122 protein-coding genes, 20 tRNA genes, 2 rRNA genes, 1 pseudogene and 5 riboswitches (1 of these 150 running past the window's edge) are annotated in these 115,343 nt (G+C 36.2%); of the genes and pseudogenes, 107 read left to right on the forward strand and 38 right to left on the reverse strand.

Translation table 11 applies throughout. From position 1 onward, the window contains the following. The 24 genes from MHB74_RS03780 to MHB74_RS03895 all read left to right on the forward strand — a co-directional run. Positions 1-103 (forward strand): 23S ribosomal RNA (locus MHB74_RS03780); it begins 2,819 nt to the left of the window's first position. A 101-nt stretch (positions 104-204) separates the two neighbouring features. Next, positions 205-320, forward strand: a 5S ribosomal RNA gene (rrf, locus tag MHB74_RS03785). A gap of 5 nt (positions 321-325) precedes the next feature. Further along, positions 326-401 (forward strand) — tRNA-Val (locus tag MHB74_RS03790). 8 nt (positions 402-409) lie between these two features. Beyond that, positions 410-493, forward strand: a tRNA-Tyr gene (locus tag MHB74_RS03795). An 11-nt stretch (positions 494-504) separates the two neighbouring features. Continuing rightward, positions 505-579 (forward strand) — tRNA-Gln (locus MHB74_RS03800). 4 nt (positions 580-583) lie between these two features. Next, positions 584-659: transfer RNA gene (locus MHB74_RS03805), tRNA-Lys, on the forward strand. Between the two features lie 14 nt (positions 660-673). After that, positions 674-754, forward strand: a tRNA-Leu gene (locus MHB74_RS03810). A gap of 29 nt (positions 755-783) precedes the next feature. Next, a tRNA-Gly gene (locus MHB74_RS03815) sits at positions 784-858 on the forward strand. A gap of 16 nt (positions 859-874) precedes the next feature. Continuing rightward, positions 875-963 (forward strand) — tRNA-Leu (locus MHB74_RS03820). Between the two features lie 3 nt (positions 964-966). Then, positions 967-1,040: transfer RNA gene (locus MHB74_RS03825), tRNA-Arg, on the forward strand. Between the two features lie 10 nt (positions 1,041-1,050). After that, positions 1,051-1,124 (forward strand) — tRNA-Pro (locus MHB74_RS03830). Between the two features lie 15 nt (positions 1,125-1,139). Beyond that, positions 1,140-1,212: transfer RNA gene (locus MHB74_RS03835), tRNA-Ala, on the forward strand. Between the two features lie 20 nt (positions 1,213-1,232). After that, positions 1,233-1,325: transfer RNA gene (locus MHB74_RS03840), tRNA-Ser, on the forward strand. Positions 1,326-1,380: 55 nt separating this feature from the next. Then, positions 1,381-1,473: transfer RNA gene (locus MHB74_RS03845), tRNA-Ser, on the forward strand. 22 nt (positions 1,474-1,495) lie between these two features. Then, a tRNA-Met gene (locus MHB74_RS03850) sits at positions 1,496-1,572 on the forward strand. 3 nt (positions 1,573-1,575) lie between these two features. Further along, a tRNA-Asp gene (locus tag MHB74_RS03855) sits at positions 1,576-1,651 on the forward strand. 8 nt (positions 1,652-1,659) lie between these two features. Then, positions 1,660-1,735: transfer RNA gene (locus MHB74_RS03860), tRNA-Phe, on the forward strand. Between the two features lie 9 nt (positions 1,736-1,744). Beyond that, positions 1,745-1,817, forward strand: a tRNA-Thr gene (locus tag MHB74_RS03865). 6 nt (positions 1,818-1,823) lie between these two features. Next, positions 1,824-1,894: transfer RNA gene (locus MHB74_RS03870), tRNA-Trp, on the forward strand. A 9-nt stretch (positions 1,895-1,903) separates the two neighbouring features. Beyond that, positions 1,904-1,980 (forward strand) — tRNA-Ile (locus tag MHB74_RS03875). Positions 1,981-1,988: 8 nt separating this feature from the next. Next, a tRNA-Asn gene (locus MHB74_RS03880) sits at positions 1,989-2,063 on the forward strand. Position 2,064: 1 nt separating this feature from the next. Beyond that, positions 2,065-2,136: transfer RNA gene (locus tag MHB74_RS03885), tRNA-Glu, on the forward strand. A gap of 130 nt (positions 2,137-2,266) precedes the next feature. Continuing rightward, positions 2,267-2,686, forward strand: a complete 420-nt coding sequence (locus MHB74_RS03890) for a CBS domain-containing protein (protein ID WP_061679184.1) — start codon at positions 2,267-2,269, stop codon at positions 2,684-2,686. 293 nt (positions 2,687-2,979) lie between these two features. Beyond that, positions 2,980-4,131 (forward strand): DUF3965 domain-containing protein, encoded by a 1,152-nt coding sequence (locus MHB74_RS03895; RefSeq protein ID WP_061679183.1) that lies wholly within the window; start codon positions 2,980-2,982, stop codon positions 4,129-4,131. 241 nt (positions 4,132-4,372) lie between these two features. Here MHB74_RS03895 and MHB74_RS03900 read toward each other — a convergent pair whose 3' ends face one another. Then, the gene (locus MHB74_RS03900) at positions 4,373-4,711 is read right to left on the reverse strand and encodes a hypothetical protein (RefSeq protein WP_061679182.1); all 339 of its coding nucleotides are present in this window, start codon (positions 4,709-4,711) and stop codon (positions 4,373-4,375) included. Between the two features lie 5 nt (positions 4,712-4,716). After that, positions 4,717-5,877 carry an SH3 domain-containing protein gene (locus MHB74_RS03905; protein WP_061679181.1) on the reverse strand — a complete coding sequence of 387 codons (1,161 nt, stop codon included), beginning with the start codon at positions 5,875-5,877 and terminating at the stop codon, positions 4,717-4,719. A gap of 269 nt (positions 5,878-6,146) precedes the next feature. After that, positions 6,147-6,258: riboswitch (TPP riboswitch) on the forward strand. A gap of 60 nt (positions 6,259-6,318) precedes the next feature. Beyond that, a riboswitch (TPP riboswitch) is annotated at positions 6,319-6,422 on the forward strand. Positions 6,423-6,504: 82 nt separating this feature from the next. Here MHB74_RS03905 and tenA point away from each other — a divergent pair. The 18 genes from tenA (at position 6,505) to kdpDN (ending at position 21,476) form a co-directional block, all read left to right on the forward strand. Beyond that, positions 6,505-7,200: a thiaminase II gene (tenA, locus tag MHB74_RS03910; RefSeq protein ID WP_000666826.1), complete on the forward strand. Its 696-nt coding sequence runs from the start codon at positions 6,505-6,507 to the stop codon at positions 7,198-7,200. Beyond that, positions 7,169-7,918 (forward strand): ABC transporter ATP-binding protein, encoded by a 750-nt coding sequence (locus tag MHB74_RS03915; RefSeq protein ID WP_061679180.1) that lies wholly within the window; start codon positions 7,169-7,171, stop codon positions 7,916-7,918. The genes tenA and MHB74_RS03915 overlap by 32 nt, the downstream gene beginning before the upstream one ends. After that, on the forward strand, positions 7,918-8,670 hold the full coding sequence (locus MHB74_RS03920; RefSeq protein WP_061679186.1) for an ABC transporter permease: 753 nt from the start codon (positions 7,918-7,920) through the stop codon (positions 8,668-8,670). Before MHB74_RS03915 ends, MHB74_RS03920 begins: the two co-directional genes overlap by 1 nt. Then, on the forward strand, positions 8,667-9,668 hold the full coding sequence (locus tag MHB74_RS03925; RefSeq protein ID WP_061679179.1) for an ABC transporter substrate-binding protein: 1,002 nt from the start codon (positions 8,667-8,669) through the stop codon (positions 9,666-9,668). Before MHB74_RS03920 ends, MHB74_RS03925 begins: the two co-directional genes overlap by 4 nt. Before the next feature lie 10 nt (positions 9,669-9,678). Beyond that, a complete protein-coding gene (gene tenI, locus MHB74_RS03930) occupies positions 9,679-10,299 on the forward strand; it encodes a thiazole tautomerase TenI (protein WP_061679178.1) in 621 nt (206 codons plus the stop codon). Then, entirely contained in the window at positions 10,292-11,401 is a 1,110-nt protein-coding gene (gene thiO, locus MHB74_RS03935) for a glycine oxidase ThiO (protein ID WP_061679177.1), read from the forward strand. The genes tenI and thiO overlap by 8 nt, the downstream gene beginning before the upstream one ends. 15 nt (positions 11,402-11,416) lie before the next feature. Then, positions 11,417-11,620, forward strand: a complete 204-nt coding sequence (gene thiS / locus MHB74_RS03940; protein WP_001049505.1) for a sulfur carrier protein ThiS — start codon at positions 11,417-11,419, stop codon at positions 11,618-11,620. 2 nt (positions 11,621-11,622) lie between these two features. Beyond that, entirely contained in the window at positions 11,623-12,393 is a 771-nt protein-coding gene (thiG, locus tag MHB74_RS03945) for a thiazole synthase (RefSeq protein WP_061679176.1), read from the forward strand. Then, the gene (locus MHB74_RS03950) at positions 12,386-13,405 is read left to right on the forward strand and encodes a thiazole biosynthesis adenylyltransferase ThiF (RefSeq protein WP_061679175.1); all 1,020 of its coding nucleotides are present in this window, start codon (positions 12,386-12,388) and stop codon (positions 13,403-13,405) included. The genes thiG and MHB74_RS03950 overlap by 8 nt, the downstream gene beginning before the upstream one ends. A 6-nt stretch (positions 13,406-13,411) precedes the next feature. Then, positions 13,412-14,233 carry a bifunctional hydroxymethylpyrimidine kinase/phosphomethylpyrimidine kinase gene (gene thiD, locus MHB74_RS03955; RefSeq protein WP_098373949.1) on the forward strand — a complete coding sequence of 274 codons (822 nt, stop codon included), beginning with the start codon at positions 13,412-13,414 and terminating at the stop codon, positions 14,231-14,233. A gap of 85 nt (positions 14,234-14,318) precedes the next feature. Then, positions 14,319-14,466: riboswitch (cyclic di-AMP (ydaO/yuaA leader) on the forward strand. Positions 14,467-14,559: 93 nt separating this feature from the next. Next, positions 14,560-14,946 carry a hypothetical protein gene (locus tag MHB74_RS03960; RefSeq protein WP_061679173.1) on the forward strand — a complete coding sequence of 129 codons (387 nt, stop codon included), beginning with the start codon at positions 14,560-14,562 and terminating at the stop codon, positions 14,944-14,946. Positions 14,947-14,962: 16 nt separating this feature from the next. Beyond that, the gene (locus MHB74_RS03965) at positions 14,963-15,193 is read left to right on the forward strand and encodes a hypothetical protein (RefSeq protein ID WP_000866315.1); all 231 of its coding nucleotides are present in this window, start codon (positions 14,963-14,965) and stop codon (positions 15,191-15,193) included. A 261-nt stretch (positions 15,194-15,454) separates the two neighbouring features. Beyond that, a riboswitch (cyclic di-AMP (ydaO/yuaA leader) is annotated at positions 15,455-15,600 on the forward strand. A gap of 94 nt (positions 15,601-15,694) precedes the next feature. Further along, positions 15,695-15,799, forward strand: a complete 105-nt coding sequence (locus MHB74_RS03970) for a SipW-dependent-type signal peptide-containing protein (protein WP_000887889.1) — start codon at positions 15,695-15,697, stop codon at positions 15,797-15,799. Next, positions 15,796-15,876, forward strand: coding sequence for a K(+)-transporting ATPase subunit F (gene kdpF, locus MHB74_RS03975; protein ID WP_061679172.1), 81 nt, complete (start codon positions 15,796-15,798; stop codon positions 15,874-15,876). The genes MHB74_RS03970 and kdpF overlap by 4 nt, the downstream gene beginning before the upstream one ends. A 19-nt stretch (positions 15,877-15,895) precedes the next feature. Continuing rightward, positions 15,896-17,563: a potassium-transporting ATPase subunit KdpA gene (kdpA, locus tag MHB74_RS03980; RefSeq protein WP_061679171.1), complete on the forward strand. Its 1,668-nt coding sequence runs from the start codon at positions 15,896-15,898 to the stop codon at positions 17,561-17,563. Positions 17,564-17,576: 13 nt separating this feature from the next. Next, the gene (gene kdpB, locus MHB74_RS03985) at positions 17,577-19,667 is read left to right on the forward strand and encodes a potassium-transporting ATPase subunit KdpB (RefSeq protein WP_061679170.1); all 2,091 of its coding nucleotides are present in this window, start codon (positions 17,577-17,579) and stop codon (positions 19,665-19,667) included. 16 nt (positions 19,668-19,683) lie between these two features. Continuing rightward, positions 19,684-20,265 (forward strand): K(+)-transporting ATPase subunit C, encoded by a 582-nt coding sequence (gene kdpC, locus MHB74_RS03990; RefSeq protein ID WP_061679169.1) that lies wholly within the window; start codon positions 19,684-19,686, stop codon positions 20,263-20,265. Positions 20,266-20,321: 56 nt separating this feature from the next. Next, positions 20,322-21,476 carry a KdpD-like non-kinase potassium sensor gene (gene kdpDN, locus MHB74_RS03995; RefSeq protein WP_081110336.1) on the forward strand — a complete coding sequence of 385 codons (1,155 nt, stop codon included), beginning with the start codon at positions 20,322-20,324 and terminating at the stop codon, positions 21,474-21,476. Positions 21,477-21,498: 22 nt separating this feature from the next. On the opposite strand, the gene MHB74_RS04000 is transcribed toward kdpDN, so the two are convergent. Then, positions 21,499-22,680: an MFS transporter gene (locus MHB74_RS04000; protein ID WP_061679168.1), complete on the reverse strand. Its 1,182-nt coding sequence runs from the start codon at positions 22,678-22,680 to the stop codon at positions 21,499-21,501. 151 nt (positions 22,681-22,831) lie between these two features. Here MHB74_RS04000 and MHB74_RS04005 point away from each other — a divergent pair, with 151 nt between their 5' ends. From MHB74_RS04005 to MHB74_RS04020, 4 genes are all read left to right on the forward strand, one after another. Continuing rightward, positions 22,832-23,281 (forward strand): MarR family transcriptional regulator, encoded by a 450-nt coding sequence (locus MHB74_RS04005; protein WP_396022452.1) that lies wholly within the window; start codon positions 22,832-22,834, stop codon positions 23,279-23,281. A 128-nt stretch (positions 23,282-23,409) separates the two neighbouring features. Next, the gene (locus MHB74_RS04010; protein WP_061679166.1) at positions 23,410-24,264 is read left to right on the forward strand and encodes a patatin-like phospholipase family protein; all 855 of its coding nucleotides are present in this window, start codon (positions 23,410-23,412) and stop codon (positions 24,262-24,264) included. 125 nt (positions 24,265-24,389) lie between these two features. Then, the gene (locus tag MHB74_RS04015; RefSeq protein WP_061679165.1) at positions 24,390-24,593 is read left to right on the forward strand and encodes a hypothetical protein; all 204 of its coding nucleotides are present in this window, start codon (positions 24,390-24,392) and stop codon (positions 24,591-24,593) included. Between the two features lie 55 nt (positions 24,594-24,648). Continuing rightward, positions 24,649-24,921, forward strand: a complete 273-nt coding sequence (locus tag MHB74_RS04020) for a hypothetical protein (protein ID WP_061679164.1) — start codon at positions 24,649-24,651, stop codon at positions 24,919-24,921. Positions 24,922-24,982: 61 nt separating this feature from the next. Here the strand turns inward: MHB74_RS04020 and MHB74_RS04025 are convergent, their stop codons facing one another. Continuing rightward, entirely contained in the window at positions 24,983-26,284 is a 1,302-nt protein-coding gene (locus MHB74_RS04025; RefSeq protein ID WP_061679163.1) for an NCS2 family permease, read from the reverse strand. Positions 26,285-26,485: 201 nt separating this feature from the next. On the opposite strand from MHB74_RS04025, the gene MHB74_RS04030 reads away from it, so the two are divergent. From MHB74_RS04030 to MHB74_RS04040, 3 genes are all read left to right on the forward strand, one after another. Next, positions 26,486-27,352 carry an SDR family oxidoreductase gene (locus tag MHB74_RS04030; RefSeq protein ID WP_061679162.1) on the forward strand — a complete coding sequence of 289 codons (867 nt, stop codon included), beginning with the start codon at positions 26,486-26,488 and terminating at the stop codon, positions 27,350-27,352. Between the two features lie 68 nt (positions 27,353-27,420). After that, positions 27,421-28,182, forward strand: coding sequence for a L,D-transpeptidase (locus MHB74_RS04035; protein ID WP_061679161.1), 762 nt, complete (start codon positions 27,421-27,423; stop codon positions 28,180-28,182). 103 nt (positions 28,183-28,285) lie between these two features. Beyond that, a complete protein-coding gene (locus MHB74_RS04040; RefSeq protein WP_061679160.1) occupies positions 28,286-28,537 on the forward strand; it encodes a hypothetical protein in 252 nt (83 codons plus the stop codon). Between the two features lie 33 nt (positions 28,538-28,570). Here the strand turns inward: MHB74_RS04040 and MHB74_RS04045 are convergent, their stop codons facing one another. The 9 genes from MHB74_RS04045 to MHB74_RS04085 all read right to left on the reverse strand — a co-directional run bounded on the left by MHB74_RS04045 (position 28,571) and on the right by MHB74_RS04085 (position 35,260). Beyond that, on the reverse strand, positions 28,571-28,786 hold the full coding sequence (locus MHB74_RS04045) for a DUF1540 domain-containing protein (protein ID WP_061679159.1): 216 nt from the start codon (positions 28,784-28,786) through the stop codon (positions 28,571-28,573). 72 nt (positions 28,787-28,858) lie between these two features. Further along, the gene (locus tag MHB74_RS04050; protein WP_061679158.1) at positions 28,859-29,311 is read right to left on the reverse strand and encodes a thioredoxin family protein; all 453 of its coding nucleotides are present in this window, start codon (positions 29,309-29,311) and stop codon (positions 28,859-28,861) included. Positions 29,312-29,323: 12 nt separating this feature from the next. Next, positions 29,324-29,743 (reverse strand): disulfide formation protein C, encoded by a 420-nt coding sequence (locus MHB74_RS04055; RefSeq protein WP_000532264.1) that lies wholly within the window; start codon positions 29,741-29,743, stop codon positions 29,324-29,326. Between the two features lie 165 nt (positions 29,744-29,908). Beyond that, positions 29,909-30,157 carry a YhdB family protein gene (locus MHB74_RS04060; protein ID WP_048526289.1) on the reverse strand — a complete coding sequence of 83 codons (249 nt, stop codon included), beginning with the start codon at positions 30,155-30,157 and terminating at the stop codon, positions 29,909-29,911. A gap of 120 nt (positions 30,158-30,277) precedes the next feature. After that, the gene (locus MHB74_RS04065) at positions 30,278-30,787 is read right to left on the reverse strand and encodes a PCYCGC domain-containing protein (RefSeq protein WP_000761019.1); all 510 of its coding nucleotides are present in this window, start codon (positions 30,785-30,787) and stop codon (positions 30,278-30,280) included. A gap of 45 nt (positions 30,788-30,832) precedes the next feature. After that, on the reverse strand, positions 30,833-31,942 hold the full coding sequence (locus tag MHB74_RS04070; protein WP_061679157.1) for a GerAB/ArcD/ProY family transporter: 1,110 nt from the start codon (positions 31,940-31,942) through the stop codon (positions 30,833-30,835). Between the two features lie 12 nt (positions 31,943-31,954). Next, complete coding sequence (gerYC, locus tag MHB74_RS04075; protein WP_061679156.1) at positions 31,955-33,037, reverse strand: spore germination protein GerYC; 1,083 nt, start codon at positions 33,035-33,037, stop codon at positions 31,955-31,957. Beyond that, positions 33,034-34,539, reverse strand: a complete 1,506-nt coding sequence (locus MHB74_RS04080; RefSeq protein ID WP_061679155.1) for a spore germination protein — start codon at positions 34,537-34,539, stop codon at positions 33,034-33,036. The genes gerYC and MHB74_RS04080 overlap by 4 nt, the downstream gene beginning before the upstream one ends. A gap of 124 nt (positions 34,540-34,663) precedes the next feature. Continuing rightward, positions 34,664-35,260 carry a hypothetical protein gene (locus tag MHB74_RS04085; RefSeq protein ID WP_061679154.1) on the reverse strand — a complete coding sequence of 199 codons (597 nt, stop codon included), beginning with the start codon at positions 35,258-35,260 and terminating at the stop codon, positions 34,664-34,666. 238 nt (positions 35,261-35,498) lie between these two features. Here MHB74_RS04085 and MHB74_RS04090 point away from each other — a divergent pair, with 238 nt between their 5' ends. Continuing rightward, the gene (locus tag MHB74_RS04090) at positions 35,499-36,059 is read left to right on the forward strand and encodes a nitroreductase family protein (protein WP_061679153.1); all 561 of its coding nucleotides are present in this window, start codon (positions 35,499-35,501) and stop codon (positions 36,057-36,059) included. A 75-nt stretch (positions 36,060-36,134) separates the two neighbouring features. Here MHB74_RS04090 and MHB74_RS04095 read toward each other — a convergent pair whose 3' ends face one another. Beyond that, complete coding sequence (locus tag MHB74_RS04095; protein WP_061679152.1) at positions 36,135-36,803, reverse strand: hypothetical protein; 669 nt, start codon at positions 36,801-36,803, stop codon at positions 36,135-36,137. A gap of 211 nt (positions 36,804-37,014) precedes the next feature. Between MHB74_RS04095 and spoVR the strand changes: the two genes are divergently transcribed. From spoVR to MHB74_RS04145, 10 genes are all read left to right on the forward strand, one after another. Continuing rightward, positions 37,015-38,430, forward strand: coding sequence for a stage V sporulation protein SpoVR (gene spoVR / locus MHB74_RS04100; RefSeq protein WP_061679151.1), 1,416 nt, complete (start codon positions 37,015-37,017; stop codon positions 38,428-38,430). Between the two features lie 173 nt (positions 38,431-38,603). Next, positions 38,604-40,268, forward strand: coding sequence for a CoA-disulfide reductase (gene cdr, locus MHB74_RS04105; protein ID WP_061679150.1), 1,665 nt, complete (start codon positions 38,604-38,606; stop codon positions 40,266-40,268). A gap of 185 nt (positions 40,269-40,453) precedes the next feature. Further along, positions 40,454-40,717 carry a metal-sensitive transcriptional regulator gene (locus MHB74_RS04110; protein ID WP_000456206.1) on the forward strand — a complete coding sequence of 88 codons (264 nt, stop codon included), beginning with the start codon at positions 40,454-40,456 and terminating at the stop codon, positions 40,715-40,717. An 88-nt stretch (positions 40,718-40,805) separates the two neighbouring features. Continuing rightward, positions 40,806-41,366 carry a sulfurtransferase TusA family protein gene (locus MHB74_RS04115; RefSeq protein WP_061679149.1) on the forward strand — a complete coding sequence of 187 codons (561 nt, stop codon included), beginning with the start codon at positions 40,806-40,808 and terminating at the stop codon, positions 41,364-41,366. A 190-nt stretch (positions 41,367-41,556) separates the two neighbouring features. Next, positions 41,557-42,687 (forward strand): MBL fold metallo-hydrolase, encoded by a 1,131-nt coding sequence (locus tag MHB74_RS04120; RefSeq protein WP_061680165.1) that lies wholly within the window; start codon positions 41,557-41,559, stop codon positions 42,685-42,687. A gap of 32 nt (positions 42,688-42,719) precedes the next feature. Further along, positions 42,720-42,950, forward strand: coding sequence for a sulfurtransferase TusA family protein (locus MHB74_RS04125; RefSeq protein WP_048526303.1), 231 nt, complete (start codon positions 42,720-42,722; stop codon positions 42,948-42,950). Positions 42,951-42,980: 30 nt separating this feature from the next. Further along, positions 42,981-43,340: a rhodanese-like domain-containing protein gene (locus tag MHB74_RS04130; protein ID WP_061680164.1), complete on the forward strand. Its 360-nt coding sequence runs from the start codon at positions 42,981-42,983 to the stop codon at positions 43,338-43,340. A gap of 14 nt (positions 43,341-43,354) precedes the next feature. Next, on the forward strand, positions 43,355-43,651 hold the full coding sequence (locus MHB74_RS04135) for a rhodanese-like domain-containing protein (protein ID WP_061680163.1): 297 nt from the start codon (positions 43,355-43,357) through the stop codon (positions 43,649-43,651). Positions 43,652-43,724: 73 nt separating this feature from the next. Further along, positions 43,725-44,204, forward strand: a complete 480-nt coding sequence (locus MHB74_RS04140; RefSeq protein ID WP_000437730.1) for a DsrE/DsrF/DrsH-like family protein — start codon at positions 43,725-43,727, stop codon at positions 44,202-44,204. A gap of 33 nt (positions 44,205-44,237) precedes the next feature. Next, a complete protein-coding gene (locus tag MHB74_RS04145) occupies positions 44,238-45,002 on the forward strand; it encodes a sulfite exporter TauE/SafE family protein (protein ID WP_061680162.1) in 765 nt (254 codons plus the stop codon). A 186-nt stretch (positions 45,003-45,188) separates the two neighbouring features. Here the strand turns inward: MHB74_RS04145 and MHB74_RS04150 are convergent, their stop codons facing one another. Both MHB74_RS04150 and MHB74_RS04155 read right to left on the reverse strand, forming a co-directional pair. Next, complete coding sequence (locus MHB74_RS04150) at positions 45,189-45,629, reverse strand: hypothetical protein (RefSeq protein WP_000642361.1); 441 nt, start codon at positions 45,627-45,629, stop codon at positions 45,189-45,191. A gap of 148 nt (positions 45,630-45,777) precedes the next feature. Continuing rightward, the gene (locus MHB74_RS04155; RefSeq protein WP_061680161.1) at positions 45,778-46,980 is read right to left on the reverse strand and encodes an LCP family protein; all 1,203 of its coding nucleotides are present in this window, start codon (positions 46,978-46,980) and stop codon (positions 45,778-45,780) included. 313 nt (positions 46,981-47,293) lie between these two features. On the opposite strand from MHB74_RS04155, the gene MHB74_RS04160 reads away from it, so the two are divergent. Beyond that, entirely contained in the window at positions 47,294-48,292 is a 999-nt protein-coding gene (locus MHB74_RS04160) for a YhdH/YhfP family quinone oxidoreductase (protein WP_061680160.1), read from the forward strand. Positions 48,293-48,326: 34 nt separating this feature from the next. Here the strand turns inward: MHB74_RS04160 and MHB74_RS04165 are convergent, their stop codons facing one another. Both MHB74_RS04165 and MHB74_RS04170 read right to left on the reverse strand, forming a co-directional pair. Further along, positions 48,327-49,982: a Na/Pi cotransporter family protein gene (locus MHB74_RS04165; RefSeq protein ID WP_061680159.1), complete on the reverse strand. Its 1,656-nt coding sequence runs from the start codon at positions 49,980-49,982 to the stop codon at positions 48,327-48,329. A 347-nt stretch (positions 49,983-50,329) separates the two neighbouring features. Continuing rightward, complete coding sequence (locus tag MHB74_RS04170) at positions 50,330-51,532, reverse strand: MFS transporter (protein ID WP_061680158.1); 1,203 nt, start codon at positions 51,530-51,532, stop codon at positions 50,330-50,332. A gap of 319 nt (positions 51,533-51,851) precedes the next feature. Here MHB74_RS04170 and MHB74_RS04175 point away from each other — a divergent pair, with 319 nt between their 5' ends. From MHB74_RS04175 to MHB74_RS04210, 8 genes are all read left to right on the forward strand, one after another. Next, positions 51,852-52,940, forward strand: coding sequence for a DUF871 domain-containing protein (locus tag MHB74_RS04175; RefSeq protein ID WP_061680157.1), 1,089 nt, complete (start codon positions 51,852-51,854; stop codon positions 52,938-52,940). Between the two features lie 76 nt (positions 52,941-53,016). Then, positions 53,017-54,957 (forward strand): BglG family transcription antiterminator, encoded by a 1,941-nt coding sequence (locus MHB74_RS04180; RefSeq protein WP_061680156.1) that lies wholly within the window; start codon positions 53,017-53,019, stop codon positions 54,955-54,957. A gap of 111 nt (positions 54,958-55,068) precedes the next feature. Further along, positions 55,069-55,389: a PTS lactose/cellobiose transporter subunit IIA gene (locus MHB74_RS04185; RefSeq protein ID WP_000131338.1), complete on the forward strand. Its 321-nt coding sequence runs from the start codon at positions 55,069-55,071 to the stop codon at positions 55,387-55,389. A 1-nt stretch (position 55,390) separates the two neighbouring features. Further along, entirely contained in the window at positions 55,391-55,696 is a 306-nt protein-coding gene (locus tag MHB74_RS04190; RefSeq protein ID WP_061680155.1) for a PTS sugar transporter subunit IIB, read from the forward strand. Between the two features lie 82 nt (positions 55,697-55,778). Next, on the forward strand, positions 55,779-57,089 hold the full coding sequence (locus MHB74_RS04195; protein ID WP_061680154.1) for a PTS sugar transporter subunit IIC: 1,311 nt from the start codon (positions 55,779-55,781) through the stop codon (positions 57,087-57,089). Then, positions 57,065-57,343: a hypothetical protein gene (locus MHB74_RS04200; RefSeq protein ID WP_061680153.1), complete on the forward strand. Its 279-nt coding sequence runs from the start codon at positions 57,065-57,067 to the stop codon at positions 57,341-57,343. Before MHB74_RS04195 ends, MHB74_RS04200 begins: the two co-directional genes overlap by 25 nt. Further along, positions 57,333-58,418, forward strand: a complete 1,086-nt coding sequence (locus MHB74_RS04205; protein WP_061680152.1) for a DUF871 domain-containing protein — start codon at positions 57,333-57,335, stop codon at positions 58,416-58,418. The genes MHB74_RS04200 and MHB74_RS04205 overlap by 11 nt, the downstream gene beginning before the upstream one ends. A 113-nt stretch (positions 58,419-58,531) precedes the next feature. Further along, positions 58,532-59,455, forward strand: coding sequence for a HEAT repeat domain-containing protein (locus tag MHB74_RS04210; protein ID WP_061680151.1), 924 nt, complete (start codon positions 58,532-58,534; stop codon positions 59,453-59,455). Between the two features lie 55 nt (positions 59,456-59,510). Here MHB74_RS04210 and entC read toward each other — a convergent pair whose 3' ends face one another. The 4 genes from entC to MHB74_RS04230 all read right to left on the reverse strand — a co-directional run bounded on the left by entC (position 59,511) and on the right by MHB74_RS04230 (position 64,303). Continuing rightward, complete coding sequence (gene entC / locus MHB74_RS04215; RefSeq protein WP_270401101.1) at positions 59,511-60,902, reverse strand: cell wall-binding protein EntC; 1,392 nt, start codon at positions 60,900-60,902, stop codon at positions 59,511-59,513. Between the two features lie 448 nt (positions 60,903-61,350). Continuing rightward, the gene (locus MHB74_RS04220; RefSeq protein ID WP_412783812.1) at positions 61,351-62,502 is read right to left on the reverse strand and encodes an ABC transporter permease; all 1,152 of its coding nucleotides are present in this window, start codon (positions 62,500-62,502) and stop codon (positions 61,351-61,353) included. Positions 62,503-62,528: 26 nt separating this feature from the next. Continuing rightward, positions 62,529-63,203 carry an ABC transporter ATP-binding protein gene (locus MHB74_RS04225; RefSeq protein ID WP_061676275.1) on the reverse strand — a complete coding sequence of 225 codons (675 nt, stop codon included), beginning with the start codon at positions 63,201-63,203 and terminating at the stop codon, positions 62,529-62,531. Then, on the reverse strand, positions 63,200-64,303 hold the full coding sequence (locus MHB74_RS04230; protein ID WP_061676276.1) for an efflux RND transporter periplasmic adaptor subunit: 1,104 nt from the start codon (positions 64,301-64,303) through the stop codon (positions 63,200-63,202). Before MHB74_RS04230 ends, MHB74_RS04225 begins: the two co-directional genes overlap by 4 nt. A 211-nt stretch (positions 64,304-64,514) precedes the next feature. Between MHB74_RS04230 and MHB74_RS04235 the strand changes: the two genes are divergently transcribed. The 6 genes and pseudogenes from MHB74_RS04235 (at position 64,515) to MHB74_RS04260 (ending at position 70,896) form a co-directional block, all read left to right on the forward strand. After that, complete coding sequence (locus MHB74_RS04235; protein ID WP_061676277.1) at positions 64,515-65,249, forward strand: YwaF family protein; 735 nt, start codon at positions 64,515-64,517, stop codon at positions 65,247-65,249. A gap of 88 nt (positions 65,250-65,337) precedes the next feature. Further along, on the forward strand, positions 65,338-66,240 hold the full coding sequence (locus MHB74_RS04240) for an ABC transporter permease subunit (protein WP_061676278.1): 903 nt from the start codon (positions 65,338-65,340) through the stop codon (positions 66,238-66,240). Positions 66,241-66,252: 12 nt separating this feature from the next. Next, the gene (locus tag MHB74_RS04245; RefSeq protein ID WP_061676279.1) at positions 66,253-66,516 is read left to right on the forward strand and encodes a MerR family transcriptional regulator; all 264 of its coding nucleotides are present in this window, start codon (positions 66,253-66,255) and stop codon (positions 66,514-66,516) included. Further along, positions 66,513-67,670, forward strand: a pseudogene (locus MHB74_RS04250) (RNA-guided endonuclease InsQ/TnpB family protein). Before MHB74_RS04245 ends, MHB74_RS04250 begins: the two are co-directional and overlap by 4 nt. A gap of 159 nt (positions 67,671-67,829) precedes the next feature. Further along, a complete protein-coding gene (locus MHB74_RS04255) occupies positions 67,830-68,834 on the forward strand; it encodes an ABC transporter permease (RefSeq protein WP_061677839.1) in 1,005 nt (334 codons plus the stop codon). A gap of 139 nt (positions 68,835-68,973) precedes the next feature. Beyond that, positions 68,974-70,896, forward strand: coding sequence for an FtsX-like permease family protein (locus tag MHB74_RS04260; RefSeq protein WP_061677840.1), 1,923 nt, complete (start codon positions 68,974-68,976; stop codon positions 70,894-70,896). Positions 70,897-70,934: 38 nt separating this feature from the next. On the opposite strand, the gene brnQ2 is transcribed toward MHB74_RS04260, so the two are convergent. The 4 genes from brnQ2 to MHB74_RS04280 all read right to left on the reverse strand — a co-directional run bounded on the left by brnQ2 (position 70,935) and on the right by MHB74_RS04280 (position 73,538). Further along, on the reverse strand, positions 70,935-72,251 hold the full coding sequence (gene brnQ2, locus MHB74_RS04265; RefSeq protein ID WP_061677841.1) for a branched-chain amino acid transport system II carrier protein BrnQ2: 1,317 nt from the start codon (positions 72,249-72,251) through the stop codon (positions 70,935-70,937). Positions 72,252-72,468: 217 nt separating this feature from the next. Next, positions 72,469-73,038 carry a spore coat protein CotJC gene (cotJC, locus tag MHB74_RS04270; protein ID WP_061677842.1) on the reverse strand — a complete coding sequence of 190 codons (570 nt, stop codon included), beginning with the start codon at positions 73,036-73,038 and terminating at the stop codon, positions 72,469-72,471. A 12-nt stretch (positions 73,039-73,050) separates the two neighbouring features. After that, entirely contained in the window at positions 73,051-73,314 is a 264-nt protein-coding gene (locus MHB74_RS04275) for a spore coat protein CotJB (RefSeq protein ID WP_061677843.1), read from the reverse strand. Between the two features lie 8 nt (positions 73,315-73,322). Next, positions 73,323-73,538: a spore coat associated protein CotJA gene (locus tag MHB74_RS04280; protein WP_061677844.1), complete on the reverse strand. Its 216-nt coding sequence runs from the start codon at positions 73,536-73,538 to the stop codon at positions 73,323-73,325. A 108-nt stretch (positions 73,539-73,646) separates the two neighbouring features. Between MHB74_RS04280 and MHB74_RS04285 the strand changes: the two genes are divergently transcribed. From MHB74_RS04285 to MHB74_RS04305, 5 genes are all read left to right on the forward strand, one after another. Next, on the forward strand, positions 73,647-74,033 hold the full coding sequence (locus tag MHB74_RS04285; RefSeq protein WP_061677845.1) for a VOC family protein: 387 nt from the start codon (positions 73,647-73,649) through the stop codon (positions 74,031-74,033). Positions 74,034-74,298: 265 nt separating this feature from the next. Further along, positions 74,299-74,580: a YkvA family protein gene (locus MHB74_RS04290; protein WP_000733843.1), complete on the forward strand. Its 282-nt coding sequence runs from the start codon at positions 74,299-74,301 to the stop codon at positions 74,578-74,580. Between the two features lie 11 nt (positions 74,581-74,591). Then, positions 74,592-75,197 carry a DedA family protein gene (locus MHB74_RS04295; protein ID WP_061677846.1) on the forward strand — a complete coding sequence of 202 codons (606 nt, stop codon included), beginning with the start codon at positions 74,592-74,594 and terminating at the stop codon, positions 75,195-75,197. 109 nt (positions 75,198-75,306) lie between these two features. Further along, positions 75,307-75,687, forward strand: coding sequence for a DUF3992 domain-containing protein (locus MHB74_RS04300; RefSeq protein WP_048545698.1), 381 nt, complete (start codon positions 75,307-75,309; stop codon positions 75,685-75,687). 16 nt (positions 75,688-75,703) lie between these two features. Further along, complete coding sequence (locus MHB74_RS04305; protein ID WP_061677847.1) at positions 75,704-76,057, forward strand: DUF3992 domain-containing protein; 354 nt, start codon at positions 75,704-75,706, stop codon at positions 76,055-76,057. A gap of 102 nt (positions 76,058-76,159) precedes the next feature. Here the strand turns inward: MHB74_RS04305 and MHB74_RS04310 are convergent, their stop codons facing one another. After that, positions 76,160-76,627: an S-Ena type endospore appendage gene (locus MHB74_RS04310; RefSeq protein WP_061677848.1), complete on the reverse strand. Its 468-nt coding sequence runs from the start codon at positions 76,625-76,627 to the stop codon at positions 76,160-76,162. 307 nt (positions 76,628-76,934) lie between these two features. Here MHB74_RS04310 and MHB74_RS04315 point away from each other — a divergent pair, with 307 nt between their 5' ends. The 3 genes from MHB74_RS04315 (at position 76,935) to MHB74_RS04325 (ending at position 79,863) form a co-directional block, all read left to right on the forward strand. Further along, positions 76,935-79,397 (forward strand): LamG-like jellyroll fold domain-containing protein, encoded by a 2,463-nt coding sequence (locus MHB74_RS04315; RefSeq protein ID WP_061677849.1) that lies wholly within the window; start codon positions 76,935-76,937, stop codon positions 79,395-79,397. Between the two features lie 79 nt (positions 79,398-79,476). Next, on the forward strand, positions 79,477-79,680 hold the full coding sequence (locus tag MHB74_RS04320; protein WP_000391503.1) for a hypothetical protein: 204 nt from the start codon (positions 79,477-79,479) through the stop codon (positions 79,678-79,680). A gap of 12 nt (positions 79,681-79,692) precedes the next feature. Further along, a complete protein-coding gene (locus MHB74_RS04325) occupies positions 79,693-79,863 on the forward strand; it encodes a hypothetical protein (RefSeq protein ID WP_080467861.1) in 171 nt (56 codons plus the stop codon). A gap of 28 nt (positions 79,864-79,891) precedes the next feature. Here MHB74_RS04325 and MHB74_RS04330 read toward each other — a convergent pair whose 3' ends face one another. Then, the gene (locus MHB74_RS04330) at positions 79,892-81,295 is read right to left on the reverse strand and encodes an amino acid permease (RefSeq protein ID WP_061677850.1); all 1,404 of its coding nucleotides are present in this window, start codon (positions 81,293-81,295) and stop codon (positions 79,892-79,894) included. Positions 81,296-81,469: 174 nt separating this feature from the next. Between MHB74_RS04330 and MHB74_RS04335 the strand changes: the two genes are divergently transcribed. The 9 genes from MHB74_RS04335 (at position 81,470) to MHB74_RS04375 (ending at position 89,394) form a co-directional block, all read left to right on the forward strand. After that, on the forward strand, positions 81,470-82,681 hold the full coding sequence (locus tag MHB74_RS04335) for a cation:proton antiporter (protein WP_061677851.1): 1,212 nt from the start codon (positions 81,470-81,472) through the stop codon (positions 82,679-82,681). A 124-nt stretch (positions 82,682-82,805) separates the two neighbouring features. Continuing rightward, complete coding sequence (locus MHB74_RS04340; RefSeq protein ID WP_061677852.1) at positions 82,806-83,135, forward strand: hypothetical protein; 330 nt, start codon at positions 82,806-82,808, stop codon at positions 83,133-83,135. A gap of 17 nt (positions 83,136-83,152) precedes the next feature. Beyond that, positions 83,153-84,016 (forward strand): MurR/RpiR family transcriptional regulator, encoded by an 864-nt coding sequence (locus tag MHB74_RS04345; protein WP_061677853.1) that lies wholly within the window; start codon positions 83,153-83,155, stop codon positions 84,014-84,016. 302 nt (positions 84,017-84,318) lie between these two features. Further along, a complete protein-coding gene (gene murQ, locus MHB74_RS04350) occupies positions 84,319-85,203 on the forward strand; it encodes an N-acetylmuramic acid 6-phosphate etherase (RefSeq protein WP_061677854.1) in 885 nt (294 codons plus the stop codon). A 24-nt stretch (positions 85,204-85,227) separates the two neighbouring features. Further along, positions 85,228-86,592, forward strand: a complete 1,365-nt coding sequence (locus MHB74_RS04355) for a PTS transporter subunit EIIC (protein ID WP_000711311.1) — start codon at positions 85,228-85,230, stop codon at positions 86,590-86,592. Between the two features lie 44 nt (positions 86,593-86,636). Beyond that, complete coding sequence (locus MHB74_RS04360) at positions 86,637-87,710, forward strand: DUF871 domain-containing protein (protein ID WP_061677855.1); 1,074 nt, start codon at positions 86,637-86,639, stop codon at positions 87,708-87,710. A 152-nt stretch (positions 87,711-87,862) separates the two neighbouring features. Then, positions 87,863-88,267, forward strand: coding sequence for a DoxX family protein (locus tag MHB74_RS04365; protein WP_061677856.1), 405 nt, complete (start codon positions 87,863-87,865; stop codon positions 88,265-88,267). Positions 88,268-88,422: 155 nt separating this feature from the next. Further along, on the forward strand, positions 88,423-88,824 hold the full coding sequence (locus tag MHB74_RS04370; RefSeq protein WP_001126713.1) for a nuclear transport factor 2 family protein: 402 nt from the start codon (positions 88,423-88,425) through the stop codon (positions 88,822-88,824). 87 nt (positions 88,825-88,911) lie between these two features. Next, entirely contained in the window at positions 88,912-89,394 is a 483-nt protein-coding gene (locus MHB74_RS04375; protein ID WP_061677857.1) for a PRK06770 family protein, read from the forward strand. Between the two features lie 33 nt (positions 89,395-89,427). Here the strand turns inward: MHB74_RS04375 and MHB74_RS04380 are convergent, their stop codons facing one another. Further along, a complete protein-coding gene (locus tag MHB74_RS04380) occupies positions 89,428-90,339 on the reverse strand; it encodes a DMT family transporter (RefSeq protein WP_061677858.1) in 912 nt (303 codons plus the stop codon). Positions 90,340-90,543: 204 nt separating this feature from the next. Between MHB74_RS04380 and MHB74_RS04385 the strand changes: the two genes are divergently transcribed. Further along, a complete protein-coding gene (locus tag MHB74_RS04385) occupies positions 90,544-91,038 on the forward strand; it encodes an Lrp/AsnC family transcriptional regulator (RefSeq protein WP_061677859.1) in 495 nt (164 codons plus the stop codon). A gap of 128 nt (positions 91,039-91,166) precedes the next feature. After that, positions 91,167-91,622, forward strand: coding sequence for an N-acetyltransferase (locus MHB74_RS04390; RefSeq protein WP_061677860.1), 456 nt, complete (start codon positions 91,167-91,169; stop codon positions 91,620-91,622). 66 nt (positions 91,623-91,688) lie between these two features. Here the strand turns inward: MHB74_RS04390 and MHB74_RS04395 are convergent, their stop codons facing one another. Next, entirely contained in the window at positions 91,689-92,459 is a 771-nt protein-coding gene (locus MHB74_RS04395; RefSeq protein WP_061677861.1) for an SDR family NAD(P)-dependent oxidoreductase, read from the reverse strand. Positions 92,460-92,596: 137 nt separating this feature from the next. Here MHB74_RS04395 and MHB74_RS04400 point away from each other — a divergent pair, with 137 nt between their 5' ends. The 5 genes from MHB74_RS04400 (at position 92,597) to MHB74_RS04420 (ending at position 96,854) form a co-directional block, all read left to right on the forward strand. Further along, positions 92,597-92,956 (forward strand): MerR family transcriptional regulator, encoded by a 360-nt coding sequence (locus tag MHB74_RS04400; protein ID WP_061677862.1) that lies wholly within the window; start codon positions 92,597-92,599, stop codon positions 92,954-92,956. 1,092 nt (positions 92,957-94,048) lie between these two features. Further along, complete coding sequence (locus MHB74_RS04405) at positions 94,049-94,393, forward strand: DMT family transporter (protein WP_000796013.1); 345 nt, start codon at positions 94,049-94,051, stop codon at positions 94,391-94,393. Positions 94,394-94,395: 2 nt separating this feature from the next. Beyond that, positions 94,396-94,710 (forward strand): DMT family transporter, encoded by a 315-nt coding sequence (locus MHB74_RS04410; protein ID WP_000539674.1) that lies wholly within the window; start codon positions 94,396-94,398, stop codon positions 94,708-94,710. Between the two features lie 151 nt (positions 94,711-94,861). Next, a complete protein-coding gene (locus MHB74_RS04415; RefSeq protein ID WP_061677863.1) occupies positions 94,862-95,440 on the forward strand; it encodes a TetR family transcriptional regulator in 579 nt (192 codons plus the stop codon). Between the two features lie 211 nt (positions 95,441-95,651). Continuing rightward, positions 95,652-96,854 (forward strand): MFS transporter, encoded by a 1,203-nt coding sequence (locus MHB74_RS04420; protein WP_061677864.1) that lies wholly within the window; start codon positions 95,652-95,654, stop codon positions 96,852-96,854. A 153-nt stretch (positions 96,855-97,007) separates the two neighbouring features. Here MHB74_RS04420 and MHB74_RS04425 read toward each other — a convergent pair whose 3' ends face one another. After that, entirely contained in the window at positions 97,008-97,346 is a 339-nt protein-coding gene (locus MHB74_RS04425) for a winged helix-turn-helix transcriptional regulator (RefSeq protein WP_001059468.1), read from the reverse strand. Between the two features lie 169 nt (positions 97,347-97,515). On the opposite strand from MHB74_RS04425, the gene MHB74_RS04430 reads away from it, so the two are divergent. Both MHB74_RS04430 and MHB74_RS04435 read left to right on the forward strand, forming a co-directional pair. Then, a complete protein-coding gene (locus MHB74_RS04430) occupies positions 97,516-98,055 on the forward strand; it encodes an ester cyclase (protein WP_061677865.1) in 540 nt (179 codons plus the stop codon). 23 nt (positions 98,056-98,078) lie between these two features. After that, positions 98,079-98,627 carry an NAD(P)H-dependent oxidoreductase gene (locus MHB74_RS04435; protein ID WP_061677866.1) on the forward strand — a complete coding sequence of 183 codons (549 nt, stop codon included), beginning with the start codon at positions 98,079-98,081 and terminating at the stop codon, positions 98,625-98,627. A 44-nt stretch (positions 98,628-98,671) separates the two neighbouring features. Here the strand turns inward: MHB74_RS04435 and MHB74_RS04440 are convergent, their stop codons facing one another. Continuing rightward, positions 98,672-99,190 (reverse strand): hypothetical protein, encoded by a 519-nt coding sequence (locus MHB74_RS04440; RefSeq protein WP_061677867.1) that lies wholly within the window; start codon positions 99,188-99,190, stop codon positions 98,672-98,674. Positions 99,191-99,371: 181 nt separating this feature from the next. Next, complete coding sequence (locus tag MHB74_RS04445) at positions 99,372-101,111, reverse strand: SgrR family transcriptional regulator (protein WP_061677868.1); 1,740 nt, start codon at positions 101,109-101,111, stop codon at positions 99,372-99,374. Positions 101,112-101,215: 104 nt separating this feature from the next. On the opposite strand from MHB74_RS04445, the gene MHB74_RS04450 reads away from it, so the two are divergent. Then, a complete protein-coding gene (locus MHB74_RS04450) occupies positions 101,216-102,478 on the forward strand; it encodes an MDR family MFS transporter (protein ID WP_061677869.1) in 1,263 nt (420 codons plus the stop codon). A gap of 46 nt (positions 102,479-102,524) precedes the next feature. Here MHB74_RS04450 and MHB74_RS04455 read toward each other — a convergent pair whose 3' ends face one another. The 5 genes from MHB74_RS04455 to gapN form a co-directional block, all read right to left on the reverse strand. Next, on the reverse strand, positions 102,525-102,728 hold the full coding sequence (locus MHB74_RS04455) for a hypothetical protein (RefSeq protein WP_001063863.1): 204 nt from the start codon (positions 102,726-102,728) through the stop codon (positions 102,525-102,527). Positions 102,729-103,045: 317 nt separating this feature from the next. Beyond that, complete coding sequence (locus MHB74_RS04460) at positions 103,046-103,561, reverse strand: type 1 glutamine amidotransferase domain-containing protein (RefSeq protein WP_061677870.1); 516 nt, start codon at positions 103,559-103,561, stop codon at positions 103,046-103,048. A 282-nt stretch (positions 103,562-103,843) separates the two neighbouring features. Further along, positions 103,844-105,043: an ABC transporter permease gene (locus MHB74_RS04465; RefSeq protein ID WP_061677871.1), complete on the reverse strand. Its 1,200-nt coding sequence runs from the start codon at positions 105,041-105,043 to the stop codon at positions 103,844-103,846. A gap of 60 nt (positions 105,044-105,103) precedes the next feature. Then, on the reverse strand, positions 105,104-106,528 hold the full coding sequence (locus MHB74_RS04470) for an amino acid permease (protein ID WP_016089172.1): 1,425 nt from the start codon (positions 106,526-106,528) through the stop codon (positions 105,104-105,106). A gap of 146 nt (positions 106,529-106,674) precedes the next feature. Further along, a riboswitch (Lysine riboswitch) is annotated at positions 106,675-106,861 on the reverse strand. 178 nt (positions 106,862-107,039) lie between these two features. Then, positions 107,040-108,479 (reverse strand): NADP-dependent glyceraldehyde-3-phosphate dehydrogenase, encoded by a 1,440-nt coding sequence (gene gapN, locus MHB74_RS04475; protein ID WP_061677872.1) that lies wholly within the window; start codon positions 108,477-108,479, stop codon positions 107,040-107,042. 586 nt (positions 108,480-109,065) lie between these two features. Here gapN and MHB74_RS04480 point away from each other — a divergent pair. From MHB74_RS04480 to MHB74_RS04500, 5 genes are all read left to right on the forward strand, one after another. Then, entirely contained in the window at positions 109,066-110,826 is a 1,761-nt protein-coding gene (locus MHB74_RS04480; protein WP_061677873.1) for an ABC transporter ATP-binding protein, read from the forward strand. Further along, entirely contained in the window at positions 110,823-112,823 is a 2,001-nt protein-coding gene (locus MHB74_RS04485; protein ID WP_061677874.1) for an ABC transporter ATP-binding protein, read from the forward strand. The genes MHB74_RS04480 and MHB74_RS04485 overlap by 4 nt, the downstream gene beginning before the upstream one ends. Before the next feature lie 271 nt (positions 112,824-113,094). Next, complete coding sequence (locus MHB74_RS04490; protein WP_000732853.1) at positions 113,095-113,892, forward strand: amino acid ABC transporter substrate-binding protein; 798 nt, start codon at positions 113,095-113,097, stop codon at positions 113,890-113,892. Beyond that, positions 113,879-114,577: an amino acid ABC transporter permease gene (locus MHB74_RS04495; RefSeq protein ID WP_033655982.1), complete on the forward strand. Its 699-nt coding sequence runs from the start codon at positions 113,879-113,881 to the stop codon at positions 114,575-114,577. Before MHB74_RS04490 ends, MHB74_RS04495 begins: the two co-directional genes overlap by 14 nt. Positions 114,578-114,605: 28 nt before the next feature. Next, entirely contained in the window at positions 114,606-115,340 is a 735-nt protein-coding gene (locus tag MHB74_RS04500) for an amino acid ABC transporter ATP-binding protein (protein WP_061677875.1), read from the forward strand. Positions 115,341-115,343: the final 3 nt, after the last annotated feature.

Genomic DNA, 115,343 nt, shown 5'->3' on the forward strand with positions numbered 1-115,343 from the left:
AAGCTAGTAAGATCCCTGAAAGATGATCAGGTTGATAGGTTCGAGGTGGAAGCGTGGTGACATGTGGAGCTGACGAATACTAATAGATCGAGGACTTAACCATATAATATGAAGCAATGTTATCTAGTTTTGAAAGAATATAAAAAACTTGTTGACTTTAAAAGTTAAATGAGTTACAATAATTCTTGTCTTAAATGAATACAGTCTGGTAATGATGGCAGAGAGGCCACACCCGTTCCCATACCGAACACGGAAGTTAAGCTCTCTAGCGCCGATGGTAGTTGGGACCTTGTCCCTGTGAGAGTAGGACGTTGCCAGGCAAAATGGAGGATTAGCTCAGCTGGGAGAGCACCTGCCTTACAAGCAGGGGGTCGGCGGTTCGATCCCGTCATCCTCCACCATATATGTCGGAGGGGTAGCGAAGTGGCTAAACGCGGCGGACTGTAAATCCGCTCCTTCGGGTTCGGCAGTTCGAATCTGCCCCCCTCCACCATTCTTAATTAATGGGCTATAGCCAAGCGGTAAGGCAACGGACTTTGACTCCGTCATGCGCTGGTTCGAATCCAGCTAGCCCAGCCATTAAGAGCCATTAGCTCAGTTGGTAGAGCATCTGACTTTTAATCAGAGGGTCGAAGGTTCGAATCCTTCATGGCTCACCATTTTAACAAAATATGCGGGTGTGGCGGAATTGGCAGACGCACTAGACTTAGGATCTAGCGCCTTTGGCGTGGGGGTTCGACTCCCTTCACCCGCACTTTTAATAAAATAACTCAAACATGTCTTGCGGAAGTAGTTCAGTGGTAGAATACAACCTTGCCAAGGTTGGGGTCGCGGGTTCGAATCCCGTCTTCCGCTCCAATTTTCAATATGACATGCCGGGGTGGCGGAACAGGCAGACGCACAGGACTTAAAATCCTGCGGTGGGTGACCACCGTGCGGGTTCGACCCCCGCCCTCGGCACCATATGCGCCCGTAGCTCAATTGGATAGAGCGTTTGACTACGGATCAAGAGGTTAGGGGTTCGACTCCTCTCGGGCGCGCTTTTATTAACGGGAAGTGGCTCAGCTTGGTAGAGCACCTGGTTTGGGACCAGGGGGTCGCAGGTTCAAATCCTGTCTTCCCGATATTCCCAAAAACATGGGGCCTTAGCTCAGCTGGGAGAGCGCCTGCCTTGCACGCAGGAGGTCAGCGGTTCGATCCCGCTAGGCTCCACTTTATTTATTATATGTCTCGGAGGTATACCCAAGTTCGGCTGAAGGGATCGGTCTTGAAAACCGACAGGCGGTGAGAATCGCGCGGGGGTTCGAATCCCTCTACCTCCTCCATTTTCTTTTTAAATGGTTTAGACATAAATAATAAAATATTTCTTTTTTCCTTCATGGAGGTATACCCAAGTTCGGCTGAAGGGATCGGTCTTGAAAACCGACAGGCGGCGAGAGTCGCGCGGGGGTTCGAATCCCTCTACCTCCTCCATTTTTTAAAAATATTATATTGTCGCGGGGTGGAGCAGCACGGTAGCTCGTCGGGCTCATAACCCGAAGGTCGCAGGTTCAAATCCTGTCCCCGCAACCAAATGGTCCCGTGGTGTAGTGGTTAACATGCCTGCCTGTCACGCAGGAGATCGCCGGTTCGACCCCGGTCGGGACCGCCATTTATGTTGGCTCGGTAGCTCAGTCGGTAGAGCAGAGGACTGAAAATCCTCGTGTCGGCGGTTCGATTCCGTCCCGAGCCACCATTTTTTTATGCCGACTTAGCTCAATTGGTAGAGCAACTGACTTGTAATCAGTAGGTTGGGGGTTCAAGTCCTCTAGTCGGCATCCTTTAGGGGCATAGTTTAAAGGTAGAACTGAGGTCTCCAAAACCTCCAGTGTGGGTTCGATTCCTACTGCCCCTGTAAGTGTATGGGCCTATAGCTCAGCTGGTTAGAGCGCACGCCTGATAAGCGTGAGGTCGATGGTTCGAGTCCATTTAGGCCCACCATATATTATTCCGCAGTAGCTCAGTGGTAGAGCTATCGGCTGTTAACCGATCGGTCGTAGGTTCGAGTCCTACCTGCGGAGCCATGGCCCGTTGGTCAAGTGGTTAAGACACCGCCCTTTCACGGCGGTAACACGGGTTCGAATCCCGTACGGGTCATAAAAAAAAGAGTCAGCAATATGCTGACTCTTTTTTATTTTGTAGAATCCTCCGTTATCAGCTGATTTTCCTGAAATAAATAAAGGGATTTAGGAAAAGCTATGGTATGTATAAAAAGGAGGAGACAAAAATGACACGAGTGAGAGACTTTATGAGTACTCATGTTGTACAGTGTACACCGTTAGACAATGTATATGAGGCTGCTGTAAAGATGAAAGAAGAATCGATTGGATTGATTCCAGTTGTTGAAAATGAGCAAGTTGTTGGGCTTGTTACGGACCGAGATTTAGTTGTTCGTGGGATTGCGGAGAAACATCCTGGATCTAATAAAATTACAAATGTAATGACAACAAACATTGTTTCAGTTTCTCCAGATGATTCTATTGAAAAAGCTACAGAGTTAATGGCACAGTATCAAATTAGACGATTACCAGTAGTTGAGAGTGGTCAACTTGTTGGGATGCTAGCACTAGGTGATTTAGCCATAAGAGAATCGGCAGATGATCAAGCTGGATTTGCTCTAAGTGAAATCTCGGAGCACACGGAGTGAAGAGAGACTTTTATTAGTGGGATAAGTTACGTATCAAAATCAGATGCATTATTCTAGTATATGGATTAAACTAATATGTTAGCATGATGTATCTGAGACATTATATAATAAGTATATAGTTAGTAATTTCGACAGTTTTTTTAAATTTGTCATTCCTAATTTTAAATAAGAGAAAAAATGATATACTGATAGATATAAGTATTATGAAAGATTTCGAATATAACAATATTTATTATTAATGATGTAATAATGAATTAATATTTCCTATGTAGACAAAAGGGAAGGGGAATTATATGAGGGCTGTACAGCGCGATCCAAATTGGAATTTGGTTACAGATACATATATAGAACCAAATAATTTCGCTGAATTATTTTCTTTGCTTGTACCTTGTCACCCAAAAGGTGAAGGGAAAGAACGAACTATATTAGTGTGGAAAGAAAAAGAATTTTATAAAGAAGAAAATTTAGCGGCATTTATCGTATATGGAATGAATAAAGCAAAGAATTTACCGCAGTTTCATAAAGATGAAATTCCGACTTTAGTACGTATTCTTCGCTTATGCCAAGAGATTGGTTGGTATGAAGAAGCAAATACTTTTATGGTAAATCAAGGACTAGCTGAGTTTGTTAACACTTCATTGGAATATGAAACGTGGGATCTTTTGACGCAAGCGGTCGCTTTAAACTATTTAATTATTAAATATCGTATTGGTGAATTGACTGATGGGGATGTAGAAATTTGGGATAGAGTTAAATTTAATGAGAAATGTATAACGGATTGTAAGCATCTATTATCCCATAAAGAAGTATTGGAATTTACATTCTTTTATATGTGTAAGAGAGCTAAATTACTATCAAAAGAGCAATTGAATAGTGATATGATGAGTCTAGCGATGTATTGTAATACTTTCGTGTATGACTTATATACACATGACTTATTACGAAAATATCGTAAGTGTACAGACTTCCTATCATATTATGGACCTAGTCAAGCGGTGTTAGCTTGTCAAAGAGCTGTACTTTCTCAAATTTCAGATCGATTAGACCCACTTAAGACTACTCATGTAGATGATTATTTATATGTAATGAAAGAAATGATGGAGCATATGACGATAGGAATAATGGATCGATATGATCATTTTATTGGGAAGTTATTATCATATGTGCCATTTTTCGAAATGATTCAAGTTCCACAACATGCATATTATTGTGAAGAATTACTGTATATTTGTAAGGGCATTGAATATAAAGAAGAAATATTACGCAATTATATATTTATACAATTACATGATTGTTTACCATCATTCTTTAAACTATTTCTTAAAAATAAGCGTTATGCAACGATTCATGACATTCTGTTCTATTGGTGCGATGATGAACAAAGAATGAGCTTAGAGAAGAAATATAATCTTAGCTTTATTTATGAAAAATATGCTTGTGGATAAAGAGCATTTTCTATATAAAAAATTTATATAAATTAAAAAGGATCTCAAGTTTATGTGAGATCCTTTTTTTATTAGTAAAGCAAGGAGAACGCAATTAAGACGAGAAATAACATTCCATAAAGGAGAAATTGTGCCGTATTGCTTCCTTGTATACCAAAAAAAGTATTTATTTTCGTGTATAAATTCGATATATATTTTATCGGATTATCTTTGAAAGATCGGTACACAGTGTCTCCTCTTTCTAAGCTTCTTGTTCGTGTTTTTTGTTATTAGGGACATTGATGTATCTGGCTATGAATAATAAAACAGCCATAAACAATACAGGGAATACGGTAGATAAATAAAAACCATTACTAATAATATTCGTTATTAGGGCACTTAATAGAAAGATGGCGTTATATATATGGGAAATTTTTTGTTTAAATTGTACTTGAAAAGATTCCATCATAATTTCTAAAGCAACAAAAGCAATGATAATAGATAAAAATACAGTGTTTGTATTGTAAATGATTAAACAACAGATTAAACCTAAAAAGGCTAAGTATTCAATTAAGAGAGGTATATTGATATTGCGTGGCATACAATTTACCTAACTAAATATGGCAGTGGGTTTACTGCATTTGTTTTTTCAAAATTCCATTCTCCATTGTGTAATTCAAAATGAAGATGTTGCCCGTATGAATGACCTGTGTTTCCCATATGACCTACTAATTGTCCAGCTTGAACTTGATCACCAGCTTGTACAGTGCGATCGTTCATGTGAGCATAGACTGTTGTATATAGTTTCCCGTTTATTTGATGGGCGATGAACACAACATTGCCATAGCTAGCTGAATAATATGATTTCACCACTTTACCTGCAGCTGCCGCTTGGATAGAGACAGTACCTTGAGCTGCGATATCTATACCATAATGCATTTGTTCCCAGCGCATATCAAAGGTTGAGCTAATTCTTCCTTGAGTAGGGAATTTGAAAACTGCTGGAATGGAAGTAGGTTGAGCCGTTTGAGCCTGTGATTGCGTTTGATTTTGCACTACATAATGTTTTGCCACGTATCCGTATCCTGTACCAAAGCGAATTTTATACCAAGTTCCTACAGTTTCGACTACTTGTACTTGTGTACCATTTTGTAATGAACCAAGTAGTGCACTACTTGTACTAGCGTTGCTACGTACATTAAGTTTAGGTGTTGCAACTGTGTATTTCGTATTATTTTGAACTGTGATGCCTTTTACTAAAGGATGTGAACCATTAGACACGAATGCTTTTTGTACGTAACCTGTTGTGCCATTATGTAAAATTTTATACCACTCGCCTTGTTCTTCTTGAATGGTAACGAATTTCCCATTTGGTAATACATCTAAAATTGAAGATTCTAAATTAGGTTCAGAACGAACGTTTAATGCATTGGCATTAACGATGTATTGATTATTAGATTGAAGTTTGTTTTTTAGTAGAATAGCATCTTTTTGTACGTAACCTACTTTATTATTAACAGATACTTTATACCAGCCATTAGTTGTTTCAAGTATGTTTACTTTCGTATTAAAGCGAATTGTATCCATTGAAGAGCTATTTGCGTTATCTTTTGTATGTAAGGATACTTGATCGACTTTGACATATCCAGTTTTCACATTAGACAATTGTTCAGCGTTGGCTGTTTGTACGTTTGTTTCTCCCATAGAAGGAAGTAAAGAGGCAATTGCGACAGTAGTTGCTGTTAAAGCAGTAGCTTTCATATTCATATAATAGAGACCTCCTCTAGTTGTATAGTTGTAATTTTATTATAGTATAAAGATATAATATAGTGGGTGTATTCACATAAATGTAATATGAAATCAATATAAAAATAAATTTTTTGAGGATAATGATTCCTTTTTATCCAATTAATTAGGATAAAAATTTCTAAGATAGAATATAAGTATTATATAGTTTTGTTATTTTGTTGACAATTGAGAAAATTAAAACAGTTGATGATGTCTTATTACGATGTTATACTGACAGTGTTAATTTCATAGTTTGCTAGGAGAGCTGGTGTTGCCAGCTGAGAGTAGGCCGTAAGCCTTTGATCCTTTTCATTACCTGATCTAGATTATGCTAGCGTAGGGAAGCAATTCGGACACTAATAATGAGTCCTCGTTTCTTTGCGTATAGAAACGGGGCTTTTTTGTTTGAAAATTTCATATTGAAACCACTAGGGGTGCTTGTTGTGCTGAGAGAGGAATAATCCTTAACCCTTATAACACCTGATCTAGGTAATACTAGCGAAGGGAAGTGGAGCAACGAATAAATTATAATTTTATTTGCTGTAACCACTTCTTATTTAGAAGTGGTTTTTTATTTACATACACATATCGGAAGGGGATAGGGAAATGAAATTTTGCGATAGATTATTAGAAACTGTACAACCAGTTTGGGAGATGAGTCATAATCATCCGTTTGTAGTAGGTATGGGGGATGGCACGTTAGAAAAAGATAAGTTTCAGTATTACATTATTCAAGATTATTTATATTTGTTAGATTATGCAAAGCTGTATGCGATTGGTGTTGTAAAGGCAACGAATCCACAAGTAATGGGGAAATTTGCTGAACAAATTGATGGCATATTAAATGGAGAAATGACAATCCATAAACAGTATGCAAAAAGACTTGGAATTTCTATAGAGGAGATAGAGTCAGCAAAACCATCTGCTAAAAATTTAGCTTATACAAATTACATGATGTCCGTATCTCAAAATGGCACACTTGCGGAATTAATAGCAGCACTTCTTCCATGTATGTGGAGCTATTGGGAAATTGGAAAGCGTTTAAATGATATACCTGGAGCAAGAGATCATGAGTTCTTTGGTGAGTGGATTCAAGGATATAGTTCTGAAGAATACGGTAACCTTTGTATTTGGTTAATAGATTTATTAAATGAAATGGCAGTTGGAAAGTCTGAAAAAGAGCTAGATCGATTAGAGGAGATTTTCCTATATTCCAGTCGATTTGAATATTTATTCTGGGATATGTCCTATCGTAAGGAGATGTGGGGATTTGAGGAGCAAGAACATACTACAGTTTCATAGTGTTTCTTTTCATTATGATGAGAAACCAATCATCAATGAATTAAATGCTTCTATACAAGATAAAGAGTTTGTAAGTATTATCGGACCGAGTGGATGCGGGAAAAGTACTTTATTTCGCCTTATTACAGGTTTAGAAGAAGCGAGTACTGGACAGATAGAACTGACAGAAACAAAGAGCCATCCTGTAGGGTATATGCCCCAAAAAGACATGCTCCTGCCATGGAGAACGATTATTGAGAATGCTGCTCTGCCGCTAGAGTGCCAAGGTGTACAGAAGAAAGAAGCGCAAATAAAGGCAAAGGAACTGTTATATAAATTTGGCTTACAAGGGTATGAGACAAAATATCCGAAAGATTTATCTGGAGGTATGAGGCAACGCGTATCTTTCATTCGAACTTTATTAACAGGCGGGGAGATATTATTGTTAGATGAACCGTTTAGCGCATTGGACGCTTTAACGAAGGCATCTTTGCAAGAATGGCTGTTTGAACAATGGAAAGAGTGGGAAAAAACAATTTTATTTATCACTCATGATGTGGAAGAAGCGTTGTTTCTTTCTAATCGAATTTTAGTAGTAGAGCAGCAACCGATAACTACTTTAACCGAGAGGGTTGTACCACTTGATCGTAATCGAACAAGAAAAGATTTATATAAGCCGGAAGTGTTAGCGCTTAAAGATGAGCTTCTTAGTATGTTACAAAGGCAGGTACTCGTATGATGAACCGGTTGAAGGAGCTATTACCTGCTTTTACACTTTCTAGCATTTTACTTGCCTTCTGGGAAGTAGGAGCAAGAATCGTAGATGAAATGTACATTTTACCGTCACCGTCTGCAATTGTAATGAAGATATGGAAACTAAAAGATATATTATTCACGGTTCATTTGCCAGCAACATTATACGTCGTTTTAATAGGGATAGCTATTTCTATCGTACTTGGGGTAGGGCTAGCGATGTTAATGAATGCGAGTAATTGGATGGAGAGAGCATTTTATCCATTATTAGTTGCTTCACAAACGATTCCGATTACAGCGCTTGCCCCACTTTTCGTTTTATGGTTTGGATATACGATTTGGAGTAAGGTTGTTGTTACGGTTTTAATTACGTTTTTCCCAATTGCGGTCAATACGTATGATGGACTACGCAGTACGAAAAAAGAATGGGAAGAGCTTTTAGTTACGTACGGGGCAACGAAAAAAGATGTTTTTCTTAAATTAAAATTGCCGTCTGCTCTTCCTTATTTCTTCTCAGCTTTAAAAATTGCAGTTCCGCTTAGTGTAATTGGGGCAGCAATTGGTGAATGGCTCGGTGCACAAGCTGGGCTTGGATATTTCAGTAAAAGAATGATGACGCAGTTAGACGGAGCAGGTGTATTTGCGCCCATTGTATTGTTATCATTATTAGCTATTTTCTTCGTCATACTTATTTCGGTATTAGAAAAGAAATTCATTAGTTGGAGGAAGCATTCATGAAATTTTTAAAACGCATCTTTGTGTTTACATTATTAGTTGCAATGATTGCTGGATGTTCTAGTAATTCAGCATCAGATAAGAGTAAAAAAGAAAAAGAAATAACGGTCATGCTTGATTGGTACCCAAATGCGGTACATAGCTTTATTTATGCGGCAATTGAAAAAGGATACTTTAAAGAAGAAGGAGTAAAGGTGAATATTAAATTCCCTTCTAATCCGACTGACCCATTAACTTTAGCAGCTGCAGGAAAAGTAACAGTGGGCTTATATTATCAGCCTGATGTTGTCATGGCAAAAGCAAATGAACAAATTCCAGTGAAATCAATTGGAGCTGTCGTACGTTCACCATTAAATCATGTTGTATCGCTGAAATCAGCAGGCATTCAATCGCCGAAAGATTTAGAGGGGAAAACAGTTGGATATTCTGGAACACCTTTAAGTGAGATGTATTTAAAAACGATGGTAAAAGAAGCTGGTGGTAATCCAGATACAGTGAAAGTAGTCGATGTGGGCTTTGATTTAGTACCGGCATTAATTACGAAAAAAGTGGATGCGGTAACGGGGGCATACATTAACCATGAAGTACCTGTTATGCGTCATGAAGGTCATGAACCAGCATACTTTAATCCAGCTGATTACGGTGTACCGAATTACCATGAGCTTGTATTTGTAACAGGTGATAAAACGTTGAAAAAAGATAAAGAAGCGTTGCAAGCATTCTTACGTGGTACGAAAAAAGGCTATGATTTCATGAAGAAAAATTCAGATGAAGCATTAAATATTTTATTAAATCATCAAGAAAAAGAAAACTTCCCACTTGTACCAGAAGTTGAAAAAGAAAGTATGAAAATTTTATTAGAGAAGATGGAAACGAAAGATGAGCCATTCTTATCGGATTCAAAGGAATCATGGGAGAAACAAAATAAATGGCTGAAGGATAAAGGTATGACGAAAGAAATCGTTCCGGCCGATGAGTTATTCGAAAACATTTTAAAGTAGGCGAATGAATATGAAAAATGAGCTTCATGTAATCTCAAATGGTCACATGTCATTCGAAGAGTTAGTGAGTGCAGCGATGCAAATTGAAAGTGAGATTGATTATTTGCATATTCGTGAGCGTGAGAAAAGTACGAAGGAATTGTATGAAGGTGTGGAAAGCCTTTTGAAAAAAGGCTTTCCGGCATCAAAAATAGTGATAAATGATCGAATTGATATTGCTATTTTATTAAACATTCCGCGTGTACAGCTAGGATATCGAAGTGCAAATGTAAGGTCAGTGAAAGAAAAGTTTTCTTATTTGCATGTCGGTTATTCTGTGCATTCTTTAGAAGAGGCGATCGATGCATTTAAGAATGGAGCGGATTCACTCGTCTATGGTCATGTATTTCCGACAGATTGTAAAAAAGGTGTGCCAGCGAGAGGGCTTGAAGAGGTTTCAGACATTGCAAAGTGTTTATCCATACCGATTACAGCAATTGGCGGAATTACCACAGAAAACACCGGGGATGTTCTTACTAACGGCGTCAGCGGTATTGCTGTTATGTCTGGAATTATAAGTAGTAGTAACCCGTATAGCAAAGCGAAATCTTATAAGGAATCAATAAGAAAGTGGGCGGAAAAACATGTGTAAGAAGTATGATGTAGCGATAATTGGCGGTGGTGTAATTGGTAGTTCAGTTGCACATTTTCTAGCAGAAAGAGGACATAAAGTGGCGATTATAGAGAAGCAAAGAATTGCATCTGAAGCCTCGAAAGCAGCCGCTGGTTTACTTGGGGTTCAGGCAGAATGGGATGCATATGACCCACTATTTGAACTTGCAAGAGAAAGCCGTGCTATATTTCCACAACTTGCAGAAGTTTTACGTGAAAAAACAGGCATCGATATTGGGTATGAAGAGAAAGGCATTTATCGTATTGCTCAAAATGAAGAGGAGAAGGAAAGAATTCTTCACATTATGGATTGGCAGCAGAAAACGGGTGAAGATTCTTATTTTCTAACGGGAGATCGTTTACGAGAGAAAGAACCATTTCTATCTGAGTCAATTATAGGTGCTGTATATTATCCGAAAGATGGTCATGTTATTGCACCAGAGCTTACGAAAGCATTCGCACATTCTGCATCATTTTCGGGTGCTGATATATATGAACAGACAGAAGTTTTTGATATTCGTATTGAAAATAATAAAGTGACTGGGATTGTGACGAGCGAAGGTAGTATCACATGTGAAAAAGTTGTTATTGCGGGTGGTTCATGGAGCACGAAGTTACTGCGTCATTTTCACCACGAATGGGGTACATATCCAGTTAAAGGAGAAGTAGTAGCGGTAAGAAGTAGAAACCAACTTTTAAAGGCCCCTATTTTCCAAGAAAGATTTTACATTGCACCAAAGCGCGGCGGACGTTACGTAATTGGAGCAACGATGAAGCCTCATACGTTTCATAAAACTGTGCAACCGGAAAGTATTACTTCTATATTAGAGCGCGCGTATACGATATTACCAGCTTTAAAAGAAGCAGAGTGGGAAAGCACATGGGCAGGGTTAAGACCACAATCGAATCACGAAGCTCCTTATATGGGAGAGCATGAAGAGATAAAAGGTTTATATGCTTGTACTGGGCATTATCGAAACGGTATTTTATTAAGTCCTGTTTCTGGTCAGTATATGGCGGATTTAATAGAAGGAAAGCAGGAGAATCACTTGCTAGATTCATTGCTTTCTAAAACAGTTTAGAAAGGGGCTGGAAGTTTGAATTTGAAAATTAATGGTAATCAAATTGAAGTGCCAGAGAGTGTAAAAACAGTAGCAGAGCTACTTACACATTTAGAGTTAGACAACAGAATTGTTGTAGTAGAGCGTAATAAAGATATTTTACAAAAAGATGATCATACAGATACATCTGTTTTTGATGGAGACCAAATTGAGATTGTAACTTTCGTAGGAGGCGGTTGATTATGTTAAACATTGGACCATTTTCATTTCATTCTAGACTTTTATTAGGAACAGGAAAATTCCCTGATTTTGATGTGCAGCAAAAGGCAATTGACGTATCTGAGGCGGAGGTTTTAACGTTCGCAGTACGTCGTATGGATATATTTGATGCAAAGCAGCCAAATTTATTAGAGAAACTTGATGTGAAAAAATATAAGTTATTACCAAATACAGCTGGAGCAAAAAATGCTGAAGAAGCAGTTCGTATTGCAAAATTAGCAAAAGCTTCGGGGCTTTGCGACATGATCAAAGTAGAAGTTATTGGTGATGATAGAACGTTATTACCTGATCCAGTAGAAACGTTAAAGGCATCTGAAATGTTACTAGAAGAAGGGTTTATCGTTCTTCCGTATACATCTGATGATGTTGTATTAGCACGTAAATTACAAGAAGTAGGTGTGCATGCAATTATGCCAGGGGCATCACCAATCGGTTCAGGGCTTGGTATTGTGAATCCGTTAAATTTAAGCTTCATTATTGAACAAGCGACAGTACCAGTTATCGTTGACGCTGGTATTGGTAGTCCAGCTGATGCGGCATTTGCGATGGAATTAGGAGCGGATGGTGTGTTATTAAATACGGCTGTGTCGGGAGCAAAAGATCCAATTAAGATGGCATACGCAATGAAATTAGGTATCGAGGCAGGGCGAATTGGCTTTGAAGCAGGTCGTATTGCACGTAAACGTTGTGCAACAGCAAGTAGTCCTTTAGAAGGAATGAGCGTAGTTGAATAATCGATATTCTCGCCAAGAATTATTCTCTCCAATTGGAGAAGAGGGGCAACGAAAGATAAGAGAAAAGCATGTACTCATTATCGGTGCAGGTGCATTAGGTAGTGCAAATGCAGAGATGTTTGTAAGAGCTGGTGTTGGCACAGTAACGATTGTTGACCGGGATTATGTCGATTGGAGTAATTTACAAAGGCAGCAATTGTATGCAGAGAGTGATGTGGAAAATAATCTTCCGAAGGCTGTAGCGGCAAAAAAACGTCTAGAAGAGATCAATCGTGAAGTAAGAATAGAAGCTCTCGTTCAAGATGTAACAGCTGAGGAATTAGAAGAACTCGTTACAAACGTTCATGTAATTATTGATGCGACTGATAATTTTGAAACACGTTTTATTGTAAATGATATAGCACAAAAACATTCTATTCCATGGATTTACGGAGCATGTGTAGGGAGTTATGGCCTTTCTTACACAATTCTTCCTAGTAAAACGCCATGTTTATCTTGTTTATTACAATCGATTCCGCTTGGCGGAGCGACATGTGATACAGCGGGGATTATATCACCTGCTGTATCTCTCGTTGTTTCTCATCAAGTTACGGAAGCTCTTAAATTGTTAGTGGAAGATTACGAATCACTTCGAGATGGACTTGTGTCGTTTGATGTATGGAAGAATGAATATTCATGTATGAATGTGCAAAAGCTTCGTAAGCATAATTGTCCTTCGTGTGGAGAGAATGCGATATACCCGTATTTAAATAAAGAAAACACATCGAAAACAGCAGTTTTATGCGGGAGAAATACAGTTCAAATTAGACCACCTCATAAAGAAGAAATGGATTTTGAACGATACAAAGAGCTGCTGAATGATCGTGTGAATGATTTAAATGTAAATCCATATTTATTATCATTTTCTGTGGAAGAAAAGAGATTAGTTGCTTTCAAAGATGGACGTGTACTTGTACATGGAACGAAAGATATAAGCGAAGCAAAAACGATTTATCATCGCTATTTTGGATAGAAAAGGATGAGTGGGATGAAAGTAAATAAAGCCTTAACAATTGCAGGATCTGATAGCGGCGGCGGTGCCGGCATTCAAGCAGATTTAAAAACATTCCAAGAGCTTGGTGTGTACGGGATGACAGCTATTACGGCAATTACTGCTCAAAACACGCTTGGCGTTCAAGGGGTATACCCAGTTCCGTTAGAAGGTATTACGGAACAGTTGAATTCAATTGGTACGGATTTAACACCAGATGCTGTGAAACTAGGAATGTTATTTAGCAGCGAAATTATTCAAATTGTAGCAGAACATATTAATAAATTTGGCTGGAATAATATTGTACTAGACCCTGTTATGATTGCTAAGGGCGGTGCATCATTATTACAACAAGAAGCAGTACAAGCATTAAAAGAATATTTATTACCAGTAGCAACGGTTGTAACACCGAATGTTCCTGAAGCAGAAGTGCTAACTGGGATGGAGATTCATAATGTTGAAGATAGTAAGGAAGCTGCGAAAGTACTGCATGAATTAGGTGCGAAATACGTGCTTATGAAGGGTGGACATGCAGAATATCAAGGTAATGAAGTAATTGACTTACTCTTTGATGGTGAGCAATTTGTCGAATTTAGAAGTGAACGAATTCCTTCAAAGCAAACGCACGGAAGCGGGTGCACATTTGCTTCAGCGGTTACTGCAGGACTTGCGAAAGGCTACTCCATTGAAGAGGCAGTTCAAGAAGCAAAACGATTTATTAGTATAGCAATTGAAGAGCCATTGAATATTGGAAGTGGTCATGGACCGACGAATCATTTTGCATATAAGATGAATAATACACGTGTATAAAGAAATGAGAAGCCAGTTTGTTAACTGGCTTTTTTTCTGTTTACTTTTTCCAAATACAGGAGTAATATATCAGCCAGAATATATTTTTTGTAATACGCTGAGTCCAAATATAAGGAGCGGAGGAACCAATTTGTGCAGTGTCACTAGGGGTGAATCTTTCAATTTTGAAAGTAGGGCTACTCTCAAAGTCCGAATCCGACAGCTAACTTCGTAAGCGTCTTGAGAGAGGGCGGTGCCATGATGGATACATCACTTCATCGATTTGATTAGTATAGGGGAATATCAATCTATGTTTGTGTTCTTTTATGCTAAGGAGGATGAGGTACATGGAGCTAACACTTATTTGTGTTGGAGAAGAAAGCAAGGTAAATAGTTTAAGAGATTTAGTAGCATTTCAACATGAGTTAATCATCTTTACAGCAAATGAAGAAATAGCGGATGAAGTTAGGGATTGTGGATTTGATTGGACGTATAGTTGTAGTAAGGAGCAGGATTTTACTAGTATTTGTGAGTGTATTAAAAAGGTGATTTTACTAGGTGATGAGCTTCCAATCGTTAGCTTCTTCACAGAACACATTCGCTTTTCTTTTCAAGCACCTATTACTGTTGTTACAAGGAATAAACGATATCCAGCGAGGCTCTATGAAATAATGGGAGCTACATTTGTCGTGTTTACGAATTGTGATAATATTTCTTTTTTATTTTTTGAATAGGGCGGGGGAAAAGAAGATGAAAGTGTTGTTATTAGGAGATATAGCGAATCGTTGGGCAGTATCGGTAGAGCGAGTTCAAGAATTGGTGGTGCTTGATCCTATTTTTCCAAGGCCCTATATTATATTGCCATCAAAAGACGCTTTATATTTAAAAACAGATGTTATCGAATATGAGCAACTACATGCAGAATTGTCACAAGTTTATATTCGCGGGAGAAATTTACGTGCTTTTTTACGAGGGGAATAAATAGTGAGTGAAAAAAGAGCGAATGCGAAGTGCAACAAGCTATGCACTTCATGTCATTCGCTCTTTTTATTTCGTATTTAAAAGGTTATTTCTTTGAAAAAGAAAGAAAAGACGAGAAAATAGATGAAAGAATATTAATAATACTCAATGTAAGCGTTTAAATAGATGGATATTTTCTTATTTTCAGTAATTTGACTCTTTACAAGTCAAATATAGAGGAGTATATTTACTCTCATAAATCATTCATAAAATTTCCAAAAAAACCTAAAATCGCTGAGTTCCAGAAATGGAGCGGGGGAACCAATTTTGTGCATCGTCACTTGGGGTGAATCTTTCAGTTTTGAAAGTAGGGCTACTCTTTAGGCCCGAATCCGACAGCTAACCTCGTAAGCGTTTAGAGAGGAGGTTTACTTTGTGTTGTTCATTTCGAACACTAAGTAGAGCTTAGTGTTCTTTTTTTGATTAGTTAATGGTAAATTTTTACAAAAGAGAGGGATAGCTATGTTAGATGTTGTGATGATCGGGATCTTTGTTGTGTTAGTCGCATCGATGGCAAGTCTTGCGAGTTGGTCAGATAAAGTTGTGAAAGAAGGGAAGCAATCATGACGATTGCCTTATCGGTTATTGTTACAGCAATTACGGTGTACTTAGTGTATGCATTATTAAATCCGGAAAAGTTTTAATTAGGGGGAGTCATTCATTATGATCTGGGTCGCAGTTGTTATTACAATGCTGTTGTTTATTCTTGTGGCAAAGCCAACGGGAATTTATTTAGAGAAAGCTTTTCAAGGGAGTAAAAAGCTAGATAAAGTATTCGGGCCTTTTGAAAAACTTATTTTTAAAATTACGGGTGTAAAAGAATACAATCAAACGTGGAAACAGTACGCGTTGTCATTAGTTTTATTAAATGGATTTATGATTGTTGTCGTATATTTCATTTTCAGGCTACAAGGAGTATTGCCATTAAATCCAGCACACATTGAAGGAATGGAGCCTACGCTCGCTTTTAATACAGCAATTAGTTTTATGGCAGATACAAACTTACAGCATTATAGCGGTGAAAATGGTTTATCTTATTTATCACAATTAATTGGAATTACATTTTTAATGTTTGCAGCACCGGCAACGACGTTAGCACTTGTAATGGCGTTTATAAGAGGGCTTGCTGGAAAAGAGCTCGGTAACTTTTTCGTTGATTTTACGAGAGCTTTAACGAGAGTATTTCTTCCTATCGCATTTATTGCGGCACTAGTCTTTGTCGCACTTGGTGTACCACAAACGTTAGATGGGGCGGTTACGGCACAAACTATTGATGGGGCAAAGCAAAGTATATTACGTGGGCCTGTTGCATCATTCGTGTCCATTAAAGAACTTGGAAATAACGGCGGTGGATTTTTCGGAGCGAACTCTACGCACCCATTCGAGAATCCAGGACAAATGAGCAATATTTTACAAATGATGCTTATGATGTTATTGCCAACAGCACTTCCATTTACGTACGGACGAATGGTAGGTAATAAAAAGCAAGGACGTATCCTTTTCGTATCATTGTTCATGGTTTTCTTACTAGGATTTATAACGATTACGACATCTGAATTGCATGGAAACCCAGTATTGAATCAAATGGGTATTCAGCATGTGCAGGGAAGTACGGAAGGAAAAGAAGTACGATTTGGAACAGTATTTTCTTCGCTATACGCAACAGTAACGACAGCTGCCGAAACAGGTGCTGTTAATACGATGCATGATACGTTAACACCAATTGGCGGATTAGTACCACTCGTAAATATGATGTTAAATACAGTATACGGCGGCGTTGGAGCAGGCTTTGTGAACATTATTATGTATGCGATTATCGCAGTCTTTATATCTGGATTGATGGTTGGACGGACGCCAGAGTTTTTAGGTAAGAAAATTGAAGGGAAGGAAATGAAATTAATTGCGGTAACAATACTATTTCATCCACTGCTTATTTTAGGATTTTCAGCATTAGCTCTTTCAACAAGTTTAGGAACGGATGCTATTTCTCATTCCGGTTTCCACGGTTTGACGCAAGTGGTATATGAATATACATCGTCAGCTGCGAATAATGGATCTGGATTTGAAGGATTAGCGGATAATACACCGTTTTGGAATATTACAACTGGTTTAGTTATGTTTTTAGGCCGTTATTTCAGTTTAATTACGATGCTAGCTGTTGCAGCTTCATTGAAAGAAAAGACGGTTGTACCAGAAACAGTCGGAACGTTCCGTACGGATAATAGTTTATTTGGTGGCATTTTCATCGGAACAATTGTAATTGTCGGTGCATTAACATTCTTCCCGATGTTAGTACTCGGTCCAATTGCAGAATTTCTTACATTGAAGTAATGGAGGGTAAATGATGAGACCGGTAGTAGTAAAAGAAAAAAGAGTAAATGAGTCACAAATACATGCTGTAGAAGATGAAGTTAGACAAGCGAAAACGATGGATCGTGATATCATGAAACACGCGATGAAGCAATCCTTTGCGAAATTGAATCCGAAAGTCATGATAAAGAATCCGATTATGTTCGTTGTAGAAATTGGATTTATCATTACGTTCATTTTATCTTTTCTTCCAAGTCATTCTAGTAGTGTACCAGGATGGTTTAATATAACAGTTTCTCTCATTCTCTTATTTACAGTTTTATTTGCTAACTTTGCAGAGGCGTTAGCGGAAGGACGGGGGAAAGCGCAAGCCGATTCTTTAAAACAATCGAAGAAAGATGTGTTTGCAAATGTTGTAAAAGAAAATGGAGATATTGTTCAAGTTTCAGCAACTGATCTGAGAAAAGGTGACGTTGTTATTGTAAAACAAGGAGAAATGATTCCAAGTGATGGGGAAGTCATAAAAGGATTAGCGTCTGTTGATGAATCTGCGATTACAGGGGAATCCGCTCCTGTTATAAAAGAAGCGGGCGGTGACTTTTGTTCCGTAACAGGTGGTACGATGGTCGTCAGTGATGAAATTACGATTGTCATTACGAGTAATCCAGGTGAATCATTTATCGATAAAATGATTTCGTTAGTAGAAGGGGCTGCTCGTCAAAAAACGCCGAATGAGATTGCTTTAAATACAGTATTAACGAGCTTAACTCTTATTTTCTTAATCGTTGTTGTGACGTTACCGATTTTTACAAACTATTTAGGATTTCAAATTGATACAGCTGTACTTGTTGCGTTGTTAGTTTGTTTAATTCCAACGACAATTGGTGGGTTATTATCAGCGATTGGTATTGCTGGGATGGACCGAGTGACAAAGTTCAATGTATTAGCAATGTCAGGGAAAGCGGTAGAAGCTGCGGGTGATATTAATACAATTATTTTAGATAAAACAGGTACGATTACTTTCGGGAACCGGATGGCACATACACTGCTTCCTGTAGGTAATGAAACGATTGAGCAAGTAGGAAAATGGGCTGCGATTAGTTCTGTTTTAGATGAAACACCAGAAGGCCGATCTGTTATCGAATATGTAAAAACGAAAGCTCTATCATATGATAGAGCACTTGCAGAACAAGGTGAATTTGTTCCATTTAAAGCAGAAACGAGAATGAGTGGTGTCGATTTACAGGATGGAACGAAAGTGAGAAAAGGTGCTGTAGGTAGCGTGATTGAATGGGTTAGGTCACAAGGCGGAACGATTCCGAAAGATGTAAATCAAAAAGCAGATTCCATTTCCAAAGAGGGCGGAACACCCCTTGTCGTTGCTGTGGATAATCGTGTTTACGGTTTAATTTATTTAAAGGATACAGTAAAGCCAGGTATGCGTGAGCGTTTTGAACAATTGCGTCAAATGGGGATTAAAACGGTTATGTGTACGGGTGATAACCCATTGACAGCAGCAACCATTGCAAAAGAAGCAGGGGTAGATGAATTTGTTGCTGAGTGTAAACCGGAGGATAAAATTGCGGTTATTAAAGCAGAGCAAGATAAAGGGAAACTTGTAGCGATGACAGGTGATGGTACAAATGATGCTCCGGCACTAGCGCAGGCTGACGTTGGATTAGCAATGAATAGTGGGACGACAGCTGCGAAAGAAGCAGCGAATATGATTGATTTAGATTCGAACCCGACAAAAATTATTGAGGTTGTAGGAATCGGTAAGCAATTATTAATGACGCGTGGTGCGTTAACGACGTTTAGTATTGCAAATGATATCGCGAAATATTTTGCAATCATTCCAGCGATGTTTACACTTGCGATTCCGCAAATGGAAGCATTAAACATTATGAAATTAACATCACCACTGTCAGCGATTTTATCAGCATTAATATTTAACGCTGTTATTATTCCGTTACTCATTCCATTGGCGATGAAAGGTATCGCATATAAACCGATGAGTTCGAACGCACTACTTGGCCGAAACCTATTTATTTATGGGCTTGGCGGGGTTATTGTACCGTTCATTGGAATTAAAGTAATTGATATAATTGTCGGCTTGTTTATATAAGGGAGAGGGGAAAAAGATGGAGAAGAAACAAAGTATACTATCACCAATCATCCGTATTACTTTTACATTTTTAGTGTTGTGCGGCCTTGTATACCCGCTTATTGTTACCGGTATTGCACAAGCAGTAATGAAGGATAATGCGGATGGAAGTCTAATATATAATGATAAAAATGAAGTAATTGGTTCTAAATTAATTGGTCAAAATTTTACAGATCCACGTTATTTTCAGGGGCGTGTTTCTAGTATTGAATATAAAGCAGAAGCATCTGGATCTAATAACTATGCGCCTTCTGATCCAGATTTAGCGAAACGAGTAGAGAAAAGTATTGAGGAGTGGAAGAAACAAAACCGGGCTGTTCCAGTTACAGAAGTGCCGCTCGATTTAGTGACGAATTCAGGTTCAGGGCTAGATCCTGACATTAGTCCACAGGCAGCTTCTGTACAGGTGGATCGCATCTCTAAATTAACGAATATTCCGAAAGAAACGCTAGATCAGTTGATTAAAAATCAAACAGAAGGTGCAGCACTTGGTTTATTTGGAGAAGATCGCGTGAACGTCTTAAAGTTAAATTTAGAATTACAGAAACTACTGAAATAGTAACGGTGCTACCTCAATCTAACGGATTGAGGTAGCGTTGTTTCGGAAGAAAGGTTGTGAGTGTTTTGTATGCGGATGACTATAATCCCACTTTTCAAAGGCGAACACCAGAAGAGTATTTAGAATATATTCGTCAGCAAAATCGCGGGAAGTTAAAGCTATATGTAGGAGCGGCTCCAGGAGTAGGGAAAAGTTATAAAATGCTCTTTGATGCAAGAGAGATGAAAAAAGACGGTACGGATATTGTAATTGGTTTAATTGAAACGCACGGAAGAAAAGAGACAGAAGAAGCAATTGCTGATCTAGAAAAAATTCCTTTAAAAGAAATAGGTTATAAAGGGAAAGTATTTTATGAACTTGATGTGGAAGGAATTATAAAACGTGCACCACAGGTCGTTGTAGTGGATGAACTTGCGCATAGCAATATTCCTGGATCTAAAAATAAAAAACGTTATATGGATGTACAGGAATTGTTAGATGCCGGTATATCCGTTTTATCAGCTTTTAATATTCAACATTTAGAAAGCGTTCATGATATTGTAGCTCAAATTACGAATGTCAAAGTAAGAGAACGTATTCCAGATTTTATTTTACAAAAAGCAAATGAAATTCAGCTTGTCGATGCAACTCCGGAAGTATTAAGGAAGAGATTAATAGACGGGAAAATATATAAAGAAGAAAAAATAGAGCAAAGCTTACAAAATTTCTTCACGCTTAATAATTTAGGGGCACTAAGAGAATTATCGCTTCGGGAAGTTGCTGACGATATGGACGAGAAAATTAGCCAAACCGTTATAGAACCGATTGGCGTGAAAGAAAAAATTCTCGTTTGTGTACAATATAGTTCAACAGCGGAGAAGTTAATACGGAGGGGTTGGCGTATGGCAGATCGGTTAAACGCTGAATTGTATGTATTAAATGTAGAAAGGGAAAAGATAGATTCTCTTTCAGCAGGGAAAAAGCAAACAATTGAAGAGTGGAAGTCGCTAACGAATCAATTTGATGCGAGTTTTGTTTTAGAAGAGGCAAATGGAAGAAAGCCGGCTGATGTTATTATTGAAGTCGCGAAAAAACTACAAGTAACGCAAATTTTACTCGGGCAATCGGCAAGAACAAGATGGGAAGAAATTCGAAAAGGTTCAATTGTAAATGAAATTATGAGGCAAACGAAGTATATTGATATTCATATCGTTGCGGATCAAAGAGTTTAAAATAGAGACCATCTATAGGTCTCTATTTTGCTTTTTGTACAACCTGAAAACGTATCATTTTCATTGTGCATAAAATGATAAATAGAAATGTAATTGCACCTAGGAAGAAAATCCAAAAGTAATTTTGATTAAATACAAGAAATCCACCTACAAGTGGCCCTGTGCCCATACCGAGATAGCGAATAAAGTTGTACATACCGATAGCAGTTGCGCGTTCTTGTACGAATTCTTCCGTTAATAAAGTAGTGTGAGTTGGCATAGAAATCCCCATACTAAAACCGTACAAAGATGTAACGATAATGATGAATGGGATATTGATGCTATATGTGAAAGAGAATAAAGTGACACATATAATATTGAAGAAACTAGTAATGAATAAAGCTTGCTTTGTTGTGAGACGCTTTTGCAAAAGCTTGAAGCAATAACTTCCTAACATAATAGAAAGGGACATCGGTACAAACATAAGACCAATTTCACTTGCAGTTAAGTAAAATAAATTTGTTAAAATGTTCGGTAAAAAAACGAGGAAACAAAAGTAAATACAAAATTGAATAAAGCCAATAAGAGTAATAGAAAATCCAGTTTTGTTTTTTAAGATAAACCAGTAATTTTTTTTTGAGTGCGGTTGCTTAATTACAGTTGGTTTTGTTTCTGGAAGTAGTGAAATGTTTATAATTAATAAAAGAATGGCAAGTATAGATAAAAAGAGAAATACGGATACGTGGCCATTTATACTGCCGAGATAACCACCAATGAGAGGGCCAATTGCAGGTGCGAGAGCAAGTAACATTTGATAAAGGCTCATTGCTTCTCCTCGTTCTTTTCCTTCAAATAAATCGCCGATAATCGTTGCTGCAACTATAGGTATAGCTGCTATTCCTATAGCTTGAACAGCTCTAAAAAATAGAAATAAATAAAAGTTCGGCGAAAAAGCACATCCGATTGAACCGATTGTACTAATGATTAAACTAGGAATAAGGACAGATTTTCTTCCTTTTGTATCAATTAAAGGCCCATATATGAGCTGCATAATCGCAAGAACAAATGTGAAAAGGGAGACTGTTAAATTTACAAGATAAAGAGAAGTGTGAAAAGAACCTTGAATCATGGGCAAGATAGGTGTGTAAATATTTTGAGCAAAGGAACCGAGTAAGGCACTAATACAGACAACATATAAAATGAAATGTAGTTTAGATTTTTTCATTATGTTAACCTCCTTATTTTTAGTTTCCTCGGAAACTAAATTTATTTTAACATGATTTTCTCACTTGTAAATATGAAAAAATCATTTTAAAATGGTATATAGTTAAATTGTTTCTTTGGAAACTTAGGGGGCGAACGGATTGGAACGTACAATGAAACAAATGGAAATACTTTCGGACATTCGTACACTTTTGCATAAAAAAGAAGAACATTTGAAAGGGCAAAATGAGAAGTTTCTTCGTGAGACGGGTATAAGTGGTATGTCTTTATCTGAATTACATGTTATCGAGTGTATCGGGAAAAATGGCTTGATGAATGTAACTACTATTACGACAGAAATGGGAATGACGAAGGGGGCAATCTCTAAAATTTGTACAAAGTTGTTTCAAAAGAAATTCGTTGAGAAGATGCAAATGTTAGATAATCAAAAAGAAATTTTCTTTCGCTTAACGGAAAGCGGAAATGAAATATATAAAGCTCATGATAAATTGCATAAACAAGCTGAAGAAAAGTGGCTGCTACTGTTAGATGGATATACGAAAGAAGAGCAAGATTTTATTCAAAGATTTATAAAGGATGTCTCCAAACATTTGGAAATATAATTGGAAGAAAAAACTCCTTTATTTCAAGCCTTTTGAATATAATTTCTAAAAGAACTCATATATAATAGAAACAGATACTTAACATAGTGAATAATTAAAGAGTCAATATATAAAGAGGAGAGAATAACATGCTTGAAAATACGGGATTAGTATTAGAAGGCGGCGGTATGCGTGGTGTATATACAGGCGGGATATTGGAATATTTTATGGAACAAGATTTATATTTTCCATATGTAATCGGTGTATCAGCTGGTGCTTGTCATGCAGCGTCGTATCTTTCCAGACAAAGAAATAGAAATAAAACAGTAAATATTGATTATGCATCACATCCGCAATATTTATCGTATAAAAACTTATGGAGAAAACGCCAGTTATTCGATATGGAGTTCATTTTTCATGAAATTCCAGAAAAGCATGTGCCGTTTGATTTTGAAACATACTTTAATAGTCCAGAGCGTTTCCTTGTAGGAACAACAGATTGTGAAACAGGACAGTCGGTTTATTTTGAAAAAGAAGGAACAAATGATGATGCACTAAATTTATTACAAGCATCTAGTTCATTACCTTTCATTGCACCTGTAGTAAATTACCGTGGTAAGCAGTTATTAGATGGAGGAATTTCTGATCCGATTCCAGTTCGTAAAGCGCAAGAAGATGGATTTAAAAAATCAGTCGTTATTTTAACGAGAAATCATGGTTATGCTAAGAAAAAATCAAAGTTTGGATGGATTGCAGGAAAAGCTTATAAAAAATATCCGAACCTTGTTAACACGATGTTGAATCGTTATGAAGTGTATAATGAAACACTTCACTACATTGAAAAAGAAGAGCAAGCTGGGAACTTATTTGTTATCCGTCCAGAAGTACAACTTCAAGTAGATCGTATGGAAAAAGATACGGCAAAACTACAAAATTTATATGAGCAAGGCTATGAAGATGCAAAAAGACAGTTTGCAGATTTACAGTCGTTTTTACAAAAATAAGTATGAGGCTGCGGAGAAGAATTACTCCGCAGCCTTTTTTATTATTAGTTTGAATGTCGATGACGATTATACACCCTTATCGTTATGGTGTAATATGGATAAAGGTATGTGAAGAGGTGATACATATGGAAAATGTATATAAAGGGCTGAGACGTACTGGATTTACTATGATGTTTATTTTTGGCGGTGTATTTTTACTGCGCTGGTTCATTCATGATGAACTGCTATTGGATCAGCTTATTGGGTTGAGTGTAGGGATGGTAATGGTTATTTCATCAGTTTTCATTCAAAAGTATAGTAAAGAAATACAGGTGAATGAAAAATATTAATAATTTTTAACTTCTTTTATCTTTTTCATAGTTTAGGAATAGTGGAGGCTTTCGTATGATTTTCTTATTTGTAGTATATTTTGTGATCATTATGACAGTAGTAATTACGTTTCTTCTTTCAAAAAAATCATATAAGAAGCCTGTTATTAAATATATACCAACGTTAATATTGTTTATTTTGGCTGTTATTTCTTCTGTTATGTTTGTATTGAATAACGGAATGGGAGAGCTGATGATAGCAGTCTCTTTAGGGATTGCAGCGATAGTGAACGGTCTTTTACTTCTTACATTGAAAGTAGTTCGTGTGATTGTTGCAAAAGGAAAATAGAGCATCGAAATTCGATGCTCTATTTTTTTATGTATAAAAAAATCCCTCTTTATGAGGGATTTTAATGTGGTAAGAAAACTAATTGATAGGCGAACAAGATTCCGAATAAATACACAAGCGGGTGAACAGCACGGAATTGTCCTTTTGCCATTTTCATAAGTGGGTATGAAATAAATCCAAGTGCGATACCCGTTGAGATACTTGATGTAAGTGGCATGCTTAAGATTACTAAGAATGCTGGGAATGCTTCATCAAATGCGTCCCAATCGATGTGGCGAACTGAACCCATCATAAGACTACCAACGATAATTAATGATGGTGCGGTAATAGCTGATACACCAGAAACGGCACTTACTAATGGTCCGAAGAATGCTGCTAGTGCGAATAGAACAGCTACTGTAACAGTTGTTAAACCAGTACGACCACCAGCTGCAACACCAGCAGATGATTCGATGTAAGCTGTTGATGGTGTTGTTCCGAACATAGAACCAATTGTTGCTGAGAATGAGTCAGATAGAAGAGCTCGTCCAGCTTTTGGAAGCTTTCCATCTTTCATAAATCCACCTTGCTGAGCTACGCCAAGTAATGTACCTGTTGTATCGAATAATGTAACAAGGAAGAATGAAAATACAACGCCGTATAATCCGTAGTTAATTACATCAGATACAGCAGTAATTGGATTTGAAACGATGATTCCTTCTGGTAATCCAGGCATTGATGTAACGCCGTTTGAGAATGTTAATTGTCCTGTGAAGTAAGCAATAATACCAGTTAATAGCATTCCGATAAATAGTGCGCCATTTACATTTAAAGACATAAGAACAATTGTAATTCCAAGTCCAGCTAATGCTAGTAGTACTGGAGCAGAGTGAAGATCACCAAGTCCAACTAAGTTTGCATCATTTTTTGTAACGATACCTGTTAAACGTAAACCGATAAAGGCAATAAAAAGACCGATACCAGCAGTCAGTGCATGTTTTAAGTTTTCAGGAATTACTTCCATTAATTTTGTACGGAAAGATGTAAATGATAACAAAATTAAAATCATACCTGCTACGAATACAGCAGAGAATGCAATTGCGAAAGTCATGCCTTCATGAGCTTTTACAACAGAGTAAGAGAAGTAAGCATTTAATCCCATACCTGGTGCAATTGCGATTGGTAAGTTTGTAAAGATCGCCATAAATAATGTTCCGACAACAGCAGCAATAATTGTTGCTGTAAATGCTTGTTCAAATGGAACTCCCGCATCCCCAAGGATGACAGGGTTTACGACAATGATATATGCCATTGTTAAGAAGGTAATAATACCTGCCATAATTTCAGTTTTAATAGAAGTTTTATGTTTTGAAAGGTTAAACATATAAACATCCTTTCTGTTTACGAATAATTTTCACAACAGTTATATATAATATTCGTTTTTTAACTATTTTGCAATAGTTTTGCATAAAAAGTTTATAACAATTCATATTTTGTGTCTTAAATTCGAATATTAATCGTAAACCGATGTGTGAATTTCAGTTTTTATTGTGCGCATTATAAGGAAAAGGAGTTGAAAGAAGCTATGCCACAGCAAAAAAACTTTGTAACAATGCCTGCGCAACATCAAAATAAACAGCCTGGTATTGAATCGTTAATGAATCCACTTCCGCAGTTTGAAGATCCAAATTATAAAGGAAGTGAAAAGTTAAAAGGAAAAAGTATATTAATTACAGGAGGAGACAGTGGGATTGGAAGAGCTGTTTCCATCGCATTTGCGAAAGAGGGAGCAAATATTGCGATTGCGTATTTAGATGAAGATGGAGATGCAAATGAGACGAAACAACGTGTAGAACAAGAAGGTGTAAAGTGTGTGCTGTTACCAGGTGATCTCAGTAATGAACAACATTGTAAAGATATTGTAGAAGAGACCGTTCGGCAGCTAGGCAGTTTACATGTTGTAGTAAATAATGTTGCGCAGCAATATCCGCAGCAAGGATTAGAGTATATTACAGCAGAACAGCTAGAAAAGACGTTTCGTATTAATATTTTTTCTTATTTTCACGTTACGAAAGCAGCACTTTCTCATTTAAAGCAAGGGGACGTCATTATAAATACGGCATCGATCGTTGCATATGAAGGAAATGAAACGTTAATTGATTATTCTGCAACGAAAGGAGCAATCGTAGCTTTTACAAGATCACTTTCTCAATCATTAGTGCAAAAAGGGATTCGTGTAAATGGTGTTGCACCTGGACCAATTTGGACACCACTTATCCCATCGAGTTTTGATGAGAAGAAAGTTTCTCAGTTCGGGAGCAATGTTCCGATGCAAAGACCTGGTCAACCATATGAATTAGCGCCAGCATACGTATACTTAGCGTCTGGGGATTCATCCTATGTTACAGGGCAAATGATACATGTAAATGGAGGCGTTATTGTAAATGGATAGTTTTCATTGATAAGAGCAAAGTAAAGTTAATTCCACTTATTATAGTGAGCGCTAGGGGAGGGATATAGATGAAAAAATTATGTTTCGTCATACTATTATTTTTCATCCTACCGGTTAGTGCTTTTGCTGATACAGATCATCTAATATTAGTGAACCTTACGACAAACCAATTATCTTTTTTTGAAAATGGAAATTATACAAAGACATTCCCCGTAACAACCGGAAGAGATCGTACACCTACGCCTGAAGGTAATTTTTGTATTATAACTAAATTTAAAAATAAAGAATACCATCGAAAAAAAATAGCTGGAGGTGCACCGAATAATCCTCTCGGTACACGTTGGTTAGGTCTGGATAAAAAGGAGTATGCAATTCATGGAACAAATCGGGAATGGACGATTGGAAGCCGCGAATCGAATGGCTGTATTCGCATGCATGACAGGGATATACAGTGGTTATATGACCGAGTCCAATTACAAACAAAAGTAATCATTTCCCGTTTTTATACGAGCCCCGAATATGAAGCAAATAAGTTTGGTTACCGTGTTGTAAGCTGGAATGGTCGTAAAGTCGAAGAAGAACAAATTGGCATGCTTACGTTAGTAGATCGCGCCGATATATATTGGCAAGAACCAAATGGGCAGTTAACGAAAGTGAAAACGGTATTGCCGAATGAAAGATATAAGGTATATTCAAAACGAAAAGATGGAATATATTATATAGGAAACAATTTGTATATTATGGATGCAACAGGAGAAAAAATTCGTTATGAGCAAATTCCTTCTTCGACTTTAAGTAATATATATAAACGAAAATATAATGTTCCGTAATGGCTACCGTATTATAGACGGTAGCTTATTTCTACTTTGAGTTTAACTGCAACTATTGTATTTTGCTGAATATAATACAGTACAGATAGGGGGCGGTTACATTATGAAAAGTGAATTTGCTTTTAAAATTTTCTTAGTAACGACCTGTTTATTTATCGTGTATTTGTATGCGTTTCTCGTCTTTTCTTTTTATGTTCCATATGCTGATTTAATATTGTTCTTCGGATTTATTTGGGCATTTGTGAAAGCAAGAGAAGGAGAGAAGAGTATATATCGGCGCATTACTTTATGTGGGACAGTTGTTCTCGTTATTTTGTACTTTTTTATGATGCATGATTTTTGGAGAGGAATGTAAAAAAGCATACGAGTAATCGTATGCTTTTTATGTTTAATATTTTGGCTTAAATGTATGACAACAAGTTTCTACACTTGTTGCTACAGAACTTTCTAGCGTCTCGTTTGTTAAAACCGCGCCTGTATACGAATCATTTGCATTTGAACCAGATTCTTGTGCATCTGGTTGAACAACGATTGCACTTGCTTGGCAAAAGTTACCTTGTCCCCAAAATGAGCAATTGGAAACAGAGCATTTTACTTCTGGCATAAAACCCCCTCCTTATACATTAGTTTGGGATTTTACGCCCATTTCATGTGTAGAAGGAGTTTCCTTTTCTCGTTATTTTTTCGTTTGCTCAAGCCATTCTTGTAATTTTTCTTTCGGTTGTTCGCCACTAATACGGCTTACTTCTTTGCCATCTTTAAAGTGAATGATTGTTGGAGTTCCTTTAATTTTATAGTCATCCCAAGGAGCATCTATTTTTTCAATATCCATAACTTTCATATCAACGTTCAAGTCTTTAGCCATTGGTACTACGACAGGAGATAGCTTTTGACAATGAACGCAAGATGTTTGATAAAAGTATACTGTTTCTTCTTTTTTCTCTTTTAAATTCTTTTGAAGATCTGAAAGAGAGATTTTATTTGTATAGTAGTCAGGGCCATTTGTTTTACTAGCAGTAGCATTATCAATTTTTTGGCTAGTAGCATTTTTTTCTTCCATTTGTGTGACAGCGAAAATGGCTGCAAACAGGGCGATAATAATACCACCAAATATAAGCATTTTTTTCATTGTTTCATCTCCTTATTTGTTTTTTATTACAATAAAACTACATACAGCGATTGTAATAAAGCCGATAAGTGCTAAAAACGGGATTGTAATAAAACCAAACCAGTTTATAAATTCTCCGGTGCAGGGTACACGGCCGCAGGCTGCTCCAGCTGCTGAAAATGCTGGGACTTTTTGAATTGCATAGTGATATAAAGAAATACAAGCACCAATACTTGCAATTGGTAAAGAATAACTTGCAATGCGATAATCTTTCTTTGCTACAGCGATACCAAGCCATAAAACGAATGGATACATAAAAATACGTTGATACCAACAAAGTACACAAGGCTCAAATTTCATGATTTCGGAAAAATAAAGACTTCCGAGTGTAGCGATAAAAGAAGCTCCCCATGCGGTAAGTAAAGCATATTCTTGCTTTTTTTCTCGTCCCATATTTTATACCTCTCTTATAATAGTTACATACTAAATTATAGTATGAAGTGGTACAGAAAAGAAAGAAAAAATATGTTTATCAATAAAAGTTTTATAAGGGGAAACTTTTATTGATATAAACATTTTAAAAAAGCGCTATTCTCATAAAGAGAATAGCGCTATATTTTACATTTGAATTTGCTCTACTTCATCTATATGTGACTTTTGGGATGCATGGTCAATATATTGAAATAGGAGCTGCAATTGTTTATCAACTTCTGGCAGTTCTTTACTGTATTGATAAGCGTGTAAAAAATGTTCAATACGCTTAGAAAATAATTGATCGTTCGTTTGAACCATAAGAACGAGTAATTTATCCCAATTACAGCAATACGTGTAATAGAGAGCTTTATCATAGTCGTTATATGTTTGCATTGTGTACCCTCCTTACTGAGGAGTTATATATAGTGTGTGACAAGTAAGGAGAAATACACTTGAAAGAATTTGTTAAGAAAAAAAGTGAATGAAAAGAAAAAACGAGGTATTTCCTCGTTTTTAAGCTTTTGGCATTGGCGTAGGTGTTGGCTTGCCATAGCCCTCTTTGTATTTATTGTCGATATAGTTGCGAATTTCCAACGTTGATTTTCCTTTTTGTTTCATGGAAGCAGATTCAACCGCTATTTCTAGGCAATTGACACAAGTCGTTGCGTGGGAATCCCAAACAACTTCACCATTCTTTTTAATTTCACGAATAAAGCAATTTTTATTATTTTTATGTCCTACACTTTCACCGCAACCGCAGTAACATGGAATCCAATCTAATAGCTCTGCATTTTGCCCAGCGACAGTGTAGATATCTTTCATTTGTGGATCAAGCTTGTCTAGGAAGGTAGGGAGTGTGTCGACTCCTTTTGTTTTTTCTTGAATGTCAGCTTGCTGAGTATGCGATGCGTGGTCATGCTCTTCTTTTGATTCAGATGATTTTTTTTCGTTTGTACTAGTAGCTCCGCAACCAGCAAGAATTAAACTCAGTACTGCAAGTAAAGAAAATACATATTTCTTCATACGCTTGTCCCCTTTACAAATGTATTAATCAAATTGTATCAGAGATTATGGTGTATCGGTTGAAGATTTTTTCGACTGATTTTTGAAACGCCATCGTAGTGAATGAAATAGAAATAGAATTGGGATATAGGCGTATACGATATATAAACCAGCTTGAGATAGTACTGTATTTAATGCGTTAATACTTTCACGGTTTGTGAAAAATAAGGATGAAATAAATATGGTTGCGATAAATAATGGTAGTGTGATTTTAAATGGTATGTGAAACGATTTTTTACTAATACGACAAGAAGACCAAATGGTTAAACAAAGATTAGGTAAAATAATAAGATACCATAAGAAAATAATAATGTACTCAAACCTTTGGATGAAAGGAACTTTAATGATTTTTAGCATCGTTAATGTTGGCCAAATTGTATGATGTAGTTGCCCTTGGCTATAGTACATAAGGGAAACGATGGCTAGTATTACATATAGAACCGTTGTAAAAGCAATACCACCGTGCGCCCATTTATTTATCGATTTTTCTTTTTTTATAAATGGATAAAAAACAAGGATCGCTTCAAATCCTAGAAATTCTAATGCAGATGCTTTCGCTGCAGTTAAAATGTCTAAAGGTGAGTGAGTTAGAATTGGGAAAATACTACGTACATGCGCATATTTCATTGGGAAAACTAAGAAAAATAGGACGAAAATCGGTATGATAACGCCCCAAAAACACATTCCTGTGACAGAGCGAAAGCCGCCTCTAATTACGTAATAAGCTACAAGTAAAAATAGTAAGGTTAATTTCCACGGTTTAATTGTAGGAAAGACCCAAACTTGAATCACTTCAATATATGTACGAAGAACAGTAAGGCAAAATAATAAAAGATATGCGGCAAAGCATACGGAAAAAAATGTTCCAATCCATTTTCCGAAACATGTCGTATGAATATTCATCAAATCATTATCTTTTTTTAACATTTTAAGCATGCAAAATAATACGATATGAGTTGCAATGCCCGCAACGATAAGGGAAATCCAAGAATCATACCCAGCATATTGCGCAATAATCCTTTGGTATCCTAGCACACCTACCCCAATTTGAAGGGAGTGTAATAGAAGGAATGTGAAATAAGGGGAAACAGTATGTGTTTTATCTTGTTCAGTTATGATAGCACCTCACTATTCTCCGATACCAGATTGTACGATATTAATTTTTACCTTAACAGCAACATCTATGTTAGGATACATGTCCTGAATTTGTTTCATGCTCCATTTTCTTGAGTGGCTACGAATTTCTTCACGTATACCGATTGGATCAATTCCTTTTTCTTGGAATTGTTTTATTAATTCGTTTAAATCCTTCTCAAGCGTTTTTTCTACATGTTTTTTAACGTAAGTAACATTTTGGCTCTTTGATAAATCGAGCCAGTCAGGAGCATTTTTTATAAGGCCATTTAATTTCAGTCGAATGTGAACTTTTGGAATGTCACCGGCGTCGGAAAGGGAACATTCACTTTTTCCAGATAAGTTTTGGGTTGCGATTAAGCCTTTATGTTTACCTTGACGTATCGGAACTTCGTAACGCCCATTTTTCGTTGGATTAATGAGTAATTTAAATAAAAAAGACCTTTTCTTATCTGTATACATAGCCACTTTATCCTTTTTTAAAAAAGCTAGCCCTTCAATGGAAGCAGACTGGTCTTCTGATACTTGAATGTAAGGAAGGAATGGATCGTATCCAGATGAATAAAAGTTATATAAAAAAATATTTAAAGCTGTCCGCGGGATTGTCTCGTTTTTTATATTTTGCTCCAATAAATCAGATAAATAAAGTGATCCATTTATTCTGACATGTTTCAGTAATTCTTCTGCTGAACCATCTACAAGTGCTAGCTGCACATCACGGCCAATGTTAGGATCACGTTGTAAGTTGTTAATAACATCTCCAAGTCCATGTTCACCAAATGCTTTTCCAAATAGGACAACACGCATTTGACCTACAGCGATCGTATGTGGAGATTTGGCGTTTAGAAGGGAAGAGATTGTTTCAATTGTACCTGCATGCGTTGATTGAGTTTCTGGTTTCGATTGTACGCCCTTTGTGTAATCGGGATATAAAATGGTTCCGCGAAATTTTTTATCTTTTATTATATCGAATCCACCTACGTGAATCATTCGCTGTGTATCAACTATATATGCTTCTGTACAACCAGATTGAACAATTAAAATGATAATGGAAAAGCATAATAAAATATTTTTCATTTTTCCTCACCGTCGTGTTTTTCTTTCGCTTTGTTCGGGTCATAGCGCCATTTCTTTTTGGGCCTTAGAAAAGAAGCGCGTTCTGCAGTTTGACTAAATGGAAGGCGAAGGAGTCCTTCTGCTGTCCCTAAACCGCGAAATGGATATAGAGGTAATAAGTAAGGTGATCCAAGTGATTTTAAGCGAATTAAATGAGCTAATATGAGTACGAATCCTACAATAAGACCTAAGCCCCCAAATGCACCAGCTAAAAGAATAAGTGGAAATCGTAGTATCCGGATAGTAGAAGACATTTTTACAGTTGGTGTTGTAAAAGAAGCGAGTGCTGATAAAGCAACTGCAATTAATAAAATGTTACTCGTTAAAGCAGCTTGAACAGATGCTTGGCCAATTACAATCCCGCCAACGATGCCGATTGTTTGTCCAACTTTTGTAGGTAATCGTGCTCCAGCTTCACGGAGCAATTCGATTGTGATTTCTAAAAAAAGTGCTTCTAAAATGGGCGGAAAGGGTACATTAGCTCTTGAAAAAATAATCGGACCTAGTAAATCCACAGGAATCATTTGATAGTGATACGTTAATACAGCTGTATAAATAGCTGATGAAAATAGCGAGAATGCTGCTCCGAAAAAGCGAACCATTCGAAGAAATGAGCCTGCTATCCATGGTAAATAATAATCTTCTGGCGAGACGAAGAAATCAAGTAACGTCGCTGGTCCAGCTAATGCGTAAGGTGAACCGTCTGTTAAAATGACAACGCCTCCATTCAGTAATGCGTACACAGAGCGATCTAACCGCTCTGTAGGTAGTAAAACAGGGAAGGGTGAGTTACTATTATCGCTAATAAACTGTTCAATCATAGTTGCATCAAAAGGAACATCAAAGTCAACATCTTGTAAGCGCTGCATTGCAGTATTGATGTGTTGTTCATTTGTAATGCCTTCGATGTAAGCAACTATCACCTTTGTTTTTGATATAGAGCCAACTATAACTTCTTTGAAAACCAATTGCTCTGTTACTATATTTCGGCGAAGTAAGTGTGTATTTGTATCAATATTTTCAACAAACCCGACTTTTGGACCGATTACACTATATTCATTTTCGGTATCGTTATATAATCGTGTACCTAAAACTGAACTTTCAGCACGAATAAGTGCATATTCTGCGGCTTGAGAATCATTTTTTATCTGTATGAGTACATACCCAACTAATAATTTCTCACGAATATCATCAATAGAAGGATTGGTGATGATCCCTTCGAGTGTAACGATATTTGCTATGTCACTTATATTTTCAATGCGATCTAATTCTCTTTTTATAGGTGTTAAAATGAATCGATTAATGAGGAGTGATTCAGCTGTAGATTTATAATAAAACAAACATAGTGTCCCATTTTCTACGATGTTATAGGAAACGAAATCACTAGATTCTTTCATAGTGAGGATAAACTCTGGAATGGAACAGATTGTTTTTTTCTTCTTTTTAGACGATAAACGAAACATTTTCTCACCCCTTACTACATCATTTGTTTATGTTAGTTTTTGGGAAAGACGGGAATTTATACTTCAAAGTTGAAAGTTCATAAAGAAAAGGAAGAGCAGTGAATACCTCTTCCTTTTTTGCGTGTTAATTTGTTTGCTTCTCTTTAATAGACTTCACTAATTTAATCATCTCTGCTCGTATATCTTCTCTTTTAACATTTAATTTTTCTGCAATTTGTTTAATATCCATTCCGTCTTTTTTCATTTTTAGTACATCATCAAGAGGAGTATTACTTTTCTGAGAGATGATTGTTAATACCGTGAGCTGACGTAATCCGATATTATATTCTTTCATTTTTTGTTTTAGCCCGTCGGGTGTAGATTTTTGCATATTTGCTAATTGTTGCAGTAGTGCCTTTTTCGTTTCTTTATTCATATGATGCTTTTTCAACTTACTTGGATCTACGCCGAAATGCTCGGCTGTTTTCTCCCAAGACTTACTTTGTTTATAGTAAGCTAAAACGTCTTTTATTTCTTTTTTGCTCATTCTTGCAATGTGAGCAGCTTTCCAAATTTCATGTTTGTTATAGCCGAGCTTTTCGAGCGACTGCATTTCTTCTTCTGAAATTGGTTTATGATGGTGCACTGTTACTTCTTTTGGTGTGGCAGCGGAAGCAGGGAAAGTAGATATCCCGCATAATAATGCTGCCATGGTCATACTTACTACGATTTTTTTGTACATATAAATTCCTCCTAGATGGATAATGTGGAAAACTGTACACATATCATTTCCATAAAATGTGAAATACTTGTGAACAAATCAAGTTTTTTTATTCACAGTATGAAATGACGGTTTTGGAAGTTTCCCAACATAAAACATTGATTAATAGTGAAAAACTAGGGTATAATCGAAATTGAAAATCAATATCAATAATAAACGTATACATATAGATAAAAATAAAAATAAGGGAGAGAAAAATATGACTACATATACTTCCATCGCAAATGTGATTAAAGAAAGACGTTCTGTTCGTACATTTACAGACAAAGCAGTAGAAAAAGAATTATTAATTGAACTATTAAACGATGCAACATGGGCACCGAATCATAAACACCGTGAACCATGGAATTGTAAATTATATATTGGAGAAGGCCGTCAGAAATTAGTAGACGCAGTATTAAACTCTTTCACAGAAGAAGAAAGAGCGAAGCGCGGTAAAATTTTATCAGATCGTTTCTTAAGCACGCCGGCGCAAATCGTCGTGTATATAAATGAAGACCCTCGTCAAATTCAACGTGACGAAGATTACGCTGCAACATGTGCATTTATGCAAAACTTCCAACTGCTTGCTTGGGAACGTGGATTAGGTTGTGTTTGGAAATCAGGCGGATTAAACTACAATCCATTATTTATAGAAGGACTTGGTTTAACAAGAGGTCAACGCATCATTGGAATTCTTCACCTTGGTTATTTCGATAAAGCACCAGAAGGAAAAGCTCGTACACCGATTACGGAGAAGATGGAGATTATTGAAGATTAATTTAATATCTGTTTGTAAAAGAAGCACATTCTTAATTTTAAGAATGTGCTTCTTTTTATATTGTATTGGAATGTATTAGTTTGATAGTAATAGAGAAGCACGGTTTAATTTTAAATATTGTCCTTCTTGAATAGTTAAATAGCGCTCTTCTTTAAAATTATCATTGCTAATAATATTTTTCAGACCATTTACAGTACTATTTGTATGTAGGGAGTAGTATCCTGTTGCCCCATCATTTGGGACTAATTTATATTCACCAGCTGGAACATCAATTCCTACGCGGTACATGCCTGGAATTAGCTCTTTACCGTCTAATGGGATTTTTTCTACTTTAGTTGCAGGTAACATTTTAGCACGCTTTAGTTGTAAATATTGTCCATCTTCTACAGTAAGAAATCTAAAGGTTGCAAAATTATCATTCTGTAAAATGTTTTCAGATGATCCAGTACTATCTTTTAGAACTGCAAAATAAGCACTTTGCCCTTGATCAGCTAAGAGGAAATATTCACCAGAAGGTAAATCTGTACCAACTTTATACATACCAGATTTAATACTCTCATCTTTTTCCGGTTCAGCTTTTTCTGTATTAGTAGTTGTAGCTGGTTGAGTTTGAGAAGAGTTTTGAGTTGTTTCTTTTTGCTGTTTTGGTTCATTTGTTGATTGAGTTGCTTCTTTCGTGTTTCCTTGACAAGCCGTTAGAAAGGTTAGGAAACAAGCTAGAAAGAAAATATAACATTTGTTCATATTGTAACTCCTTGTTGTGTAATATTTGAATTCTTTAATAGTATAACTTTGGGATATTAAAAATACTAGGGTTTTGATAATAAATGGTATTTAATGAAAATTAAGTATATTCATGGAATGAATAATGCTTTTTATATTATGCAATCAAAACTCATGAAAGCTTGTTCCTCATCATACACTTTCTTAAGGGAAAGTGTAAGGAGGGAAAATAATGAGAGCAAGTGACGATAAAGCACTGCAATATGCGATTGCGGAAATTACGGAAATTGCGACTGGATTTGGGCTTGATTTCTATCCGATGCGTTATGAAATATGTCCAGCTGAAATTATTTATACATTTGGTGCATATGGGATGCCGACGCGGTTTTCACATTGGAGTTTTGGAAAACAGTTTTTCAGAATGAAATTACAATACGATTTAGGTCTTAGTAAAATATACGAACTCGTTATTAACTCTGATCCATGTTATGCCTTTTTATTAGATACGAACTCGTTAATTCAAAATAAATTAATTGTAGCGCACGTTTTAGCACACTGTGATTTCTTTAAAAATAATATTCGCTTCTCTAATACGAAACGAGATATGGTGGAGAGTATGGCGGCAACGGCTGATCGCGTGAAAGCATATGAGCATAAGTACGGAAAGGCAGAAGTCGAAACCTTTTTGGATGCCGTACTTGCTATTCAAGAACATATTGATCCGTCGCTTATGCGCCCGAAACTGGCGTGGAGTATTGATGATTTAGAAGAAGAAGTAGAAAAGAAAAAGGCATCGCAATACGATGACCTATGGAATTTAGATGATCGTAATAAAAAGAGAGAACGGCCCAATGTACGTAAAAAGAAGAAAATTCCGCCGCAACCAGAGAAAGACTTACTCCTCTTTATTGAAGAATATAGCCGTGAACTAGAAGATTGGCAGCGAGACATATTAACGATGATGCGTGAAGAAATGTTATATTTCTGGCCGCAACTTGAAACAAAGATCATGAATGAAGGCTGGGCATCGTACTGGCATCAACGTATACTTCGCGAAATGGACTTAACATCTGATGAAGCAATTGAATTTGCGAAATTAAATGCAGGTGTCGTACAGCCATCAAAAACAAGTATTAACCCATACTACCTCGGTATTAAAATGTTTGAAGATATTGAAGAACGCTACAACAACCCGACAGAAGAAATGAAACGAAGAGGCGTTAAACCAGGTTCTGGTCGCGACAAAATTTTTGAAGTACGCGAAATTGAATGGGATGTATCGTTCTTAAGAAACTACTTAAATAAAGATCTCGTAATGAGAGAAGATATGTACTTATTCCAGCGCCAAGGAAAAGAATATAAAGTAATAGATAAAGAGTGGGAACATGTACGTGATCAGCTCGTAAATATGCGAACAAATGGCGGTTTCCCGTACTTAGTAGTAGAAGACGGGGACTATTTAAAGAACGGAGAATTGTACATTAAACATAGTTACGAAGGAATTGAGCTCGATTTAAAATACTTAGAAAAAGTATTGCCATACCTTCATCAATTATGGGGAAGAACAGTGCATATGGAGTCCATTGTGGAGAGTAAGGGCGTTGTATTTTCTTATGATGGGAAGATGGTGCATCGGAAGTATGTGTGATGAAAAGAACGGACATAGAATGCTATGTCCGTTCTTTTTATTTGTTTCAAATTTGTGAAAGAAAGCCATATATATTGAAAATGACTTTTGTATATTTTATTATATACCCACACGGGTATTTGTTTTTCGTTTGTAATACATTGAGAAAATTAAACAAGATGGAGGTTTGAAATATGTCTAGAAAAATTATAGTAGTAGGTGGAGTTGCAGGCGGGGCATCAGTCGCTGCAAGGCTTCGTCGCTTAAGTGAAGAAGATGAAATTATTATGGTGGAGCGCGGTGAATATATTTCATTTGCAAATTGTGGATTACCATACTATATTGGTGGTGTTATTACAGAAAGACAAAAGTTATTAGTACAAACTGTTGAAAGAATGTCAAAGCGATTTAATCTAGATATACGTGTATTGAGTGAAGTGGTAAAGATTAATAAAGAAGAGAAAACAATTACGATAAAGAATGTAACTACAAATGAAACATATAACGAGAAATATGATATTTTAATTCTTTCGCCAGGGGCAAAACCAATTGTTCCACCTATTCCAGATATTGAAGAAGCAAAGGCGATGTTTACGTTACGAAATGTACCTGATACAGATCGTATTAAAGCGTATATTGATGAGAAGAAACCACGTCATGCGACGGTTATTGGTGGTGGATTTATTGGAGTTGAAATGGTTGAGAACTTAAGAGAACGAGGAATGGATGTTACTCTTGTAGAGATGGCAAATCAAGTAATGCCACCAATCGATTATGAAATGGCAGCATATGTGCATGAGCATATGAAAAAGCATAATGTTGAGCTTGTTTTAGAAGATGGTGTAGATGCATTAGAAGAGCACGGGACTGTTGTACGTTTAAAAAGTGGTTCAATCATAAAGACAGATATGATTATTTTAGCAATTGGTGTGCAACCAGAGAGCAGTTTAGCGAAGGATGCAGGGTTAGCACTAGGAGTTAGAGGAACGATAAAGGTAGATGAGAGTTTTCAAACGTCGGACCCGCACATATATGCAATTGGTGATGCGATTGAAGTGAAAGATTTTGTTACAGAAACAGAGACAATGATTCCGTTAGCGTGGCCAGCTAATCGTCAAGGGCGCATGTTAGCAGATATTATTCATGGTCATACAGATTCTTTATATAAAGGTACGATGGGAACTTCTGTAGCTAAAGTTTTTGATTTAACAGTTGCTGCGACGGGAGTAAATGAAAAAATATTAAAACGATTAAATATACCCTATGAGGTAGTACATGTACAGGCGAATTCTCATGCTGGATACTATCCGAATGCTACGCCAGTGCTAATAAAATTAATTTTTAATAAAGATAGTGGAAAAATGTATGGAGCACAGGCGTTAGGGCGTGAAGGTGTAGATAAGCGTATTGATGTTATTGCAACGGCAATGAAGGCGAATTTAACTGTAATTGATTTGCCAGATTTAGAATTATCATATGCTCCGCCCTATTCTTCTGCAAAAGACCCAGTAAACATGGTGGGGTATGCAGCAAGTAATATAGTAGATGGTTTTGTGGAAACAGTACAATGGCATGAAATAGATCGTATTGTTGAAAATGGTGGATATCTTATTGATGTTCGAGAGCCTAATGAACTCAAACAAGGAATGATGACAGGCTCTATTAATATTCCGTTAGATGAATTACGTGATCGTTTGGATGAAGTGCCGGTAGATAAAGAAATATATATTACTTGCCAGCTTGGTATGAGAGGGTATGTTGCAGCGCGCATGTTAATGGAAAAAGGATATAAGGTAAAGAATGTAGATGGTGGCTTTAAATTGTATGGGACAGTATTACCAGAACGTGTTGTATATTAATATTTTTTCATCTTCCATTTCAAAACTTGGTGGAAGATGAAAGCCTATATAGTAAGGTTTCACTTCTTGTTTTATGCACATATAAGATAAACATTAAAAATAGGGGTTTACAAAATACCCTGCAGGGTATAATATATTGTCATAAGCTATAAATAGTGACATAATGGTAATGAGGTGATTATAGAATGGAATATAATCAAGATATGAAAAATAGATTGAAACGTATTGAAGGTCAAGTTCGTGGTGTACTTCGTATGATGGAAGAAGGAAAAGATTGCCGAGAGGTTATTACACAGTTAACGGCATCTCGTTCTGCACTTGATCGTACAATTGGACTTGTTGTGGGGACAAATTTAGAGCAATGTTTACGTGAGCAGTTTGAAAGTGGTAACGGTTCAAATGAAGAGTTAATTAAAGAAGCTGTTCAATTACTTGTAAAAAGCCGATAATCTGTCAAACATAAGTGTTGACAGATTTTCAAAAACATTTTAATATACCCCTACAGGTATATGTATATACGTTATGGAGGAATCGACTATGAGTATAAAAGTGGATATGAGTTTAGATTGTAAAGGATTGGCTTGTCCGATGCCGATTGTGAAGACGAAGAAGGCGATGGAAGGTTTGATATCAGGGCAAGTGATTGAAGTTCAGGCAACAGATAAAGGGTCTACTGTAGATATAAAAAGTTGGGCGAGTAAAGTAGGTCATCAATATATCGGGACGAAACAAGAAGGTGATCTATTGATGCATTACGTTAGAAAAGCACATGAGCATGAAGTGAATGAAGTAGTGAAATATCCTCATACAATTACAAATGCGGAGTTGGAAGAGTTATTATTAAGCGGTGAAGAATGTATTGTAGTAGATGTTCGTGAAGCGGCAGAATTCGCTTTTGGTCATATTCCAGCGGCTATTTCAGTTCCATTAGGCGAAGTGGGCAGTGCAGCATTAGATCAGACGAAGCAAATTTATGTTGTTTGCCGAACTGGTAACCGTAGTGATGTAGCTTGCCAAATGTTGAAAGAGCGAGGGTATGTAAATGTGAAAAATGTCATTCCAGGTATGTTAGAGTGGCAAGGGAATGTGGAAAAATAAAGTGAAACTTTAATCAGTGGGGGTTTTCTTCATCCCCCACTGATTATTAGTTGAACCAATCGGACTTTTATGGGCAGTTGATCCCCAACCTAACTTCTTTGCTTTCGCTGAATTTTGAGCTGGGGGTCTTACTGCCCATTAAAGCGGGATAAAATTTTAAAAATAAAAATATACCTACGGGGGTAATTAGATGAGCATTAAACCGTTATATGCAAAAGATGTTGCAGAGAAAGTTTTATTCGGAGAGTTGTTTATTTTAGATGTTCGTAATGAGACGGATTATGAAGATTGGAAAATTGAAGGAAGACAAATTTCTTCTATAAATAAACCGTATTTTGATTTGTTAGATGGTGTAGATCATATTGTAAGTGAATTACCGAGAGAAAAAGAAATTTTAGTCGTATGTGCGAAAGAAGGTTCTTCGCAGTTTGTTGCTGAGCAATTAACAGAGGCCGGATTAGAAAATATTTATTATTTAGCTGGCGGTATGAAAGCTTGGAGTGAATATGTGAAGCCGTTAAAAGTAGGCGATGTACAGGGCGGAGGGAGTATATATCAATTTAACCGTCTTGGAAAAGGTTGCTTATCATATATGGTCATTTCAAACGGTGAAGCTGCAGTTATTGATGCAGTAAGAACAGTTGAAGCGTACGAAGAGTTTGCAAAAGAGCATGGCGTTACGATTACGAATGTAATGGATACACATTTACATGCAGACCATATTTCGGGTGGACGTAAGTTAGCTGAAAAAGTAGGTGGTGCGTATTGGTTACCGCCAAAAGATGCGGAGGAAGTCGTTTTCTCATATAAACCACTCGTTGAAGGATCTGTTATTACGGTGGGGGGTACCAAGATTGAAATTGATGCATTATACTCACCGGGGCATACGATTGGAAGTACATCATTTATTGTAGATGATTCCTATTTATTATCAGGTGATATTTTATTTGTAGATTCAATCGGACGTCCAGATCTTGCTGGAAAGGCTGAAGATTGGGTGAGTGATTTACGAGAAACTCTATATAACCGATATAAAGTACTATCTCAACAATTAATCGTGTTACCAGCTCATTATTCAAAAATAAGTGAAATGGATGAGAATGGTGTTGTGAGCGCAAAGTTAAACGATTTATTTGCGTATAATGCAGGACTAAACATTGAGGATGAGGGAGAGTTTCGTAAAGTTGTAACGGAGAATTTACCACCTCAGCCGAATGCTTACGAAGAAATTCGTCAAACGAATATGGGTAAAATCCATCCGAGTGTGGATGAAGAGCGTGAAATGGAGATTGGTCCAAACCGTTGTGCAGTTCATGAATAATGAAATAAACAAATAAAAAAATGGAGGAATAGATGATGAATGTAAAACAAGTATTAGATGCGAAAGGTTTAGCATGTCCGATGCCGATTGTAAGAACGAAGAAAGCGATGGATACTTTACAAACTGGAGAAGTGTTAGAAGTACATGTAACGGATAAAGGGTCAGTTAAGGATATTCCAGCGTGGGCAAATAAAGGTGGTCATGACATTGTAAAGCATGAAGAAGAAGCTGATGTGCTAAAGTTTTGGATTAAGAAAGCGTAGCATGTTTATAAATGTAGAGAGGTTGGTTATATGAATACAATATTAAGTACGCTTTTCATTGTACTGGCTGCAGCGCTTGTTATTTCACGTTTTTTACCGGTGAAAGGTGTTCAAAATATAAGTGGAAAAGAATTAAAGAGTATAGCAGGAAAAAAGGGAAAACAATTTATCGATGTTCGCACAGTAGGTGAATATAGAGGGAATCATATGAAAGGATTTCAAAATATCCCGCTAAATGAGTTAGCGAGTAAGGCAAATCAGTTAGATAAAAATAAAGAAGTAATCGTTATTTGTCAGAGCGGGATGAGAAGTAAGCAAGCAGCAAAGGTATTAAAGAAATTAGGATTTCAGCACGTTATCAATGTTTCAGGCGGTATGAATGGCTTGTGAGGAGGAAATTTAAAATGAAAGAAATGACAGCAAAAGAATTAGAAGAAAAATTGTTACGTAAAGAAGTAGTAAATATCGTAGACGTACGTGAAGTAGAAGAAGTCGCCGAGGGGAAAATCCCAGAAGCGTGTAATATTCCACTAGGATTATTAGAGTTTCGAATGCATGAGTTGGATAAAAAGAAAGAATATATTATCGTTTGTCGCTCTGGCGGAAGAAGTGGAAGAGCAGTTCAGTTTTTAGAGAGCTACGGTTTCCGAGCAATCAATATGGTAGGTGGTATGTTAGCGTGGGAAGGTAAAGTCGTATAGTTACAGAGATAAATGATTTGAGCCTTTTTACAAATAATAATATACCCCTATAGGTAATTGGAGGGAGAACAACATGGAACAACAGAAGAAAACAACAATCGTTTTATTTAGCGGAGATTATGATAAAGCGATGGCTGCTTATATTATTGCAAATGGTGCAGCGGCGTATGATCAAGAGGTGACTATTTTTCATACTTTTTGGGGCTTAAATGCTTTAAGGAAAGATGAACATGTGAAGGTAAAGAAAACTTTCATAGAAAAAGTATTTGGAAAAATGATGCCGCGTGGTGCGGATAAGATGGGATTATCAAAAATGAATTTTGCCGGTATGGGACCAAAGATGATTAAAGGTATTATGAAAAAACATAATGCGATGCCTTTACCGGATTTAATGGATTTGGCGAAAGAACAGGGAATTAAACTTGTGGCTTGTCAAATGACGGTAGATTTATTAGGGTTAAAAGAGGAAGAGATTATGGAAGGGGTAGAGTTTGCAGGAGTAGGAGCTTATTTAGCAGATGCTTCGGATGGGAATGTGAACTTATTCATTTAAATCACCTTCTTTTTAGAAGGCGGGGGATATAAGGTGAGTTTAGTCGTATTACTTTTTATAATTGGGTTTATTGGATCGTTTATATCAGGAATGGTTGGAATTGGCGGTGCGATTATTAATTATCCGATGATCCTATACATTCCGGTATTGCTAGGATTTACTGGCTATACGTCACATGAAGTGAGTGGTATTACAGCGGTGCAAGTATTCTTTGCAACTTTTGCAGGGGCATGGGCCTATCGGAAAAGTAATGATATGGATAAAACGTTAGTTATGTATATGGGAGCTAGTATATTAGTAGGAAGTTTCATAGGGAGTTTTGGTGCTAACGTATTAGAGGAACATACGGTTAATGTTGTTTATGCAGCGCTAGCAACAATTGCTGCTATTATGATGTTCGTACCGAAGCGAAATAATGGTGATAAAGTGAAATATAATAAATGGTTAGCAAGTTTGCTAGCGTTTATTGTAGGTGGAGCATCAGGCATTATAGGTGCTGGCGGTTCTTTCTTATTAGTACCGATTATGTTAGTGATTTTAAAATTGCCGATACGTACAACAATAGCGACATCTATTGCTATTACGTTTATTTCCTCAGTAGGGATTACGACTGGAAAAGTGATAACTGGGCAAGTGGTCGTAATTCCAGCTCTTATTATTGCGATTGCAAGTATCATTGCTGCGCCGCTTGGAGCGCGAGTTGGGAAGAGGATCAATCAAAAAGCATTGCAATATATGTTATCGATTTTGATTGTAGGCACTGCTGTTAAGATGTGGATTGATATGATATCGAAATAAAAGGATGGAGCTGCTTGCAGCCCATCCTTTTATTTATCCCGCATTAACGGGCAGTAAGACCCCCCACCTCAAAATTCAGCGGAAGCAAAGAAGTTAGGTGGGGGATCAACTGCCCGTAAAAGCCCGATTGGTTCAACTAATAATCAGTGGGGGATGAACAAAACCCCCACTGATTAAAGTTTCACTTTATGCCCAAATAACTTTCATTAAGTTTTTATATTCGTCATTTGCTAATTTATATAGCATTCTCGTATGTTCAAAGACAAGTGCTGGATTAAAGTTTGGTTCTGAGAATGCAAGCGATGCTGAAATATCAATTGCATTTTGCTTGTTTAATGTGAATTTTGCAAATCGATAAGATGTGTTTAATTCATTGATAACGTGCAAAATGTCATTTGTTGATGTTGCATCAGGTACGTGAGCAACATTGAAGCAGTATATATCCACAGTAGGATGTTCGTTTTGGAAAGCAGCGATTAGTTGAATTTTTGCGCCAGCTTCTGTTTCTAATCCTACTGAAAAATGAACAGAACCATCATTTTCATCTATATTTTCTTCCATGTATATATCATTTGATTTTAAGTAGTCTTTAAAATCTGAGATGTTATGTTTTACTGCAGCTTTCATATGTATGAGCCCCCTGATAATTGGAATAGATTGCTATTATTTATTATAATTTAAAAATATTAAAAAAGATAGTTAGAAAGTTCTGATTTTTGATATTGAAGAAATAAAAAAGAAGCAGCTCTCTACCTCCATAGAGAACTGCTTCTTTTTATTCATTGTCGTTAGACGATGTTTCTGTATCTTCACTGCTATTTTTATTTTTCACTTCATTGTTACTTGATTCGCGTTCACTTGAATTTTCTGACTTAGATTCTTTTGTTTTCTCTGTGCTTGTTTTCTTCGAATCAGAGTCTGTTTTTGTATATGCAGGTAATCCAAGGTGAGCACGAAGATCGTTTGTAACTTTTGCTAATTCTTTTTTATCTGGATTGTAGTAATATGTTCGGCCGCCACCAGCAGATTGGCTACATGTATCGTCGCCTTTTGCCATATAGCAGTCTTCACCTTGAAGTTGTAATTTCTCAATGTCTGAATCCGATCCATACTTATAGAATGAAAGCATATCATCGAATGTTAAGTTTGTAACGAATTGTCCGTTAATATCATCAATGATGTTACCAACTTTTGTTACAGATCCAACGCTTGTTAGTTTCTTTAAAATCGCTTCAATAACGAGCTGTTGACGTTGCCCACGCATTGCATCACTATCGATGTGGCGCGTTCTAGCAAGAGCAAGAGCTTCTTCACTATTTAGCTTTTGAACACCTTTTTTCAGATGAATTGCATCAGCATTATCATTACTATCTTGTTCAGTAAATTCAACTGGTACATCGACTTCAATCCCGCCTAAATCATCGACAATTTTCATAAATGATTTGAAATTAAACTTTACAAAGTAATCGACAGGAACATTCATTAATTTTTCAACTGCATCAATACTTGCTTGTGGTCCACCATCTTTTCCGTTTTTAGTAGAACCGTATGCATGAGCGTGTGTAATTTTATCTTTTTTCTTTTCCACTGGAATATACGTATATGTATCTCGTGGAATACTTAATAGTTTTACAGTTTTGCTATCTTTATTAAACGTTGCAAGTAATAGTGCATCCGTTCTTATAGCTTCACCATATTCTTTCCCACGGACATCGCTTTCATCAACACCCATTATTAAGACAGAGACATTGTTCGTAATAGGTTTTACAGCTTTGTCACGTAAATCAGATTTATCACCGCGCGCTAAATCGTGTGCGGCATTTCGAACAGCAGAAGATGCTTTATTTACTAAAAACCAAGTATAACCGCCACCTATTATTAAAAAGAATAGAATAACGCTTATAATAATTTTTGTTTTTTTCTTACTTTTTTTCGGTTTACTGCGTGTATTTTCTTGCAAAGATGGGTTTTGCTCCATTTCCTGTACTCCTTCATTTGGATTGAAATACGACACTCACATCCACTTATTATAATGAAATTTAGCGAAAAAAAACATTACAAATCATTTACATTTCGTAAAAATTCAATTTATTTATAAAAAGTCAGATTTCTATATTTTATTTTTCAGATGTAGAATAAGTATAAGGTTTTTTAGTAGAAATGAAAATACGTATTGTGAGAAAGTGATAGAGAAGTAAGATTTGTTGAAATATAGCCAAGAAGAAATGAGTAGTTTTACTTATTTCTTCTATATAATAAAGAAGAATTTGACGGATAAAGGAGAGAGCATAATGAATCATACATCATTCCGAGCAATCGTTGTGAACGAAACAGAAAGTAAGCAGTTTGTAAGAAACGTTGTAGAGAGAGAAGTAAGTAGTTTACCTGAGGGGGACGTATTCATACAGGTTCATTATTCTTCATTAAATTATAAAGATGCACTTTCAGCTACTGGTAATAAAGGTGTAACGAGAACATATCCTCATACGCCAGGAATTGATGCAGCAGGAGAAGTTGTGGGTAGTAAAGGTGAAACTATTAAAGTAGGCGATCAAGTCATTGTAACGGGTTATGATTTAGGGATGAATACTTCTGGTGGTTTCGGAGAATATATTCGCGTGCCGGCATCTTGGGTTATCCCTTTACCAGAGGGAATGTCATTAAAGGAAAGTATGATGTACGGGACAGCAGGTTTTACAGCGGCCTTATCAGTGTATAAGCTTATTGGAGCAGGGATCACGCCTAATATGGGAGATGTGTTAGTAACGGGTGCCACAGGCGGCGTAGGGAGTGTAGCTGTAAGTATTTTAAGTAAGTTAGGATTTAACGTAGTAGGAGCGACAGGGAAAATGGAAGAAGAACAGATGCTACTACGTTTAGGAGCGAAAAAAGTGATTCATCGTACGGAGTTGAATGATGAATCAGGAAGACCAATGTTAAAAGGGATATACGCCGGGGTTATCGATACTGTAGGTGGACATATGCTAGAAACTGCTTTAAAAACGGTAAAGTATGGTGGCTGTGTAACGACATGCGGCAATGTGGCAGGCGAGGAATTACAAACAACGGTATATCCGTTTATTTTGCGAGGCATAAGCCTTTTAGGGATAGATTCTGTGCAATGCCCAGTGGATGTGAGAAGAGATGTATGGACGCTCTTAGCAAGTGAATGGGAAAATAATGAGTTACTATCTTATACAGAAGAATGTACATTAGAAGAGTTAGATGAGAAGTTTACACTTATATTGCAAGGAAAGTTAAAAGGAAGAACGGTTGTAAATATGAAATGAAAAAAGAGACGCTCACGTTAGCGTCTCTTTTCTATTATAATGATTGTTTTAAATTGATTTTACCTTGTTCACCTAAAACACCATCAGCGATATTTACAGCGTGATCACCGATACGCTCTAAGTTACTTACCATATCGACGAAGATGATACTTGCATCACCTGAACAGCTACGTTCGTTCAGACGTAATACGTGACGTTTACGAAGAACACGTTCCATTTGGTCGATTTTACGTTCTTTTGCAATAACAGTTTGAGCTAGCTCAGTATCGAAGTTTGTTAAAGCTTCAACTGCATCTTGTAATGTTGAAATTGTTAACTCAAGCATTTCATTTAGTTCAGCTAGTGCTTCGTCTGATAGAGAAACACGGTTTGAAATTTGGAAATCTACAAGTTCTACAAGGTTTTCTACATGATCACCGACACGTTCAATATCTCCAACTACACCTGCTAAAACAGAATGCTTCTCAGAGTCTGTTGGTGAAAGTGGCTTTTCTGATAGTAAAACTAAATACTCGGTAATTTTTTTATCTAAATTGTTAATAGCGCCCTCTAATTGAGTAGCCATATCAGCGTGTTTTTTGTCTTGTGTATTTAAAAATTGATTTGCTTCTTTTAATCCATGTAATGAGAACTCCGCCATACGGATGATTTCTTTTTGAGCTTCTGTTAAAGCGATAGCTGGAGATTGCTCAATAAAGATTGGATTTAAATGTTGTGGTTTGAAATCAATAGCAGAATCTTCACCACGAATAAGTTTTGTTACAATCCATGCTAATACAGCGATGAATGGGAATTGAATAACTGCATTTGTTACGTTAAATGTTCCGTGTGCAAATGCAATTGTCATTTCTGGATTTAAGTTTAATGATGTTTGGAAATATTGAATTAAGCTTGTAAATGGTACTAATAAAATCGTAAATATGATTGTACCGACGATATTAAAGATAACGTGAACTAATGCTGCACGTCTTGCGGCAATAGAAGTACCGATTGCTGCTAATACAGCTGTAATTGTTGTACCGATATTATCACCGAATAATACAGGAAGCGCAGCTTTTAAATCGATTGCACCTTGACCGAATAGTTCTTGCAAAATACCAATTGTTGCACTTGAACTTTGTACAATTAAAGTGAAGACTGTACCAACAACAACTCCTAAAATTGGGTTATCACTCATGCTAACCGTTAACTCTTGGAATGACTCTAGAGAGCGAAGCGGTTTCATACCTGCACTCATTAATTCTAAACCGAAGAATAACATACCAAAACCGAATATAACTTGACCTAAAGAATGAACCTTTTTATTTTTAAAGAAGAATAGTAAGATAGCCCCAACTGCCATAATTGGAAGAGCGTATTCTCCGATTTTAATTCCGATAATAAATGCAGTAACTGTCGTTCCGATGTTCGCACCCATAATAACACCAATTGCTTGTCTTAATGTCATAAATCCGGCACTTACAAGTCCGACTGTTAAAGCTGTTGTTCCTGAACTTGATTGGATTAATACAGTAACTAACATACCTGCTAGTACACCCATAAGTGGGTTTGTTGTAAAGCGATCTAGAATATCGCGAAGACGATCTCCAGCTGCTTGTTGCAGTCCATCGCCCATGTATTTAATACCAAATAAGAAAATACCTAATCCACCAATGAACTGGAAGATCATATCTTGAATATTGTATTCCACGCATTCCACTCCTTAAATTTCATGTACGATGTAATTATTAACTAAACCTTGAGGTACTGTAAACGGTTTATCAGTAAAATTTACACTAAATTTACAAAGGGATGAAAAGTTTACAATTCTTTAAAGAAACAGCTGGATTTAATTGGTTTAAGCCCTATATAGACAGTGTTTTTTGTAAAGAAATCACACTTTTTAGAATAGTATTATTCAGTTGAATATGAAGGAAAGCGTCTGCGAGTTCATCGTATATTTTTTGATGAAAGTTAAAAAAATATGTAGGAAAATGATTTTATAAATTTATTTCTCGTTATTCATCTCTTTTTTGTGCATAAAAAAAGCCACTGAAATTATCCAGCAGCTTTTTCTCTGTTTTTATTGCCATGCTTTTGCTTTCTTATACTTGTGATGTAAATGAACAGGAAAGCAATAAGTAATAGAGAAGAATAGCGATATACAGTTGCGTAGTTTGTAAAATGTGCAATGAATCCAAATATAATTGCGCCAGCACCAATTCCAAGGTCAAATGCTGAGAAGAATGTAGCTGTTGCGACTCCTCGTCGGTGCGGTGCTACTCGGTCAATCATCCATGCTTGTAGTGCTGGTTGAATCGCTCCAAATCCACTTCCGTAGCATGCTGCTGCGATAATTAAACTCGGAATGGTAGTTGTATACGACAATAAAATAATACCTGCAAACGTAATAATAACTCCTGGAATAATAACGAACGCATGACCTTTCGCATCGTATAATTTTCCAGAAAACGGACGAGTGACAGCGATTGCAAGTGCATTAAATAAGAAGAAGAGGCTTATATCAGCAATACCGACTTCCGTAGCAAATAATGTAATAAAGCTCCCGATTCCGCCGTACATTAATGTAATACATAATATTAATAATGAAGGAAGTAAAGCTTTGCGCTCAATAAATCCGTCGAGAAAAGTACCAGATGTTTGCTGTGGTGGTTGCGGCGATTTTTTGATTTGAAGTAGTTTCGTTAATATTAATGAAACAATTGTACAGGAAAGTGCACATAAAAAAAGAATCGTGAAGTTATATGTTTGCATCAGCCAAAGTCCGATAAGTGGACCGAGCGCCATTGCAATCGTTCCAGAAAGGCCGAAATATCCCATACCTTCACCGCGGCGAGCTTGCGGAATTAAATCTGAAACGACAGTTCCATATGTAGTCGTTGTAATACCAAACCCAGCTCCGTGTAAAATTCGAACGGCAAGCAATAGGAAGATAGTTGAAGCGAAAAGATAACTGCCCATAGCGAGTAAACAAATAGCAGTACCAATCATTAAAATGATTTTTTTGCTGAACTTTTGCAATGCATTTCCAGTTAGCGGTCTAACAAAAAGTGCTGCAACGGTAAACATACCGACAACAAATCCAATATTGGAACTTGTGCCACCAATTTCTTTCACATAAACAGGTAAAGTAGGAATTAACATTTGAAACCCTAAAAACATACATAAGTTTGCTAGAATTAGCGCAACAAACTCTTTCGTCCATAACGGTTCTCGTTTTACGAGTATTGCCTCTCCCATATATTCATCCCCTATATAAAATTATCTCTGTTCTTTCGAGTATATGTATTGGTCAATGTAACAGTCAAGGAAGGTGCCTTGAAAACGTATAACAATTTTTGAGGTGAAAAAACTGACAAATTTGTGTAAAAGCTACACAACTATGAAAAAAAGATGTAAAGTATAGATGTATAGACTTGTAGTTGTTATGAATGATAGAAATTGTTTTTTCTTTAAAGAAAGCGGATTCAAAAAGTAGTGAATGAGAAGGGGATATATACTTTTTCACTACATATATTTGAAAAGGTTTACAAAACAATGAAGAAAGAGGCGTGTACATATGAGACGATTAGGTATTTCTATTTATCCAGAACATTCAACAGTAGAGAAAGATAAGGAATATTTAACATTAGCAAGTAAATACGGATTTAATCGTGTATTCACATGCTTATTGTCTGTAGATGGAGAAAAAGAGAAAATTATAGAAGAGTTTAAAGAAACGATCTCCCATGCAAATGCATTAGGGTTCCAAGTATTAGTTGATATTAGTCCATCTGTCTTTACACAATTAGGTATTTCATATAATGATTTATCGTTCTTCCATGAGTTAGGAGCGTACGGCATTCGTTTAGATGTCGGTTTCTCTGGGTTAGAAGAATCGATTATGACTTACAATCCATACGGCTTAAAAATTGAAATTAATATGAGTAACGGTACGAAATATGTAGATAACATTATGAGTCATAGACCAAATCGTGAAAATTTAATTGGTTGCCATAATTTTTATCCACATCGTTATTCAGGATTATCATACGATCATTTCATTAAATGCTCGAAACAATTTAAAGATTACGGTATGAGAACAGCTGCCTTTATTTCATCATTTGATGCAACATACGGACCTTGGCCAGTAACAGAAGGATTATGTACGTTAGAGCAGCATCGTGAATTACCGATGACAACACAGGCGAAGCATTTATTTGCGACAGAATTAATTGATGATGTTATTATTGCAAACGCGTATGCGTCAGAAGAAGAATTACAAGCACTAGGTGCATTAAATAAAGAGAAACAAACATTTGATATAGGACTATACGATACAACAACAGAATTAGAAAAAATTATCGTATTAGACGAGCCTCATTTTTACCGCGGAGATGTATCTGAATATATGATTCGCTCGACACAAAGTCGTGTGAAATATAAGAAAGAAGAGTTCAAACCGCATAATACACGTGAAATTAAACGCGGTGATCTTTTAATTGATAATGAACAGTATGGTCAATATAAAGGTGAATTGCAAATTGCTTTAAAAGATATGGTGAATACAGGAAAAACAAATGTAGTTGGCCGAATTGTGGAAGAAGAAATTTTCTTATTAGATTATTTACAAGCATGGGATAAATTCGGGTTTACATTAAAGAAATAGATTAAATAAAAAAGGAAAAAACTACTGACTTCAGCAGCTTTTTCCTTTTTATATATAAATTGTGAGAGGAAGAACTATGACAAAGGTGCATCAGCGATTAGTTTCTATTTTAGAGGAGTTTTTAGAAGAGAAATCGATGTTAAATCGAGCTTTTTTAGCGAGCCGTTTACATGTATCAACGAAAACGATTCAAAAAGATATAAAATTATTAAATGATATATTGGAAGAAAACGGGGCGAAAATTGAATCGCAAAGAGGGACTGGATACGAACTAGAAATTATACAAATGAAGAAGTTTGAAGAGTTTTGCGTGGGTCTATTTCAAAAACAGGCGGAAAAGATCCCAACTTCTTATGAAGAAAGGATAGCGTACATTCTGCAACGTATTTTAACGACAGAGGGATATGTGAAGCTTTCACAGTTGGCAGAGGAAATTTATGTGAGTAAATCGACTGTAAATTTAATTATGAAAGATGTTACAGATATATGTGGGCGTTATCAATTACAAATTGAAAAGAGACCGTATTATGGTATACGTATTGTGGGAGAGGAGTTTCATATTCGTTCTTGTTTATCACAATATGGTTTACCGCGTTATGACCATACTCCGTTTCATGAGCAATTTGATCAGAGTGATACATATGTATCGTTACCTCATATACCGCTTATCCGTTCGGTTATATTAAAGTATATCGAGGGAGGGACGATATATTTATCAGATATAGAAATTGATAATTTAGTCATTCATATTGCAATCGCATTAAAGCGTTGTGAAGATCAACATTATATGAAAGGGCTAAATAAAGAGCAAGCTGAGCTTATCATAAAGAAAGAATATACAATTGCGAAAGAGATTTTAGGAGATTTAGAGAACGCGTTACATCTTTCATTTCCAGAAGAAGAAGTTTTATATGTGACGATGCACTTATTAAGTACTGCTGTCACAGCGAGAGATCGTTATGAAAATGTGGAAGAATTATTAGGGAAAGATTTATATGCATTCATGCAACATATTCTTTTTAAAGTAGCGGAAGAACGGAATCTTATTTTTTATTATGATGAAGAATTATTATTTGGATTTGGTGTTCATTTAAAAACGTTATTAAATCGTTTGAAGTATAAGTTAAATACGAGAAATCCTCTTTTGGCAGAAGTGAAAAAGAATTATCCGTATGCTTTTGAAATTGCGGTTCTCGTTGGAGATATAATTGGTGAATATACGGGAGAATCGATTCCGGAAAGTGAAATTGGTTATATTGCGATTCACTTCGGCGGAGCGATGAGCCGTTTACAGGAAGAGAATCAAAAGAAAAGATGTTTATTAGTTTGTGCGACTGGTCAAGGAAGCGCCCAGCTATTGAAATATAAAATTCTATCACAGTTCCGAGATAAATTAGAGATTGTGGGAATTACAGGCTATTATCAATTGAAAGTGGAAGACCTTTATAAAGATAAAATAGATTGTATTATTAGTACGATTCATATACCGAGTGGTTTGCCTGTTCCAGTTATAAAAGTGAACTCAATATTTGATGATAAAGAGATTAAATCGATTGGTCAGCAGTTGTTTACGCATGTGAATACTAGTGTGCAGCAGTATATAAAGGAAGATTTAATCTTTTTAAATCATAGCGCTTCTACGAAAGAAGAGGCTATCCAATTTTTATGTGAGAAAGCTGCTGAGAAAAACTATGTACCAGAACAATTTTATGATTCTGTTATGGAAAGAGAGAATACATCTCCTACAGCAGTTGGAAATTTAGTTGCGATTCCTCATCCGATGCAGTTATTAAGTGAGAAAACATTTTTGATGTTTTGTACCCTTGATAAAGCGGTTGACTGGGGAGATAAGAAAGTACAAGTTATTATTTTATTTAGTGTAAAGCGTAATAATAATGAAGATTTACAAAAGCTGTATGATTTTTTATATGATGTTATGTCTAGTCAAAATACGATAGAGAAATTAGCTCAGGCTAAAGTGATTGAAGATTTTCAAGAGATATTATTATCGTTATAAGAAAAGTATGTAAAAACTTCCGTTACACAACGGAAGTTTTTTATGTTTAATTGTATGCGTTTTCATAATAAGATAGCAATATAGAAAAAAGATAGCTTGGGGGAATTTAAAATGACTGATATGCAAACTCCATTTGCGTTAATTTTACATGGTGGCAATGCGAGAAGCGCGTCACTGGAAGCAATTGCTTTTGCAAGACAAGGAGATTTTGAGAATGCGAGTGAAAAGATGACACTTGCTAGTGAAGAAATTTCAGCAGCTCATCGTATTCAAACAGACTTAATTCAAGAAGAGGCAAGAGGAAATCATGCAGAAATCAGTTTACTGTTAGTGCATGCACAAGATCATTTAATGAATGCAATTACAGTGAAAGAACTTGCTGAAGAATTTATCACTCTTCATAAACGAGTAGAAGAGAAAGTGACAGTATAAGATGTACATTTTATTATGTTGTGCAGCAGGCATGTCAACGAGTATGGTTGTAAGAAAAATGCAGGAAGAGGCAAAGAAACAAGGGAAGGATTATAAAATTAAAGCAGTTGATTCAGAACTTGTGAAACTGGAGATAAAAAATGCTGATGTAGTTTTAATCGGACCACAGGTGAAGTATTTGTTTCCAGCTGTACAGTTTCTTGCGAACTCATACGATATACCGGTTGCAATTATAGAGCAACGAGATTATGGCATGTGTGACGGTTTAAAAGTATTGAAACAAGCAGAACAATTAGTTTTAGCATAATGATATTTTTTTAAATATAAACATTATAATGTTATAACTTTATTTCATTCTTTCGTAGTAAAGAGAAAGAGGAGGGGTATTGATGAATGGTTTTATGAGTTTTATGGAACAAAAGATTATGCCAACAACGCAAAAGATTGCAGGACAACGACATTTATTAGCAATTCGAAACGGGGTTATTTCTACATTGCCGTTAACGATTGTCGGATCATTTTTCGTTATCTTTTTAAATTTACCAATTGATGCATATATGGAATGGATTGCACCGTTTCGTCATATTTTAGATATTCCATTCCGATTTACAGTAGGTTTAATGGCGTTATACGCAGCATTTGGGGTAGGAGCTTCACTCGCGAATTTTTATCAGCTCAATCAGTTAAGTGCAGGGTTGTTATCTGTACTCGCCTTTTTACTAGCATCAGTTGAACCAATTCAAATTACGAAAGCTGTACCAGGTGTTATTGATGCAGGTAGATACATTTCAGTAGGAACATTAAGTGCAACATCTTTATTCGGAGCAATTGTTACAGCATTAATTGCAGTAGAAATTTATCACTTTATGATTAAGCATAATATCTCGATTAAATTACCAGACAGTGTACCACCAGCAGTTTCAAATTCGTTTGCAGCATTAATTCCAACTTTAGTCGTTATTCTTTTATTCTGGGGTATTCGTTACGGTTTAAAATTTGATGTAAATACAACAATCACATATTTAATCGCACCATTAAAATCAGTATTAGTAGGAAATAATTTATTTGGCGGTTTATTAACAGTATTCTTAATCGTGTTCTTCTGGTCATTCGGTATACATGGACCTGCGATTTTAGGACCAATCATTCGTCCGATGTGGGATTCAGCAATTCTTGAAAATATGGAAGTATTCACTGCTACAGGAAATGCACATCAATTACCAAACTTATTTACAGAGCAATTTATTCAATGGTTCGTATGGATCGGTGGATCAGGCTCAACGTTAGCTTTAGTTATTATGTTTATGTTCTCTAAATCTAAGTTCCTAAAAGAGCTAGGTAGATTATCATTCGTACCAGGCTTATTCAATATTAACGAACCGATTATTTTCGGGGCGCCAATTGTAATGAACCCAATTTTAATTATTCCATTCGTTATTACACCGTTAGTGACAACGACAGTATCATATTTCGCAGTTGTTTCAGGTATGATTCCGATGATGATGGCGAAATTGCCATTTACGATGCTAGCACCAATTGCAGCGATTATTAGTACGGACTGGACAATTATGGCTGGTGTACTTGTACTTGTTAACTTTGTTATCTCATTCGTTATTTACTATCCATTCTTCAAAATGTATGAGAAACAACAAGTAGCAGGAGAGGAGAAAGAAAAATGCTCGGAGCAATTATCATCTTAATTACATTCGTAGCGGGACAGTGTATTGCACATTATTCAAAATGGGTACAAAGTAAATCTTTATTAGTGTTACTACTCGTATCAATTTTATTTATCGGTAGTTCAATGGGTGCCTATGTAATGTTAGGGTTACAATCACCGTACGTAATTATTGTACCAACGATTTTATGTGCAACATGTTTATCTGCAAAATATAGATTTACGAGCATGGCATTAATACAACGTGTGAAGGAGATGCAAAAGCATGGAGCGTAAGTTAGGAATTTCACTTTATCCAGAGCATTCAACGAAAGAAAAAGATATGGCATATATTTCGGCAGCGGCACGCCACGGTTTTTCAAGAATATTCACATGTCTATTATCTGTGAATCGTCCGAAAGAAGAAATTGTAGCTGAATTTAAAGAGATTATTAATCATGCAAAAGATAATAATATGGAAGTTATTTTAGATGTAGCTCCGGCGGTATTCGATCAACTTGGTATTAGTTATAGCGACCTATCATTCTTTGCAGAGTTAGGTGCAGATGGTATTCGTTTAGATTTAGGTTTTGACGGATTAACAGAAGCAAAAATGACGAATAATCCGTATGGCTTAAAAATTGAACTAAACGTAAGTAATGATATTGCATATTTAGAAAATATTCTTTCGCATCAGGCGAATAAGCCAGCTTTAATTGGTTGTCATAACTTCTATCCGCAAAAGTTCACTGGTCTTCCGTATGATTATTTCATTCGCTGTAGTGAACGCTTTAAAAAACACGGTATTCGTACGGCAGCATTTATTACGTCACATGCAGCTGACATTGGCCCATGGGATATTAACGACGGATTATGTACGTTAGAACAACACCGTAACTTACCGATTGAAGTACAAGCGAAACATTTATGGGCGACAGGGCTTATTGATGATGTGATTATCGGAAATGCTTATGCGAGTGAAGAAGAGTTAGAAAAACTAGGAAACTTAAATCGTTACATGTTACAGCTAAAGGTACACTTTGTAGACGAAGCGACTGAAGTAGAGAAGAAAGCCACGCTGCAAGAATTACACGTAAGACGCGGTGACATAACAGAATATATGGTACGTTCTACAGAAGTGCGTAAAAAGTACAAAGACTATGACTTCCCAGTACGCGAAAGTGTATTACAGGAAAGAGGGCAAGTTGTAATTGGTAACAACTCATTCGGAAAGTATAAAGGTGAACTGCAAATCATTCTAAAAGAAATGCCGATAGATGAACGGAAAAATATTGTCGGTACAATTGCAGAAGAGGAGTTATTCTTACTAGATTATGTAGGAGCTTGGACACAGTTTACTTGTGTGGAATAGGGAAAGGTAGGAGAGGAGAGGATGCTATGGCATCCTCTTTTTTCTGTTGAAATGGTAGTCTATCGTATGTAGAATGCAAAGAGATAGATTTAATTTGGACGGGAGAGAAGGAGATGGAAGAGTATATAGATGATTTATTAAAGCGGATGGATGATGAAGAAGCAGGTATTCAGCGATGCGCGTATGAAGAAGCAAGGCAGTTAAATGATCTATCGCTTTTTTCTTGTTTGCAAGAGAAAGTAACGGAAGCACGAAAAGTATATATAAAAACAAACCTTTATTTTTTAATTACACAACTTGCAATAAATACTAAAGAGATGTATATTGCAGATTATTTGATAGATCGGCTAGAAAGTGAAGAAAGCAGGATATTGTTAGATAGCATGCTTATAGATTTAAGTAAATTATCTGAAGCAAGTAATGCACATAAAATTATTCCTTACATATATCATAAAAATAGTGGAGTCCGTTATTCTGCTGTCATCGCTTTAAAGTTGTGTAAATCGTTGGGAGCAGAAGATGCTTTATTGAAGTTACTTACAGTGGAAGAGAATCGAGATGATATTGTAAATATATGTGCCACTTTATATGAGATTGGAACAAAGCGATCAATTCTACCTTTAACGAAACTTTTACACTGCGATAGTGCGTATATTCGTTCAGCAGCTATTGAGACTTTAGCAGAAATCGGAAGAACAGACTTACAAATAGTTTATATTGATGGTTTAGCTGATAGAAATGTCATAGTGAAATATGAGGCTATTCGAGCTATTTATGCATATGGAGATGAAATGGCGATTAAACCAATTTGCGAACGTGTAACGAAAGTTGTTTCTAGAAGACGTAAAAATGAAGTAGAGCCTACTGACGAATCAGAGATTGTCATCGCCCTGCGTTTTTTACATAAGTTTGTTGGTCATGAAGAAGTTTTAAAGACGTTTGATAAAGTGTACAAAAAACGTGGAAACTTGTTTATGGCGGAGAGGAAGTGGCTTCGAGACAATATTGCTTACTTTCAAGAGAAAGAAAGAATGTAAGAATCATAAAAAAAGAGTCAGTCTCAACAATGAGACTGACTCTTTTTAGTACGAACTAGTTTAATACTTTCACTGTAACTGTTTTACGTCCCCAGTTACTAGATGTACCTTTATCAGGCATTAAAACGTCGATTTTATGTCCTTTAATAGCTCCACCAGTATCACCAGCGATTGCTACTCCGTAACCTTCAACCCATACTTTTGAACCTAATGGAATGACACTTGGATCAACTGCAATTAGTTTCATGTTTGGATTAGCTGTTAAGTTATGACCCATAGCTGATTTTACTTGGTCGCCTGCTTTATAACCATTTTCAAGTGGATCTGCTGTGTAAGCTGTTGCTACAACTTGTAACTCACGAGAAGATGATGGTGCACTTGTTTCAGTTTCTTTTGCAACAGGTTGTTGTGTAGCTGGTTTTTGAGCTTTAGCCGCTTCACGAGCTTCAGCTGCCTCTTGAGCTTTAGCTGCCTCTTGAGCTTTAGCCGCTTCACGAGCTTCAGCTGCTTCTTGAGCCTTAGCTGCTTCACGAGCTTTAGCTGCCTCTTGAGCTTTAGCCGCTGCTTGAGCTTCAGCTGCTTCACGAGCTTTAGCTGCTTCACGAGCTTTAGCTGCTTCTTGAGCCTTAGCTTCTGCTTGAGCTTCAGCTTCTGCCTGAGCTTTAGCTTCTGCTTGAGCCTTAGCTGCTTCACGAGCTTTAGCTGCCTCTTGAGCTTTAGCCGCTGCTTGAGCTTCAGCTGCTTCACGAGCTTTAGTTGCTTCTACTACTTTAGCTTTAGCTTGCGTTTCAGCTACTTCACGAGCTTTAGTTGCTTCCGCTGCTTTAGCTGTATCTTGAACTTTAATTGTTTTTTCTACTTTAACTGCTGGTTGAACTTTAACTGGAGCTTTACCTGTTAAGTAAGGAACATGAACATAAGCTGTTTTTCCGTTATATTCAAATTGAATCCAGTCATTTTGTACTTGGTGTGTCGTTTCGATTACATCATCTTGTTTCAACTTACCAAGAATTTCTGAGTCAGTGTTTGCACCAGCACGTACGTTTAATACGTTTGCTGTTACGTAGTAAGTGTCTTTTGTATAGTCAGCGCTAATGAAAGCTTCTTTACCGCTGTTTAATTTCACTTTTGACCATCCGTTTTCTGTATGTAAAACGTTAACTTTATATCCATCTAATAACTTTCCGACAACTTGTGATTCAGTAGTTGGGTTTTCTCGTACATTTAGTACATCAGTTGTTACAAACGTTTCTGCTTTAGCAGATGTTGTGAAAATCCCAAGACCAAAAACCGCTGCTGTTGCTATACCCATAAATTTTTTCATAATAGCCTCCATTGCATTTGTTTTCGTTGACCTCATTATAGCAACCATTATTTTCTTATTTGCGGAAAACACAAAACTACAAAGCATTCGTAACGGGTCATTAATATTCTGTAATAATTCCAGTAATATCCTAAAAGCGCTTTCTTATAGTTGTTAGGGGAGGTTAGAGCATATGATACATAAAAAGGGGAGTATTTCAATTTCTAATCGGTTAATAATGTTTCTGTAGTGTTACGTAAATGTTTCTTAATTGTTACGAAAACGACTTATTTTGTTGTTGGAACAGAAAAGTAGTTATGTAAAAATAACTATTTTAGTTGTAGAGAAATATAAATGAGGTGAAAATCGATAAAATATCGCTATAATTGTTACAAAATAAGTCGAGGTATGGAAAAAATTACGCCTTGATTTTAGTCTGTCACATATTATTTTTGCAATAATAGGATTCTATAATAGCTTTAGTACTTTACAATAGCTAAAGGTATGTATAACGTAAAACATATATAATAGAAGAAACACGATTTAATAGATAAATAAAAAAACGTAGGAGTGTAAATTCCTACGTTTTTGTTTATTCATATCGTAAACATTCAATTGGATCCAGTTTTGCAGCTTTGTTAGCTGGTAGTAGACCGAATATAATACCGATTAACATGGAGATACCTACTGCAAGAAGTCCAAGTTCTTTTGAGACAACGAGTGGCCATCCGGCAAAGATGGAAACGATCCAAGCGAAGAAGATACCGAGCATGAATCCGATGAATCCACCGAGTCCTGTTAAAATACAAGATTCAATTAAGAATTGTGTTAATACTTTACCGCGTGTTGCACCAAGTGCTTTACGAATACCAATCTCACGTGTACGTTCTGTTACAGATACAAGCATAATGTTCATTACGCCGATACCACCAACAAGTAAGGAGATAGCAGCAATACCACCGAATACCATTTTCATCATACCGATTGATTCGTCTAATTGCTTCGTAAATTCACCTAAATCTTGTGCTTCGAATTTGTGCTCAAATTTAGGTGCTTTCATTTCGTTTAAAACAGAAACGGCTTGTTTTTCTACACTTTTACGTTCTGTTGGAGAGGTCATTGTTAATCTTACCGAGTCATACTCATTTACTCCTGAAATGACAGGCGCGTTTTCAAGTGACGTATAACCTTCAGGCATAGGCATTCCGAAGTCGTTTTTCGCTTCGTATACACCGACTATTTTATACGGTTTTCCTTTTATATCTGTGTATTGATTTGATTCCCAACCACTAAATAATTTGTTGAAAGCTTCTTCATTTAATATAACAGCAGGGATTGCTTGGTTTAATTCGCTGTCGTTTAATTCACGACCGTGAACTAATTTTATTTTCGAATCTGTCATAAAGGCGCCTGTTCCACCTTTTAAATCAAGATTTACATCTTTTGAACCAGCAGATGCTTTTACTTTCATACTTACATCTGGATACACATCTTTAACGCCCGAGACGGTTTGAAGACGGTTTAGCATATCAGGTGTGATTTTTGCACTATCTGTTCCGTAATCAGGATTGTTGTAGTAAATGGTTATTTCATTATCTTTTCCTTGGCCTAATTCTTCTTTAAACTTTGCATTTGTACCATCACCCATTGAAATGATAGTAATAATGGCACTAATACCGATAATAATTCCTAGCATCGTTAAGATAGAACGCATTTTATGAGCAAAGATAGAGGAAAGGGCCATGCGTATATTTTCACTCGTGTTCAAAATTAACCTCTCCAATCTTGGACGATATTTCCGTCACGAATTACAATTTGACGTGCTGCAGCTTCCCCAATTTCACGATCGTGGGTAATCATAATGATTGTTGAGCCTTGTTTGTTTAATTCGTAAAAGAGGTCCATAATTTGTGTACTCGTTTTCGTATCAAGTGCACCCGTCGGTTCATCGGCTAAAATGAACTTTGGATTATTTACAATTGCGCGTGCCACTGCTACACGTTGTTTTTGTCCACCTGATAATTCGTTCGGCAGATGAGTAGCGCGATCAGCTAAACCTACTTTTGTTAAAGCGGCTAATGAGAGCTCACGTCTTTCTTTTTTATCAACTCCAGCGTAAATAAGAGGTAGCTCTACATTTTGAAGTGCTGTAAGTCTCGGTAATAACATGAAGTTTTGGAATACAAATCCGATCTCTTTATTACGAACACGTGCAAGTTCTGTTTCAGACATGTTTGAAATATTTTGACCAGCTAGTTCATACGCACCTGTCGTTGGTTTATCTAAGCAACCGATAATGTTCATTAATGTTGATTTACCAGAACCAGATGGTCCCATAATAGAAGTGAATTCTCCCTGGTTCAGTGTTACGTCAATGCCGTGTAATATTTGTACGGATTCTGCACCATTTTGGAAAGATTTCGTGATGCCTTTTAAGTTAATCATTCAACGACAACCTCCATACCATCTTTTAAGTCTTTTTCAGGTTTAGAGATAATTTGTTCTCCTTTTTTCACTCCAGAAACTTTCGCTTCGCTATCAGTCTCGAATTCAACAGTAACCGCTTGTTCTTTCGCTTTACCGTCTTTTACAACGAAGACAACATTTTTGTCACCTTTTTTCACGATGCTGCTTTTCGGAACAATTGTACCAGTTGCTTCGCCAGATTTACTTGTTACGTAAACGTGGAAGCCGTTTTGTAATTCTTCACTGTTGTCTAATGTGACCGTGAATTGATAGTTAGAAACAGTTTTGTTTTCATCCATGCTCTTTAATGGTGTAGAACCGATTTCTGTTACTTTTCCTGTCCAAGTCTTACCAGCAACCGTTTTTGATGAAACAGTTACTTCTTGCCCAACTTTCATACTAGCAAGCTCGTATTCAGAAAGTTGACCTTTTACTTTAAATGGACCAGCATGACGAAGTGTAATGCCGCTCATACCTGTTTTTTCATCAGCAGTTTTTACGATATCATCAATTACGCCATCAGTAGGGCTCGTTACAGAAAGTGTGTTTACTTTCTCTTTTGCTGCTTTAATCATTTCATCAGATTTTTCAACTTCAAACTTCTTCATTTCAATTTGTGATTCTAATTGTTGTACTTCGATTTCTGATGCTTTTAACGCTTCAGCAGGAAGGCCTGCATTTTTATCTTTTTGTAATTTTTGTTTCGCTGCATCAATTTGTTTTTGGAACAATGTTACTTCTTTTTGTGCGATTTTCTTTTGCATTTCTGCTTCTGTTACACCTTGTTTCGCAGTAGGGTCATTATATTTAAAAAGGAGTTGCCCTTTTTTTACTTCATCCCCTTTTTTTACAGCTAATTCATACGTACCTTTTGTTGGATCAAATGAAATTGTTTCGATGCCGTTTGGAATGACTTCACCGCCAAATTTTTGCGCGTTTTCAATTTGTTTTTCTGTTACTTTATATCCGCTATATGCCATTGCTACTTCTGAACTACCACCAGCAAATGCAAAATATGATCCAGCTGCAATACCGATTGCTACTACACTAGTAATTAACACTTTATTTTTCTTCTTCATCTATTTATCACCTTTTCGTTCGTTTTAGTATCTACATTCAGTATAAAAGAGGTGAAGAATCTGACAAATCGTTTTAGCTTACAATAACCTTACAGTTTTGTAAGGTATGAATATGTAAATGTAAGGTAGAGTTTGTCCAAGTGTGAGCAAATGAATTGACTCGTTGTTTCTTTCTTACAATAATATTGTATGAAGGAGAGGAGGAGGCAAGATGGAAGCTTATTTTAGTGCGCATCCATTAAAACCATTTATTCCATACTCAAGGCAACACGTCCTTATATTATTTATTATGTTGGTGGGGATATTTTTTCTGTATCAATACCAAGATGTATTACGGCAAAGTGAGTGGAATATAACGGTTCGATATGCGATTGCATTTTTATTTATTGGGAGTGAAATTGGGCTTCATATGTGGGAATGGAAAGCGGGGATTTTTGAACTAGGCACTTCATTACCATTTGAGTTATGTACGATTAGTTTATTGTTAGCATCGATTATGATTATAACGAAAAGTTACCTCATATATGAGATTGTATTTTTTACAGGAATTATCGGTGCATCACAAGCTATTTTAACGCCGAACGTGCAATATGCTTTTCCGCATTTTCGCTTTATAGAATTCTTCGCTGCACATGTATTACTCATTTGGGCACCACTCTTTATGACGTGGGTAGAAGGATATAGACCGACCTTGCAATCAATTAAGCGTACGATGATATTTTTAAACATAATAATTCCAATCGTTTCTTTTGTGAACTACAAAACAGGTGGCAATTATATGTTTTTAGCTCGTAAGCCAGAGACTGCTTCATTACTTGATATGTTAGGGCCGCACCCTTACTATATTATTTCATTAGAAATAGCTGCGCTTATTGGATGTTTTATTTTGTATATGCCATTTGCGAAAAGAGAAGGGCATGCGCATAAAGAATCACTAGGATCGTAACCTAGTGATTTTTTTACGAGTATATTTACAATTCAGAAAATTAAGAATAAAATTAGGGGGTAAATTATATAAAGAGAGAAGGGAAAACGTGGTCAAAAAAGTTTTTCTGAATGGGATGGAAGTGACGGTTCAATTTATTATTTCGATTTTGGGTATTATTTGTTTAGGGGCACTGCCGAAATTATTTTATGGATTTGAGCTGCATGCATCACAGTACATAAAGAGTTTACAAGAAGTGTTTGTGAATTTAATGGACATCTCCAATTTTAAATATGTGGGAGATAAATTTTTATTTCCGCAGTTGTTCGTCCATTATAAAGAAACGATTGTGATTTTTTTGGCGGCTTTTTTCATTTCATTATTTGTAGCATTTTGTATTGTTTATGTCATTATGAGTAGTTCACCGCGTATACAACATCGCATTAAATCATTTCTCATCTTCCTAGAATCTATTCCAGACATTCTTCTTATTTTAGTATCACAAATTTTAGTTGTATGGTTTTTTAAACAAACAGGCTTTTTACCTTTTCAAATTGCGTCAATTGGAGGCGAGTCGATTAGAGGATTGCCGATATTTTGTTTGAGTATACCGACTACGATTCTGTTTGTAAAAATGTTAGTGCTTCGTTTTGAAAATGAGCTAGAAAAAGATTATGTACTATTTGCTAAGGCGAAAGGGCTGAATCGTTTTCATATTTTAAATCGTCATGTTTTACGAAATGTGTTGCTTAGTACATTATTCTTTGCGAAAACGAATATCTTTTTTATGTTATCTAATTTATATATTATAGAATGGATTTTTAATACGGGTGGTATTTTTATGTTTTTGAAATCGTATGAAGGTATTAGGGTGGAGGTCTTCATCGTTAGTGTGCTACTTATTTATATTCCGATTTTTATTTTGTTTAAATTGTTTCATTATCTCATTCCAGCTGCGATGAAGGAGAAAGAAACAGTAAACAAAAACATAGACAAAAGTGTGCATATATAGTGAAAAGTAGTTATGAAACAATATAAACCAAAAGAATTTTCAGAAATGCTTAATGTCTCTGTTAAGACATTGCAAAGGTGGGACAATCAAGGTGTTTTAACCGCTTACCGAAACCCAAAAGGAAGAAGATATTATACAGAAGAACAGTATAAGGAATATATGGGTATTCAAGAAGAACTTGTTCAGGATTTAATATCTATCATTCATGTATTTAGCTGTAGAATATATGGGGTGAGAAAATACAAAAAGAAAATGTCGGAGGATGAAGACTTATGAAAAGAGCATATTTAATAGAAATCAAACCGACAACTGAACAAATTAGTAAAATCCGTCAAACTATTGGGGTGTGTCGATATGTATATAACCTGTATATCTCTAAAAATAAAGAGGCATATGAGTCGGAGGGGAAATTTCTTAGTGGCTATGACTTTTCCAAATGGCTAAACAACATTCATACAAAAGAGTGTGACCAGTGGATTAAAGAAGTGTCGAGCAAATCGGTAAAACAAGCGATTATGAATGGAGATAAGGCTTTTAAGCGATTTTTTAAAGGTTTATCTAATTTTCCACGATATAAAAAAAAGAGGAAGCAAGATGTGAAGTGCTACTTTCCGAAAAACAACAAAACAGATTGGACAGTAGAAAGGCATAGAGTAAAAATCCCCACAATTGGTTGGATAAGGTTAAAAGAATATGGATATATCCCTAAAAATGCAACTGTAAAAAGTGGCACAGTATATCAAAGAGCAGGAAGATACTACGTGTCTATACTCTGTGAAGCGAAAGAGGTAAAACCAAATCCAACCCTCAATGCAGTAGGTCTAGGAATTGATTTGGGAATTAAAGACTTTGCTGTACGTAGCGATGGAAAAACTCACAAAAATATAAATTAAACAATACAAGTAAAAAAGATAGAAAAACGGTTAAAACGTGAACAACGCTCTTTATCACGCAAATTTGAAAATATAAGGAAGAGAGGTGAACAACCTGTTACTAATAAAAGAGCGAATATAAACAAAAATATTCTTAGGGTGCAACAACTACATGCTAGGCTAGCAAATATTCGATTAGCATATGTAAAGTCTATTGTAAATGATGTGGTGAAAACCAAGCCAACGTTTATTACAGTAGAAGATTTGAATGTGAAAGGTATGATGAAGAACAAACATCTATCTAAAGCTGTAGCGCAACAATGTTTTTATGCTTTTAAAACATGGTTATCAGCGAAATGTAGGGAATATGGAATTGAACTACGGCAAGTGGACAGATTCTATCCATCTTCTAAAATGTGTTCAGTTTGCAGTCAAAAAAAGTCGGATTTAAAGCTGTCTGACCGAGTATATACATGTGAATGTGGCAATGTAATAGATAGAGATTTAAATGCGTCAATCAACCTTTTACAAGCAAAAAAATATACAATACTAACGTAAATAGATTGTATATATGTACGGTGGGCTACATCGGAATTTACGCCTGTGGAGTGTCACAGCAAACTGTAGTAGCAAGTGATTAGCGAGGCAGGGCACGTAGAAGCAGGAATACTCTAAGAATATACATTTGTCTATATTTTTAGTAGCAGAGACTATAATATGTGGACGTATATAAAAAGCGATAAAAGATTTTGGATAAGCATTGGGTTTCTTCTCATATTAGTTCTTTTGAGCATCGGAAATACGATATGGAATGATGGACATATTAGACAAGTTACATTGCAATATGATGCGGATGAAAATCCACAAGTGCCACCGTTTTCACCTTCATTACAATTTTTACTTGGGACAGACCGGAAAGGATACGACCTGTTACATTTAGTCATTGAAGGCGCAAAGTGGACGATTGGTATCTCTATTTTAATTGCGGCACTTAGAATGGTAATAGGTGTGTTTTTCGGTGTCGTCCTCGGAACGTACATAAAAAGAGGATTTTCAAAAATCGAGGCTTTCTTTGATAGTTTTACAGTTATTCCAACAGTTATGATTGCGTACTTTTTTCTTCATTTTGCAAATGCATTTGGGAGTGGAGAAGAAACAACAACCTTCTTTGAAAGGGCTTCGTTTCAAGTTTTATTACTTGTAATGCTTGTGATGCCAGTTATTGCACTGTATGTTGCGAAGGAAGTACGTAAATTGAGAACCGAAGAATTTATTGAAGCTGCGTGCATATTGGGTGGATCGAGAAGGCACATTGTGATAAAGCATATTTTCCCGCATCTTTATATGACGTTTATACTTGTATTTTTTCAGCAGTTTACGCAAACTCTTACTATTTTACTGCACTTAGGATTACTGGAAATATTCTTTGGTGGAACAGTTCAGTTTTTAGGACCGATAGAAGAAATAGAATCTTACACGCATGAATGGTCAGGTTTAATTGGAGTATACTTTAGGTCATTAACAGTGAATCCGTGGATCCCTCTTGTTCCGATTACATTTTTTGGACTTACTATTTTTTCAGGAAATATGATTGTAAAAAGTATCGAAGAGGCGATGATGAAAGTAAGGTTGGGAGGAGAGATAAAGAAGGACATTGTAGAAGAGGAACAATCTGCTGTGCAATCAAAAGAAGAGTTATTTACTTTTAAGCATACGATGTGAAGAACCTAGGAAACTAGGTTCTTTTATTTTGTTATATTACAATATCGTAAGAGAGATGTAATGAAAATCGATAGGGGAGAAATACAATTTCGTATACACTTCATGTATAGAGAAATGCGAGAGCGGGTGAAGGTGTACGATGGATTTTTTAGAAGTATCAAAACGTAGTATAAAACGAAATATGAAAGATTATTTTCTATACTTTATTTCATTAGTAGGCAGCATTATTATTTATTTTACATTCGTATCGATTAAACGAAATGAAAGTGTAGTAGCTCTTTTAAAAGAATCGGATAAAGTGGAAACGACATTTACGCTTGCACAAATATTGTTGATTATCTTTTTAACGATATTTATTTTTTATTGTAATAGCTTCTTTTTGCGAAAGAAGAAAAAAGAAATTGCGTTATACAGTTTACTAGGTATCCGTAAAGAAGAAATTGCGAAGTTACTCTTTTATGAAACGTTATTAGTTGGTGCTGCGGCAAGTGTGTTAGGTATTCTTGCTGGTTTACTTATAGCGAATATGTGCGCAGGGCTTCTTGTGAAGTTAATGGGAAGTGCGTTTACTTTTACATTTACGATTTCATTTTTATCTATAGTAGAAGTTCTTATAACGATAGGCGCAATTTTCTTTATTGCATCATGGAAAAGTAAAAAGTTAATTTATGAGCATCGCTTAGTTGAATTACTATATGGTGAAAATCAGAAAGAAGAGGCACCTACGTATTCAAGTAAGAAGGCAAAGCGAGCGATTGTTTTATTAATTACAGGTTATATCATTGCGCTACTTACACAAATCTTTGGATTTGGAGCCATTTTTATTACAGGCCTACTTATTTTTGGTTGTATTGTAAAAGGTACGTTTTTACTATTTGAGCAATATACAGTGAAATCACTCCATAAAATAAAGGGAGATAAAACGAAATATTGGAATGGAACGAACATTTTATCCATTTCTTCATTGTTCTTCAGAATAAAAGGGAACGTAAAGATGCTGGGGCTATTATCTTTATTAAGTGCGGTGACACTATGCACAATTGGTATGAGTTCTAGTATGTATTATGGAGCGCAGAAGACAGCGGCATTAATGAATCCAGTTAGTTATGAATTTGTAACAACTGGAAAGGAATTAGATAAGAAAGTTAGAGAAGAAATTCAAAAACATGAGTTAGCAATTAAAAATGAAACGTCTGTAGCGATGCTCTCTATGCAAGGGAAGATAGATGAGGAACAAATATTAACTGGGTATTTAATAGGTAATGGTAATGTACAAATTATAAAAGTGAAAGATTATAATAAATCAGCTTCTATGTTAGGTAAGAAACAAGTTATTCTCGGTTCTGAAAAGGAAGTTGTTTTATTAGATCCGTATAAGTCGTATAACATAGAAAAGAATTCACTTGAAGGAAATAACGTGTCCTTTGAAGGGATGAAGAGTGGTTTAACAATCGTTGATCACCGCGAAGAAACAGTTGTGAGTGCGAAACTTGCACCCGTGGGGCTTGTTGTTCGAGATTCGTTATTTGATAAGTTGCAGAAAGGAAAGGATGTTTCAACAGTTAGTGGATTTATCGTTGAAGGAAACGGTAATAGCGAACTAACGAAAGAGCTAGGGACAATCATTCCTAAAGAAGTGAAACTCCAATCATTTGAGGAGGCGAGCCAATCTGAATTGCAAGATGGTGCAGTGTTATTATTTGCTAGTGTATTTTTAGGGATTGTCTTTATTTTGGCAACGGGTTGTATTTTATATTTTAAACAAATAACAGAAGCGATGGCAGAGCGACCAGCGTACGGAATGTTAAAGAAAATTGGACTAACGAAAAGGGAAGCAACAGAGTCAGTAAGAAAGCTAGTAGGGGCGATTTTCGTAGTACCTTTACTACTTGCAATATGTCATACGTTCTTTGCATTTTTAAGCTTGATGGGCTTTACAGGTATGTTTGAATATAGTCTTCCTTTACTAGGTAGTATAGGGGTGTATATCATCATATACTTTGGTTACTATATGTTAACGGTTCGTTCGTACACAAATACTGTGTTTAGCGATAGAAAATAAAAAGAAGCAAGCATGGAGTTCATGCTTGCTTCTTTTCTTTATTTTGTAGAAACTTCGCCTTCAGCTTCTGTTTGCGGAATAAAGTATCCGATTATACCACCAATTATTGCTGGAACGATCCAGCCGATTCCTAAGTTATAAAAAGGAATGGTGTGTACGATATTAGCGATAAAACTTGGTATCATTCCCACATTATCAAGTGCATGAATACAGCTAATAATGAATGCTGCGATCATTGCTCCGATGTAGACAGAAGGTTTACGTTTCGTATATTTATCAATAAATGATACGAAAATTAAAATGATTGTAATTGGATACAGAATGATTAATACAGGTAATGTAATTTTTATTAGTAAGCTTAATCCTAAGTTTGAAATCACGAAGCTAAAGATACAAACGTATAGTACAAGCTTCTTATATGAAACGTTTGTTAGTACTGTTGCGAAATAGTTGGCGAATGCACTTACAACACCAATTGCTGTCGTTAAACAAGCAGCTATAATGGCGATACTTAATAAAACATTACCGCTTGTCCCAAAGAATTGGTACATAACAGTAGCTAATAGTTGACCACCGTTCTCGAATTGTCCTAAGTGTCCGTTTGAAGCGCCGATATAACCGAGTAAGAAATAAACAATTGTTAAGAATAGAGCTGCAATGCTCCCGCAAATAATTGTATATTTCGCAATCGATTTCTTCTCTTGTATCCCGTTTTGGCGGATTGCATTTACAACAATTGTTGATAATACAAGTGCTCCAATTGCATCTAACGTTAAAAATCCTTCAAGAAATCCTTTGAAAAATGGAATTTCTTTATAGTCACCAACAGGTTCTGCAAACGTTCCTGGTGAAAGAATCGCTTTTGTTGCCATAATTGCAATAATTCCAAGTAAAATTGGTGTTAATATTTTTCCGATATGATCTACTAATTTGGATGGATTTAATGATAAGAAGTAGACGACTGTAAAGAAAATCGCACTAAAGATTAACATAGAGTACCATTGGTCTGGGAAAAGTGGTGCAATCCCAATTTCGTAAGATACAGATCCAGTTCGTGGAATAACAAATAGTGGGCCGATTGAAAGATAAATAATGATAGCGAATATTGCTGCGAATTTTGGATGAACACGGCTTGCTAAAGTGTTAAAACTACCACCGGCAAGGGCAACAGCGACGATAGCTAGTAAAGATAAACCGACGTCTGTAATAATAAATCCTGTAATGGAAATCCACATGTTTTCTCCGGAAGAAAGACCGAGAAGGGGCGGGAAAATCATATTACCAGCACCGAAGAAAACTGCGAATAGTAATAAACTAATCGAAAGTATTTGCGCTGGTTTTAAAGTTGTACGCATATAAAGAAAATCCTCCTAATGAGTGTTTTTGTCGAAAATTCAAATAATTTGTCGAGTAACTGTTACTATTTTAAAGGTCTGATGACTAGAAAGCAATAGGGAATTTTGAAAATATTAAAAAATAATGCATTAAATCGAATAAATATACTATTTATATCTTTAATAGGAAGGATTTAACTTTGAACGTAAAAAAACACATATCGCTAGGATACGTGTATTAAAAATAAATTTTTCGATCGCGTTCTTCTTTTAAAATTTCAACCGCTTCTCGGAAACGTTGCGAATGAACAATTTCTCGTTCACGTAAAAAGCGTAAGCTGTCATTTATGTCAGGATCGTCAGATAAATCAATGAGCCATTGATAAGTTGCTCTTGCCTTTTCTTCAGCAGCAATATCTTCATATAAATCTGCAATAGGGTCTCCTTTTGCTTGAATATAAGTAGCAGTAAAAGGGACGCCACCAGCATTATGATAAAACAAAGCACTATCATGATTAGCGTACTGTGCGTCTAATCCAGCAGCTTTCATTTGCGCTGGTGTTGCATCTTTTGTTAATTTATAAATCATTGTCGCAATCATCTCTAAATGTGCGAATTCTTCTGTCCCAATGTCGGTTAGTAAGCCAACGACTTTATCAGGAATTGTATAGCGTTGATTTAAGTAGCGAAGAGCAGCAGCCAGTTCGCCGTCCGCACCGCCATACTGTTCCACTAATAGTTTGGCGAGCGCTGGATTACAAGTACTTACTTTAACTGGATATTGTAATTTCTTTTCATAAATCCACATAATCTCTCTCCTTTATATTTGCCATGGCCACGGTCCTTTGCTCCATTCCCATGGAGCGTTAGAGTAACTATTTCCAAACTGCTGAAGTGGCCCATATCTTTCTTCGATTTTTTGTTGTAATACTCTTCGTTTATAGGAGAAATCGTTGAATTGATTTATAGCTGCAGTATCGTTTGGGTGCGTATCTAAATAGAGGGTGAGTTCAACTAATACAAAGTCTAGTTCTTGTAGTTCTTCAATCCATTTGTAATATTCATCAGGCAATGTCTGTGTCACGTGTTTATTCACCGTCCTTTTTTGTAAGGATTTTCATAAAAATCATAAAAAGCAGGCCACAGAGTTCCTTTTCGTAAAGCTTCTTTTGGTGGGAATTGTGGTAGGTTAGGTGGTTGAAAGCCCATAAATAGGTGTGGGGGAGTTGAGTAATATTTCTTTCCGATTGAAGGGCAAGGATCGTTTGGGCCATGGAAAGGTATGTAGGATCTCATAAATTCATCCATGTTACACGCCTCCTTTATAAATGAAATATTCATCACTACGTATTGTATTCGTACATAATTGCAAATTATGACTCATATAGAAAACTAAAAGGGGCAGGGGGAGTGCGGATGAAAAGTGTTACGACATGTATTGTATTAGAATCTAAAAACTTAAAGGAAACATTATATTTTTATGAAGGAATTCTAGGGTTTAAACCGAGCAAGGAGAGGCCACAAATACGTGTAACAGGTGTGTGGTATGATATCGGTTCAACAAGAATTTGTTTTGTTGTAAATAGGGGACTGGGGGAACATAGAGAGACCGTTATCTCATCAGTGAAAGAACTGTTGTTAAAAACTACAAATATCGAGCGGTTAAAGAAGAAGTTAGTGTTTTATCAAATATCATTTGTAGAAGAGCGGCATGGTGAAGAAGTCAAAATAATATTTCATGATCCAGATGGTTATATACTCCAATTCCTTTCCGTAGAGAACAGGGAAGAGAGCCTTTTTTAATGTAATAATTTGGATGTAGAATGAAAAAAATATTGACAAGCTTAGGCAAATATTTTAATGTGATTGTATAAAATTGTGTATATAAAGGGGAGTAACTTATTACAGTAAAGTCGTCATTACAGGGAGAAACCCTCGGCTTTATTGGCAACGTTTCGTTGTTAGTGAGACCTTTACCAGCAATGGTAAAGGCCCCTTCTTGTCTTTTTTAGGACCCTTACCATACTTGGTAGGGTCCTTTTTATATACAAAGAGAGGAGAAATAAAAATGAAAAAACTTATTAGTAGATTAAGAGTTGTATTTCATGTTCGTCGTTTTGTTCCATTCCTATTTGACTTTTTTACTTCAAAAGAGGTTTCAATAAAGAAGAAAATCTTATCCATTGCTTTTTTAGTTGGTTATGTAGCGATGCCGCTCGATTTAATTCCAGACTTCTTACCATTTATCGGTATTTTAGATGATATTGGAATTGTGTTATTCATTTTGAACCGAATTGTAAAAATGGCGCCAGTGCAATTGCAAGAAAAGCATAATGTAAATATTGGATAGGAGTTAAAAATATGGAGCAAATTATTTTAGATATAATCGAGTTTTTAAAGCAGTTTTCTTATTTTGGAGTTGTACTGGCTTTAACGTTTGAATTTATTCCAGCAGAAGTCGTTTTGCCCATGGTTGGGTATTGGGTGTACGAGGGAGATATGAATTTTTGGCTAGCTGTATTAGCAGGGACACTTGGCGGAACGACAGGACCATTAACGTTATACGCACTCGGTTATTACGGTGGTCGTCCTCTATTAATAAAGTACGGGAAATACTTCTTTATTAAAGAAGAGCAAATTCAAAAAGCAGATGATTTCTTTGAGAAGTATGGGCCAGTTGTAGCATTTGTTGGACGCTTTGTACCGGGAGTTCGAACGCTTATTTCTGTTCCATGTGGTATGGCGAAAATGAACATATGGAAATTTAGCATATATACATTTGTAGCAATGTTCCCGTTAACGACTTTGTATATTTATTTTGGAATGAAATTAGGTCCGCATTGGGAAAAAGCGGCGGATGTTGTTGGACAATATATGCTACCGATATTACTAGTCGTAGTTATTGTTGTAGGTGGTATATTAATCTATAAATTTATGAAAAAAAGAAATAGAACAGAATCTATCTAGTCATTCGTACAGGAGTTGTCTTATTTTTTGAAAATAGATGAATAGTACAGGCAAAAGACTCTGAAGGACATACACATATAAGGAATAAAAAAGAAAGAAGGGAAAGACTATGGCTTGTGAGTGCTCAGGAACAGTTTTAACGTGTTGTTCGGATAATAGTAGTAACTTCGTCCAAGATAAAGTATGTAATTCATGGTCTAGTGCCGCTGCTAGTACATTTACTGTGTATGCGAATAATGTGAATCAAAATATCGTTGGAACAGGTTATTTAACTTATGATGTCGGGCCGGGTGTGAGCCCTGCAAACCAAATTACAGTGGCAGTGCTCGATTCGGGCGGAGGAACGATTCAATCATTTACCGTTTCTGAAGGAACAAGTATTGCGTTTACGTTCCGTCGTTTTAATATTATTCAAATTACGACACCAGCTACTCCGTTAGGAACCTACCAAGGAGAGTTTTGTATTACTACACGTTATTTAATTTCATAGAGAGGGGAAAAATAAGATGGGGAATTGTAGTACTAATCTTTCATGTTGTGCAAGTTCGCAAAAAACGATTGTTCAAGATAAAGTTTGTATTGACTGGACTGCATCAGCAACAGCTGAAGTAATTTATGCAGATAATATTTCTCAAGATATTTATGCATCGGGGTATTTGAAGGTAGATACTGGTACTGGACCTGTTACACTTGTGTTTTATACTGGTGGTATAGCAGGGACTGCATTGGAAACGATTGTTGTAGCCACTGGAAGTAGCGCATCTTTTACAGTTCGTCGTTTTGATACTGTTACGATTCTTGGAACAGCAGCTGCTGAAACTGGGGAATTTTGTATGACAATTCGATACACTTTATCTTAGTATATATAGATTTTTAAAATTTTAAAAGACGTGCAAACGATTTATTAGTTTGCACGTTTTTTTGTAGTCTTTTGATTAGATTCAAAAGGATAGTTTTTGTGGTTATAGGCAATCTCGCTTTGATTTACAGTAAGTTAATTGGAAACAATAGCGCCCTTCAATGTAAATAGAAGGATCTAATGGAATATCAATAATAGAAACAGATAGTAAATCAAACCCTGTGTATGAAATGGTGTTTCCGGGTAAAACTGTAAAAATATTTGTGGTAGAACCGATTATTTGGACGGATAATGCAGAAGTACTATTTCTATTGTTATATATGGAGATAGTACCAGATAATGAAACAACTCCATCGTTTTTCCAAATGGTTACTGTGGAGTAAGTTTGTTTTAGTTGTTTTTGAGAAATTGGAATAAAATCATTGGAGATAAGAATATCCCCGGCAAATTCATTAGTAATGAGTTCAGCATCACATCTTTCAGGTGGCGGAATAGGAGGAGGACAGGGACAAATAGGTTGACAAATGATAGATAAAGGAGCAAAACAACCGATGTTTTTATGGGGTTTCAATGGAATCCCTCCTTTTAAAAAGGTATTTATTATTATTAAATGTAACAGCATGGCCGATGTGTTAAGAATGGACAAAAAAAATAAAATCGTGATAGTTTCATAGGCTCATATCTCTTAATAGTTTTTATAGGGAAAATTAGTTTTCTATTAGACAAAAAGTACTTGTTTTATGTAAATGTGGCACTTAATATAAAATTGACTGTATATTTACAAAATTTAAACAAAATACATTTTTAGTTTAAATGAAGTTAATATATGTTCGATACAATAACCAGTGTAATTAATTTATTATATGAGGAGGATTCATGTGGAAAGAACAGCTTTACGAAAAGTAAGAGGTCTTATTGGATTATTAATGGTTTTTGTATTAGCATTCGTATCATTTCCGTGGAGTACATCAGTCAAGGCGGAAGAGAAGAAGCAAGAAAAGGCACCAAGTGAAAAGAAGATAGTTTTTCCAGTCGTAAGTGATGTACATATTAAAAATAGTGGAACGGATGATACGTTTCGCTGGAAACGAGCGATTGAACAGCTCAATACGCTTGCACCAAAGCAAGATGCTTTTGTTATCGTAGGTGATTTCACAGATACAGGATCAGTGCAGCAATATGATCGTTTCATGCAAGTATATAATGAAAATGCAAATAAAGATGCAGTACGAATGAATTCTCTAGGGAACCATGATTATTGGAACGGTTTATCTGTAGAGGGAGCGCAGAAGCGTTTCTTAGAAAAAACAGGTATGGAATCGATTTACTATCATAAAGTGGTGAAAGGGTATCACTTCCTAGTTATGTCTCCAGAGGATGGGACAACTCACGGATATTATTCAGACAAGCAAATTAATTGGTTAAAACAAGAAATGGTAAAGGCACAAAAGGATGATCCAGAAAAACCAATTTTCGTATTTTTACACCAACATATTAAAGATACAGTATACGGTAGCCAAGAATGGGGAACGCAAGATAGTGCAAAAATTAATGAGGTATTAAAACAGTACCCACAAGTCATTACGTTTTCTGGCCATTCACACTATCCGTTAGATGATCCGAGATCGATTCATCAAAAAGACTTTACATCAGTTGGTACATCTTCTGTAAGTTATATGGAAGTTGAAGGTGGTAAAGTACAAGGGACTATCCCGCCAGGAGCTAGCACGTTAAGTCAAGGTTTATTAGTAGAAGTGGATGATAAAGAGGTAACAATTAATCGCCGTGATTTCCATACGAATTCTTGGACAGGTGAACCGTGGAAAATTCAGTTGCCATCAAAGAAAGAAACTTTTACACATGTAGAAGATCGTGATAAAGAAAAGCCTTACTTTGCAAAAGATGCGAAGTTATCGGTATCAAATGTAACAGAAAATGCAGCAACAGTAACATTCATGCAAGCGTTGGACAACCTTCTTGTTCATTCTTATCGTGTACAAGCTAGAGATAAGCAAACTGGAGAAATAAAAAATAAATTGTTAGCATTCTCAGAGTTTTATCGTGACCCAGTGCCGAAAGAACTAACATTTACACTTGCAGGATTAGATGGCGGGAAAGCATATACATTAGAAGTCGTTGCGATTGATTCATTCGGCAATGAAAGTGTACAACCATTAACGGCAGAAATTACTACGAAAAAAGATAATATTGACCCGAATGTGAAAGTACCAAAGGCAGATGTTTTTGATGTAAACTTTGCAGATGGTACATTTAAAGACAATTCATCATTTGGTACAAAAGGTGATGTTAAGGGCAATGTGACTATTGAATACGATAAAGCATTGAAAAAGAATGTTATGAAGCTAAACGGAAAAGCAAATACATTTGGATATCTTCCGTTTTCAGCAGCACAAAAAGAGAAAGTAGCAAATACGTTTACGTTAGAAACTGTATTTTCAATGAATGAACTCCGCGGTCAAGGTATTTTACAAAATACAGAGAGCGGCGGAATTGGTTTTGAGTCTACAGGAAGTGGATATGTTGAATTATGGGCTCATATTGGCGGTAGTTATAAGCGTGTTGGGGTTCAATTAGCGGCAAATAAAACGTACCATTTAACTGGAACGTATAATGGAAGTGAAGTAGCTATTTACGTAGATGGTAAAAAAGTAAATAGCCAACCAGCTACAGGGAAAGTATATCACCCGAATGTACCATTTGCACTTGGTGCAGATCCAGATAGCAATGGAAATGGTGGTATTCCGTTAAATGGACAAATTGCGCTTGCGAAATTATATAGTAAAGCGTTAAGTTCTTCAGAAGTATTAGCAGCATATAATGAGTTTTCTAACCGTACAAAGTTAGAGGAGGTAAACGCGTTATATGAAGAGCTTGGAAAAGTAAAAGAAGTGTTAGCTGGAACGTATGAGTTTGGTGATAAGCCAGGTCAATATTCAAAGGAAGCATTTCAAGAATTAGAGAAAAGCTATAACACTGCAAAGCAAGCTTTTGAAAATGTAGGAAGTACTGGAGAGCAAATCGTTCAAACGTATAACGCATTAAAAACAGCTAATGTAACATTTGTACAATCAAAAGTGGCAGAAGAACAACCGAAAACACAGAAAGAAAAATTACAAATCAATATTGAATCTGCAAAAGCGTTAGTGAAAAAAGCGCAAGCTGCAAATGTAACGGATGGTTCAGTGAAATCATTGAGTCAAAAAATTACAGTGGCAGAATCTGTGCTAAAAGATGCGAAAGTAAAAGATGCACAAGTAGAAACGATGAATCGTACGATGGAATACGCGATTTCACTCGTTGAAAAAAGCATAAACAAATAAGAGAGCAGAAAAGAAGCTTATCATGATAGGCTTCTTTTTTGTTATACTAAAAGTAGTATAGAATGAAGGAGCGAATAATTTGGAAGAGAAAAAGCTAAAAAGAATTCTTGAATATGTATGGATCGCGGTTGTGCTCCTTGTAGGATATTATTTCTTAAAAGAGAAAAGTATATGGATTTTATTTTTAATGACGTTTTTATTAGCGGGTTTAGGCACGTTATTTATTAATTTCTTCTTTGATAGTTTAAATGCATGGAAGAAGAAAAAGAAGGGAACGAAGTAAAGGAGGGAACAAATGCAAAAGTGGAAGCTTATATATCAGGTGATTATTTTTTTATTGCTTGTAGGTATTGGCGTTTTTACATATTCTACACCAATAGGAAATTGGGCATCGTTTACAGCTTGCATCGGCATATTTTTCATTTTACAATCGTTAACGAAAAAACATACGAATATAGAAAGATAGCTCGCCGTTTTATCGGCGAGCTATTTTGTTATGCTTTTTTCTCTTCATCATTTGTTTTTTCAGTAGCTAAATGACTATGCTTTCTAGAGTAGAAGAAATAGAAGCATAAGCCGACTATAAGCCAAGCTATAAAGCTAATCCATGTCGTTTTAGACAAATTAATCATTAAATATAAACAGCAAAGAATCGCGACAACTGGTAATACAGGTACGAAAGGTGCACGGAATCCGCGTTTTAAGTCAGGGTGTGTTTTTCGTAAAATAAGTACCGCGCAGCAAACGAATGTGAATGCTGTTAACGTACCGATGTTTACTAAATTCGCTAGTAAATGTAAGTCTAAAAGTCCTGCTAGTAAAGCGGCAACAACACCAGTGATCCATGTGTTTAATAAAGGGACTTTTACTCTTTTATTTACACGTGCTAGCGCTTTTGGAAGTAGTCCGTCGCGGCTCATCGCATAAGAAACGCGAACTTGTCCGTACATAACGACTAAGAGGACGGTTGTCATTCCAGTCATCGCTCCAACAGCGAGTAGTCCTGCAATTGTATCTTCGCCAACGAAATGTAAGGCAAAGGCAACTGGATCAGAAACATCTAATTGTGTATATGGGACCATACCTGTTAAAACGAAAGATACAATCATGTATAAAACAGTACAAATAAGAAGGGAACCGATAATGCCAATTGGTAAATCACGCTGTGGTTTTTTCGTTTCTTCTGCAGCGGTTGCGATTGCATCAAATCCTAAGAAGGCGAAGAACACAGTGGCAGCCCCGGTAATGATACCGTCGTATCCGAAAGGAATGAATGGTGTCCAATTTTCAGGTTTTACATATTTTGCGCCTGCTACGATAAAGGCGATAATAACAGCTAACTTGATAAGAACCATAATGTTATTAATGCGTGCGCTTTCGCGTATGCCAAAACTTAAAAGTCCTGTAATGAGTAGTAAAATACAAACAGCCGGTAAATCGATAAGGCCGCCTTTTCCTACGCCAGGGGCCGAGGCGATTATGGCGGGCAGATGGATGTTAAATCCTTGTAGTAAAGATTGTAAATAGCCAGACCAGCCGACAGCGACTGCTGCGACTGCAAGTAAATATTCGAGCATTAAACACCAACCGACGATGAAGGCGACGACTTCTCCGACTGTCATGTATGCGTAAGTATACACACTTCCTGAGACAGGAATCGAAGAAGCAAATTCGGCATAACAAAAGGCTACACATGCACAAGTAAATGCAGCAATAAGGAATGATAGCATAATACCAGGACCAGAATGTTTTGCTGCGACAATACCTGTTAATACAAAAATTCCTGTTCCAATTACGGCGCCAATTCCTAAAAATGTTAAATCGAGTGCCGTTAATGTTCTATCTAGCTGCCGTGGTGATTCAGTACTAAGCGGTTTTTTTCGTAATAATGACTTCACTTTGGACTCTCCCCCCGTTTTTTCATTTCCATAACTGCGAATATAGTATGAGCCCACTAGAAAAGAGTATATAGGTAAATGGAGGTACAGTTATGGTATGTAGTTTTTTAAAAATTCTGGATTAATTTTATTATAATTCAGAATATTTTGTCAAATAAAAATGTGACAAATAAAATGCGAATAAATAGGGGAAACTACTGGCAGGAATGGACGAGGGTTAATGACCCACTCATTAAAGTTAAAGTAGGAGCAGATGCTATGTTATTTTATTTTGAACTTGTTGTCATTTTACTTTGTACGAAATTAGCTGGTGATATTAGCGTGAGGCTCGGCCAGCCTTCTGTACTTGGTAAATTAATTGTTGGTATTATTATAGGTCCGGCTGTACTCGGTATTATTAATAGTTCTGAACTGATCGATGAACTGAGTGAAATTGGTGTTTTACTACTTATGTTTATGGCAGGACTTGAAACAGATTTAGAAGAGTTAAATCGGAATTTGAAATCTGCATTTGCAGTAGCGATGGGAGGAATAATTTTCCCATTCCTTGGTGGGTATTTAGCAGGACTTGCGTTTGGAATGTTACAGTCGCATGCGATTTTTTTAGGGTTATTACTTTGTGCCACTTCGGTTAGTATTTCTGTTCAAACATTAAGAGATTTAGGGAAAATGAATACGAGAGAAAGTACGACGATTTTAGGGGCAGCTGTATTTGATGATGTAATTGTTGTTATTTTATTAGCATTTGTGATGAGCTTTTTAGGTACACAAGATGTAAATGTAACGCTTGTCATTGCAAAGAAAATTATTTTCTTTGTCAGCATTGTTTTTATTTCCTGGAAAGTTGTGCCTTGGATTATGAAAATGCTCGTGCCACTTCGTGTAACTGAGGCATTAATTAGTGCAGCTCTTATTATTTGTTTCTCTTTTTCGTATTATAGTGAAATGATGGGGATTGCAGGTATTATCGGAGCATTTGCAGCCGGAATTGCCATTTCGCAAACAGAGTATAAGCACGAAGTAGAACATAAAATTGAACCGATTGCGTATGCGATATTTGTGCCAGTGTTCTTCGTAAGTATCGGAATGGAAATTACATTTCAAGGTATCGGAAGCCAACTTTGGTTCATTATTATCATGACGCTTATTGCGATTTTTACAAAGTTAATCGGATCAGGTTTAGGAGCGAGACTGACAGGGTTCAACCTTCAATCTTCTATTAGTATTGGTGCGGGGATGGTTTCGCGCGGAGAAGTGGCGCTTATCATCGCAGCGAATGGACTTGCGGCGAATTTATTAGCGAAAGAAAATTTCACAGCGATTGTTATTGTTGTTATATTGACGACGATTATTACGCCGCCGCTTTTGAAGAAATATTTTGTATAGAGAGGAAGAGCTTATCTGATGTAGGTAAGCTCTTTTTTTATTGGAAAAAGAAATAGTCATTAGCTTGAATAGGTTGTAATTATGGTAAAATCTACGTATATGATAAGTCGAGGGGAGAAAATGTGTGAAGATTACGAAGGGAAAGGTTATCGGTGTAATCACACTTATTGCACTATGTATACCATTTACTGCATGGAAAGAGTCAAAAGTGAAAGATTTTCCAGTTTCTATTTTTTCTTCCTACGTAGAAGACGAAAATCCGAAAGACTATAAGTACACTGCTTTTGTACCTGACTTTGCAATTTGGATACGTGGATGGGAAAAACAGCAATCTGAAGGTGAAATAACGTCATATAAAAAAGGGGATCGAACTGTAATTGTTCACCATCCACCTGGTAATGATGGTTTTTATTTATATGATACAAATGAGATTAAAGAATATAAGCAACCGTAAGAAGTGGAGGTTAAATAGTGAAAGCTTCAACGTTACTATTTAAAATTGAAAGTAATATGGATCAATTTTCACCAGCTGAAAAGAAGGTTGCCATGTACATAATGGGGAATGCAGAAATTGTTCCGAACTTAACGACGAAAGAAGTGTCAACGAATGCAGGCGCAAGTGAGGCGAGTGTTGTTCGCTTTTGTAAATCGATTGGAATCGGAAGCTTTAAAGCATTTAAAATCGCGCTCGTTCGTGAATTAACGATTGCTGATTATAATATTAACGATTTTTCAGTGATGAATACGGAAGATGGACCGTACGATTTGTTTAATAAAGTTACATATGTGAATAAAGCTGCAATTGAGGCGAGCGTGACGGCTATAGATAAGAAGGAACTTGAGAAAGCAGCGGACCTTATTGTAAATGCGGATAAAATTATCTTTTACGGAGTAGGTGGATCAGCTACTCCGGCGATGGACGGGGCTTATAAATTTACAAGGCTTGGATTTACAGCGATGATGCTATCAGATTTTCATATGATGTTGCCGCTTGTGACGAATTTAAAAGAAGGCGATATATTTGTTGCGATTTCAACATCTGGTCGTACGAAAGATGTACTTGAAATGGCGCAATATGCGAAGAGACAGGGCGCAACTGTTATTGCGATTACGAAGCTTGATCAATCATCACCGTTATATAAAGAGGCGGATATTCGTCTTTGTATGCCAGATGTAGAACAAGATCATCGTATTGCAAGTATTGCTTCGAGAATGACACAACTCAATATGATTGATGCTTTATATGTGATTACTTTTAATCGTATTGGTAATAAAGTGTTGGATCAATTTATGGAGACAAGAGAAGAAGCTCTGCGGTTACGGAAGTTAAAATGAAAAGATGGGGAAACCCATCTTTTTTTGTATACTGACATAAAGTGAAACTTTAATAATTGGGGGTTTTGTTCATCCCCCAATTATTATTAGCCCTCACCAATCGGACTTTTACAGGCAGTTGATCCCCCACCTATCTTTTTTGCTTTCGCTGAATTTGAGGTGGGGGTCTTACTGCCAGTTAAAGTGGGATAAATTCGTCATGAAGAGAAATAAAATTTCATAAAATAATAAAGTAATATTGATTTTAAATTTCTTGAAGTTATAATAAAAGTATGAAATTAAATTTCAAAGCGGGTGATAATATGTTAGAAAATTTATCGACAGAATATCGGAATGAGAAGACGATGAATTTAGATGAGATGAACATAAAAGAAGTGTTACAAAGTATGAATGAAGAAGATCGAACTGTTGCGTTAGCAGTTGAAAATGAAATAGAAGAAATTGAGAAGGTTGTACAGATTGTCATTAAATCCTTTGAAGATGAGGGCCGATTAATTTACATTGGGGCTGGTACGAGTGGTCGTTTAGGTATTTTGGACGCAGTGGAATGTCCGCCGACATTTGGAACAGATGATAAAATGGTGCAAGGATTTATAGCAGGTGGATTGAAAGCGTTTACTAAAGCGGTGGAAGGTGCTGAAGACCGCGAAGAGTTAGCGGAAGAAGATTTAAAAAGTATTGGATTAAATGAGAAAGATACCGTGATTGGAATTGCGGCAAGTGGCCGAACTCCTTATGTAATTGGCGGTTTGAAGTACGCGGCTAGCGTGGGAGCGAGCACGGCGAGTATTTCTTGTAATAAAAATGCTGAGATAAGTAAATATGCAAAACTAAATGTGGAAGTAGAAACAGGCGCAGAAATTTTAACAGGCTCAACACGTTTGAAAGCTGGTACAGCGCAAAAATTAGTGCTGAATATGATTTCAACAGCTTCTATGATTGGTGTTGGGAAAGTATATAAAAACTTAATGGTAGATGTTCAATCTACAAATGAAAAATTAGTAGAACGATCAAAACGAATTATTGTGGAAGCAACAGGGGTTAGTTATGAAGTAGCAGCGGAGTATTATGAAAAAGCAGAACGTAATGTGAAAGCTGCGATTGTTATGGTGTTATTGCAGTGTGAGTATGGGGAAGCACTGGAAAAGTTAAAAGAAGCGAAAGGGTTTGTGAAGAAGGCACTATAAAATAATAGGGAGGGGGATTCTATTATGAAGAAAGAAGAGAGAATGGCCAAAGAGATTTCAGAGCAACTTGGGGGAGTAAAGAATATTCGTGGCATTGCTCATTGTATGACGAGACTACGATTAACGCTTCATGATGAAAGTAAAGTGAATATGGACCTTTTGAAAAAGGTTGAAGGGGTTATGGGCGTTATTGAAGATGAGACGCTTCAAGTTGTTGTTGGACCAGGGACAGTAAATAAAGTAGCAGCTGAAATGGAAGGTTTAACGGGACTGCGAATTGGTGAGGTGGCAGATCATCACCTTGAAGATCTTGGGCAAGAAATGAAGTCAGAGATTAAGAAGAAAAATAATACACCAGTGAAAAACTTTTTAAGAAAAATAGGAAGTATTTTCATTCCGTTAATTCCAGGTCTTGTTGCGTCAGGTATTATAAACGGGGTTGCTAACTTTGCGAAAAACGCAGGTGCTGATCCGAATGCAACGTGGCTACAAATGCTACTACTCATTGGCGGCGGTATCTTTACATTCTTAGGAATTTTAGTCGGCTGGAATACAGCGAAAGAATTTGGCGGGACACCAGTTCTTGGGGCAATTGCTGGTATTTTAATTTTTAACCCAGCGATGGCGAATGTGAAATTATTCGGTGAAGCGCTCGTACCCGGACGGGGCGGACTATTTGCAGTAATTTTTGCAGCATGGCTTATGGTTGTAGTGGAAAGACAAGTTCGAAAAGCAGTGCCAAATGCAGTTGATATTATTGTAACGCCGCTTATTACTGTGTTAGTCGTAAGTATTGTAACGATGTTAGCGATTCAGCCGGTAGCAGGTTTCTTATCTGAAGGAATTACAAGCGGGATTAATGGGATTTTAAGTATTGGCGGAGCGTTTGCGGGAGCAGTGCTTGCTGGAACATTTTTACCGCTCGTTATGGTCGGATTACACCATGGTTTAACACCAATTCATATGGAGTTTATTAATCAAACGCACGTAACGCCTTTATTACCAGTACTAGCAATGGCTGGAGCTGGGCAAGTAGGGGCAGCGATTGCAATCTATGTAAAAACAAAAAACAAACGACTTCGTAACGTAATTAAAGGTGCATTACCAGTTGGCTTTTTAGGAATTGGCGAACCATTATTATACGGGGTTACATTACCACTTGGGAAACCGTTTCTTACAGCTTGTTTAGGAGCAGCAGTTGGCGGTGCATTCCAAGCAGTTATGAAAACAGCCGCACTCGGAATTGGCGTATCAGGATTATCATTAATTCCGTTAATTGCTGATAATAAATATTTATTATATTTCCTTGGATTAGTAGTGGCATATACGTTCGGATTCATCTTTACGTACTTCTTCGGATTCAAAGAAGAAATGGCAGAAAACATATAGAGAAAGGGATTCCTTTCTCTTTTTCTATAGAAAGGGAGATTCATATGATAGGAGTTTCAATTTATCTTTCAAAAGAACGAGTAAAGAAACAAGAAGAGTGGCTAAAAGTAGCGAAGGAAAACGAATTTACATCTATTTTTACATCATTGCACATTCCTGAAGATGATCCAAATACGTATAAAGAGTTAATTCAAATACTTGGGAAGCAAGCTCTCGAAAATGAAATGGAATTAATGGTTGATGTTTCTCCGAAATCGTTACACCATTTAGGTATGACGTACGAAAATGTCGAAGAGTTAGTAAACTGGGGCATTACTGGTTTACGAATGGACTATGGCATTGCGCCGAAAGAAATTGCACGCGTATCCCATAAAATGAAAGTAGCTTTAAATGCGAGTACAATTACAGATTCATTTTGGGAAGAGTTAATCATAGAAAATATAAAGGTAGAGAATATAGAAGCGTGGCATAATTTTTATCCACGTCCAGAAACAGGACTAGCAAAGTCCTTTTTACAAAAACAAAACGAATACTTACATGAGTGCGGAATAAAAACGATGGCATTCATTCCAGGAGATGGGGAAAAACGTGGTCCGCTATATGAAGGCTTACCAACGTTAGAAAAGCACCGCCATATGCGCCCGCTTGAAGCGTACTTAGAACTTGTACACGATTGTGGTGTCGATAAGGTGTTAATCGGGGATATAAGCGGAAGTGTAGAAAGCGTACAAGAGATAGCGAGTGCGAGTAGAGGAATTATTCCACTGCGGTATGAGCCATTGATCAAGGAAAGAGAAGTATTAGAAATGGTAGAACAAGTGCATACAAATAGACTAGATCCAGCTCGTGATGTCATTCGTTCTGTAGAATCGCGAGAAGAAAACAAGGTGGTTGTACAGCCGATGCATACCATTGTAAGAAAGAAAGGTAGCATTACAATTGATAATGAATTGTACGGTAGATATGGAGGAGAGATGCAAGTTGTTGTACATGATTTGTCTAAGGATGAGAAAGTGAATGTTGTTGGAATGGTTGTAGAAGAGGACTTGTCTTTATTGCCGTATGTTGGTGCTGGAAAAATGTTTCAACTTTTTTTGTGCGATAGAGTAAAAGCTTGAATTAGCGCTATTTTGTAAGAAAACATTATCCGTAAATGGGATAATGTTTTTTGTTTTCTTTAAAAAAGTATTTGACGAATGAAATGAAATACCGTATTGTTTTGACTTGTAAATAAAAGTTCAACATAACAAAACAAAAAGGAGAGTTCAAAATGAACCAATATATTGGGAATTTAATGATTCGCATCGTGTTAGGAGTGACATTCTTTGCGCACGGTTTAGCGAAGTTTCAATCAGGTATCGATAACGTAGCAGGATGGTTTACAAGCATCGGCTTACCAGGTGGTCTGGCATACGGCGTAGCAACTGTAGAATTAGTTGGTGGTATATTATTAATTATCGGTTTAGGCGTAAAATATGTAGGATTGTTATTTGCACTTATTTTAGCTGGAGCTATCGTAAAGGTAAATGGAGCAGCAGGTTTATTAGGAGATGGAAAGAATCCAGGATATGAATTAGATCTTGCATTACTAGCAATGGGTGCGTATTTATTCGTTGTAAAAGCAGAAGGGTATGTAGATCGTTTCTTAAAAGAGAAAGTAATGAAAACGAAGTAAACTTATTTATAAATTGTTGACTTGGATCATTATTGTAACTATAATGATTACAACGTGTGGATTAAGAATAAAACAAATTAAATATTTTTTTACACAAGATGTAACGAAAATGGTTACATCTTGTGTAAAAAATAAACAGAATGGGAGGAAGTAACATGCCTAAATCAAATTTAGAAATTATTCGAAGTACATATGAAGGATCAGCTTCTTCGAATGCAAAACATTTAGCAGAAGCCCTCTCTGAAAAAGTAGAATGGACAGAGGCAGAAGGATTCCCATACGGGGGAACTTATATAGGTGTAGAAGCAATAATGAAAAATGTATTTAGCCGATTAGGATCAGAATGGGATGATTATAAAGCGAGTGTAAATATGTACCATGAAGTAAACGGAAAAGATGTAATTATTGCTGAAGGTGTTTATTCAGGAGTTTATAAAGAAACGGGAAAATCATTTGAAGCAGATTTTATTCACGTATGGCAACTGGAAAAAGGAAAAATCATAAAATTCAAGCAATATGTGGATAGTTATATTGTACGAGAAGCGATGAAGGTTTAAAATGAAATAAGGAAACAAATGGAATCGACTGTGCGCAGGCGATTCCATTTGTTTATGTGATTATTAGGGGAATGGGGAGTACATAATATGAAAAAATGGATAATAGGGGCAATTACAATGATTGTAATTGCGATAGGAGCTGTATTCGGTGTTACTAAACTTCTTAATTATATAGAGGAAGAGGAGAAGAGTCTTAAAACACAAAAAGTGATGAGCCAACAGGACAAGAAAGTTGCGGAAGAGAAGCCACAGTTTAGTGAGGATGAAATTATTTCTACCATGCATAGGATGGTACATCAAAAAGTAAAATCCTCTGAAAAATGGGGATTTATTGAAATGACAAATAAGGAAATTGTTAGTGCCAAGAAGGCAGTAGAAAGTAGTACAAATTTTAAATATAAATCAAAGCTACTTGCCACTTTAGAGCGCTGGGAGAAAGTGGATTTTTCACAAACGGTCGAGGAGCATAACTTTTTGTGGGAAATTCAAGGTGGTGATACTGGAAAGGCAACAGAACGTTTATCGCCAGAAGAAGAAAAGCAGTATGTGAAAGAAATGAAAGGTAAATAAAAATATCGCCACTTTGGTGGCGACATTTTTTTGTTAAGAATGTTTCCGCATTAAAGTTCTAGTTGGCTGAACAGCAACCGTTTTGAAATGGGAAAACAAATAACATCCTGTCACAACGATCATTGTCCCGAAAATTTGTATCCACGTTAGTTCTTCACCGAGGAAAAGAAATGCTAAAATAGCTGTGAAAATCGGATTGAAGTTTAGAAAAATACCGGATGTCGTAGCTCCTAATTTTTGTACGCCAATATTCCAAAACACCATACAAAGAACTGTTGAAATAAGCCCTGTATATAAAAGGGATGTGATGAAAGAAGTATTTATATTTGTAACAGTGAAGCTTCCAATGTTAAATGGGAGTAATAAAATAACACCGAAAATACCAGAGTATAATGTTGCCATGAGCGGTGTGGTTGTTTTTGTTGCCCATTTACTACAAACAGAATACATGCCCCAAATACAAACAGCTGCAAGCATCCATAAATCGCCACTATTAAAATGTAGTGAAAATAAAAGTGCAAAGTTACCTTTTAATAGGACAAGAATAACCCCAAAGAATGAAAGAATCATGGATAGAATTTGAAGTGTATTTACTTTTTCTTTTAGAAATAATACTGAAAATAGTGCAATGGAAATCGCATTTAATGTAGAAATAAGCCCTACATTCGTTGCGGATGTTTTTTCTAGTGCTAGAAATTGAAAGATGTTAAAAAGAGCGACCCCTGAAATCCCCATTAGTATTAACGGAAGTATTGCAGCACGAGGTGGAATGATTTTCTTTTCTTTAAACCAAACCATCGGTAATAAACAAACAATCGCAATCATCCATCTTAAACTTGTAAGTGTCATCGGAGACGCGTGATCAACGAGCGATTTCCCAACGACGAAATTTCCTCCCCATAATAAGCTCGTTAGTAATAGTAAAAAGACATAAAAATAAGGCATACTAAAATCCCCTTTGTTGTAATCAATGTGAATTGTAAATAATTTTAGCATTTTTCTTTATTATGTAATATATTCTTTTGTATAATGGGAAAAAGTCGATAAGATATTTTGTTTTGAATACTATTTACGGAAAGATATTCAGTTTTATTTAGATTATAAGGTGTTTTTTCGAATAATCATCGGTAATAAAAAGGGGGAATTTTGATGGAGTCGTCTGTTATTAAAGTGTTAGATGATTTAGATGTACAAATTTTAGATATATTGCAGAAGGAGTCACAAGTAAGTAATGCAGAGCTTGCGCGACGCGTTAATTTATCACCAGCTGCGATGCATGCGAGAATAAAAAGATTAGATGGAGAAGGGTTCATTGATAAGCAAGTAGCCATTTTAAATCAAGAAAAGCTTGGTTTTGATTTGTTATGCTTCATTTTTATGAGTACAAATATTCATAAATCAGATAAACTTGACGTGTTGGAAAAAGAATTAGAATCGATGCCGGAAGTGTTAGAATGTCACTGTTTAACAGGAGAGTATGATTATTTATTAAAGGTTGCAAATCGTGATCGTAAAGAGCTGGAACAGTTTATTAGAAAGCTGAATAAGCTTGGGATTACAAGGATACAGACGAGTTTAGCACTTCGTGAAATTAAATATTCGACCGTATTACCGATACGAAATGAAGAACCGAGCATCGATTAGATTGCTCGGTTTTTTGTTTGTATAAAGTGATTGACGGGGAGAAAGGAGAGATGTATTATTATATAAAATTATGTATTAAAATTCAATTATACTTATAAATATTAATATCGAGGGCAAGGGGATAGAATATGAAAATCTTTAATGCAGTTACGAGTGATGTGAAAGAAATTTATAGTCTCATTGAAGCTTATGCAAAAGAGGGAGTTGTTTTACCGCGTTCGCTTTTGTCTCTCTATCAATATTTACAATGTTTATATGTTATGAAAGAAGGGGAAAAAATTGTTGGAGTTGCTGGTTTACATGTGTTAGGAGAGGACCTTGCAGAAGTTCGGTCATTAGTTGTTCCGCATACATATGCAGGAAAAGGAATCGGGCGTATGTTAGTGAACCATGTAATCAATGAGGCAGCGAAAATAAAAGTGAGTAGAGTTATTTCTTTAACATATGAAACGGAATTTTTTCAAAAGTGCGGGTTTGATTTTGTGAATAGAGAGGCGTTACCAGAGAAAGTATGGATTGATTGTAGACATTGTCCAAAGGTTGATTATTGTGATGAGGTGGCGATGATTCGGTATGTTGGGTGAAAGTTTCAGAAAGAAAAAAGTCCCACTATTATTTACGTAATAGTGGGACTCTATATTTTAGGGGAATTAAGAACTTGAATTCGTTTTTCTTACTGCAAAATTAAAAATGGGATTTTTAAGCTCATAGTTATAAGTGTAACCATCGACAAGCCCTACAACATTATCACTGTCGTAAAGATCAAGCATAAATTGTGCCATTTGTTTTGCAGTGTGGAATTTCGGTACAACATTATCGTATTGGAATTCATCAATATCAAATGAACGTTTTGCAAATTCTGTTTCAGTTGCACCAGGTGCTAAAACCTTTGCTTGTAGTTTTGCACCTTGTTCTTTCAATTCGTGAGACAAACCTTCTGTAAATGCACTTACGTAGAATTTCGTAGCGCAATACGTAACAGCATCAGCAACAATTGTGTATCCACCACCTGATGAAACGTTAATAAGTTGTGTGCCATCAACCATGGAATAATCTCGAACGAAAAGAGAAGAGAGTATTGTTAGTGCTTCTATATTTACATGTAACATCGTTTCAATTTTATTTAAATTTTGTTCAGCAATTGAGGCGAAATTACCAAACCCTGCGTTGTTAATCCACGTTTCAATTTGAAAGGCTTGTAGGCTTTCATAAAGCTTATAAACATTTTCCGTGATAGATAAATCAGTTCTTCGAATAACAACATCCAATTCTGGATTCATTTCGTTAATTTTTAATTTTAATCCGTCTAATTCTACTTGTCTTCGAGCGACAAGTATTAAGTTCTTTCCGCGAGATGCAAAGGCTAAAGCCGATTCATAGCCAATTCCAGAACTAGCACCAGTTATAACAGTGTATTTCATATAAAATCCCCCTAAGTTCAAATAAATATATTATGGTTAGATTTTATTTGTTAGAGTATACTCTAAGTCAAATGTTTTTTATTAATTTGATAAGGCTATAAAATATACGAGGATAAGCATGTGGAGGGAGTTAGAGTATGTACACAATTAGTGAGGTGGCTAAATTAATAGGAGTGAGTACACATACACTACGTTATTATGAAAAGGAAAATATATTAATTGCAAATCGCGATACAAATGGGAATCGACTTTATGAAGAGTCACATATAAAGTGGTTGCAGTTTGTCATGAAATTAAAACAAACGCAAATGCCGATAGCGAAAATAAGAGAATATGCGAGGTTATATTTAGAAGGGGAGCATACAACTGAAGCTCGTTTACAGCTCCTAGAAGATCATAGGAAATCTATTCAGATGCAAAGAGAAAACTTAGTCATTACAGAAAAGATGCTTGAGAATAAGATTATTGCATACAAGGCCTCTTTGGAAAACAAATAGAAATATATATGATGAAAATGGGTTTGATCTTATAGTGTGTTGGCAAATAAAAAAGAGCAGCTAGCAAACGCTAACTACTCGGTAAATTGGACGTGAAACTTTAATCAGTTGGGGATGAAGAAAACCCCCACTGATTAAAGTTTCACTTTGTCTACTGGAAATCGCACCTTAATATACAAGATACATACATAAAGAAGAGCCTGATATGGCTCTCAGGCTCTTCCCTCAATAGCAAAGAGTAAGTCTTTTAATTACTCTTCTCCTACATAATACACAAGATGTATTTGAATGTGTAGAACAAGAAATTCCAATATAATTATCCGAATATAGTGTTTAAAAATAAAAACCAGATGATTTAAATAAGGAATTAAATTACAAATGTTGATTTAACGCGTAATAGGAACTCGTTTGTATAAAATGATGGTTAATAAAGTGATATTGCGATAATGAAATATGAAATATTGCATATCGAATTGTAGAACAAAAAAGTGCAATGATAATTGAATGAAAATGCTATTTTGTAGAAAAGGATGTGCAGCTTAAAATCTGAATAAGTCAAATAACTTATTACTGATTTAGAATGAAGAAAATCAGATTTAAAACGAATCTGAAATGACTTTTCGGCAATTCATAGTGGGGAATATCCTGCTTTAATGGGCAGCAGTAAGACCCCCACTGATTAAAGTTTCACTCTATTTTGGATCAAGTGAACATGCGATTGAATTGGATTATGAAAGATGAAAAATAAAAAGAGCAGCTAGCAAACGCTAACTGCTCTATTAAAGGGATCTCTCCAAGGGGGAGTGGAGAAAATATTATGTTACTAGCAGTATTGACAGATTATTAGGAAATATACAAATCGGATGAAATAAATTTTAAATAAACTTTCGGCATTGACAGCTTTTAAAATATTCATGTACAATATTAATGAATGACATTCAGTCATTTTTCTGTGGCAGGATGTAGTTAGCTTAGAAACGGAACAAATACAATGGTAAATGAGGATGATAGTTGTTTATATATAGTAGTGATGAAAGAGAATATTTTTTCAAAACAAAAATGACTGATAGTCAGTCATAAGAGGTGAGAGGTATGAAAAATAGAGCTTGGTTATATGTCATATTAACGTGTATCTTTGAAATTTTTTGGGTGTTTGGTTTTAATACGGCCGATACTTGGTGGCATTGGATTATTATTTTAGGAGTTATTGCTGTTGATTTTCACTTCCTTTCTAAAGCGTGTGAACATCTTGCGACAGGAACTGTATATGCCATTTTTGCCGGAGCTGGTACGGTAGGTACTTTCTTAATGGATGTATTCCTTTTCGGAGGAAGTTTCAGTGTAGGAAAGTTATTCTTCATCGTGATGGTTGTAGCTGGCGTTATCGGTTTAAAGCTAGCTGATAATAAAGAAGAAACTATGGAAGGAGCTGCTTAAAGATGGGTTGGTTTTTCGTATTTTGTGCTGCAATTAGTGAAATAGTCGGTGTGATCGGTCTAAAAATGTATAGTAAAGATAAAACATTAGCAAATGGTGCGCTTTATATAGGCGGGTTTGCTACATCCTTTGCATTCTTGTATACATCTTTCTTATTTTTACAAGTAAGTGTTGCGTATGCGGTTTGGATTGGTATTGGAACAGCAGGTGCCGTTTTATTAAATATGTTTCTGTTTGGTGAGTCGAAAAGTAAAGCACGTATCATTAGTGTGGCTCTTATTGTATGCGGAGTGACAGGATTAAAGGCTCTTTCTTAAAGATATATTACATTTTATCTCCTAATTGTTTGTTAGGAGATTTTTATTATTAAAAAATGATTTCCTCTTAGAGTTCACTATCATTGACAGTACAATCGATTATCTTATAAAATGAGTGACAGTCATTCAATACGCGTGTGAAAGGGTTCAGATGATGAATAAAAAAGAGAAAATTGTCTATGCAGCTATTGAAGTGTTTCAGGAAAAGGGCGTTGAAAAAACGAAGATTTCTGATATCGTGAAATTAGCTGGCATTGCACAAGGAACTTTCTATTTATATTTTCCTTCTAAGTTATCTGTTATGCCTGCAATAGCAGAAGTGATGGTTGAAAAGATGATACTTGCAGTGAAAGAAAAAGTGCAAAACGATGCGCCTTTCTCAAATAAAGTGACGCAAGTAATAGATGCGGTGTTTCACTTTATAGCGGAATATCGTGAAATACAGGCTTTAATGTATGCGGGTCTTGCATCTACAGAACATATAAAAGAATGGGAAGCTGTGTATGAGCCTCTTTATATGTGGCTAAGCGAGTTTTTAAATGAGGCGAAAGAATCTGGTGAAATTCGTGATTCGGTTCATGCGGAGCGAACAGCGAAGTTATTTATCGCTCTTGTTGAGTCAGCAGCGGAACAAGTTTATTTATATGATCATAAAGATGATGAGCAAGTCGAGCTACAAAAGGCAGAAGTACTAGATTTTTTAACACATGCACTACATATAAAGAAATAGTGAGGTGAACCTGTCTGAAAAGGTAGGTTCATTTTTGAGGGAAACTGAATGATAGTCATTCACCTAATACTTATGTATGTGTGGAAGGATAGTGTGAAATTCTAATGAGTAGAGGCATCTCTACTCATGATTAGCCCACAAATAGCAGGATAAAGAAAAAGCTTCTTGGGCATTATTTTTTTGAGGAACTTACGGGAAGAGGTGTTAAAAAGTGAAGAAACCGATAAAAGAACAAAAGATGGTATTGGTCATTCTTTTGAGTAATATATTTATCGCTTTTTTAGGGATTGGATTAATCATTCCGGTTATGCCGTCCTTTATGAATGACATGAGTTTAACAGGGAAGACGATGGGATATCTCGTTGCAGTGTTTGCAATGGCTCAGCTTATTACGTCACCTATTACAGGCCGGTGGGTTGACCTTTACGGCAGGAAGAAAATGATCATCATTGGGTTATTTATTTTTGGTGTTTCAGAACTTCTTTTTGGATTAGGAAAAGATGTGTGGATGCTTTATGTAGCACGAGTGTTAGGCGGAATTAGTGCTGCGTTTATTATGCCTGGTGTTACAGCGTATGTTGCGGATATTACCTCTATGCAAGAACGTCCAAAGGCGATGGGATATTTATCTGCGGCAATCAGTACTGGATTTATTATAGGGCCTGGAATTGGCGGATTTATTGCAGAATACGGTATACGTGTGCCATTCTTCGTTGCAGCAGCAATTGCTTTTATAGCATGTGTAATTTCGATCTTTATTTTGAAAGAACCGTTAACGAAAGAAGAGCTTGCAGAGATTTCTGCTAACACGAAAGAATCAAGTTTTATTGGTGATTTAAAGAAATCATTACATCCAATGTATGCAATTGCATTTATTATCGTATTTGTACTCGCATTCGGATTATCGGCGTATGAAACTGTGTTTAGTCTGTTTTCTGATCATAAGTTTGGATTTACACCGAAAGATATTGCCGCAATTATTACGATTAGCTCCATCTTTGGGGTAGTTGTGCAAGTGTTTATGTTTGGCAAATTGGTCGACATGTTCGGTGAAAAGGTGTTGATTCAAATATGTTTAATTGTAGGTGCAGTATTAGCGTTCGTTTCAACTGTAGTCTTTAATTATTGGATTGTACTTCTCGTTACTTGCTTTATTTTCCTTGCATTCGATTTACTTCGTCCAGCTTTAACGACGTTTTTATCAAAAGCAGCTGGAAAAGAGCAAGGATTTGTTGCTGGTATGAACTCGACTTATACGAGTTTAGGAAATATCGCAGGACCAGCGATGGGCGGAATATTATTTGATATGAATATTCATTATCCATATGCATTTTCAGGAGTTGTTTTAATAGTTGGTCTCGGCATTACATTTATGTGGAGAGAGAAACAGCTAGCTGAAAGCTTTGCGAAGTAATAAAACCCCTTACGACGGTAAGGGGTTTTTGTTTTATCCCGCTTTAATGGGCAGTAAGACCCCCACCTCAAAATTCAGTGAAAGCAAAGAAGTTAGGTGGGGGTCGGGCTGCCCATAAAAGTCCGAGTGGTGAGGGCTGATTAAAGTTTCACTTTATAAACTTAATCCAAATCGTTTTAATTCAATGAAAATCCCCTCTAATTGCTTTCCTTTATCCGTTAATGTGTACTCTACACGAGGCGGAACTTCTGGATATACTTTTCTCGTTATAATACCTTGAGATTCTAGTTCTTTTAGTCGAAGCGATAATGTTTTCGGACTAATCCCGTCCATTGATTTTTGTAAATCACTAAAGCGCAATGTTCCTTCGATAAGAAGGTCGCGAATGATTAAAAACGTCCATTTTGTACGAATTACATCAAGCGTTTTAGCGATAGGACAAGGTATGCCAGGTAAACCTTTCGTTAATTCAACTGGATCTATATTGTTCATGGAACTAGCCTCCATAAAAATTTTTTGAATGAATTTGCTTTATAGTATCACAAAACTATACTTTTGGTAACTATATGAAAAAAATATCACTACTTCCATAAAGGAAGTTAGTGCATATACAATAGCAATACGAAATACAAAGGGGTTAGATGAGGAGGAGGTGATTTTCATGGGGATAAAAAAGTTGGTTGGATTCCTTAGTTTGTTTGTTGTTTGTATTGTACTTGTAGCATGCGGCATGGAAGAAAAAACGGAAGTCCAGTTATTAAAAGAAATGCCAAAGCCAAAAGCAATGACAATTGATCCCTCACTAAGTAAAAAAGAAGCGACAGAGATGGTTCATGCAGCACAGCGTTTTTATGCATTTTGGGATACAGGTAAAGAGGAACTTATTCCGCAGACTGTTACTGAAAAATTTTTTGATAATACATTGCCGAAAGGGCGACCACAAGGCAAGGAAGGATTAAAGTTTGCGGCACAAAATTTTCATAAAGTCGTTCCTAACATACATTGCGAGATTGAAGATTTATTAGTCGTTGGTGATAAAGTAACAGCTCGTCTTTCTTTTACAGGCACTCATAAGGATAAGAAAATCAATTTTTTTGCCATTGATATTTTACATGTGAAAGACGGAAAGATAACGGAAGACTGGCATTTAGAAGATAATCTTACGCTGAAACAGCAACTTGGGTTAATAGCTGAAGAGTAAATTATATAGGGGAGAGAAAAGCGATGAAAAATATATTCATTATAAATGGACATGAAAAATACGGCACAAAGGAAGGCAGATTAAATAAAACGTTAGTTGATTATATGATAACAATATTAAGCGAGAATCATCATGTAAAAGTAACAACGATTCAAGATGGCTATAGTATTAAAGAAGAACAGGAGAAGTTTTTATGGGCTGATGTTGTAATTTATCAAACACCGATTTACTGGTTTAGTGTACCGGGCTTATTTAAAACGTATATGGATGAAGTATATGAATACGGTTTGTTCTTTAAAGGTGCTGATGAATATGGGACAGGTGGTTTATTAAAAGAGAAAGAGTATATGTTTTCTACAACTTGGAATGCGCCTGAGAAAGCATTTGGAGATAAGACGAAGTTTTTTGAGGGAGAAAGTTTAGAGTCAGCGCTTAGCCATTTACATCGTGTACAGAAGTTTCTTGGCATGAGTGCGTTAAAGAGCTTTGCTTGTTATGATGTGGTGAAGAACCCGAACATTGAGCAATATGTATTGAACTTGAAAGATCATTTAGATGGAGTAATTAAATAATAGCATGTGAAGAAGGTACTACTAAGAATGTAGTACCTTCTTTTTTATGAAGTACGTTGAAAATCTTTACTTATACAGGACTGTTTTAGTTTTTTTGATTTGATTAAACGTTTAATATCAGAAATATTATCGTATGAAAGCTGAGTGTGATAATAGTTAGTGTACTCAAGTAATGCGAAAATATAAATAAATAGAGTGAATGATAGCCCACCTAAAGGTAAGTGGGGGTACCAAATTACAAAATCAATAGTAAACGTAATAAATCCTGTGATAATGAATGCTATATTTATCTTTTTAAGTATTTTTAAATATTGAATCATCCTAATAGGTGTAACAGATGTTTTCTCTTTTTTTAGTCGTTTCCATTTTACGTACCAGTAAAGTGTTCCTTGTAATAAGATAAACTCTAAAAGAAGAAATGAGACCCAAAAAGAATATAATGAATATAAATGTAACGTAGGATAAGCATAATTAAGTAAGTAACTTGTGAAAATAAAAGTAATGACTGAAAATAACTCACCTGTGTATAGATAGGAAAGTCTTTTTTCTAGGGTGCGTTTCATGGTTCCTCTCCTTTTATCCCGCATTAACGGGCAGTAAGACTCCCACCTTAAAATTCAGCGGAAGCAAAGAAGTTAGGTGGGGAATCAACTGCCCGTAAAAGCCCGATTGGTTCAACTAATAATCAGGGGGGATGAACAAAATCCCCCCTGATTAAAGTTTCACTTTATAATGATTCACATGTTAAGACATGGAGGGCTGTATCCATAACTTCGCAAAATTTGCCCAGCCGAATGAATCAATTGTTACGTTTTTTAAAGAAGAAGGGTATGTTTTTCTTTTTAAAACGTGATAGTTAAATAAAATGATGTGTTCTGCTTGTAAAAATTCTTCAATTTCATACATGAGTTCATAGCGCTTCTCTTTATTTTCTTCTAATAAAAAGGTATCAAGTAAACAGTTAATTTGGTTTTCATAGTGCGCGTCCATGAACCGATTTACGAAGCAACTTTTATTTTTAAATACATTTAAGAATGCAAGTTCATGATCAGCAGCAAACACTTCTCCCATGAAAATAATATCGGCGTGCTTATCGATAGAATGATCCATATAATCTGAAACGAGAAATGGATGAAGTTCTACGTGTATTCCTAATTGTTCGCAACGTTCCTTTAAGAAATGAGCGTCATTTGCACTATCTTTAAATGCGAAAAAGTAAATATGTATCGTTTCTCCACTATAGGTGCTCTTTTTTAAATACTCTTTCGCTTTTTCTAAAGAGTAGGACCTTTTAGCAACTTGGCGGCTTCTTTCAGGGAAAAAGCTTGATGCAGCAATTGTTCGTCTACCCTCTATGCTACGCAGTATCGTTTCAACATCATATATTTCTCTCCAAGCTTTTCGAAAATACATGTCGTGATGAGGACCAGGTTTTGTAAAGTTGAAGCTAGCATAAATACAACCTACTTCTTCTATTTGTATATCATGTCTTTCATTTTCCTCTTCATTTGGTAGTTCATAATCAGCATCGATTTGTATATGATCAGGAATACCCCAAAATTCAATACGGTCTAATAAAGCGCGCTCTTTAAAATAATGGGTGAACGCTTCGAGTACAATATTGTCTTCCGAGTAATGAGCAAGTTTGAAAGGTCCAGTACCTATATAATGATGATTTTGAATACTAGCATCACGCGGCAAAATTGCTAGTTGCATGGAACTTACATAGTGTAAGAAAAATAGATTTGGTTTTGCTAAATGGAATCGAATTTGCAGTGGTGATGGTGTTTCAATTTGAACAATTTCTTCTGTTAACCATTCGAAAGGAGAGTGAACTTGCTTTAATCGTTCAAAGGAAAATTGTACATCTTTAGAAGTTAAAACTGTTTCGTTATGAAAATGTATATCCTTTCGTAAATAAAAGGTCCATGTAAGCCCGTCTTCACTTAATTCCCACGTATGTGCAATGTGTGGTTCCATTTTTTCAGTAACATTGTTATAAACGACTAACGTGTCAAAAATTTGACTCGTAAGATGGCTCTCTGTAGTTACAGCGACAAAAGCCGGATCTAATGGGAATATCTTTCTTGATATAGGAATTTTTAATATGTCGTACATATCATTTGAAGGTTCGTATCCAAAATGATGATGTAGTTTATTTTCTATCTTTTTTTGAAGTGCAAGAGGTAGCGGTTCTTTTAAAAGAAGAAAGATATCCTTTAATTTTTCTTGCGCTAACAGTTCATCTGTGTAGGATTCAATCGCTTCTACGAGATTATGTATAAATAGAATTTCCGTTTTATTCCCGCGGCCTCTCCCGGGAGTCCAGTGAATGAATTGCTCCTCGCTCATTTTCTTTAATAAAATTTTTACATTTTTCGTACTGCAATATAAAATATCCGCTAATTCTTGTAAGCTATTTCGGATATGTTGTTGATCTTGTGCATGTAGTCTTAGTCTAATGTAATAGTCCATAATTTTCATATATACACTTCCTTCTATAATAAAAGGGGAAACTCTTTAGAATATTCTAACCTTTTTCTTCCTCTTTTTCAAAGTAAAATAAGTAAGCATAAGGAGGGGGAATAATGGGATTTTGGAGTATGCATCGAAATATAAAAATTAGAATTATAACTTCGTTTTTAACACGTGCTGTGTCCACGATGATTTTTCCATTTATGGCGATTTATTTTTCAATAAAGTTAGGTAGTGCGATTGCAGGTGCGTTACTACTCATTAATGTCATAGCTTCATTAGTAATTGGTTTATACGGTGGATATGTCGGGGATCGGCTCGGTCGTAAAAAAGTAATGATTATCGGTCAAAGTATACAAGTCATTTCCATCGCTTGTATGGGGGTTGCGAATTCGGATTATGTAGACTCACCATGGCTAACATTTGTCTTTATGTTAGTGAATAGTTTAGGAGCGGGACTTATGAACCCTGCAACAGAGGCGATGTTAATCGACGTGAGTACACCGGAAAACCGAAAAGTGATGTACAGCATTAACTACTGGGCAATTAATTTATCCATTGCGATTGGAGCGATATTTGGCGGATTACTATTTGAGAACTATAGATTACAATTGTTTATCGGATTAACAGTTATTGCAGTTATTACATTATATGTGATGGCCGTATATATGGAAGAAGTGTATGTAGCACGAAAAACGGTAGAGAAGAAAAATGTATTAAAAGATATGGCGGATAGTTATAAAGTCGTGATGAAAGATAGAGCGTTTCTAATTTTTTGTGCAGCAAGTATATGCACATTATCTTTAGAGTTTCAGGTTAATAATTATTTAGGGGTACGTTTGCAGCAGGAATTTGAAACGGTGCACTTTTTCTTTTGGAATGGTGTTACGTTTGATTTAACAGGTATTCGCATGATGAGCTGGATTTCAGCAGAGAATACAATTTTAGTTGTGTTATGTTCGGCGCTTCTTATTAAAATGCTGAAACGCTTCAATGATTTGAAAATCTTATATGTAGGTTTATTCATTTATACGATTGGCTTTACCATACTCGGAACGAGCAATAGTTTATGGATCTTATTAATCGCAGGGCTTTTCCAAACGGTAGGAGAGATGATGTATGTGCCAGTACGTCAATCTATAATGGCAGATATGGTGCCAAACGAGGCAAGAGGTTCTTATATGGCGATTAATGGAATGGTCTTTCAAGTGGCAAAAATGAACGGGGCATTAGGTGTTATGATAGGCTCATTTCTTGCATCTTGGGGCATGAGTGCTCTGTACTTTATCGTTGGTATGAGTAGTATTTTATTATTTATGAAGGCGATAGGGAAAGAGAAGTATGAGGATGAGAGAGAGGTTTCTCAGATTGGGTAAAACTATATAAAAAGCGAACGAACTAGACTCGCTTTTTATATAATTTTTAGAACGGATCAACTTCAGCTAAATTTGGAGTAGTATTAGGCTGTAGCAAAAGATTTTTTAACGTTCCTACTTCAGAAAGAGCTACTAATATGTAGCCACTAATTAGTACAATAAGCCCAATGACGCGTAATGTTTGTAAACTCACTTCATTATTATTCGTTTCCGTTGGATTTGGGGGCGTTGAAGGTGGATTGTTATTCATAAATAAGGCTCCCATCTTTTGTATTTATATATGTGTAAAATCATTATTTAACTTATGGATAGGAATTGTATAGTCATTTTCACTATATGAGAACTGCCTATGAAAAGTGATTAGAAATTTGGGGATGAGAAAAGAGTGTAACCCAAAAGGTCATGAAAACCACACTTTTGGGTTACACTCTTTTTATTTATCTCGCTATTTGTGGAGGTCGGATTGTCTGTAAACGACCAGTTGGTGAGGGCTAATAATCAGTAGGGGATGAACAAAACCCTACTGATTAAATTTTTTTCATACATATATGAGGTTAGCCAAAGCAACTATCCTAATATACGCAATGATTCTTCAATAAACGCTGGGATATCCTCTGGTTGTCTACTTGTTACTAGCTGATTTTGGCATACGACAACCTCTTTGTCATGAAAATGTCCACCGGCATTTTTCAAATCGACCGCAATGGATTTATATCCAGTCACATCGCGTCCTTCAAGTGTTTGTGCAGTGATGAGTAATTGGGGGCCGTGACAAATAGCAAAAACAGGTTTTTTCGCATCCATAAATGCTTTACTAAAGCGAACAAAACGTTCATCTGCACGAAGTATATCTGGGGAAAATCCGCCTGGTATGAAGAGGGCATCAAAGTTCTCTGGAGAAACATCATCAATATTTTTATCAATTACGACTTCACTTTTTCCTTGCTTACCGTGTACTGTTTTACCTTTTTCCATTTCAATAGTTGTTAATTCATATCCCTTTTGTTTAAATGCTTCTGCTGGCTCTGTGTATTCTGTGTCCTCGAAATAATCCGTTATTAAAATAGCAATTTTTTTACTCATTCTAATCCGCTCCTTACATTATATTATCGGTTTCAGAATCATCCTTGAGCAATGTCTTGTATAAAGTGAAACTTTAATTCATATTTTTTCATTCCCTCCAGTTTCTTTGCCCTGTTAATTTAATACATACCCTTTTTATTAGGACGTAAACATGTATTATCGTTTTTTTGTGTAAAATCATAAAATATCGGTTGTGCCGGTAATTCTTGTTTGAGGAAGAAAAATAAAAAAGCCAAGGAGATAATTTGTTTTCCCCTTGGCTTTTAAGATGATTTTTTTTCGTTAAAATGCGGAAATTCGTTGCTTCGTTTTTGGTACAATAATAAATTTGATCCAGAGTAACCCGAAAATCATAATGATAAGGCTATGCAAAAGTTGACCTGTAGCAATGAGTATAACAATTGAAAATACAATGAGTTGCATGCTTAGCAATATAAAGATTAAGCGAAGAAATTGATTCATTCGTTTTTCAGTATCAATTGGATATAATGCTACGATAATATTTCCCGAAAAATATTTCCACAGGGAACGGAGCTGCATAGAAATCATATATAGGACGATATATGCGATAGCGCCTTTTACGTATATGTTTGGTATAAAATATAAGGCGAAGGCACCGATTACTCCTAAGCGAATATATATACCGAAATAATCATTCCCGCGTAAAAATGCGAGTGTATGTAAATAGAAGAAAGTAGCTCGCATTTTATGTAATAAAGGCTCAATCCAATTTGTAAGCCATTTTCTTTTATTTACTTGCTTATTTAGTTGCGGAACATCGGTGAAAATGCTAGCAAATTGATAAAAACGAACGTTCATTTTTTCTTCTTGTTCAATTATGTAATCCCACGGTATTCGTTTTGTAGGCTGTTTTTTCGTATATAGAAGCAGGAAAGCAAGTAGTAAGAGCAATCCGCCTAATATAAGAACATGTGCCGAGTAAAACAGCATGTAAATGATGAGGGCGTTACAAGCAATACGAATAATGAACCATATGTTTTTTTCATGGCTATCACGCCACATCCAATGTATGTACATATTCCAAGCTTTCGTAATCATTAAAACGATAAAGATTGTACATAAGAAAGGTACCGTTACTTGTAATGATTGCAGGGCAAGTGGAACGAGAATAAGGAACGTGAATAATAATGGGAAAAGCTGAATGATGTAATTGTATAGAAGAGATTTTTTAAAATAAGATGTTAGTTTCTCTTCTAATGCAAGCAAATAGACAGCATCAGGTTTTTGAATAAATGTACGGATCGGGCATCTCGTTATAATGAATGTAAGTACAATCGTGATGAGTAGTAAAGATATTCCTTTAGAAGGAGATGCTTTTAGAAACTGAGCATAGTAGTATGCGCCGACGCATGAAATAAAGATAAAGCTATATAGTAAACCGTTAATCATACGTGCAAAGTATGTAATGATATTTTGCATATGTTGTTGGAAACGACTGCTCCATAGTGATTCGATTGACATGTTTTTCACCTCTTTGTTCTATTATATATGTTTTATAAAAGAAAAAACGAGCAAATTGCGTTATGCAACTTGCTCGTTTTTCTTTTCGTTATTTTTTTTCTGATCACGATTCATTAATGGATAGAAGGCAAAGCCGATTACGAATAAACCAATTCCGAGAAGGAACGTTTTTATATCGGATGCACCGGTTTTAATAACCCATAGCGCGTAGCAAAGTGCGATTACTGCGACTATACCATCTGTAATTCTTGCCCGCATTTCATTTTTATATGTTTCACCAGTTGCGACTAGTTTTAACTGGAAGATTGGTGAAACGAGATATGGAATGAGGTAGGCCAGTGTTGATACGGTAATAACGAATGTATAAGCTTCCGCAATTGTTCCTGATAATGTTGAGAATAAGAACACTTGCGACATAATGTTTGTTAATCGTAATGAGTAAATTGGACTTCCTTTTTTATTTGTTTTCGTGAAGAAGGAAGGGAAGAAACCTTCTTTTGCTGCTTGATACGGTACTTCTGAGCTTAATAAAATCCAGCCTAAGATAGAACCGAATAGGGAAGTAAGAGCAAGTAATGCCATCAGTTTCCCGCCGCCATGACCCATTGCAGCGTTTAATGCATCTGCTAATGGACGTTCAGAAGCTTGTAATTTATCAACGTGAAGTACACCCATTGTTAAAATGGTAATTCCTAAGTAAATCGCAACTGTAATAAGTAATCCTGCAACTGTTGCGCGTTTTACTGTTTTAGGAGAGGTAGCACGGTTTGATAAAAGTACTGCCGATTCAATTCCGATAAATGCCCAAAGTGTTGTAAGAGCAGCTAAGTTTACTTGTGAAAGAAGGCCGTGTGATACACCTGATTTATCGATCATCGGTGTGTACCATTGTCCAAACTTAGAAGCTTCGAATGCAAATAACGTAACGACGATGAATAAAAGGAATCCAGTTACTTTCGTTGTTGTTGCTAAGAAGTTTAGCTTTCCAGCTCCGCTTACACCGTTTGTTAATATAATATGAGTTCCCCAAAGTAAGATGGAACAAATCGTAAATGTAATTAGTTTTCCGACTTCTATGTTAAAAGAACCGATTGAAAATAGTAGTCGTGTATCTTTCATAATTGGGAAGAAGAGTGATAAATATCCCGCGAAAGATGTAATAATGGCAACGTTACTTGCCCAGTTTGCAACCCAATATCCCCATACCATACTGAAACCAGCCATTTTTTTCTTTTTTGGTGATGAGAATAAAGCATATGCATGACTTTGTGGTCCTGTCGTTAAATCAGGACGACGAATTGCTAAATTACCGAAAACAAGAGCTAGCATTAAAACACCAAACCCTGTTGTTAACCAAGCTAAAGTGACACCGAGAGGGCTTGCTGTTTGTGCCAACGTACTTGGCACCATGAAAATACCAGCGCCAACCATGTTACCGACAACGAAAGCTGTTAGTACCCAAAAGCCCCATTTTTTTTGTTGCATAGAAAATACCTCCAAAGTTAGTATAACCAAGTCAAGCGAGGAGATATGTATGTCTTCTTAGTAGAGAAGAGAAGTCCCAAACAAAACAAAAAAAGCACGTAATTTGCCGCTACATGCTTTCTATCTTATAAGAAACCCACGACATACCTCTCGATAGCTCTCCACAAACGAAACGTTTCGTTTGTGACAGTTCTGCACTTATTAAATGCAGACCCAGCAAGTGTGCATGGTGGACACGACTTACTTCGGCAATCATTCCTTTCTCATTCCTTCATCAATGCCACTACATCTCCTGAAATGATACTCTTAATGACTGCAACCTCTACCTCACCGAGATACGAATGAGGATTTAAATATTAAATTAACGTATTTAAGAGTAACAAATGAATTTTTATACGTCAATGGATATAGTAATAATCAGATTATAGAGAAGAGTTAGTCATTAAGAGTGAATAATTATTTGATATAAAAAGAAGCTGATCCAAAACTAGATCAGCTTCTACATATGAGATTAAACTAAGTTTAATACAGTTACTTTTTCACGTGTCATAGACTCAAGGCTCTTGCGAATACCTTGTGCGCCCATACCTGAACCTTTTACACCGATGAATGGGAAGTGGTCAGGGCCACGCTCTGTGCGTCCGTTAATTTGAACAGAACCAGTTTCGATTTTGTTAGCAATTGCAAATGCTTTGTTAATGTCTTTTGTGAAGACACTTGCTTGTAAGCCAAACTCTGATTTGTTAGCAATTTCAATTGCTTGCTCATCTGAAGAAACACGGATGATTGGAAGGATTGGGCCAAATGGCTCTTCCCAAGCAACTTTCATTTCTTCTGTTACGTGGTCGATTAATGTTGGGTAAATTAAGTTACGCTCACGTTTGTTACCGATAACAATTGTTGCACCTTTTTCAACAGCGTCATCAACTAAACCTTGAACGAAGTCAGCAGATTTATCGTCGATTAATGGAACGATTGTGCTGTCTTGTTCTGGAGATCCAACTGATAGTTCAGCTACTTGTGCTTTTAATAAGCTAACAAGCTCGTCTGCTACGTTTTCGTGTACAAGTACACGTTTAATAGCTGTACAACGTTGACCAGAGTAAGAGAATGCACCGCTTACGATGTGGTTTGCAGCATCTTGTAAGTCAGCATCTTCACGAACGATACCAGGGTCTTTACCACCAAGTTCTAATACAAGTGGAATCATTGCAGCTTTTTTCGCTAAATGTTTACCTGTGTTTGTACCACCTGTGAACGATACCATATTGATGCCTTCGTGTTCTACTAAGTAGTCACCAATTACAGAACCGCGTCCTGTCGCTACGTTTACAAGACCTTTTGGAAGGCCAGCTTTATGAAGTGCTTCCACCATTTTAATACCACTAATTGCACCTTGAGTTGCTGGTTTGAAAATAACAGCGTTACCCATAATTAATGCTGGTGCAAGTTTTGCAGCAGATAAGTTTACTGGGTAGTTAAATGGTGCGATTGCTAATACAACACCAAGTGGTGCGCGTTGGATGATCGCAAGTTTAGATTTTGTTCCGCCAGGGAAGCTATCGCCCATCATGCTTTCTCCGTGCATATGAAGAGCTTCTTCAATTGTGTAACGAATGAAATCAGCTGTACGAACAACTTCTTTCTTCGCATCTTTATATCCTTTACCGACTTCTTTCATAATGATATCGGCAATTTCATCTTGCATATTTACGAGCTCATCAGCCCATTTATATAAATATTTTGCGCGATCTTGTAGAGAAGCTTCTGCCCATGATTTTTGAGCTTCTTTTGCAGATGCAATTGCTTCATCTACTTCTCCGCGAGTAATTGCTTGTACTTGTCCAATTACTTCGTGTAAGTATGGAGATGGAATTTCGATTGTTTCTCCTGAAGAGCTTTCTCTCCATTCTCCGTTTAAATAAAATTTGTACGTATTGCTAGTTGTCATGATTAGTCCTCCTAAAATAGCAACTTGTAAGAGTGAGTATAAGGTGATTGTAGGGGGTTTGATAACATTTTTCAAATGAAATGTTTGTGAAAACGATTTCTTATTCTTTTTTTATTTTGTATGCCCTTTCTTACAGAAGATTCTCTTATTTCAAACGGATGTAGCGTGTGTTTTTATTCGGCGTGTAAAAAAATAATTGACAGAATACTCAATAAAGTTGTAAGATTATAAATGGAAAATAAATGAAGGGGGTGTGCGTAATGATTGTAATCGTAAATGTAATGAACTTAGCTCTGTTAAATGGCAGAAAACATTCATATCATTACGCAACCCGTACGGATATATAGGGCATCTTTGTCTTATAAAAAGCGTACGTTGCGTATATCGTAACGTACGCTTTTTATGCATTTCTGTGCATATCGTCAAGCGGCGGTATGCTTTTTTTTGTTTTCCACGTTACTATATAAAACTTTGGAAGGTGGAAAAATGTGATGAGATTGTATGGATTACGAAATGTAAATGTGATGGGTCTGGATAGTGGATAAAGAAATGAGAGGGAAACGAGTACGAGAAGGGAGAGGTTACATTGTTATCAGTATTACTAAAGTTAAAATGGTTTTTTAAAGAGCAGTGGAAGAGATATAGTATCGCCATTGGAGCTCTTTTAATTGTAAATATAGTTGAAGTTATTCCCCCGAAAGTGTTAGGGGTTACGATTGATAACATAAAAACAGGAACGTTATCGAACGAAGCAATTATGCAATCAATTCTTATTTTAATAGGGGTTACGATCGTTGGATATGGTCTTACTTTCGTTTGGCAACATCAGTTGTTTGGGGGAGCATTCGTACTGGAGAAGACGATGCGCTCTAAATTTATGGGGCATTTACTTAAAATGACACCGACGTTTTATCAAAAGAATCGTACTGGTGATTTAATGGCGAGAGCGACAAATGATTTAAAAGCAATAGCTATGACAGCCGGTTTCGGTATATTAACGCTCGTAGATTCGAGTTTATATATGCTTACGATTGTCTTTATGATGGGGTTTACAATTAGTTGGGAGCTTACACTTGCGGCACTTATACCGCTTCCGATTATGGCGTATGCGATGAATATATATGGAAAGAAATTGCATGAAAGATTTACAGTTGCGCAAGATGCGTTCGGTGATATGAACGATAAAGTATTAGAATCGATCGCTGGCGTGCGCGTTATTCGTGCGTACGTACAAGAGAACGCAGATCAGGAAAGATTTCATCATTTAGGAGATGACGTCTACGAAAAAAATATGAAAGTAGCTAGAATCGATGCATTATTCCAGCCAACTGTGAAAATGCTTGTTGGTCTTAGTTATTTAATTGGTTTAGTGTATGGCGCGTATCTTGTATTTCAATCAAAGGTAACACTTGGTGAACTTGTTTCATTTAACGTGTATTTAGGGATGATGATTTGGCCGATGTTTGCAATTGGCGAATTAATTAATGTTATGCAACGAGGAAATGCTTCACTCGACCGTGTGAATGAAACGTTAGCGTATGAACCAGATGTAAAGGATCCGAAAAATCCCAAGCTTGTACAAGAGCCGGATTATATTCAGTTTGATGATGTTACCTTTTCATATCCTTCATCAACTGAAACAAATTTAAAGAAGGTTTCATTTACATTAAAACAAGGGGAAACGCTTGGGGTTGTTGGAAAAACAGGAAGTGGAAAAACGACGCTCGTACGTCAGCTTCTTCGTCAATATCCGCTTGGAGATGGGGATATTGCAGTCTCTGATGTGACGTTAAATAACATAACGAATGAAAATGTACTCGGCTGGATTGGGTATGTACCTCAGGAACATATTTTGTTCTCAAAAACAGCGAGGGAAAATATTTTATTCGGAAACAGAGAAGCGACGGAAGAAGAACTCGATAAAGCGATTGAAATTGCGGCGTTTACAAAGGATTTAGAGTTTTTACCAGAAGGGTTAGAAACGCTCGTTGGAGAGAAGGGTGTTTCTTTATCAGGAGGGCAAAAACAAAGGATTTCAATTGCGCGAGCTGTGATTCAAAATCCGGAAATTTTAATTTTGGACGATTCTTTATCAGCTGTTGATGCCCGTACGGAAGCAGCGATTATTGAAAATATAAGAACAGAAAGAAGCGGGAAAACGACAATTATTACGACGCACCGTTTATCAGCTGTACAACATGCGGATTGGATTCTCGTTATGGATGAGGGCGAAGTAATGGAAGAAGGTACGCATGATCAGCTTATTAAAAGCGGAGGCTGGTATGCTGAGCAGTTCGAAAGACAACAAGGGGAAAGTGAAAGTGCGGATAGTGGGGTGAAAATATGAGCGTTTCAAAACGATTGTTTCAATACGCGATGAAAGTGAAAGGGACGATATTTGCAGCGATGCTAATGTTATTTATTTTCGTTATCGCAGAGCTTGCTGGTCCTTTCGTCGCAAAAACGATGATTGACGATCATATCGTTGGAATAGAGAAACCTTGGTATGAAACAGAAAAGAGTGAAGAGGCTGTTCCGTATAACGGTACCTTTTATAAGCGAAGTGATCGCTTTGAACAAGGTGAGAAAAAAGGAAAAGAAGTACGTGTGATGCAAGTCGGTTTTCAATATTACTTTGTGCCGAATAAAGTGAATGCTGAAGGATCACGTACTGTAAAAGGTGATATGATTACCGTTCAAAATGGTAAGGCGGTGCAAGTATATAAAGCGAAAGCATTAACGAAAGAAGAAGTGTTTGCGTTTTATAAGCCAGAAATAAACCGTCTACTTCTACTTGGTGGTGGGTATTTCGCTTTATTAGTAGTCGTTTCATTATTTGCATACGGAAAGCAATTTTTCTTACAGAAGGCAGCGAACAAAATTATTCAAATTATGAGGGAAGATGTCTTTTCTCATATTCAAACGTTGCCAATTCGGTATTTCGATCATTTACCAGCAGGGAAAATTGTATCGCGTGTCACGAATGATACGGAAGCTATTCGGGATTTATACGTAACGGTGCTTGCGACATTCGTTTCTAGTATCATTTATATTATCGGGATATTTGCTGCGCTATTTTTACTCGACGTAAAATTGGCGACGTTATGTTTACTTATCATCCCGATTTTAATCGTTTGGGCAATTCTTTATAGAAAGTATGCGTCTGTATACAATCATAAAATGCGTTCACGTTTATCTGATATTAACGGAACAGTGAATGAATCCATTCAAGGAATGCCAATTATTCAAGCGTTCCGTCAAGAGCGTGAAACGAAGAAAGAGTTTGAAGAATTAAATGGCGATTATTTTAAGTATCAAAATAAAATTTTAAATTTAAATGCAGCAACTTCGCATAACTTAGTGTCTGTATTGAGAAATATCGCTTTCACAGGTGTGATTTGGTATTTCGGTGGTGCTTCATTAAGTGCTTCAGGTGTCATTTCTTTAGGGATACTGTATGCGTTCGTTGATTATTTAACACGATTGTTCTCTCCGATTACAAATATGGTAAATCAGCTTGCTAACTTAGAACAATCACGTGTTGCGTCAGAACGTGTTTTTGAATTGTTAGAGGAAAAAGGAGAAGCTGTAGAAGAGGAACGTATGCCTCGCTTACAAGGAAATGTAAAGTTTGATAATGTGTCGTTTTCTTATAATGGAAAAGATGAAGTGTTAAAAAATATTTCTTTTGAAGCGAAACAAGGCGAGACAGTAGCGCTTGTCGGTCATACGGGATCAGGAAAAAGTTCCATTATGAATGTACTTTTCCAGTTTTATGAGTTTGAAAAAGGAAAGCTTACGATTGACGGTCACGATGTAAAAGAGATGCCGAAACAAGCAACTCGTGAACATATGGGAATCGTACTACAAGATCCGTTTTTATTTAGCGGAACAGTGGCATCTAATGTTAGCTTAGAGAATGAAAACATTTCAAAAGATCGCATCGTAAAAGCATTGCGAGATGTTGGTGCTGAAAGATTTGCGAACAATATAAATGAAGAAATTACGGAGAAAGGAAGTACACTTTCAACCGGAGAACGTCAGCTTATATCGTTTGCTAGGGCACTTGCTTTTGATCCGGCCATTTTAATTTTAGATGAAGCGACATCTAGTATCGATACGGAGACAGAAGCGATGATTCAACAAGCACTAGAAGTTGTGAAAAAAGGGAGAACGACATTTATTATCGCTCACCGACTTTCAACAATTAAAAGCGCAGATCAAATTATTGTGCTCGATAGAGGAACGATTTTAGAAAAAGGCTCTCATGATGAGTTAATGAAAAAGCGCGGGCGTTATTACGATATGTACAAAACGCAAATGGAAGGTAATCAGAGCGCTTAATATGTATGGAGGAGAACTTGTGATTTTCACAAGTTCTTTTTTAGTGAATCAGGGCAGTTAAATAAGAAGTATTGTTTTACCTTTTTCTTTATAAATGCTATATTAAAAAATGTTACTTATTTTTTGTATGTAGCGTTATTTTCCCCTTTTGTTTGATTATGAAGAAAAAGGATAAACTAAATAAGAACATTTTCATTGAAAAATTGTTCAAGATTGCATACAATCAATATAGTTTTTAAATTCCTATCAGAATACTTGGAGGATTACCATCATGAAAAAATTATTTTCAGTACTTGCAGTAACTACATTAGCGATCGGGATTGTAGCGGGCTGCGGTAAAGAAGAGAAAAAAGATACAGCTAGTCAAGATGCGTTACAAAAGATAAAACAAAGTGGTGAACTTGTAATTGGAACAGAAGGTACATATCCACCGTTCACATTCCACGATTCAAGCAATAAATTAACTGGATTTGATGTTGAATTAGCAGAAGAAGTTTCAAAACGTTTAGGGGTAAAACCTGTATTTAAAGAAACACAATGGGATAGCTTACTTGCTGGTCTAGATGCAAAACGTTTCGACATGGTCGCGAATGAAGTTGGTATCCGTGAAGATCGTCAAAAGAAATATGATTTCTCTAGCCCATACGTTTCATCTTCAGCGGTATTAGTTATTGCAAAGGATAAAGATAAACCAGCTACATTTGCTGATGTAAAAGGATTAAAAGCAGCACAATCTTTAACAAGTAACTATGCGGATATTGCTAAGAAAAATGGCGCAGAAATTACGAATGTAGAAGGCTTTAGCCAAGCAGCAGAATTGTTAAACACTGGCCGCGTTGATTTCACAATTAATGATAAATTATCAGTGTTAAACTACTTAGAAACGAAAAAAGATGCAAAAATTAAAATTGTAGATACAGAAAAAGAAGCGTCACAAAGTGGATTCTTATTCCGTAAAGGTAGCGACAAGCTAGTACAAGAAGTAAATAAAGCGTTAGAAGATATGAAAAAAGACGGTACGTATGACAAAATAGCGAAAAAATGGTTCGGCGAAAATGTATCTAAGTAGTGCGTTGGTTTCAGATCGATTGTCTACGTGGATAGATATTATGCAGTCTTCCTTCATGCCTATGCTGAAGGAAGCTGTGTTTACGACAATTCCATTAACGCTTATTACATTTATTATCGGGATTATACTTGCGACGTTAACGGCGCTTGCACGTATTTCAGGTAGTCGTATTTTACAATGGATTGCTCGTATCTATGTATCTATCATTCGCGGAACGCCACTTCTTGTACAGTTATTTATTATTTTCTATGGTCTTCCAACTCTTAATATTGAAGTTGAGCCATATACAGCAGCAGTTATTGGATTCTCATTAAATGTCGGTGCATATGCATCTGAAATTATTCGTGCTTCAATTCTTTCCATTCCGAAAGGGCAGTGGGAAGCAGCTTACACAATTGGAATGACGTATCCGCAAGCGCTAAAACGTGTTATTTTACCGCAAGCGACGCGCGTATCGATCCCGCCGCTTTCGAATACATTTATTAGCTTAGTGAAGGATACTTCATTAGCATCGTTAATTTTAGTAACAGAAATGTTCCGAAAAGCGCAGGAAATTGCGGCAATGAACTACGAATTTTTAATTGTTTATTTCGAAGCAGGTCTTATTTATTGGGTAATTTGCTTCTTATTATCTATTGTGCAACAAATATTAGAAAAACGTTCAGAACGTTACACTCTAAAATAACCCTTTCATAAAAGGAGTTTTTGTTTTTATGATTTCAATTCAACATTTACAAAAAAGTTTCGGAGATAATACTGTACTAAAACATATAGATTTATCAGTTGAGAAGGGGGAGGTTGTTGTTATTATCGGGCCATCTGGATCTGGTAAAACGACATTCCTGCGTTGTCTCAACGTGTTAGAAACGCCGAACGCTGGTAATATTCGTATCGGTAATAAAGAGCTCGACTTCTCTCAAAAAGTATCGAAGAAAGATATTGTTAACCTTCGTACGCAAACAGGTATGGTATTCCAGCACCATAATCTATTCCCGCATTTAACAGCACTTCAAAATGTCATGGAAGGGCTCGTTACAGTGAAAAAGATGGGGAAAGAAGATGCGAAGAAGAAAGCAAACTATTTCCTTGAAAAAGTTGGTCTTGCGGATAAAGTAGACTTATATCCGTTCCAATTATCAGGCGGACAACAACAGCGCGTTGGAATTGCTCGCGCGCTTGCGATGGAGCCGGAAGTGTTACTATTTGATGAGCCAACGTCAGCGCTTGATCCTGAACTCGTTCAAGAAGTTCTGAAAGTAATGAAAGAACTTGCGAAAGAGGGCATGACGATGGTGATTGTAACGCACGAAATGCGCTTTGCACATCAAATTGCGAACCGTGTTATTTTCATGGATGGCGGTGTCGTTGTCGAACAAGGTACACCAGAAGATGTATTTACAAATCCAAAAGAAGAACGCACGAAGAAGTTTTTACAAATGTTGCAATAAAGT

Source organism: Bacillus sp. FSL K6-0069 (genome assembly GCF_038007785.1).
GTDB classification, from domain to species: domain Bacteria; phylum Bacillota; class Bacilli; order Bacillales; family Bacillaceae_G; genus Bacillus_A; species Bacillus_A mobilis.

Coding starts and splice junctions, on each gene's coding strand:
- MHB74_RS04030 (WP_061679162.1), top strand. CDS start 26,486: ATGCCACAGCAAAAAAACTTTGTAACAATGCCTGCGCAACATCAAAAT.
- MHB74_RS04280 (WP_061677844.1), bottom strand. CDS start 73,538: ATGGATGAATTTATGAGATCCTACATACCTTTCCATGGCCCAAACGAT.
- MHB74_RS04415 (WP_061677863.1), top strand. CDS start 94,862: ATGATGAATAAAAAAGAGAAAATTGTCTATGCAGCTATTGAAGTGTTT.
- MHB74_RS04205 (WP_061680152.1), top strand. CDS start 57,333: ATGGAGCGTAAGTTAGGAATTTCACTTTATCCAGAGCATTCAACGAAA.
- MHB74_RS04335 (WP_061677851.1), top strand. CDS start 81,470: ATGCGAATAAATAGGGGAAACTACTGGCAGGAATGGACGAGGGTTAAT.
- MHB74_RS04020 (WP_061679164.1), top strand. CDS start 24,649: ATGATTTTCTTATTTGTAGTATATTTTGTGATCATTATGACAGTAGTA.
- MHB74_RS04355 (WP_000711311.1), top strand. CDS start 85,228: ATGAAGAAAGAAGAGAGAATGGCCAAAGAGATTTCAGAGCAACTTGGG.
- kdpA (WP_061679171.1), top strand. CDS start 15,896: ATGATCTGGGTCGCAGTTGTTATTACAATGCTGTTGTTTATTCTTGTG.
- MHB74_RS04190 (WP_061680155.1), top strand. CDS start 55,391: ATGTACATTTTATTATGTTGTGCAGCAGGCATGTCAACGAGTATGGTT.
- MHB74_RS04500 (WP_061677875.1), top strand. CDS start 114,606: ATGATTTCAATTCAACATTTACAAAAAAGTTTCGGAGATAATACTGTA.
- MHB74_RS03905 (WP_061679181.1), bottom strand. CDS start 5,877: ATGAATATGAAAGCTACTGCTTTAACAGCAACTACTGTCGCAATTGCC.
- gerYC (WP_061679156.1), bottom strand. CDS start 33,037: ATGAAAAATATTTTATTATGCTTTTCCATTATCATTTTAATTGTTCAA.
- kdpB (WP_061679170.1), top strand. CDS start 17,577: ATGAGACCGGTAGTAGTAAAAGAAAAAAGAGTAAATGAGTCACAAATA.
- MHB74_RS04185 (WP_000131338.1), top strand. CDS start 55,069: ATGACTGATATGCAAACTCCATTTGCGTTAATTTTACATGGTGGCAAT.
- MHB74_RS04140 (WP_000437730.1), top strand. CDS start 43,725: ATGGAACAACAGAAGAAAACAACAATCGTTTTATTTAGCGGAGATTAT.
- kdpC (WP_061679169.1), top strand. CDS start 19,684: ATGGAGAAGAAACAAAGTATACTATCACCAATCATCCGTATTACTTTT.
- MHB74_RS04180 (WP_061680156.1), top strand. CDS start 53,017: ATGACAAAGGTGCATCAGCGATTAGTTTCTATTTTAGAGGAGTTTTTA.
- MHB74_RS04220 (WP_412783812.1), bottom strand. CDS start 62,502: ATGGCCCTTTCCTCTATCTTTGCTCATAAAATGCGTTCTATCTTAACG.
- thiG (WP_061679176.1), top strand. CDS start 11,623: ATGTTAAACATTGGACCATTTTCATTTCATTCTAGACTTTTATTAGGA.
- MHB74_RS04455 (WP_001063863.1), bottom strand. CDS start 102,728: ATGAATAACAATCCACCTTCAACGCCCCCAAATCCAACGGAAACGAAT.
- MHB74_RS04025 (WP_061679163.1), bottom strand. CDS start 26,284: ATGTTTAACCTTTCAAAACATAAAACTTCTATTAAAACTGAAATTATG.
- MHB74_RS04245 (WP_061676279.1), top strand. CDS start 66,253: ATGAAACAATATAAACCAAAAGAATTTTCAGAAATGCTTAATGTCTCT.
- MHB74_RS04430 (WP_061677865.1), top strand. CDS start 97,516: ATGGGGATAAAAAAGTTGGTTGGATTCCTTAGTTTGTTTGTTGTTTGT.
- MHB74_RS04460 (WP_061677870.1), bottom strand. CDS start 103,561: ATGAGTAAAAAAATTGCTATTTTAATAACGGATTATTTCGAGGACACA.
- tenA (WP_000666826.1), top strand. CDS start 6,505: ATGAAATTTTGCGATAGATTATTAGAAACTGTACAACCAGTTTGGGAG.
- MHB74_RS04210 (WP_061680151.1), top strand. CDS start 58,532: ATGGAAGAGTATATAGATGATTTATTAAAGCGGATGGATGATGAAGAA.
- MHB74_RS04170 (WP_061680158.1), bottom strand. CDS start 51,532: ATGGGAGAGGCAATACTCGTAAAACGAGAACCGTTATGGACGAAAGAG.
- MHB74_RS04005 (WP_396022452.1), top strand. CDS start 22,832: ATGAAACAAATGGAAATACTTTCGGACATTCGTACACTTTTGCATAAA.
- MHB74_RS03960 (WP_061679173.1), top strand. CDS start 14,560: ATGGAGCTAACACTTATTTGTGTTGGAGAAGAAAGCAAGGTAAATAGT.
- MHB74_RS04445 (WP_061677868.1), bottom strand. CDS start 101,111: ATGAAAATTATGGACTATTACATTAGACTAAGACTACATGCACAAGAT.
- MHB74_RS04150 (WP_000642361.1), bottom strand. CDS start 45,629: ATGAAAGCTGCAGTAAAACATAACATCTCAGATTTTAAAGACTACTTA.
- MHB74_RS04160 (WP_061680160.1), top strand. CDS start 47,294: ATGAATCATACATCATTCCGAGCAATCGTTGTGAACGAAACAGAAAGT.
- MHB74_RS04060 (WP_048526289.1), bottom strand. CDS start 30,157: ATGCAAACATATAACGACTATGATAAAGCTCTCTATTACACGTATTGC.
- MHB74_RS04300 (WP_048545698.1), top strand. CDS start 75,307: ATGGCTTGTGAGTGCTCAGGAACAGTTTTAACGTGTTGTTCGGATAAT.
- MHB74_RS04125 (WP_048526303.1), top strand. CDS start 42,720: ATGATGAATGTAAAACAAGTATTAGATGCGAAAGGTTTAGCATGTCCG.
- MHB74_RS04385 (WP_061677859.1), top strand. CDS start 90,544: ATGGAGTCGTCTGTTATTAAAGTGTTAGATGATTTAGATGTACAAATT.
- MHB74_RS04410 (WP_000539674.1), top strand. CDS start 94,396: ATGGGTTGGTTTTTCGTATTTTGTGCTGCAATTAGTGAAATAGTCGGT.
- MHB74_RS04035 (WP_061679161.1), top strand. CDS start 27,421: ATGAAAAAATTATGTTTCGTCATACTATTATTTTTCATCCTACCGGTT.
- MHB74_RS04130 (WP_061680164.1), top strand. CDS start 42,981: ATGAATACAATATTAAGTACGCTTTTCATTGTACTGGCTGCAGCGCTT.
- MHB74_RS04055 (WP_000532264.1), bottom strand. CDS start 29,743: ATGGGACGAGAAAAAAAGCAAGAATATGCTTTACTTACCGCATGGGGA.
- MHB74_RS04375 (WP_061677857.1), top strand. CDS start 88,912: ATGAAAAAATGGATAATAGGGGCAATTACAATGATTGTAATTGCGATA.
- MHB74_RS04040 (WP_061679160.1), top strand. CDS start 28,286: ATGAAAAGTGAATTTGCTTTTAAAATTTTCTTAGTAACGACCTGTTTA.
- MHB74_RS04010 (WP_061679166.1), top strand. CDS start 23,410: ATGCTTGAAAATACGGGATTAGTATTAGAAGGCGGCGGTATGCGTGGT.
- thiO (WP_061679177.1), top strand. CDS start 10,292: ATGTGTAAGAAGTATGATGTAGCGATAATTGGCGGTGGTGTAATTGGT.
- MHB74_RS04360 (WP_061677855.1), top strand. CDS start 86,637: ATGATAGGAGTTTCAATTTATCTTTCAAAAGAACGAGTAAAGAAACAA.
- MHB74_RS04155 (WP_061680161.1), bottom strand. CDS start 46,980: ATGGAGCAAAACCCATCTTTGCAAGAAAATACACGCAGTAAACCGAAA.
- MHB74_RS04085 (WP_061679154.1), bottom strand. CDS start 35,260: ATGTACAAAAAAATCGTAGTAAGTATGACCATGGCAGCATTATTATGC.
- tenI (WP_061679178.1), top strand. CDS start 9,679: ATGAAAAATGAGCTTCATGTAATCTCAAATGGTCACATGTCATTCGAA.
- MHB74_RS04090 (WP_061679153.1), top strand. CDS start 35,499: ATGACTACATATACTTCCATCGCAAATGTGATTAAAGAAAGACGTTCT.
- MHB74_RS04365 (WP_061677856.1), top strand. CDS start 87,863: ATGAACCAATATATTGGGAATTTAATGATTCGCATCGTGTTAGGAGTG.
- kdpF (WP_061679172.1), top strand. CDS start 15,796: ATGACGATTGCCTTATCGGTTATTGTTACAGCAATTACGGTGTACTTA.
- MHB74_RS04050 (WP_061679158.1), bottom strand. CDS start 29,311: ATGAAAAAAATGCTTATATTTGGTGGTATTATTATCGCCCTGTTTGCA.
- murQ (WP_061677854.1), top strand. CDS start 84,319: ATGTTAGAAAATTTATCGACAGAATATCGGAATGAGAAGACGATGAAT.
- MHB74_RS04135 (WP_061680163.1), top strand. CDS start 43,355: ATGAAAGAAATGACAGCAAAAGAATTAGAAGAAAAATTGTTACGTAAA.
- MHB74_RS04120 (WP_061680165.1), top strand. CDS start 41,557: ATGAGCATTAAACCGTTATATGCAAAAGATGTTGCAGAGAAAGTTTTA.
- MHB74_RS04390 (WP_061677860.1), top strand. CDS start 91,167: ATGAAAATCTTTAATGCAGTTACGAGTGATGTGAAAGAAATTTATAGT.
- MHB74_RS04295 (WP_061677846.1), top strand. CDS start 74,592: ATGGAGCAAATTATTTTAGATATAATCGAGTTTTTAAAGCAGTTTTCT.
- MHB74_RS04465 (WP_061677871.1), bottom strand. CDS start 105,043: ATGTCAATCGAATCACTATGGAGCAGTCGTTTCCAACAACATATGCAA.
- thiD (WP_098373949.1), top strand. CDS start 13,412: ATGAGTGGGATGAAAGTAAATAAAGCCTTAACAATTGCAGGATCTGAT.
- MHB74_RS04200 (WP_061680153.1), top strand. CDS start 57,065: ATGCTCGGAGCAATTATCATCTTAATTACATTCGTAGCGGGACAGTGT.
- MHB74_RS04260 (WP_061677840.1), top strand. CDS start 68,974: ATGGATTTTTTAGAAGTATCAAAACGTAGTATAAAACGAAATATGAAA.
- MHB74_RS03895 (WP_061679183.1), top strand. CDS start 2,980: ATGAGGGCTGTACAGCGCGATCCAAATTGGAATTTGGTTACAGATACA.
- MHB74_RS04115 (WP_061679149.1), top strand. CDS start 40,806: ATGAGTATAAAAGTGGATATGAGTTTAGATTGTAAAGGATTGGCTTGT.
- MHB74_RS04110 (WP_000456206.1), top strand. CDS start 40,454: ATGGAATATAATCAAGATATGAAAAATAGATTGAAACGTATTGAAGGT.
- MHB74_RS03890 (WP_061679184.1), top strand. CDS start 2,267: ATGACACGAGTGAGAGACTTTATGAGTACTCATGTTGTACAGTGTACA.
- MHB74_RS04195 (WP_061680154.1), top strand. CDS start 55,779: ATGAATGGTTTTATGAGTTTTATGGAACAAAAGATTATGCCAACAACG.
- spoVR (WP_061679151.1), top strand. CDS start 37,015: ATGAGAGCAAGTGACGATAAAGCACTGCAATATGCGATTGCGGAAATT.
- brnQ2 (WP_061677841.1), bottom strand. CDS start 72,251: ATGCGTACAACTTTAAAACCAGCGCAAATACTTTCGATTAGTTTATTA.
- MHB74_RS04175 (WP_061680157.1), top strand. CDS start 51,852: ATGAGACGATTAGGTATTTCTATTTATCCAGAACATTCAACAGTAGAG.
- MHB74_RS04225 (WP_061676275.1), bottom strand. CDS start 63,203: ATGATTAACTTAAAAGGCATCACGAAATCTTTCCAAAATGGTGCAGAA.
- MHB74_RS04440 (WP_061677867.1), bottom strand. CDS start 99,190: ATGAAACGCACCCTAGAAAAAAGACTTTCCTATCTATACACAGGTGAG.
- MHB74_RS04490 (WP_000732853.1), top strand. CDS start 113,095: ATGAAAAAATTATTTTCAGTACTTGCAGTAACTACATTAGCGATCGGG.
- MHB74_RS03925 (WP_061679179.1), top strand. CDS start 8,667: ATGAAATTTTTAAAACGCATCTTTGTGTTTACATTATTAGTTGCAATG.
- MHB74_RS04435 (WP_061677866.1), top strand. CDS start 98,079: ATGAAAAATATATTCATTATAAATGGACATGAAAAATACGGCACAAAG.
- MHB74_RS04470 (WP_016089172.1), bottom strand. CDS start 106,528: ATGCAACAAAAAAAATGGGGCTTTTGGGTACTAACAGCTTTCGTTGTC.
- MHB74_RS04405 (WP_000796013.1), top strand. CDS start 94,049: ATGAAAAATAGAGCTTGGTTATATGTCATATTAACGTGTATCTTTGAA.
- MHB74_RS04485 (WP_061677874.1), top strand. CDS start 110,823: ATGAGCGTTTCAAAACGATTGTTTCAATACGCGATGAAAGTGAAAGGG.
- MHB74_RS04065 (WP_000761019.1), bottom strand. CDS start 30,787: ATGAAGAAATATGTATTTTCTTTACTTGCAGTACTGAGTTTAATTCTT.
- MHB74_RS03965 (WP_000866315.1), top strand. CDS start 14,963: ATGAAAGTGTTGTTATTAGGAGATATAGCGAATCGTTGGGCAGTATCG.
- MHB74_RS04255 (WP_061677839.1), top strand. CDS start 67,830: ATGTGGACGTATATAAAAAGCGATAAAAGATTTTGGATAAGCATTGGG.
- MHB74_RS04400 (WP_061677862.1), top strand. CDS start 92,597: ATGTACACAATTAGTGAGGTGGCTAAATTAATAGGAGTGAGTACACAT.
- MHB74_RS04395 (WP_061677861.1), bottom strand. CDS start 92,459: ATGAAATACACTGTTATAACTGGTGCTAGTTCTGGAATTGGCTATGAA.
- MHB74_RS04305 (WP_061677847.1), top strand. CDS start 75,704: ATGGGGAATTGTAGTACTAATCTTTCATGTTGTGCAAGTTCGCAAAAA.
- MHB74_RS04000 (WP_061679168.1), bottom strand. CDS start 22,680: ATGAAAAAATCTAAACTACATTTCATTTTATATGTTGTCTGTATTAGT.
- MHB74_RS04370 (WP_001126713.1), top strand. CDS start 88,423: ATGCCTAAATCAAATTTAGAAATTATTCGAAGTACATATGAAGGATCA.
- MHB74_RS04235 (WP_061676277.1), top strand. CDS start 64,515: ATGGAAGCTTATTTTAGTGCGCATCCATTAAAACCATTTATTCCATAC.
- MHB74_RS03970 (WP_000887889.1), top strand. CDS start 15,695: ATGTTAGATGTTGTGATGATCGGGATCTTTGTTGTGTTAGTCGCATCG.
- cdr (WP_061679150.1), top strand. CDS start 38,604: ATGTCTAGAAAAATTATAGTAGTAGGTGGAGTTGCAGGCGGGGCATCA.
- MHB74_RS04095 (WP_061679152.1), bottom strand. CDS start 36,803: ATGAACAAATGTTATATTTTCTTTCTAGCTTGTTTCCTAACCTTTCTA.
- MHB74_RS04450 (WP_061677869.1), top strand. CDS start 101,216: ATGGGATTTTGGAGTATGCATCGAAATATAAAAATTAGAATTATAACT.
- MHB74_RS04380 (WP_061677858.1), bottom strand. CDS start 90,339: ATGCCTTATTTTTATGTCTTTTTACTATTACTAACGAGCTTATTATGG.
- MHB74_RS04230 (WP_061676276.1), bottom strand. CDS start 64,303: ATGAAGAAGAAAAATAAAGTGTTAATTACTAGTGTAGTAGCAATCGGT.
- MHB74_RS04325 (WP_080467861.1), top strand. CDS start 79,693: ATGCAAAAGTGGAAGCTTATATATCAGGTGATTATTTTTTTATTGCTT.
- MHB74_RS04495 (WP_033655982.1), top strand. CDS start 113,879: ATGTATCTAAGTAGTGCGTTGGTTTCAGATCGATTGTCTACGTGGATA.
- MHB74_RS04080 (WP_061679155.1), bottom strand. CDS start 34,539: ATGTTTCGTTTATCGTCTAAAAAGAAGAAAAAAACAATCTGTTCCATT.
- MHB74_RS04425 (WP_001059468.1), bottom strand. CDS start 97,346: ATGAACAATATAGATCCAGTTGAATTAACGAAAGGTTTACCTGGCATA.
- MHB74_RS04015 (WP_061679165.1), top strand. CDS start 24,390: ATGGAAAATGTATATAAAGGGCTGAGACGTACTGGATTTACTATGATG.
- MHB74_RS04290 (WP_000733843.1), top strand. CDS start 74,299: ATGAAAAAACTTATTAGTAGATTAAGAGTTGTATTTCATGTTCGTCGT.
- gapN (WP_061677872.1), bottom strand. CDS start 108,479: ATGACAACTAGCAATACGTACAAATTTTATTTAAACGGAGAATGGAGA.
- MHB74_RS03900 (WP_061679182.1), bottom strand. CDS start 4,711: ATGCCACGCAATATCAATATACCTCTCTTAATTGAATACTTAGCCTTT.
- MHB74_RS04285 (WP_061677845.1), top strand. CDS start 73,647: ATGAAAAGTGTTACGACATGTATTGTATTAGAATCTAAAAACTTAAAG.
- MHB74_RS04045 (WP_061679159.1), bottom strand. CDS start 28,786: ATGCCAGAAGTAAAATGCTCTGTTTCCAATTGCTCATTTTGGGGACAA.
- MHB74_RS03920 (WP_061679186.1), top strand. CDS start 7,918: ATGAACCGGTTGAAGGAGCTATTACCTGCTTTTACACTTTCTAGCATT.
- cotJC (WP_061677842.1), bottom strand. CDS start 73,038: ATGTGGATTTATGAAAAGAAATTACAATATCCAGTTAAAGTAAGTACT.